At 68.0% G+C, this 115,343-nt stretch carries 87 protein-coding genes and 2 tRNA genes (2 of these 89 cut by a window edge); 39 read left to right on the forward strand and 50 right to left on the reverse strand.

The window, feature by feature from the left end; all coding sequences use genetic code 11:
* Together VEC57_04930 and VEC57_04935 are read left to right on the forward strand one after the other, a co-directional pair.
* A protein-coding gene (locus VEC57_04930) for a hypothetical protein (protein HYB98461.1) crosses the window boundary here: on the forward strand, positions 1-1,090 show its 3' portion. 1,004 nt of this gene lie to the left of the window's left edge; only the last 1,090 of its 2,094 coding nucleotides appear in the window; its start codon lies beyond the left edge, outside the window; it ends in the stop codon at positions 1,088-1,090.
* 158 nt (positions 1,091-1,248) lie between these two features.
* Positions 1,249-1,581, forward strand: a complete 333-nt coding sequence (locus tag VEC57_04935; protein HYB98462.1) for a hypothetical protein — start codon at positions 1,249-1,251, stop codon at positions 1,579-1,581.
* 97 nt (positions 1,582-1,678) lie between these two features.
* Here VEC57_04935 and VEC57_04940 read toward each other — a convergent pair whose 3' ends face one another.
* The 13 genes from VEC57_04940 to priA form a co-directional block, all read right to left on the reverse strand.
* Positions 1,679-2,092: a nitroreductase family deazaflavin-dependent oxidoreductase gene (locus tag VEC57_04940; GenBank protein ID HYB98463.1), complete on the reverse strand. Its 414-nt coding sequence runs from the start codon at positions 2,090-2,092 to the stop codon at positions 1,679-1,681.
* A gap of 107 nt (positions 2,093-2,199) precedes the next feature.
* Positions 2,200-2,589 (reverse strand): PaaI family thioesterase, encoded by a 390-nt coding sequence (locus VEC57_04945; GenBank protein ID HYB98464.1) that lies wholly within the window; start codon positions 2,587-2,589, stop codon positions 2,200-2,202.
* Positions 2,586-3,101 (reverse strand): PaaI family thioesterase, encoded by a 516-nt coding sequence (locus tag VEC57_04950; protein ID HYB98465.1) that lies wholly within the window; start codon positions 3,099-3,101, stop codon positions 2,586-2,588. Before VEC57_04950 ends, VEC57_04945 begins: the two co-directional genes overlap by 4 nt.
* 93 nt (positions 3,102-3,194) lie before the next feature.
* On the reverse strand, positions 3,195-4,547 hold the full coding sequence (locus VEC57_04955; GenBank protein HYB98466.1) for an AGE family epimerase/isomerase: 1,353 nt from the start codon (positions 4,545-4,547) through the stop codon (positions 3,195-3,197).
* A 135-nt stretch (positions 4,548-4,682) separates the two neighbouring features.
* Positions 4,683-6,095, reverse strand: coding sequence for a type I glutamate--ammonia ligase (gene glnA / locus VEC57_04960; protein HYB98467.1), 1,413 nt, complete (start codon positions 6,093-6,095; stop codon positions 4,683-4,685).
* Positions 6,096-6,158: 63 nt separating this feature from the next.
* Entirely contained in the window at positions 6,159-6,497 is a 339-nt protein-coding gene (locus tag VEC57_04965) for a P-II family nitrogen regulator (GenBank protein ID HYB98468.1), read from the reverse strand.
* A 282-nt stretch (positions 6,498-6,779) separates the two neighbouring features.
* The gene (locus tag VEC57_04970) at positions 6,780-7,607 is read right to left on the reverse strand and encodes a TerB family tellurite resistance protein (GenBank protein ID HYB98469.1); all 828 of its coding nucleotides are present in this window, start codon (positions 7,605-7,607) and stop codon (positions 6,780-6,782) included.
* Between the two features lie 23 nt (positions 7,608-7,630).
* Positions 7,631-7,707: transfer RNA gene (locus tag VEC57_04975), tRNA-Pro, on the reverse strand.
* A gap of 85 nt (positions 7,708-7,792) precedes the next feature.
* Positions 7,793-8,443 carry a ribulose-phosphate 3-epimerase gene (gene rpe / locus VEC57_04980; protein ID HYB98470.1) on the reverse strand — a complete coding sequence of 217 codons (651 nt, stop codon included), beginning with the start codon at positions 8,441-8,443 and terminating at the stop codon, positions 7,793-7,795.
* Positions 8,444-8,538: 95 nt separating this feature from the next.
* The gene (gene rsmB / locus VEC57_04985; GenBank protein ID HYB98471.1) at positions 8,539-9,861 is read right to left on the reverse strand and encodes a 16S rRNA (cytosine(967)-C(5))-methyltransferase RsmB; all 1,323 of its coding nucleotides are present in this window, start codon (positions 9,859-9,861) and stop codon (positions 8,539-8,541) included.
* Positions 9,858-10,928 (reverse strand): methionyl-tRNA formyltransferase, encoded by a 1,071-nt coding sequence (fmt, locus tag VEC57_04990; GenBank protein ID HYB98472.1) that lies wholly within the window; start codon positions 10,926-10,928, stop codon positions 9,858-9,860. Before fmt ends, rsmB begins: the two co-directional genes overlap by 4 nt.
* Positions 10,929-10,963: 35 nt before the next feature.
* The gene (gene def, locus VEC57_04995) at positions 10,964-11,518 is read right to left on the reverse strand and encodes a peptide deformylase (GenBank protein ID HYB98473.1); all 555 of its coding nucleotides are present in this window, start codon (positions 11,516-11,518) and stop codon (positions 10,964-10,966) included.
* A 180-nt stretch (positions 11,519-11,698) separates the two neighbouring features.
* Entirely contained in the window at positions 11,699-14,125 is a 2,427-nt protein-coding gene (gene priA, locus VEC57_05000; protein HYB98474.1) for a primosomal protein N', read from the reverse strand.
* Between the two features lie 132 nt (positions 14,126-14,257).
* Between priA and VEC57_05005 the strand changes: the two genes are divergently transcribed.
* The 10 genes from VEC57_05005 to uvrA all read left to right on the forward strand — a co-directional run bounded on the left by VEC57_05005 (position 14,258) and on the right by uvrA (position 28,903).
* Positions 14,258-14,839 carry a hypothetical protein gene (locus VEC57_05005; protein HYB98475.1) on the forward strand — a complete coding sequence of 194 codons (582 nt, stop codon included), beginning with the start codon at positions 14,258-14,260 and terminating at the stop codon, positions 14,837-14,839.
* Complete coding sequence (locus tag VEC57_05010) at positions 14,829-16,418, forward strand: secretin N-terminal domain-containing protein (GenBank protein HYB98476.1); 1,590 nt, start codon at positions 14,829-14,831, stop codon at positions 16,416-16,418. Before VEC57_05005 ends, VEC57_05010 begins: the two co-directional genes overlap by 11 nt.
* Before the next feature lie 297 nt (positions 16,419-16,715).
* On the forward strand, positions 16,716-17,312 hold the full coding sequence (locus VEC57_05015) for a shikimate kinase (protein HYB98477.1): 597 nt from the start codon (positions 16,716-16,718) through the stop codon (positions 17,310-17,312).
* 70 nt (positions 17,313-17,382) lie between these two features.
* Positions 17,383-18,459 carry a 3-dehydroquinate synthase gene (aroB, locus tag VEC57_05020; GenBank protein HYB98478.1) on the forward strand — a complete coding sequence of 359 codons (1,077 nt, stop codon included), beginning with the start codon at positions 17,383-17,385 and terminating at the stop codon, positions 18,457-18,459.
* Between the two features lie 10 nt (positions 18,460-18,469).
* Positions 18,470-18,919: a type II 3-dehydroquinate dehydratase gene (gene aroQ / locus VEC57_05025; protein HYB98479.1), complete on the forward strand. Its 450-nt coding sequence runs from the start codon at positions 18,470-18,472 to the stop codon at positions 18,917-18,919.
* A complete protein-coding gene (gene mfd / locus VEC57_05030; protein ID HYB98480.1) occupies positions 18,916-22,545 on the forward strand; it encodes a transcription-repair coupling factor in 3,630 nt (1,209 codons plus the stop codon). Before aroQ ends, mfd begins: the two co-directional genes overlap by 4 nt.
* Positions 22,493-23,641, forward strand: a complete 1,149-nt coding sequence (locus VEC57_05035; protein ID HYB98481.1) for a peptidylprolyl isomerase — start codon at positions 22,493-22,495, stop codon at positions 23,639-23,641. Before mfd ends, VEC57_05035 begins: the two co-directional genes overlap by 53 nt.
* Positions 23,641-24,669 (forward strand): 4-hydroxythreonine-4-phosphate dehydrogenase PdxA, encoded by a 1,029-nt coding sequence (gene pdxA, locus VEC57_05040; GenBank protein ID HYB98482.1) that lies wholly within the window; start codon positions 23,641-23,643, stop codon positions 24,667-24,669. The genes VEC57_05035 and pdxA overlap by 1 nt, the downstream gene beginning before the upstream one ends.
* Positions 24,666-26,057 (forward strand): phosphomannomutase/phosphoglucomutase, encoded by a 1,392-nt coding sequence (locus VEC57_05045; protein HYB98483.1) that lies wholly within the window; start codon positions 24,666-24,668, stop codon positions 26,055-26,057. The genes pdxA and VEC57_05045 overlap by 4 nt, the downstream gene beginning before the upstream one ends.
* A 32-nt stretch (positions 26,058-26,089) precedes the next feature.
* The gene (gene uvrA / locus VEC57_05050) at positions 26,090-28,903 is read left to right on the forward strand and encodes an excinuclease ABC subunit UvrA (GenBank protein HYB98484.1); all 2,814 of its coding nucleotides are present in this window, start codon (positions 26,090-26,092) and stop codon (positions 28,901-28,903) included.
* A 151-nt stretch (positions 28,904-29,054) separates the two neighbouring features.
* On the opposite strand, the gene VEC57_05055 is transcribed toward uvrA, so the two are convergent.
* On the reverse strand, positions 29,055-29,471 hold the full coding sequence (locus tag VEC57_05055) for a hypothetical protein (protein HYB98485.1): 417 nt from the start codon (positions 29,469-29,471) through the stop codon (positions 29,055-29,057).
* A gap of 174 nt (positions 29,472-29,645) precedes the next feature.
* Between VEC57_05055 and VEC57_05060 the strand changes: the two genes are divergently transcribed.
* The 6 genes from VEC57_05060 (at position 29,646) to VEC57_05085 (ending at position 34,480) form a co-directional block, all read left to right on the forward strand.
* Positions 29,646-30,863: an IscS subfamily cysteine desulfurase gene (locus VEC57_05060; protein HYB98486.1), complete on the forward strand. Its 1,218-nt coding sequence runs from the start codon at positions 29,646-29,648 to the stop codon at positions 30,861-30,863.
* Positions 30,860-31,180 (forward strand): iron-sulfur cluster assembly accessory protein, encoded by a 321-nt coding sequence (locus VEC57_05065; protein HYB98487.1) that lies wholly within the window; start codon positions 30,860-30,862, stop codon positions 31,178-31,180. The genes VEC57_05060 and VEC57_05065 overlap by 4 nt, the downstream gene beginning before the upstream one ends.
* A gap of 261 nt (positions 31,181-31,441) precedes the next feature.
* Positions 31,442-31,936 carry a hypothetical protein gene (locus VEC57_05070; protein HYB98488.1) on the forward strand — a complete coding sequence of 165 codons (495 nt, stop codon included), beginning with the start codon at positions 31,442-31,444 and terminating at the stop codon, positions 31,934-31,936.
* A 49-nt stretch (positions 31,937-31,985) separates the two neighbouring features.
* Positions 31,986-32,315, forward strand: a complete 330-nt coding sequence (locus VEC57_05075) for a hypothetical protein (GenBank protein HYB98489.1) — start codon at positions 31,986-31,988, stop codon at positions 32,313-32,315.
* 63 nt (positions 32,316-32,378) lie between these two features.
* The gene (locus tag VEC57_05080) at positions 32,379-33,851 is read left to right on the forward strand and encodes a leucyl aminopeptidase (protein HYB98490.1); all 1,473 of its coding nucleotides are present in this window, start codon (positions 32,379-32,381) and stop codon (positions 33,849-33,851) included.
* Positions 33,852-34,213: 362 nt separating this feature from the next.
* Positions 34,214-34,480: a hypothetical protein gene (locus tag VEC57_05085; protein ID HYB98491.1), complete on the forward strand. Its 267-nt coding sequence runs from the start codon at positions 34,214-34,216 to the stop codon at positions 34,478-34,480.
* 193 nt (positions 34,481-34,673) lie between these two features.
* Here the strand turns inward: VEC57_05085 and VEC57_05090 are convergent, their stop codons facing one another.
* Together VEC57_05090 and VEC57_05095 are read right to left on the reverse strand one after the other, a co-directional pair.
* Positions 34,674-35,612, reverse strand: a complete 939-nt coding sequence (locus VEC57_05090) for a hypothetical protein (protein HYB98492.1) — start codon at positions 35,610-35,612, stop codon at positions 34,674-34,676.
* A gap of 501 nt (positions 35,613-36,113) precedes the next feature.
* On the reverse strand, positions 36,114-38,717 hold the full coding sequence (locus tag VEC57_05095) for a TonB-dependent receptor (protein ID HYB98493.1): 2,604 nt from the start codon (positions 38,715-38,717) through the stop codon (positions 36,114-36,116).
* A 318-nt stretch (positions 38,718-39,035) separates the two neighbouring features.
* Here VEC57_05095 and VEC57_05100 point away from each other — a divergent pair, with 318 nt between their 5' ends.
* From VEC57_05100 to VEC57_05125, 6 genes are all read left to right on the forward strand, one after another.
* Positions 39,036-40,817 (forward strand): hypothetical protein, encoded by a 1,782-nt coding sequence (locus VEC57_05100; protein HYB98494.1) that lies wholly within the window; start codon positions 39,036-39,038, stop codon positions 40,815-40,817.
* Positions 40,818-40,941: 124 nt separating this feature from the next.
* Positions 40,942-42,027 carry a hypothetical protein gene (locus tag VEC57_05105; protein HYB98495.1) on the forward strand — a complete coding sequence of 362 codons (1,086 nt, stop codon included), beginning with the start codon at positions 40,942-40,944 and terminating at the stop codon, positions 42,025-42,027.
* Positions 42,028-42,184: 157 nt separating this feature from the next.
* Positions 42,185-43,819: a DUF4215 domain-containing protein gene (locus VEC57_05110; GenBank protein HYB98496.1), complete on the forward strand. Its 1,635-nt coding sequence runs from the start codon at positions 42,185-42,187 to the stop codon at positions 43,817-43,819.
* Positions 43,820-43,937: 118 nt separating this feature from the next.
* Positions 43,938-44,477, forward strand: coding sequence for a phosphatase PAP2 family protein (locus tag VEC57_05115; protein ID HYB98497.1), 540 nt, complete (start codon positions 43,938-43,940; stop codon positions 44,475-44,477).
* Positions 44,478-44,535: 58 nt separating this feature from the next.
* The gene (locus VEC57_05120) at positions 44,536-45,795 is read left to right on the forward strand and encodes a putative DNA modification/repair radical SAM protein (GenBank protein ID HYB98498.1); all 1,260 of its coding nucleotides are present in this window, start codon (positions 44,536-44,538) and stop codon (positions 45,793-45,795) included.
* Between the two features lie 110 nt (positions 45,796-45,905).
* Positions 45,906-47,354, forward strand: coding sequence for a UdgX family uracil-DNA binding protein (locus VEC57_05125; GenBank protein HYB98499.1), 1,449 nt, complete (start codon positions 45,906-45,908; stop codon positions 47,352-47,354).
* Here the strand turns inward: VEC57_05125 and VEC57_05130 are convergent.
* The 13 genes from VEC57_05130 to VEC57_05190 form a co-directional block, all read right to left on the reverse strand.
* A complete protein-coding gene (locus tag VEC57_05130) occupies positions 47,351-48,769 on the reverse strand; it encodes an NAD(P)/FAD-dependent oxidoreductase (protein HYB98500.1) in 1,419 nt (472 codons plus the stop codon). The two genes, VEC57_05125 and VEC57_05130, sit on opposite strands and share 4 nt — an antisense overlap.
* A gap of 84 nt (positions 48,770-48,853) precedes the next feature.
* The gene (locus tag VEC57_05135; GenBank protein HYB98501.1) at positions 48,854-50,200 is read right to left on the reverse strand and encodes a tetratricopeptide repeat protein; all 1,347 of its coding nucleotides are present in this window, start codon (positions 50,198-50,200) and stop codon (positions 48,854-48,856) included.
* Positions 50,201-50,213: 13 nt separating this feature from the next.
* The gene (locus tag VEC57_05140) at positions 50,214-50,861 is read right to left on the reverse strand and encodes an energy transducer TonB (GenBank protein ID HYB98502.1); all 648 of its coding nucleotides are present in this window, start codon (positions 50,859-50,861) and stop codon (positions 50,214-50,216) included.
* Between the two features lie 3 nt (positions 50,862-50,864).
* Positions 50,865-51,281, reverse strand: coding sequence for a biopolymer transporter ExbD (locus VEC57_05145; protein HYB98503.1), 417 nt, complete (start codon positions 51,279-51,281; stop codon positions 50,865-50,867).
* Positions 51,282-51,287: 6 nt separating this feature from the next.
* A complete protein-coding gene (locus VEC57_05150) occupies positions 51,288-51,716 on the reverse strand; it encodes a biopolymer transporter ExbD (GenBank protein HYB98504.1) in 429 nt (142 codons plus the stop codon).
* A 1-nt stretch (position 51,717) separates the two neighbouring features.
* Entirely contained in the window at positions 51,718-52,332 is a 615-nt protein-coding gene (locus VEC57_05155) for a MotA/TolQ/ExbB proton channel family protein (GenBank protein HYB98505.1), read from the reverse strand.
* A complete protein-coding gene (locus tag VEC57_05160) occupies positions 52,325-53,710 on the reverse strand; it encodes a MotA/TolQ/ExbB proton channel family protein (GenBank protein HYB98506.1) in 1,386 nt (461 codons plus the stop codon). The genes VEC57_05155 and VEC57_05160 overlap by 8 nt, the downstream gene beginning before the upstream one ends.
* Positions 53,707-54,603 (reverse strand): DUF3450 domain-containing protein, encoded by an 897-nt coding sequence (locus VEC57_05165; protein HYB98507.1) that lies wholly within the window; start codon positions 54,601-54,603, stop codon positions 53,707-53,709. The genes VEC57_05160 and VEC57_05165 overlap by 4 nt, the downstream gene beginning before the upstream one ends.
* Positions 54,604-54,848: 245 nt before the next feature.
* Complete coding sequence (locus VEC57_05170) at positions 54,849-55,703, reverse strand: class I SAM-dependent methyltransferase (GenBank protein ID HYB98508.1); 855 nt, start codon at positions 55,701-55,703, stop codon at positions 54,849-54,851.
* Positions 55,700-56,398, reverse strand: coding sequence for a phytanoyl-CoA dioxygenase family protein (locus VEC57_05175; GenBank protein ID HYB98509.1), 699 nt, complete (start codon positions 56,396-56,398; stop codon positions 55,700-55,702). The genes VEC57_05170 and VEC57_05175 overlap by 4 nt, the downstream gene beginning before the upstream one ends.
* Positions 56,395-57,828, reverse strand: a complete 1,434-nt coding sequence (locus VEC57_05180; protein HYB98510.1) for a radical SAM protein — start codon at positions 57,826-57,828, stop codon at positions 56,395-56,397. Before VEC57_05180 ends, VEC57_05175 begins: the two co-directional genes overlap by 4 nt.
* Positions 57,825-58,631: a hypothetical protein gene (locus tag VEC57_05185; protein ID HYB98511.1), complete on the reverse strand. Its 807-nt coding sequence runs from the start codon at positions 58,629-58,631 to the stop codon at positions 57,825-57,827. Before VEC57_05185 ends, VEC57_05180 begins: the two co-directional genes overlap by 4 nt.
* A 180-nt stretch (positions 58,632-58,811) precedes the next feature.
* Complete coding sequence (locus tag VEC57_05190; GenBank protein ID HYB98512.1) at positions 58,812-59,150, reverse strand: hypothetical protein; 339 nt, start codon at positions 59,148-59,150, stop codon at positions 58,812-58,814.
* Between the two features lie 323 nt (positions 59,151-59,473).
* On the opposite strand from VEC57_05190, the gene VEC57_05195 reads away from it, so the two are divergent.
* Positions 59,474-60,907, forward strand: coding sequence for an ammonium transporter (locus tag VEC57_05195; protein ID HYB98513.1), 1,434 nt, complete (start codon positions 59,474-59,476; stop codon positions 60,905-60,907).
* A 223-nt stretch (positions 60,908-61,130) separates the two neighbouring features.
* Here VEC57_05195 and VEC57_05200 read toward each other — a convergent pair whose 3' ends face one another.
* Complete coding sequence (locus VEC57_05200) at positions 61,131-63,095, reverse strand: L,D-transpeptidase family protein (protein HYB98514.1); 1,965 nt, start codon at positions 63,093-63,095, stop codon at positions 61,131-61,133.
* Positions 63,096-63,578: 483 nt separating this feature from the next.
* On the opposite strand from VEC57_05200, the gene VEC57_05205 reads away from it, so the two are divergent.
* The gene (locus tag VEC57_05205) at positions 63,579-65,021 is read left to right on the forward strand and encodes a cellulase family glycosylhydrolase (GenBank protein HYB98515.1); all 1,443 of its coding nucleotides are present in this window, start codon (positions 63,579-63,581) and stop codon (positions 65,019-65,021) included.
* A gap of 44 nt (positions 65,022-65,065) precedes the next feature.
* On the opposite strand, the gene VEC57_05210 is transcribed toward VEC57_05205, so the two are convergent.
* On the reverse strand, positions 65,066-65,440 hold the full coding sequence (locus tag VEC57_05210) for a hypothetical protein (GenBank protein ID HYB98516.1): 375 nt from the start codon (positions 65,438-65,440) through the stop codon (positions 65,066-65,068).
* Positions 65,441-65,644: 204 nt separating this feature from the next.
* Complete coding sequence (locus VEC57_05215; protein HYB98517.1) at positions 65,645-66,955, reverse strand: CCA tRNA nucleotidyltransferase; 1,311 nt, start codon at positions 66,953-66,955, stop codon at positions 65,645-65,647.
* Between the two features lie 175 nt (positions 66,956-67,130).
* Between VEC57_05215 and selA the strand changes: the two genes are divergently transcribed.
* The 4 genes from selA to VEC57_05235 all read left to right on the forward strand — a co-directional run bounded on the left by selA (position 67,131) and on the right by VEC57_05235 (position 72,960).
* On the forward strand, positions 67,131-68,579 hold the full coding sequence (gene selA / locus VEC57_05220; protein HYB98518.1) for an L-seryl-tRNA(Sec) selenium transferase: 1,449 nt from the start codon (positions 67,131-67,133) through the stop codon (positions 68,577-68,579).
* A gap of 2 nt (positions 68,580-68,581) precedes the next feature.
* Positions 68,582-70,567 carry a selenocysteine-specific translation elongation factor gene (gene selB, locus VEC57_05225; protein ID HYB98519.1) on the forward strand — a complete coding sequence of 662 codons (1,986 nt, stop codon included), beginning with the start codon at positions 68,582-68,584 and terminating at the stop codon, positions 70,565-70,567.
* Between the two features lie 25 nt (positions 70,568-70,592).
* Positions 70,593-71,765, forward strand: a complete 1,173-nt coding sequence (gene selD, locus VEC57_05230) for a selenide, water dikinase SelD (protein HYB98520.1) — start codon at positions 70,593-70,595, stop codon at positions 71,763-71,765.
* Between the two features lie 187 nt (positions 71,766-71,952).
* A complete protein-coding gene (locus VEC57_05235; protein HYB98521.1) occupies positions 71,953-72,960 on the forward strand; it encodes a peptidylprolyl isomerase in 1,008 nt (335 codons plus the stop codon).
* Positions 72,961-73,073: 113 nt separating this feature from the next.
* On the opposite strand, the gene VEC57_05240 is transcribed toward VEC57_05235, so the two are convergent.
* The 9 genes from VEC57_05240 to VEC57_05280 form a co-directional block, all read right to left on the reverse strand.
* Positions 73,074-75,710 carry a S41 family peptidase gene (locus tag VEC57_05240; protein ID HYB98522.1) on the reverse strand — a complete coding sequence of 879 codons (2,637 nt, stop codon included), beginning with the start codon at positions 75,708-75,710 and terminating at the stop codon, positions 73,074-73,076.
* A 91-nt stretch (positions 75,711-75,801) separates the two neighbouring features.
* Positions 75,802-76,131, reverse strand: coding sequence for a response regulator transcription factor (locus VEC57_05245; GenBank protein ID HYB98523.1), 330 nt, complete (start codon positions 76,129-76,131; stop codon positions 75,802-75,804).
* Between the two features lie 247 nt (positions 76,132-76,378).
* On the reverse strand, positions 76,379-77,560 hold the full coding sequence (locus tag VEC57_05250; GenBank protein HYB98524.1) for a vitamin K epoxide reductase family protein: 1,182 nt from the start codon (positions 77,558-77,560) through the stop codon (positions 76,379-76,381).
* Positions 77,561-77,637: 77 nt separating this feature from the next.
* Complete coding sequence (locus tag VEC57_05255; protein ID HYB98525.1) at positions 77,638-79,764, reverse strand: tetratricopeptide repeat protein; 2,127 nt, start codon at positions 79,762-79,764, stop codon at positions 77,638-77,640.
* Between the two features lie 28 nt (positions 79,765-79,792).
* Positions 79,793-81,031 (reverse strand): hypothetical protein, encoded by a 1,239-nt coding sequence (locus tag VEC57_05260; GenBank protein ID HYB98526.1) that lies wholly within the window; start codon positions 81,029-81,031, stop codon positions 79,793-79,795.
* Positions 81,032-81,172: 141 nt separating this feature from the next.
* On the reverse strand, positions 81,173-81,607 hold the full coding sequence (locus tag VEC57_05265; GenBank protein ID HYB98527.1) for a hypothetical protein: 435 nt from the start codon (positions 81,605-81,607) through the stop codon (positions 81,173-81,175).
* Positions 81,608-81,809: 202 nt separating this feature from the next.
* Positions 81,810-83,684, reverse strand: coding sequence for a hypothetical protein (locus tag VEC57_05270; GenBank protein HYB98528.1), 1,875 nt, complete (start codon positions 83,682-83,684; stop codon positions 81,810-81,812).
* Between the two features lie 229 nt (positions 83,685-83,913).
* Positions 83,914-85,884 (reverse strand): hypothetical protein, encoded by a 1,971-nt coding sequence (locus VEC57_05275; GenBank protein HYB98529.1) that lies wholly within the window; start codon positions 85,882-85,884, stop codon positions 83,914-83,916.
* A gap of 126 nt (positions 85,885-86,010) precedes the next feature.
* Entirely contained in the window at positions 86,011-87,540 is a 1,530-nt protein-coding gene (locus VEC57_05280) for a hypothetical protein (protein ID HYB98530.1), read from the reverse strand.
* A 524-nt stretch (positions 87,541-88,064) separates the two neighbouring features.
* Between VEC57_05280 and VEC57_05285 the strand changes: the two genes are divergently transcribed.
* Positions 88,065-88,925, forward strand: coding sequence for a PDZ domain-containing protein (locus VEC57_05285; GenBank protein ID HYB98531.1), 861 nt, complete (start codon positions 88,065-88,067; stop codon positions 88,923-88,925).
* 142 nt (positions 88,926-89,067) lie between these two features.
* Here VEC57_05285 and VEC57_05290 read toward each other — a convergent pair whose 3' ends face one another.
* Entirely contained in the window at positions 89,068-92,040 is a 2,973-nt protein-coding gene (locus VEC57_05290; protein ID HYB98532.1) for a hypothetical protein, read from the reverse strand.
* Between the two features lie 222 nt (positions 92,041-92,262).
* A complete protein-coding gene (locus VEC57_05295; protein ID HYB98533.1) occupies positions 92,263-94,344 on the reverse strand; it encodes a hypothetical protein in 2,082 nt (693 codons plus the stop codon).
* 187 nt (positions 94,345-94,531) lie between these two features.
* Between VEC57_05295 and VEC57_05300 the strand changes: the two genes are divergently transcribed.
* Positions 94,532-94,945 (forward strand): hypothetical protein, encoded by a 414-nt coding sequence (locus VEC57_05300; protein ID HYB98534.1) that lies wholly within the window; start codon positions 94,532-94,534, stop codon positions 94,943-94,945.
* 85 nt (positions 94,946-95,030) lie between these two features.
* Here VEC57_05300 and VEC57_05305 read toward each other — a convergent pair whose 3' ends face one another.
* Positions 95,031-97,013 (reverse strand): DUF1302 family protein, encoded by a 1,983-nt coding sequence (locus VEC57_05305; GenBank protein HYB98535.1) that lies wholly within the window; start codon positions 97,011-97,013, stop codon positions 95,031-95,033.
* A gap of 275 nt (positions 97,014-97,288) precedes the next feature.
* On the opposite strand from VEC57_05305, the gene VEC57_05310 reads away from it, so the two are divergent.
* Positions 97,289-97,384: transfer RNA gene (locus VEC57_05310), tRNA-Sec, on the forward strand.
* Here the strand turns inward: VEC57_05310 and VEC57_05315 are convergent.
* The 3 genes from VEC57_05315 to VEC57_05325 all read right to left on the reverse strand — a co-directional run bounded on the left by VEC57_05315 (position 97,343) and on the right by VEC57_05325 (position 102,625).
* Positions 97,343-99,067 carry a glycosyltransferase family 39 protein gene (locus VEC57_05315; protein HYB98536.1) on the reverse strand — a complete coding sequence of 575 codons (1,725 nt, stop codon included), beginning with the start codon at positions 99,065-99,067 and terminating at the stop codon, positions 97,343-97,345. The genes VEC57_05310 and VEC57_05315 overlap by 42 nt on opposite strands.
* Before the next feature lie 218 nt (positions 99,068-99,285).
* Positions 99,286-100,581 carry a hypothetical protein gene (locus VEC57_05320; protein ID HYB98537.1) on the reverse strand — a complete coding sequence of 432 codons (1,296 nt, stop codon included), beginning with the start codon at positions 100,579-100,581 and terminating at the stop codon, positions 99,286-99,288.
* 31 nt (positions 100,582-100,612) lie between these two features.
* Entirely contained in the window at positions 100,613-102,625 is a 2,013-nt protein-coding gene (locus VEC57_05325) for a TonB-dependent receptor (protein HYB98538.1), read from the reverse strand.
* 167 nt (positions 102,626-102,792) lie between these two features.
* Here VEC57_05325 and VEC57_05330 point away from each other — a divergent pair, with 167 nt between their 5' ends.
* Genes VEC57_05330 through VEC57_05340 form a run of 3 tightly spaced genes read left to right on the forward strand, consistent with a single transcriptional unit; the run spans position 102,793 to position 107,629 of the window.
* A complete protein-coding gene (locus VEC57_05330) occupies positions 102,793-103,974 on the forward strand; it encodes a 1-deoxy-D-xylulose-5-phosphate reductoisomerase (GenBank protein ID HYB98539.1) in 1,182 nt (393 codons plus the stop codon).
* A gap of 6 nt (positions 103,975-103,980) precedes the next feature.
* The gene (locus tag VEC57_05335; protein ID HYB98540.1) at positions 103,981-105,933 is read left to right on the forward strand and encodes a tetratricopeptide repeat protein; all 1,953 of its coding nucleotides are present in this window, start codon (positions 103,981-103,983) and stop codon (positions 105,931-105,933) included.
* Between the two features lies 1 nt (position 105,934).
* Positions 105,935-107,629: a hypothetical protein gene (locus VEC57_05340; protein ID HYB98541.1), complete on the forward strand. Its 1,695-nt coding sequence runs from the start codon at positions 105,935-105,937 to the stop codon at positions 107,627-107,629.
* Positions 107,630-107,773: 144 nt separating this feature from the next.
* Here the strand turns inward: VEC57_05340 and VEC57_05345 are convergent, their stop codons facing one another.
* Positions 107,774-108,670, reverse strand: coding sequence for an aminotransferase class IV (locus VEC57_05345; GenBank protein HYB98542.1), 897 nt, complete (start codon positions 108,668-108,670; stop codon positions 107,774-107,776).
* Entirely contained in the window at positions 108,667-110,007 is a 1,341-nt protein-coding gene (pabB, locus tag VEC57_05350) for an aminodeoxychorismate synthase component I (protein ID HYB98543.1), read from the reverse strand. The genes VEC57_05345 and pabB overlap by 4 nt, the downstream gene beginning before the upstream one ends.
* 156 nt (positions 110,008-110,163) lie before the next feature.
* Between pabB and VEC57_05355 the strand changes: the two genes are divergently transcribed.
* Positions 110,164-111,066, forward strand: coding sequence for a S1C family serine protease (locus VEC57_05355; protein HYB98544.1), 903 nt, complete (start codon positions 110,164-110,166; stop codon positions 111,064-111,066).
* A 19-nt stretch (positions 111,067-111,085) separates the two neighbouring features.
* Here the strand turns inward: VEC57_05355 and VEC57_05360 are convergent, their stop codons facing one another.
* Complete coding sequence (locus VEC57_05360; protein ID HYB98545.1) at positions 111,086-112,315, reverse strand: MFS transporter; 1,230 nt, start codon at positions 112,313-112,315, stop codon at positions 111,086-111,088.
* Between the two features lie 222 nt (positions 112,316-112,537).
* Here VEC57_05360 and VEC57_05365 point away from each other — a divergent pair, with 222 nt between their 5' ends.
* Together VEC57_05365 and VEC57_05370 are read left to right on the forward strand one after the other, a co-directional pair.
* Complete coding sequence (locus tag VEC57_05365; GenBank protein ID HYB98546.1) at positions 112,538-114,253, forward strand: AAA family ATPase; 1,716 nt, start codon at positions 112,538-112,540, stop codon at positions 114,251-114,253.
* 16 nt (positions 114,254-114,269) lie between these two features.
* Positions 114,270-115,343, forward strand: partial view of a hypothetical protein gene (locus VEC57_05370; protein HYB98547.1) — the 5' portion only. The gene runs 447 nt beyond the window's last position; only the first 1,074 of its 1,521 coding nucleotides appear in the window; its start codon is at positions 114,270-114,272; the stop codon falls past the right edge of the window.

A 115,343-nucleotide genomic window follows, 5' to 3' on the forward strand; every position in this document is an offset into this window, starting at 1 on the left:
CCTGCGTACGCAGGTCTTCCTCGGCATCACCACGAGCAATCCGTGTCCGGTCTGCGGCGGCGTCTGCTCCAACGACGACACGCAGACGTGCATCTTCGATGCCGACTGCGGCGACGGCAACACCTGTCAGGATGACCCGACCGCCAACGACGGCAACCGCGGCGGCGTCTGCGTGGACGGCCGCAACATCGGAACGGCCTGCGACGTGAACGCCTACAACACCTCGTTCCCGGCCATTCCCAACGCGCCGGGCGGCGCCGGCTACAGCATCGACTGCTTCCCCGATACCGGCAAGAACGTGTCGGGCGCGGGCCTGGTCATCCAGCTGACGCAGACGACCGGGACCCAGCAGCTCGACTTCGACGTGCCGTGCGGCAACGGCGACCTGCTCTGCGCCTGCCGGCAGTGCACGACCGATGCAACGGTGCCGTGCGACGATGATGCGGACTGCGCGTCGCAGTCGGGCGCGTGCAGCGTCTCCAACAAGTTCCTGTGCACGTCGAACAACGACTGCTCGAGCGTCAATGCCGGCACGTGCCTGACGATCAAGCGCTGCAGCCAGGCGACGTCTCTGACCTGCAACACCAACACCGACTGCCTCAATCGCAACGTGGGCCAGTGCAATCCGTCCACCTGCAGCGCGAACGGCACCGGCGGCTTCCCGTCGCCGAACCAGTGCCAGGGCGGGCTGTGCGAGGACGCCGGCGACGAGGAAGGCTTGTGCACCGAGGGCCCGGACGAGAGCAGCTGCGATGCGGTGGTGAAGGCCAACGGCGACGGCATCCTGTCGTGCTCGGTCAACGCCGATTGCGAGCCAGCATCGGTCGGTGTCGACGCCGGCAACTGCACGCTGGTCAAGCGCCGCGAATGCTTCCTCGACCCGATCGTGGCCACCGGACAGGCCAGCCCGACCATGCCGGTGGGAGCGTCCGTGTTCTGCATCCCGCCCACGAGCAACCAGCCCATCAACACGGTGGCGGGTCTGCCGGGGCCGGGACGCGTGACCAATCAGGCGATCTCGCGGACGTTCTGCGAGAACGCGCCGGAGACGCAGTACACGCCGGGCGTGGGCGGCTGCCCCGCAGAATAGGCGAGAGGGTACGATACGGTGAAGCGCGAACGGCCCGCTGCGAAAGCAGCGGGCCGTTCTGCATTCGGCCTGCCTGCCGCGAATGAATGCGGGGCCGGCCCGGTCCAAGCTGTATCCCAGAACGAAGGTGCGGCGCCGGCTGCACCGCAGGAGAAGCCATGAAGACAGCAGCTCAATACGCAGTGTGTGCGAGTCTGGCCGCTGGATTGATCTTGCCGCTCGCGGCGGCCGCCGATGAGACGACCGTCATCCGGGAGACTCCGGACGGCTACGTCGAAACCTACAAGGGCCCCGACGGCAGCTACACGCACAAGCAGAGCGGGCCCAAGAGCAAGACCGCATACGAAGGCAATGGCGTCCAGTTCAAGGAAAGCTCCAATGGAGTGGTGACCAAGCGGGTCTACCAGGACGCCAACTGCCAGCAGAAGACGGTCTCGAACGCGAAGACCGGCGAGACCACCGTCGTTTCCGAAGGCAACTGTCCCCGCTGACGATCCTCAGCAGATGCGCGAGAGCGCGTGCGTTGCGGCCCCGGCGGCTACCGTTGCCGGGGCCCCTTTGCATCCGGACGGGTGCCGGCGCGTGTACCTAGCGCGGGGAAAGCAGCACCACCGGAATGTCGCGCGTGGTGTTGGCCTGGTAGTTGTCGTAGTCGGGCCACATTCGCACCATCTGCGGCCAAACTCGCTTCTTGTCTTCGGCGCTGCCGGTGCGGGCGGTCACCGGGATGACCCGGTCGAAGACCTGGATCTCCACGTCGGGATGCGCCAGCAGGTTCTTGTACCAGCCAGGATGATCGGGATAGCCGCCCTTGGAAGCCACGACGACGTAATCGTTGCCGTCGCGGCCATAGCAGAGCGGGAACTTGCGGACCTCGCCGCTCTTGCGGCCCTTGGTGCGAAGGATCAGGCAGCTGGTGCCGTTCCAGTCATGGCCGACCTTGCCGTCCGTCGCCTCGTACTGTCGAACATGCTCATCGCCGAAAAGACTGAAGTCTGGCATGCGCGGAGCCTGCCACGCTCGCGATGAGAAACAAGCTCACCGGCAAGCGGCACACGAAGGCCCGACGTCGCCTCTTCGACGTCGCGCTCGCGCGTCCTGACGACGGCTCAGAGCAGGAAGTTTCCGACGCCCGTGGCCACCGGCCTGGCGGGATCGTCCTGCCAGGCCACGACGCGGACGTTGGCGATGCGCCGGCCGTGCTTGACGATCTCCGCGCGGCCGCGCGTGTCTCTGGGCCCGGCCGAGCGCAGGTAGTCGATGCTGAAGTTGATGGGCCGTGCCACCCGTTCCTCCCCTGCCAGCTCGACCAGGTGGAGCAGCGCCGTGAGCTCGAGAAACGCACCGACGACACCACCGTGGATGGCGGGAAGGACGACGTTGCCGACGATGTCGGCGCAGAACGGCATCACGCAGATCAGTCCCTCGCCGGACGTCTCGAGGCGAATGTCGAGATAGCGGGCGTAAGGGATGGCAGCGACCGCATCGGCAGCTTTCACGATCGCCCGGCCTCCAGCGCTTCCTTGCCGCGGACGATGGCCTTCTGCCAGGCGTCCGGGTGCAGCGGCCCGACCAGCATAAACGTCGCCAGCATGCTGGCGAACGGGTCTTTCTCATCGGCGTCCCACGCCGTGCCGCGGACGAACGCGACGTTGCTCGTCAGCTTGTAGCACTCGGCGCGCGCCGTCAGCTCGGCTCCGGGCTGGGCCGCGCGCAGATAGTCGATGCGAAGGTCCAGGGTGGCGATGGTCTTGAACTCCGGAAGCGAGCACTGCACCGCGATGCCGCTGGCCTGGTCCAGCATCGTCGTGATGACGCCGCCGAAGACGACGCGGCGCACGGGATCGCCCACTAGCTCCTCGCGCCACGGCAGACGAAGGATCGCGAAGCAGGGACCGATCTCGTGCACGCGCATGCCGAGCCGGACGGCCTGCGGAACGTGAGCCACGAGCTCGTCCCGCCCCTGCCCGAACAGAGCCTGCATCGCGAAGATTCGGCCGGAATCGGACACGCGTGCTGGCGCTATCGTGATCGTCGCCGCGCCGCAAGCCGTGCGGCAGCGGCTGCTGCATCGGGAACGGAAAGGTGACGGCCATGCGGCAGGTCACGCATTCCGGTGAGCCAATGACGTCACGTGCCCCGGGCCAGCTGGCGTTGGTGGGCTGGCGCCGCTTCGCGTGGTGATGCGGATCAGCTCGAGCAGCGCTCGTCCTTCATGCGACGCGTCCTTCCAGGCCGTGCCTTTGGACGATTGGCCGCGCGGCAGCGACGGCGCCCGTGCCGGCCACCACCACGGCAGCAGATCGAGGCCGTGCGAATAGATCCCGCCGTGCCGCGCGTCCACGAACGCGCGCACGATGTAGCTCCAGAGCGCGACGTACTCCTCGTGCAGCTCCGCGCGCGGTCGCTGCCGATGCTGATCCATGATCGTCCGCAGCGCTTCGAACTGCACCCACCAGACCTTTCCGCCCGCGGCAACCGCGTGCTCCACCCACGCGTAGGCGCAAGCGGCGGCGGACTGCGCGGCCGCAGGTCGCACCTCGCCCGCCAGGAAATAGCCGCCGGCGCGGTCGCGCGCGTGCTCGCGAAGGTAGCGCAGGATGCGACGGCTGGCATCGTCGGCCGGGAACGGCAGCGCCGCCTGCGCGCGGGCCGCGCTCAGCCTCCACGCCGTCTGCAGGGTGGTCCCCACGCGCACGCGGTGCGGGACCGGCGTCCAATCGCGAAGGCAGAAGAAGTGCAGCGCTCCGTCGTGCGCCAGCAGGCGCTGCTCGAAAAGCGTGACCAGCTCGACCAGGCGCGTGCGCACCGTGACGTCGGGCCACACCGAGTGCAGCGATGTCAGCGCCTCCAGAAGATCGGAGTGCGTGTTCGAATCCTTCAGGCCGACGGGAGTTCCGATCGGATCCAGGCGATCGCGCCAAAGCGATTCGCTGGCGCTATCGATGCACCGGCCGTCGCGTGTGAAGAACTGGAGATAGCCGCCGTGCTCGCGGTCGAAGGCGGTGTTCTCGAGCCATTCGAATGCCTGCTGCGCCAGGCGCAGAGGCGCAGCCTCGCAGGTCAATCGGTGCACCGCCACGCAGGCCGCGATGGCGTAGGCCATTCCGTGCACGTGCTTGGTGTGATTCTCGAGTACGCGCCCGGCGCGGTCGCAGCGGTGGAACCAGCCGCCTTCGGTCGCGTCCCACATCGTGCCGGCCAGGCAGGCGAAGCCGTGACGCGCCGCCGCCGCCACGGCGGCATCGCACGGATCGGCCAGAGCGGCTTCGGCAGCGAACAGCGTCTGACGCGCCTGGAACTCGAGCAGCTTCTCGTGCGTGCCACAGGAGCGCCACTTCCGGTCGAAATCGCACCGGAAGCCGCCGTGCTCGTGGTCGAGCGAGCGCGGGAACCAGACGTCGAGGACGTGGCGGCGCAGAAGGGCCTGCAGTTCCTGCGTCGAGGGCGCGGACATCTGCGCGATCTATACCGGATCGATGGACGCTCCCACTTGCCTGGCGGTGGAATAGGGGGCGCGCGCACGCAAAAAAATCCCGCCACCGTCTCCGGTGGCGGGATCTTGCAAGGCCGATCTTCGAGAGACGAGGACTCAGCAGTCGTAGTACAGCTCGAACTCGTGCGGATGCGGACGCAGCCGGATCGCATCGATTTCGCGCGAGCGCTTGAACTCCACCCACGTCGAGATGAAGTCCTCGCTGAACACGTCGCCCTTGAGCAGGAAGGCATGGTCTCTTTCCAGCGCGTCGCACGCATCGGCCAGACTGCCGGGAACGCTGGGCACGTCGTGGAGCTCGGCCTTCGACAGCGAGTAGATGTCCTTGTCCAGCGGCTGGCCCGGATCCAGCTTGCGCTCGATGCCGTCGAGGCCGGCCATCATCATCGCCGTGAACGCGAGGTAGCCGTTGGTGCTCGGGTCGGGGAAGCGGACCTCGATGCGCTTGGCCTTCGGAGAAGGCGAGTACATCGGGATGCGGATCGCGGCCGAGCGGTTGCGGCTCGAGTAGGCCAGGTTCACCGGCGCCTCGAAGCCCGGCACCAGGCGGTGATACGAGTTCATCGTCGGGTTGGTCAGCGCGCAGATCGCCGAGGCGTGCTGCAGCACGCCGGCGATGTAGTGCAGCGCCATCTGCGACATGCCGCCGTACTTGTCGCCGGCGAAGAGCGGCTTGCCGTCCTTCCACAGCGACTGGTGCACGTGCATGCCCGATCCGTTGTCGAGGAACAGGGGCTTGGGCATGAACGTGGCGGTGCGGCCGTGGCGGCGCGCCACGTTCTTGACGATGTACTTGTACCACATCAGCCAGTCGCCCATCTCGACGAGCGGCTGGAAGCGCATGTCGATCTCGGCCTGACCGGCGGTGGCGACCTCGTGGTGCTGGCGCTCGACGCGGATGCCGACCTGCTCCATCACCTGGCACATCTCGGTACGGATGTCCTGGAAATGGTCGGTCGGCGCCACGGGGAAGTAGCCTTCCTTGTAGCGGATCTTGTAGCCGAGGTTCTGTCCGCCGTCGTCGGCGCTGTTCCACGCGCCTTCGATCGAATCGACCTCGTAGTAGCCCATGTTCTGGCGCGTCTCGAAGCGGGCCGAGTCGAAGATGAAGAACTCGGGCTCCGGCCCGAAGTACGCCACGTCCGCAATGCCGGTGGAGCGCAGGAACTCGACGCCCTTGCGCGCGATGTTGCGCGGGTCGCGGTCATAACGCTCGCGAGTGATCGGATCCTCAATGTCGCAGATCAGCGACAGCGTGGGCCGCTCCATGAACGGATCCATGACGGCGGTCTTGGGGTCGGCCACCACGAGCATGTCGGAGGCATTGATCGCCTTCCATCCACGGATCGAGCTGCCGTCGAATCCCAGCCCCTCCTCGAAGATCGACTCTTCGAGCTCGCTGATCGGCGTGCTGAAGTGCTGCCAGGTTCCGAGAAGGTCACAAAACTTGAAGTCCACCACCTCGGCATTGTTTTCCTTGGCGAACTTCAGGGCTTCCTTTGGTGTCATTGGACGAGGTCCTCCCTGCTGCGAGTACTGCGAGTACGAAATGAACGGAGCGGCGCCTCTCGCTTAGAGCGCTGCTTCGCCTGTCTCTCCGGTGCGGATGCGGACGACCTCGTCTACCGTGGTCACGAAAATTTTTCCGTCTCCGATGCGCCCGGTGCGGGCTGCCGCGGTGATGGCCTCGACCACCTGGTCGACCTGGTCGTCCTTGACGATGACCTCGAGCTTCACCTTCGGCAGGAAGTCGACGACGTATTCGGCGCCGCGGTACAGCTCGGTGTGTCCCCGCTGCCGTCCAAAGCCCTTCACCTCGCTGACGGTGATGCCCTGAACCCCGACCCCTCCGAGCGCCTCTTTCACCTCGTCGAGCTTGAAAGGCTTGATGACTGCTTCGACCTTCTTCATGGGTTTCTCCTTGCCGCTGTGGCACGACCTTCTGCGCGTGGCGGCCTGGTCCCGTGGCCTGGCTCTTCGAGTCCCCGAGCCATCCCGCACAGGCAATAAGCGTCACTTATGGCAGTGCCCGCTTCTGCTTTTTGCAATTGCGGTGCCACCTGCGCCGCAACGAATTCAGCGAGTTAGCCTGCGCCAGTTCGCCGGTTTCTGCCCGGAAATCCGGCAGTGCACGCCGCATGAGCAAGCATGAGCAAGCAGTCGCGGCGCGGCGCCCGCCGAACGCGGTCAGCCTCAGGGAACGAGGCCGGCATTCTTCAGCGTGTCGTAGGCCGCGTTGATCGCCCGCATTCGTGTCTCGGCCACGCGCCGGAACTCCTCGCCGAGATGCGTGACGCGGTCGGGATGGTTCTCCTTGGAGAGCCGTCGCCAGGCCTGCTTGATGTCGTCGGCGCTGGCGCCGCGGTCCAGGCCCAGGGTGGCCAGGGCCTGGTTGATCGATACGGAGCCCTGCTGCCGCGGCCCCCGGCTCTGCTGCTGCTGGTGCTGGTCGCTGCCGGCGCGCGCCCAACCGAAGCTGTTGACGAACGGGCCCAGGCCCAGGCGATTGGCGACTTCGTCGAGAAAGCGGCCTTCGGCCGGCCCCATCTTGCCGTCGGCCACGGCGACGCGCGTCAGGACATCGAGCACGATCATGCGGGCCTGCAGGTCGTAGTTGGTCAGCAGCCGCTCGCACAGCGCGGCCACGGTCAGCGTCGATCGCCGCGATTCCTTGACGAGATCGCGCACCCACAGCAGGCGCTCGGCGCGGTAGCCGAGATCGTGCTGGAAGAAGTGGCGGATGGCGGTGACCTCGCGGCGATCGAGCGGGCCGTCGACCTCCGCGAGCTTGACCAGCAGCTCCACCAGCGTCTCGACGAACAGGCGCTGGCCCGGCGCCTGCCGGGCGTACATGCCGAGCGCACGGCGGCGCAGCCACCAGGTGCCGATCGTGCCCGCCGCGACCAGAAACAGGGTGAAGAAGACGGCGACGCGCGCCAGGCCCACCAGAAGCGGCGTGCCGCCGACGAGCGCCAGCAGCAGGAGCATGAGCAGGCAGCCGAGATTGGGGCTGAAGATCAAGCAGCAACGCTCGCCGAGAGGAATGGTCGGGGTGAGAGGATTTGAACCTCCGGCTCCTGCGTCCCGAACGCAGTGCTCTACCAGGCTGAGCTACACCCCGAGGAGAAAGTTCCCGAAAAGCCCCGGTGAAATAACAACGGCGGGGCCCCAAAGCGAATTCGCGGGCGGCAGCGGCGGGCCCGCCTTCAGGCAGGATTTCGCAGCGCCGCGATGGTCCTGGCGTAGTCCCCGCTCTTGAACACGGCCGACCCCGCCACGACCACGTCGGCGCCCGCCTCCAGCACCAGATGCACGTTGTCGGTCTTGATGCCGCCGTCGACCTCGAGCAGGCAATCGCAGCTGCGCCGCTCCTTGAGCTCGCGCAGCGTACGCAGCTTGGGCAGCGCCACATCCATGAACTTCTGCGCGCCGAACCCGGGATTGACGCTCATCACCAGGATCATCGCGCACCGCTCGAGCAGCCCCTCGACGCCGTCGATGGGCGTGGCCGGATTGATCGCCACGGCCGGGCGCGCGCCCGCCTTCTCGATCTGCGTGAACAGGGCGTGGATGTCGTCGACCACTTCGCGGTGGACGCTGATGTAATCGGCTCCGGCGCCGGCGAAAGCTTCGACGTACTTGTGCGGCTCGGTGATCATCAGGTGCACGTCGAGCGGCAGCTCGGTCGCGCGGTCGATGGCGGCGACGATATCGGGGCCGAGCGTGAGGTTGGGCACGAAGTGCCCGTCCATCACGTCGACGTGGATCCAGTCGGCGCCGGCCATGGTAACGGCCTGCACCTCGTCGGCCAGATGCCCGAAGTCGGCGGAGAGAATCGACGGTGCGATCAGCGGCACGCGCGGCATGGCGGCGTTATACGGACCGGCCGGGAGGCGGGCAACCGCGCCGTCTCCCGCCTGCGCCCGCGGCTCAGGCGCGGTCGGCGCACCGTCTACGCATTCCGCTGCAGTGCCACAGCATAGAAGCCGTCGATGCCGTGCCGGTGCGGGAACGTGCGCAGCGCGCCGTGCGCGTCGCAGAGCGCCGCCACGTGCGCAGGCAGCGCCTGGGGCGGCTGCAGCGTGAAATCGCCGTGCGAACGCAGGAATGCCTCGATGACGGCGTCGTTCTCGCGCCGCGAGATCGTGCAGGTGGAGTACACCATGCGACCGCCCGGGCGCAGCAGGCTGGCGGCGCTCTGCAGGATGCGGTGCTGTCGCATCGCCAGGTCGGCGACGTCGGTGGCGGTTCGCCGCCATCGGATCTCCGGGTGCTGGCGCAGCGTGCCAAGCCCCGAGCACGGCGCGTCCACGAGCACGGCATCGAAGGGCTGTCCGCGATGGTCGTCGGCGAATTCCTCCACCGACTGCGGAACGATCGTGACCGGCGCCGCCGGCGGGGCCTTGGCCAGCGTGGCCTCGATGCGCGCCTTCATGCTCGGCGACTCATCGACGGCGGTCACCGATCCGTGTTCACCGACGCACGAGGCGATGTAGGCGGTCTTGCCGCCGGGGGCGGCGCACGCATCCAGCACTCGCTCTCCCGGCTGCGGCGCCAGCATCTCGACGACCAACTGAGAGGCTTCGCCTTGCGGGATTAGCATGCCCGCAACCGGCCGCGCCTCGCCGGCCACGATGATCGCGCGCGCGCCGAAGCGACCGGGCTCGGCGGTCACATGCGACTCGGCCAGCAGCGCCAGCACCTCGCCGCGCTCTCTCAGCGCACGGTACGCCGTCGGCGCCGGCTCCAGGCTGATCGCCAGGAGCTGCTCGGTCTCGGCCAGGCCGAGCTCGTCCGCCCACATCGTCACGAGCCAGTCCGGCGCCGAGCACTGCACGCCGAGGCGTGCTGCAACCGGGCCCTCCGGCGCCGGCGCCATGCCATCGCGCAGCACGCTGCGCAGCACGGCATTGACCAGGCCCGAGGCGCTGCGCGCGTGGCGGCGCACCAGATCGACGCTGGTGGAGACGGCCGCATAGGGAGGCACGCGGTCGAGAAAAGCGATCTGGAACAGGCCGAGCCGAAGCGCCGCGAGCACCGGCGCGTCGAGCTTCTCGACGGGGCGCCCGGCACGTGCGGCGATGGTGTGGTCGAGCGTGCGCTGGCGCGAGATCGTGCCGTACACCAATCGCGTGGCCAGCGCGCGATCGGCGCCCTGCACGGTGCTGCCGTCGAGCGCGCGCGAAAGCACCTCGTCGGAGCGGGCGCCGCGTCCGACCTCGAGCAGCACTTCCAGTGCCAGAACGCGCGGGTCGCTTGGCGCTGACGCTCTCACGACGGCTCGAGCACCGTCGCGCTGCGGGTCTCGCTGGCGGCGACGCCGGGGAGCAGCACGCGGCCGCCGTGCACGGTGCGATGGCCCCGCTCGTAGTCGAGCGCGCTCATCGCGCGCTTTCCCTCGGGCTGCACCGTGCGCAGCTCGAGCACGCCGCGCCCGCACGCCACCAGCACGCCGCCGTCGCTGTGGCCCAGGACGGTCCCTGGCGCGCCAGACGGTGCAGCACCGCCGGAGCCGGAGGTTCCCAAGCCACTGCCGCCGGAGCCCGCGCCAGCGAGCCCAGTGCCGCCGCCACCGGCCGTACCCGAGTTGGCAGGAGACGTGGAGTCGACGGCGCGCGCGTCCAGCACTTTCAGCCGCGTCTTGCCGTCGAAGGCGAAGGCGCCGGGTCGGGGCGCGAACGCGCGCACCTGACGCGCGACGAAAGCCGCGTCGGCAGCCCAGTCGATGGCCGCTTCCTCCTTGCGAAGCGGCGGTGCGAAGGTCGCGCGCGAGTGGTCCTGCGGCGTGTGCGGCACCGCGCCCGCGGCGTAGCGATCCACGGTCTCCGCCAGCATGTCGGCCGAGAGCTCCGCCATCCGATCGCGCAGCTCGCCCGCGTTCATGTCGGGCGGGATGTCGATCGAGCGCGCGGCGAGGATGTCGCCTTCATCGAGCCCTTCGCTCATCTCCATGATGGTGACGCCGGTGCGCGTCAGGCCTTCGAGAATGGCGCGCTCGATGGGAGCAGCCCCGCGCAGCGCCGGCAGCAGCGACCCGTGCGCGTTGATGCAGCCGAGACGGGGAATGGCCAGCACCTGCGGCGGGAGAATGCGACCGTAGGCGACGGTCACGCCGAGATCCGGCGCCAGCGCGCGAAGCCGGTCGATGAACTGCGGCGAACGCGGCGAGGCCGGGTCGAGCACTTCGACGCCGGCCCGCAGCGCCACTTCCTTGACCGGCGAGGGCACCATCCGCTGGCCGCGGCCGCGCGCCTTGTCGGCGCGCGTGACCACGGCAACGACCTCGTGCGGGCCCTCGAGCAGACGGCGCAGCGAGACCGCCGCGTAATGCGGCGTGCCCATGAAGAGGAGGCGCAGAGGTTTCGTGGCCAGGGCCTTTAGCGGCGGAAGGCGTTGGCGGCGGCGGCCATCAGCTGCTCGTCCTCCTCGACGGAAGGCAGCAGGCGACGCGCGCGCTTGCGGTACAGCTCGCGCTTGAGGCGCGAAATGTGATCGATGAACAGGGTGCCGTCGAGGTGGTCGATCTCGTGCTGGAGGCAGACCGCGTCGAGGTCGCTCGCCTCGATCTCGATCTCCTTGTGATCGATGGTCCAGCCCTTGACCAGGATGTGGCGGGCGCGGCGGACCTCGGCGGTGTAGTTGACGACGCTGAGGCAGCCCTCTTCCCAGGTGACCGAGCCGCTGGAGGCGGCGATGACCGGGTTGAGGATCTTCAGCAGCTTCTTGCCGCGATTGTCGGAGTCGGTGTCGACGACGATGGCGCGCTGGAGCACTCCCACCTGCGGAGCGGCCAGCCCGATACCGTTGTTCACGTACATGGTGTCCACCATGTCGTTGAGCAGCTTGGCCGTGCGGGCGTTGATCTGCCGCACGTCCTGGGACTTCTGCGTCAGGATCCTGCTCGGATAGCGGTGGACTTCCAGAACGGCCATCGCCGGACAGGTAAAGGCAAAACGTGCCGAATCGCAAGAGACAAAACCGCCGGCCCGCGCACGCGGCGGCGCGCGCATGAGCGATTTCCCGCCAAATCGTCGCACCGGCCGCGCATTCTTAAAATTCCTTCAGAGTCGGCGGCGGACGCCCCGCCAGCCGCGCCGCAACGGTGTCTCGTTCTAGAACATGTCGACCGGATCGACGTCCACCAGCACCCGGACCCGCTTCACCCGCGCCTCCGATGCCACGGCCACGCGAGCCCGCGCCAGCGCCTGGCGCACCACCGAGGAGCGGCCGGCGCGTGCGTGGACGTGATAGCGGAAGCGGTCCTTGATGCGTTCGAGCACCGCCGGCGCCGGCCCGCGCAGGACGAAAGAGGGGTCGCCGGCTCCCGCCTCGGCCATCGCGCGCGCAGCCTGCTCCGAAAGCCGCTCGACCACGGGCCGCTCGGGCCCTTCCAGGCGCAGCATTCCCATGCGGCGCACCGGCGGAAAGCCGAGCTCGGCGCGCTCGGCCAGCTCGGCCTGCGCGAACGCGTCGAAATCGCCGGCCAGGGCCAGCGAGATCACCGGCTGATCGGGCCGGTACGTTTGCACGAGCACGCGGCCCTGCTCGCTGCCGCGGCCGGCGCGCCCCGCCACCTGCGCGAGCAGCTGGAACGTGCGCTCGGCGCCGCGGAAATCCGGAACCGACAGCGACAGGTCGGCCTGCACCACACCGACCAGCGTCACGCCAGGGACGTCGTGCCCCTTGGCGATCATCTGTGTGCCGATGAGCACGTCCACTTCGGCGCGCTTCCACGCCAGCAGCGTGGCCGCCAGCAGTCCGCGCTCCTCGGTGGTGTCGCGGTCCAGCCGCGCCACGCGCGCCTTCGGCAGAATCGAGCGCACGGCCGCCTCGAGCTTTTGCGTGCCCAGCCCCTGCGAGAACAGCGAGTCGCGCCCGCAGCCGGTGCAGACCGACGGGATGGCCCGGCGTGCGTCGCAGTGATGGCAGCGCAGCGAGCGGTCGTGCTGGTGCAGCGTCAGCGCCACGCTGCACGCATCGCACTGCAGCGTCTCGCCGCACTCCCAGCACTGGATCGAGCTGGCGTAGCCGCGCCGGTTCAGGAACAGCAGCGTCTGTCCCTTCGCCAGGAAGTTGGCTTTCATCGCCTCGATGAGCTGCTCGGAGAGGCCGCCGCTGGCGGCGATGTCGCGCCCGCGCAGGTCGATCGCTTCCATGCGCGGCGGCGGGCTGGCCGTCACGCGCGTCGGCAGCACGAGGTGGCGGTAGCGGCCCTCGCGCGCGTGGCGCCAGCTCTCCAGCGACGGCGTGGCCGACCCGAGCACGACCGGGCATCCCTCGATGCGTGCACGCATCACCGCGGTATCGCGCGCGTGATAGCGGACGCCGTCGTCCTGCTTGTAGGCGGCGTCGTGCTCCTCGTCGACGACGATCACGCCGAGCGAAGGCAGCGGCGCGAGCACCGCCGAGCGCGCGCCGACGGCGATGCGAGCCTGCCCGCGCGCGATGCGCCGCCACTCGTCCCATCGCTCGCCCGGCGTCAGGTCGCTGTGCAGCACCGCCACCAGATCGCCGAAGCGGCCGCGCAGGCGCGCGACCACCTGATGCGTCAGCGAAATCTCCGGCACCAGCACCAGGGCGCCGCTGCCGCGCTGGAGCACCGACTCGATCGTGCGCAGGTAGATCTCGGTCTTGCCGCTGGCAGTCACGCCCTGCAGCAGGAACGTCGAGAAGGATCCGAGCCCGGCCTCGATGGCTTCGACCGCGTGCGCCTGCGCCTGCGTCAGCTCGGGCGCTTCGTAGTGCTCGCTGATCGCGGCAGGCGCTCGGAACATCTCGCTCCTGGACAGGCGCACCAGGCCCGCCTCCGCCAGCGCCGGCAGCGACGCGCCGGCGGACGGAAACAGCTCGGCCAGCTCGCTGACGGTCGCGCTTCGATGCGGCAGCGTCAGCAGATGCTCGAACAGCGCGCGGCGCTTGGGCGCACGCGTGAACAGTGCCGCTTCGGTGGCTTCGTCGGCCATGCGCTCGACGGTCACCAGCGTCTCGTAGCGCGTCTTCGCCCGCGGCGAGCCCAGCACGTCCTCGATGCCGACGACGCCGCGCTCGGCCAGCGTCGCCAGCAGGCGGTCGATGGTGCGGCGGCCCAGGCCGTGCGCCAGATGCGCAGGCTCCAGCGGCTTTCCCGCACGCTCCAGGATCTGCACGACGCGCCGCTCGATGTCGCTTTGTGCGGCGGAGCCGTCGCGCAGCGCCACGACCTTCTTGGAGGTCGCGGTCAGGCTGCGGCCGACGGCGAGCGAGAGCGTGTCGCCGAGCGAGGCCAGGTAGTAGTCGGCCATCCACTCGAGCAGCTGCAGGAGCTTTTCCGTGACGATGGGGCAATCGTCGAGGAGCGACAGGATGCTGCGGCACGAAACGCCTTCGGGCGCCTGCTCGCCGGTGCCGATGACGAGCGCAGTCACGCGGCGCGGGCCCAGCGGCACCATCACGCGCACGCCGGGCCGCACCGCGTCCGACAGTCCCTCGGGCACTGCGTAGGTCAGGCGGGCCAGCGCGGCGACGGCCGGAAGCGGCGTGACGTGAACGAAAGCGGGCACGATGGCCGATCCATTACATCACCGTCGTTGCCGGGAAAGCCGCGCGCGCTGCACTGTGCCGACATGCTTTTGGCACACCGTCCTCATCGCGCGACCTTCTGGTATCTCGCACCCGATCGCCTCGTCGCCGCCGTGCTGGCGCGAACGAGCGAGGAGCCGCTGCTGGAGGCGTGCGCGGCATCGTACGCGCATGGCAATGGGCAGTGTCTGTTCGCGCCGGGTGTCGTCGAGCTGTCGTGGGTGCTGGGCGCCGAGCGCATCCCGCACGTGGCCGCGCTGTCGGCATCGTTGTGCAGCTTGCGCGAGGACGACGCGCCGGCCGAGGCGGAGACCGCCTCGGTACGCGTGTCGGGCGACGGCGAGCTGCGCGTGCACGCACGCGCACAAGCCGTGCACCAGGCGCAGGCGTTGTTCCGTCGCGCGCGTCTGCATCTGATGGCTCTGGATTGCGAGCCGTGCGCCCTGCGCACGCTCGCCGACGTGCTCGGCACCGGCGACGACAGGAACGATGGTGGGCGGCGGGTGCTGGCGGGTGCCGCGGCGACCGCCGCGCCGGCGATCACGGGCGTCGCGGCGGCAGCGCGGCGTCATCAGCCGCTTGCCGCAGTCAGCATTCGCCCCGACGCCGAAAAAGCCGCGCATGCGCTGGGCGAGGATCTTGCGGTGCCCGTCGGACTGGCGCTGGCGTGGTTCGGAGCCGACCGTGCGCTCTGACCTGCTGGCGCCGGCGCGCACTCATGCTCGCCGCCGGCGCGCTTCGGCGGCAGCCGTCGCGCTCGCGCTGGTCGCGGCGGCCGCCGCTGCCGCCTGGCGCATCGACCTGCCGCGTCAGCACGCCGAGCGGCTCTACGACGATCCGGCGCCCGCAGCCCCTGCCTTGCTCGCCGACAAGAGGCCGCCCGCAGCGCCGGTGATCGTCGACGCCGTCGCGGCGCCGCCGCGCCCGGCAGCGTCCGTGCAGACGCGCCCGCTGTCGGCGTGGCTGGGCGACATCGCGCGCGATGCCAAGCGCGAGCTCGTGATCAGCCCCGCGATCCAAGGCGACCTGACGGCCAGCGCAGGCGCGGAACGGCTCGACTGGCGCGAACGCATCGACGCGTACTCGCGCGTTTTCGGCTTCGAGTTCGCCGTCGGGGATGGGCTCATCGAGGTGCGGCCGCCGCCCTCTCGCCCATCGGGTGCGTCGCGAGACGTGCCCAAAGCATCCGCCGCGGACGACCGGCAGCGCGAAGCGGCCATCGGCGCTGCGAACGCAGGGCCGCGAGCGCATGAGGCTGACGATGCGGGCACCGGCGCCGGAGCGGTCGATGGCGCCGGCGAACGCGGCGCGGGCGGCTCGCGAGAAGGCCGCTCGTCGGCAACGCCTGCCGGCAACGCGGGAAAACCGGCTGCTCCGCCTTCGGAGACGCGCGTTGCTTCGCTGTCGTACGCTCCCGCGAAGGAGCTCGCCTCGGTCGTGGACAAGGCCGCGCAGGCGCTCGGTGTCGCGGCCGCCGCCGACATCGCGTCCAATGCCCTCGTGCTGTCGGGCCCGCGCGACGGCCTCGAGAAGGCCGCAGCCCTCGTCGCTCAGCTCGACCGCCCGCGCCGGCGCGTTCTGCTGGAAGCCAAGATCGTCGAAATCGCGCACTCGGCGCGCCGCGACCTCGGCATCGAGTGGAAGCTGACGGGCGACATCGGCGGCGACGTGCGCCTGCCCGCCCCGGTCAGCGACGCAGGCAGCGCCGCGCTGCTCATCGCCACCAACGGCGCCTCCGCGCTCGATGCGCGCATCTCGGCGATGGAGGCCGACGGCCGCTTGCGCGTCGTCTCGCGCCCCAGCGTCGTCATGCTCGAAGGCAGCCCCGCCACCATCGAGAGCGTCCGCATCCTGCGCATCCGGTTGCCCAGTCGCGGCGCCGTCGTCGGCGACGAGGTCGTCGACGTCGGCAACGGCGGCGACCGGGCGACGCAGGACATTCCGGTGGGCGTGCGCCTCGAAGTCACGCCGGGCATTCGTGCGGGCCGCAAGGTGCTGCTGCGCATCGCGGCCAAGTCGAGCAGTCTGGGTGCACCGCTACCGCCCGACGACATTCCCGAGGAGCTCAGCCGCATGGTGGAGGCCGAGGTGATGGTCGCCGATGGCGAGACCGCCGTGCTCGGAGGACTGCTGCGCGAAGGCAGCTCGAGGACGGGCGCCGGAGTTCCGCTCCTGCGCGACGTGCCGGTGCTCGGCCACGTCTTCGACCGCCGTTCCAGGCACAAGGAATCCGAAGAGCTGCTCGTGCTGGTCACGCCGCGAGTGCTCGACTGAGAAGCGCCCTGGCCAATCTCCGTCTTGCGGCACCGGCACACTCTACACTGCCGGCATGAAGAGCCCGACCGTGCGCCGACGAGATGATCGCGGACCTTCGAGCCGAGGCAGACGCGCGCTCCATCGCCGTATCCGACGTCGTGCGGGAACCGCTCGCGGGCGTGCGGCCGGCAGCGCCGCCGTGGGGACGTTCGCGATGATCGCCGATTTCGCAAGGCCACTCCCACACGCACGCCGCGAGGCGCCCCTGTCCCCCGTCGGTTCCTGTGGTAGGGTAGCCGGCGGTCCGGCGGGCTCATGCGTCACATCGTGCTGACAGGTTTCATGGCGACGGGAAAGACGGCGGTCGGGCGGCGGCTGGCCAAGCGGCTGGGCTTCGATTTTCTCGACACCGACCAGATCATCGAGGATCGCGAGAAGCTGCCGGTCTCCGAGATCTTCGCCAGGCGCGGAGAGAGCGAGTTCCGGCGCCTCGAGCGCGACGTCGTCGCTTCGCTGGCGCCGCAGAAGCCGACGGTGATCGCCACCGGCGGCGGCACGTTCGTCGACGAGGCCAACCGCGCGGCGCTGCGGCGGCTCGGGCCGGTCATTTGTCTGATCACGTCGCTCGAGACCACGCTCGAGCGCGTCGGTCGAAACGACAAGCGTCCTCTGGCGGCCGGCGAAGGCGCGGCCGAGCGTCTGGCGCGGCTGCTCGAAGCGCGCCGGCCCTTCTATCGCATGGCCGACGTGCTGGTGGAGACCGACGGCCTCAGCGTTGAGCAGGCCGTCGCGCGCGTGGCCACGGCCATCGCCCCGCGCCTTCGCGGCGAGACCGCGCGGCGCGCGGCCAGCCTGGCCGGCGGCCTCGACGAGCACGCCACCGCGCGCGCACAGCGCGAGGAGAAGCCGTGAACGTCGTGGATGCAGCCGCGGCGCTGCCGCCGCTCGCGCGCCGCGCAGCGCCGGCGCGTCGGGAGGAAAAATGACCACGGTTCGCGTCGATCTCGGCCCGCGCTCCTACGACTGCCACATCGAGCCCGGCCTGCTGCAAGGTGCCGGCGCGGCGATCGCGGCGCTGAAGCCGTCGCGTGTTCTGGTCGTCACCAACACCACCGTCGCACCGTTGTACGGCGACGCGCTCACCTCCTCGATCGCCGCGGCCGACGCGCGCATTCCCGTCTCCACCATCGAGCTTCCCGACGGCGAGCGTTACAAGACCACTGCAACGGTCGAGAGCATCTACGATGCGGCGCTCGACCTGCCGATCGATCGCAGGTCGGTGCTGGTCGCGCTCGGCGGCGGCGTGGTCGGCGATCTGACCGGCTTTGCCGCGGCAACGCTGCTGCGCGGCGTCCGCTTCGTCATGATCCCGACGACGCTGCTGTCGCAGGTCGACTCCAGCGTCGGCGGCAAGACCGGCGTGGATCGGCCGCACGGCAAGAACCTGGTGGGCGCGTTTCATCAGCCGAGTCTGGTGCTGATCGATCCGGCCACGCTGGCGTCGCTGCCGCGGCGCGAGTACCTGGCCGGCCTGGCCGAAGTCGTCAAGTACGGCATCATCCTGGACGCCGCGATGTTCGAGGACATGGAAAGGAGCGTCGAAGCGATCCTCGCGCGCGACGCGACGGTGATGACGCCGCTGATCGCGCGCTGCGTGCGCATCAAGGCCGACGTCGTCGAGAGCGACGAGCTGGAGACCACCGGCGCGCGCCGCATCCTCAACTTCGGCCACACGGTCGCGCACGCGCTCGAGCAGGTCACCGGCTACGACCAGTATCTTCACGGCGAGGCGGTGGCGGTGGGCATGGTCGTGGCGGCGCGCCTGTCGGCGCGGCGCGGGATCTGCAGCCCGGCCGCGGCCGAACGCATCGAGCGGCTGCTGACCAGGCTCGGCATGGACACCGAGGTGCCGGCCAACCTTGACCCGTCCGCGCTCATGCGGGCGATCGCGCTCGACAAGAAGGCCGATGGAGCGCGCGTGGCGTACATCGTCTGCGAGGACATCGGGCGCTGCCGCGCCGAGACGCTCGAGGTGACTGAAATCGCCGCGGCGATATAAGGGACGCTTCATGCCCGCCAACAAGCCCATCCTGGTGGTCCACGGACCCAACCTGAACATGCTCGGGTCGCGCGAGCCGCAGGTGTACGGCACCACCACGCTGGCGCAGATCGACGCGTCGCTGGCGGCGCTGGCCAAGGAGCTGGGCTGGACGGTCGAGAGCTTCCAGTCCAACGGCGAGGGCGATCTGGTCACGCGCATCCAGCAGGCGGCCGGCACGCATGCGGGCATTCTGATCAACCCGGGCGCCTACACGCACACCAGCGTGGCCATTCGCGACGCGGTCCTCGCCTGTGGCCTGCCGACGGTGGAGTGCCACCTGTCCAACATCCACAAGCGCGAGGAGTTCCGGCATCGCTCGCTCATCGCGGACGTCGCGGTCGGGCAGGTGATGGGCTTCGGCGCCGACAGCTATCTGCTCGGCTTGCGCGCGCTCGTCGCCACGCTCGAGAAGTCTTGAGCCTGCCAGGGTCGACGCAGGCGCTGCGCGAGGCGCTCTCCAGCGAGCTCGCGCAATTCCCGGATCTGTTCTGGCGACTCCAGGGCCTGAAGGCCTCGGCCCCTGCCTACGTGCTGGCGCGCCTTCTCGATCCGGCCGGCGGCGCACGAGGTGACCTGCGCCCGGAGCTGGAGCGGCCTGCGCTTGTGGTCACCGCCAGCGACAAGGCCGCCGAGGAGCTTGCGGCCGAGCTGCAGGCGTTCTTCGGGGAGGCCTACGACGACAGCTTCCTTGCGCGTCGCGTGCATCTGTTCCCGTCGCGCGAGGCGCCGCCGCTGGAGATGGTTTCCCCCACTTCGGACGTGGAGGCCGCGCGCACGGCGGCGCTGTATGCGCTAGCGCACGCCAAGGCGCCCATCGTCGTCGCCTGCGTGGATGCGGTGGCGCAGTGGACGATGGCGCCGCAGGCGCTGGCGGACGCGTCGCTGTACTTCGTCACCGGCGAGGAAGTGCTGCTCGAGGATCTCGTCGCGCAGCTGCAGACGGCAGGCTACCGCAGCCTCGCCACGGTGGACGAGCCGGGCGAGCTGGCGGTGCGCGGCGGCATCGTCGACGTGTGGCCGCCCGGGTTCCAGTATCCGCTGCGCGTCGAAGTCGAATTCGACCGGATCGCCTCGATCCGTCTGTTCGATCCGGCCGATCAGCGCTCGTTCCAGCCCACCGAGGAGCTGGTGGTGCTGCCTTCGCTTCCGGTGCCCCTGGAGCGCATGGCCGGCGCCGAGGTGCGGCGCGCCGTGGCCGATCGCTGCGAGGAGCTGCTGCTGCCCTCGACGGAGCGGCGCCGCCTCGATGAATACCTCGCCTCGGCCGTCCACTTTCCCGGCGTCGAGCTGCTGGCGCCGTACGCGATGGGCGCTCGCCATACGGTCGCGGATTTCCTGCGGCCCGGCGCGCTGATGGTCGCCGTCGATCCTCCCGCCATCGAGGAAGCCGTCGATGCATTGGAGAAGTCGCTGCACGAAGCCGCCGCGGCCGCGCGCGCCGCCGGCAGCTTCTTTCCCGACCCGCAGCGCCTCTACATGAGCCGCTCGGAAGTGCGCGAGCTGGTCGCGCGCCGCCCGCACATCGAGCTCGACTACGCCGAGGTCGTCGAGTCGGCCGGCGAGCCCGGCCACCGAGCCTGGCGAGTCGAGGTCCGCACCAACACGCAGATCGCCGCCGCTCGCGCGCGCGTGAAAGCTCGGCGTGGCGAGAGCGGCTTCGCGCCGGTGGTCGAGGTGCTGAGCGCGGCGCGCGCCGAGGGCCTGCGCGTCGTCATGATGTGCAGCGGCCAGACCCAGCTCGGGCGCATCGAGCACCTGCTGTCGCTGTCGGATGTCGAGAAGGTGCTGCGCGCCGAGACGTTCGCCATTGCGCAGGCGCGCGACCCCAAGCACATCTGGCTCGTCGAGGGTCATCTGCGCGAAGGCTTCACTCTTGCGGCCGACCATCTGCTGGTGGTCAGCGACGAGGAGCTGTTCGGCGAGCGCCGCTCGCGCCCGCGCCGCCGCCGCGCCAGCCGCTCGCGCATGCTCAGCGCCCTGGCCGAGCTGGAGCCGAACGACTTCATCGTGCACGTCGACCACGGCGTCGGCCGCTACCATGGCCTGCGCCACATGAAGGCCGCCGGCATGGAAGGCGACTTCCTGCACATCGAGTACGCTGGCGGCGACCGCTACTACCTGCCGGTCGACCGCATCAACCTCGTCGAGAAGTACACCGGCGCCTCGGGCGCCGAGCCGGCCCTCGACAAGATCGGCGGCACCGCCTGGGAGCGGGCCAAGCGCAAGGCGCGCGACTCGATCCTGGAGATGGCGCGCGAGCTGCTCGAGCTGGAAGCCTTCCGGCAGGTGCACACGCGCCAGGGCTGGGCCGAGCCCGGCGGCGACTTCGAGGAGTTCGAGGCACGCTTCCCGTTCGAGGAGACCGAGGGACAGCTCTCGGCCATCCGCGACATCCTCGGCGATCTGGAGCGCGAGCGGCCGATGGACCGGGTCGTCTGCGGCGACGTGGGCTACGGCAAGACCGAGGTTGCCATCCGCGCGGCATATTTGGCGGCGATGGCGGGAAAGCAGGTTGGCGTGCTGGTGCCGACCACGGTGCTGGCGCGGCAGCACTACGACACGCTCAAGACGCGCTTCGACGGCTACCCCGTCAACGTCGCCATGCTCTCGCGCTTCCATTCGAAGAACGAGAACCAGGCGATCGTGCGCGGTCTGGCCGACGGCACGGTCGACATCGTGGTCGGTACGCACCGGCTGCTGCAGCGCGACATCAAGTTCGCGCGCCTGGGCCTGCTGGTGATCGACGAGGAGCATCGGTTCGGCGTCAAGGCCAAGGAGCACATCAAGGCCATGCGGCGCGAGGTGGACGTGCTGACGCTGACGGCCACGCCCATCCCGCGCACGCTGCAGCTGGCGCTGTCAGGCGTGCGCGACCTGTCGGTGATCGAAACGCCGCCGGTGGACCGCCTGGCCATCCGAACCTACGTCGCGCGCTACGACGAGGGCCTGATCCAGCAGTCGATCCAGCGCGAGCTGGCGCGCGGCGGCCAGGTCTTCTTCGTGCACAACCGCGTCTCGTCCATCGAGATGGTGGCGCGGCGCATCGGCGAGCTGGTGCCGGGGGCGCGCGTGGCGGTGGCGCACGGCCAGATGGACGAAAGCGAGCTGGAGAAGGTGATGGTCGAGTTCCTCGAGCACAAGAGCGACGTGCTCGTGTGCACCTCCATCATCGAGTCGGGCCTGGACATCCCCAACGCCAACACGATCCTCGTCAACCGCGCCGACACCTTCGGCCTGGCCCAGCTCTACCAGATCCGCGGCCGCGTCGGGCGCAGCCATCGCCGCGCCTACGCCTATCTGCTGGTGCCGAGCGAGCGCATCACGGAAGACGCGCGCAAGCGCCTGGCCGTGCTGCAGGACCTGGACGACCTCGGTGCTGGATTTCGCTTGGCGGCGCACGACCTGGAGATCCGCGGCGCGGGCAACCTGCTCGGCAAGGAGCAATCGGGGCACATCCGTGCCGTCGGCTTCGACATGTTCCTGCGCATGATGGAGGAGGCCACCGCCGAAGTGCGCGGGCAGCCGGCGGTGGCGAGCCTGGAGCCCGAGATCGAGCTGGGGGCCGAGGCTTTCCTGCCCGACTGGTACGCGGAGGACATCGGCGAGCGGCTGATCCTGTACAAGCGTCTGGCCGGCGCCGAGAGCGCCGAGGCCGTGGCTGCGCTGCGCGACGAGCTCGAGGACCGCTTCGGCACGCTGCCGCGCGAGGCCGTCAACTTCGTGCGCATCATGGCGTTGCGGCCGGCTCTGCGTCGCCTTCGGGTTGTGTCGCTCAAGGCCAGCGATAACGTTGTCGCCTTGCGCTTCGACGAGAGCTCGCCGGTTTCGCGCGAGCTGCTGCTGAAGCTGGCCCACGCACAGCCGGTGCGCTACCGACTGCGGCCCGAAGGCCTGACGATGAATGCCGTCGCCGAGGACTGGGACGGCCTCGTCGAAGAGATTGAACGCCTGCTGGCCCGCCTGGAGGCCGGCGGCGAAGGAGGAGCTTTGGATGGCAAACGCGAGCCCACTGGCGCGCAAACCTTCCGCCGCGCGCGCCGCTGACACCGACGGCGGCGTTCGTGCCGGCGCGGCCCGACGCGCGGGCGGTCGCCGCTTGCCCGAGCATCTGCGCTCCGCGCAGTGGTGGCTGGCGCCGTTTCTGTCGCTGACGGTGGCGGCGTGCTCGATGTGGCCGCTCGGCAAGGACGAGCAGCCGGCCTCGTCGGCGCCGGCGCTGGCAGGCCCCGCGGCGCCTTCGGAGAAACCGCCGGCCAACGCGGTCAACAGCGTGGTGGCGGTGGTCGACGGCGAGCCCATCACGGTCGGCGACCTGCGCGCCTATCGCAGGACCGGAGGGCCGTTCCTGCCCGAGGAGCTGCGCCACGATAACCGCGCGCTGCTCCAGTCGATGATCGAGCGGCGTCTGCTCAAGGCCGAGTTCGAGAAGAACGGCGTACGCGTCGATGACGCGACCGTCGAGCGCTACATTGAAGGGATCCTGCGCGAGAGCGGGCAGAGCCGCGCCGAGATCGAGGTGGCCCTGTCGCGCGTGGGCCTGAGCTGGAAGGACTATTTCGAACGCATGCGCGAGGAAGTGCAGCGCGTGGCGCTGGTCAATCTTCTGATCCGGTCGCGCGTCAACGTGCCCGATGAGGAAGTGGAGGAGGCCTGGGAGAACGATCCGGCCTTCAAGCAGAACGAGAAGCTGGTCGTGGCCGACATCTTCCTGCCGCTTCCCGCCGATGAAGCCGCTGCGGCGGCGGTGCGCGCGCAGGCCGCCGAGGTGGCCAGGCAGGCCAGGAGCGATTTCGAGGAAGCTGCCAGGAAGCATTCGAAGGGCCCGGGCGCTGCCGAAGGCGGCACGCTCGGCGAGTTCGAGCGCGGCACCATGGCCGACTACTTCGAGAAGGCGCTGACGGGCCTGGACGAAGGCGACGTCTCGGCGCCGATCGAAGGCGGCGGCGGCATCCACATCGTCAAGCTCATCGACGTCAAGAAGAGCGGGCGTCGCCCGCTGGCCGAGGTCAAGGAAGAGATCCGCGAGAAGCTCTACGAGCGCCGTCTGCAGGAGCGATACGAGAAGTGGGCCAGCGAGGATCTGCGCCGCGAGCATCGCGTCGAGATTCTCATGACCGACCTGTCGGGGATCGCCGGCTAGTGAAGCCCCAGATCGCCGTCAGCCTCGGCGATCCGGCCGGCATCGGTCCCGAGATCGTCGTCGAAGCGGCCTCGCGCGCGGCGGTGCGGCGAGCTTGCCGCCTGGTCGTCTACGGCGACGAGGGCGTGATGGCGGCCGCGCGCAGGATCCGGCGCATCGGTGCGGGCGCGGCCACGGCGATCGAGCGCATCGTGCCGGTGACGTCGCTCCCCGTCGATGCCGCGCTGCCCAGGCCGGGCAAGCGCTGCGGCGAGGCGGCGTTCCGTTTTCTGGACGCCGCCGCCCGCGCCACCGCCGCCGGCGAGCACGCGGCGCTGGCCACGGCGCCGCTCAGCAAGCTGTGGCTCAACCGCGCGGGCCATCCCTACGACGGACACACCGAATACCTGTCGGAGCTGGCGGGCACGCCGGCGACGATGATGCTGGCCGGGCCGAGGCTGCGCGTCGTGCTCGTGACCACGCACGTCGCCATCGCTCGCGTCCCGCAGATCCTGGACGTCGCCCGCATCGTCAAGGCCGGCCGCGTCGCCGACGAGCATCTGCGGGCGTTTCACGGTCTGAAGAAGCCGCGGCTTGCGGTGGCGGCGCTCAATCCGCACGCCGGCGAAGGCGGCCTGTTCGGCGACGAGGAAGCGCGCGTCATCGCGCCCGCCGTGGCGCGTCTGCGTCGCGCCGGAATCGATGCCAGCGGCCCGTTTCCCGCCGACACGTTATTTGCGGCAGTGGTAGCCGGTGACTACGATGCCGTGCTTTGCATGTATCACGACCAGGCATTGATCCCGCTCAAGCTGGTCGACTTCCGGCACGCCGTGAACATCTCGATGGGACTTCCATTCCTGCGCACGTCGCCTGATCACGGCACCGCCTACGACCTTGCCGGCAGCGGCCGCGCAAGCGCCGACAGCATGGAGGCCGCCATCCTGCTCGCGGCCGCCATGGCCGAACGCTCGGCCGCGACGCGCGCGCCCGCACGATCGGTCGCCGCGCGCGCACCAGGAACGATCAAGCGAGGAGCCGCGCGCCGGTGAAGCTGAATCCGCAGATCTATCGCGAGTACGACATCCGCGGCGTGGCCGGCACCGACTACGACGAGGAGTTCGCCTTCGCGCTCGGGCGAGCCTACGGCAGCAAGCTCCTCGACCAGGGCATCTCGCGCGCTGCCGTCGGGCGCGACTGCCGCGTCACCAGCCCGGCCTTCCACGCCGCAATGAAGAACGCGCTTCGCGCCACCGGCATCGACGTCGTGGACGTGGGCCTGTGTCCGACGCCGCTGCTCTACTTCGCGGTCCACCACCTGGATCTGGAAGCCGGCATCCAGATCACCGGCAGCCACAACCCGCCCGATCACAACGGCTTCAAGATCGTCATCGGCAAGACGACGATCCACGGCGGCGACATCAAGGATCTCGCGCGCCGCATCGAGGAAGGACAGTTCCGCGAAGGCGCAGGAAGCGAGGAGAGCTACCCGATCGTCGCGGCCTATCAGGGCTTCCTGTCCGAGCACTTCGGACGCTGCGGCCAGGGCGTCAAGGTGGTGGTGGATTCGGGCAACGGCACTGCGGGCCCGGTCGCGCCCGGGGTCTATCGCGGCATGGGCTGCGAGGTCATCGACCTGTACAGCGAGCCCGACGGGCGCTTCCCCAACCACCATGCCGATCCGACGGTCGAGGAGAATGTCGGCGAGCTGATCGCCAAGGTGCGCGAGACCGGCGCCGACCTCGGCATCGCCTTCGACGGCGACGCCGACCGCATCGGCGTCGTGGACGAAACGGGCCGCATCATCTGGGGAGACGAGATGCTGGTGGTGTTCGCGCGCGACATCCTTGCGCGCAGGCCTGGCGCCACGGTGGTCTCGGAAGTGAAGTGCTCGCAGCGCCTCTACGACGACATCGAGGCCAACGGCGGCGTGGGCATCATGTGGAAGGCCGGGCACTCGCTGCTCAAGGCCAAGATGCGCGAGACCGGGGCCGTGCTCGGCGGCGAGATGAGCGGGCATCTCTTCTTCGCCGACCGTTACTTCGGCTTCGACGACGCGATCTACGCCGGTGCGCGCATGATCGAGATCCTGGCACGCGGCGGCAAGCGTCTGGCCGAGATCCTCTCCGACCTTCCGCACGCGGTCTACACGCCCGAGATCCGCGTGGACTGCCCCGACGACGTCAAGTTCAAGGTGGCCGCCGCTGCGCAGGCGCGCTTCCGCGAGATGGGCTATCCCATCGTCGACGTCGACGGGGTGCGCGTGAAGTTCGAAAAAGGCTGGGGCCTGGTGCGCGCGTCCAACACGCAGCCGATCCTGGTGCTGCGCTTCGAAGCCGCCGACGAAGAGAGCCTGCGCCAGTACGAGGCGCTGGTACGAACCGAGCTGCGGAGATTGGGCTCAGGTCTCGAAGCTGCGGGTTTCTGCCCACCGGGGTAAGCACCGCCGCTTCAAGACGTGACCCGTTCGATATGGATTCCATCGTCATTCGCGGCGCGCGCCAGCACAACCTCAAGAACCTGGATCTCGACATTCCGCGCGACCGCTTCGTCGTGGTGACCGGACTGTCGGGGTCGGGAAAGTCTTCGCTGGCGTTCGACACCATCTACGCCGAGGGCCAGCGCCGGTACGTCGAGTCGCTGTCGGCCTACGCGCGCCAGTTCCTCGAGCAGATGGAGAAGCCCGACGTCGACTCGATCGAAGGCCTCTCGCCGGCCATATCCATCGAGCAGAAGACGACGACCAAGAGCCCGCGCTCCACGGTCGGCACGATGACCGAAGTCTACGATTATCTGCGGCTGCTCTACGCCACCATCGGCCGGCCGCACTGCTACCAGTGCAATCGCGAGATCTCCTCGCAGAGCGTCGGCCAGATCGCCGCGCGCATCCTGGAGCTGCCGGCGCGCAGCAAGGTCGAGATCCTGGCGCCCATCGTCCGAGGCCGCAAGGGCGAGTACAAGAAGGAGCTGCAGGATCTCAAGAAGCAGGGTTTTCTGCGCGTGCGCGTCGACGGCGTCATGCACGACCTGTCGGAAGACATCAAGATGTCGCGCACCCAGCACCACACGGTCGAAGTCGTCGTCGACCGCCTGGTGCTGCGTCCCGGGGTCGACAAGCGCCTGACCGACTCCATCGGCGTCGGCCTGCGGCTTGCCGAGCAGAGCATCGTCGCGCACTGGACCGGCCCTGATGGCGAGGAAGGCGACGAGAACTTCAGCCAGCGCTTCGCGTGCGCGATCTGCGGCATCTCGTTCGCCGAGATCAGCCCGCGCCTGTTCTCGTTCAACAGCCCGCACGGCTCGTGTCCGGACTGCAACGGCCTCGGTCGCACGGCCTCGTTCGATCCTGAGCGTCTGGTCGTCAAGCCTTCGCAGCCGATCGAGGAAGGCGCGCTGGCGGGCTGGAACCGCCGCGTCGCCGACAAATACTCATGGGCAACGCGAGCGATTGCCAAGCAGCATGGCTGCGCCAGGGACACGGCCTGGCAGGATCTGCCGGAGCAGGCGCAGCAGCAGATACTGTTCGGCACCGGCGACAAGCGCCTGGCCGTCGGCCGCGGCACCATGCGTGCGTTCGCCGGCGTCGTGCCGGTGCTGACCAAACGCTACCGCGAGTCGGACTCGGAGTGGGTGCGCTCGGAGCTCGAGCCGTACATGTCGGAGAAGCCGTGCGAGGGCTGCGGCGGCATGCGCCTGCGCCGCGAGGCACGCTCGGTGCGCATCGGCGGCAAGGCCATTCACGAGCTGTCGGCGATGCCGCTCGATGAAGCTGCGGCGTTTCTCGATCACCTCTCGCTCTCCAAGCGCGAGGCCGAGGTCTCCAAGCTCGTGCTGCGCGAAATCACCGAGCGGTTGCACTTCCTGCTCGGCGTCGGCCTGTCCTACCTCACGCTGGACCGTCCCACCGGCACGCTGTCGGGCGGCGAGAGCCAGCGCATCCGGCTGGCCACGCAGATCGGCGCCGGCCTGACCGGTGTCCTGTACGTGCTGGACGAGCCGAGCATCGGCCTGCATCAGCGCGACAACGCGCGCCTGCTGGCGAGCCTTCGCGCGCTCACCGATCGCGGCAACACGGTTCTCGTGGTTGAGCACGACGCGGACACGATGCTGGCAGCCGACCACCTGATCGATCTCGGCCCCGGCGCCGCCAAGCACGGCGGCCGCGTGGTGGCGCAAGGCTCGTGCAAGCAGGTGATGGCCAACGCCGAGTCGCTCACCGGACGCTTCCTGTGCGGCGCCGAGCGCATCGAGGTGCCTTCGCTGCGGCGCGCCGGATCCGGCGAAAGCATCCGCGTGCGCGGCGCCCGCCATCACAACCTGCGCGGCATCGAGGCCCGGTTCCCGCTCGGCTGCATCACGTGCGTGACCGGAGTTTCCGGATCGGGCAAGAGTTCGCTCGTCATCGACACGCTTTATGCCGCTCTCGCCAACCGTCTGCACGGAGCGTCGCACGAGGTGGGCGCGCACGACGCGATCGAAGGCATCGAGAACATCGACAAGGTCATCGACATCGACCAGACGCCGATCGGCCGCACGCCGCGCTCCAACGCCGCCACCTACACCGGCCTCTTCACCGACATCCGCGACCTTTTCGCGATGCTCCCCGAAGCGCGCATGCGCGGCTACACACCGGGCCGCTTCTCCTTCAATGTCGAAGGCGGGCGCTGCGAGGCCTGCTGCGGCGACGGGATGATCCGAGTCGAGATGCATTTCCTTCCGGACGTCTACGTCCTGTGCGAGGTCTGCCAGGGACGCCGCTACAACCGAGAGACGCTCGAGGTCCGCTTCAAGGGCAAGAGCATCGCCGACGTGCTCGACCTTACGGTGGCCGAGGCGCTCGATTTCCTTTCGTCGATCCCCACGGCCAGGCGAAAGCTCGAGACGCTGGCGGCCGTCGGCCTCGACTACATCCATCTCGGCCAGGCGGCCACCACGCTGTCGGGCGGAGAGGCGCAGCGGATCAAGCTGTCGAAGGAACTGGCGAAGCGGGCCACCGGCCGCACGCTCTATATCCTGGACGAGCCCACCACCGGCCTGCACTTCGCCGACGTGCGGCGACTGATGGAGGTGCTCGGCATGCTGGCCGACTCCGGCAACACCATCATCGTGATCGAGCACCAGCTGGACGTCATCAAGACGGCCGATTGGGTCATCGATCTGGGGCCCGAAGGCGGCAGCGGCGGGGGCGAGATCGTGGTGGAGGGAACGCCCGAGGAGGTCGCCGCATGCGAGGTCTCCCACACCGGGCGCTTCCTGCGCGACGCGCTGCCGTCGCTGGCGGCGTGATCGTTCTGCCTGCGAACGCGGCGGTGCTGGCCGCGTAGGCTCACTGTGCGAAGAAGCGGTGCTGGCCGCGTAGGCTCACTGTGCGGTGCGAAGAAGCGGTGCTGGCGGCGTAGACGATCCGGCCGCGGAGGCGGCTGCGATCGGGCGCCGATTACTCGGCGGGCGACGGCGGCTGCCCGTCCTTGACCGGCTGCCATCCCTCGGGCGCCGCAACCCACGACTGGCCGCTATGGACGTCGAGGCGCACGGCGCCCCAATCGTCACGCAAAGGAACGATCACGACGCGGTACTCCGAGCGCGGCAGCTCGGAAGAATCGGGAATCTCGACCCAGTACCCGCTCTGCAGCTTGGAGGCCTTGCCGGTGTGACGGTGATAGCGGATCGCGTTCCACCCCATGTCCGACGACTGCACCGCGACGACGTCGTAGGCGCCGCCGGGCGTCAGTGACATGGGCGCGGCAGCGGGCGCCGCCGCCGCAGGGGCCGGCGGCTGCTCGGCGCGCGAGGCGCCGACGGTCGAAAGGGCCACGAGGATCGAAAAGACGAGGGCGGCGGAAATGCTGTGCATCCCTGCGCCTACCACGCAACCTCGTCCCAGACCACCACGGCGCGCCGCTGCGGTGGCACGCCGCCGCAGGCACGCCGACGCAGGCGCGCCGGCTGGTCGTTTCCCTGGGCGTTCGGCGCACGCCCAGGCGAGGCACGGCCATTGCGCCGGGTCCGGTGTGGGTTAAGGTACTTCGTGGCCGCACCTCGCATCTACCTCGACCATCACTCGACCACGCCGCTCGACCCGCGCGTGCTCGAGGCGATGATGCCCTACCTGACCGACCGTTTCGGCAACGCCGCCAGCCGCACGCACGCGTTCGGCTGGGAGGCCGAGGAGGGCGTCGAGAAGGCGCGCAAGCAGGTCGCCGCCGCCGTCGGCGCCGAGCCGCGCGAAATCGTCTGGACCAGCGGCGCCACCGAGTCCGACAATCTTGCCATCAAGGGGGTGCTGCCGTTCCTTCGCGAGAGGGGCCGTCACATCGTCACGATGGCCACCGAGCACAAGGCCGTCCTCGACTCCTGCAAGGCGCTCGAGCGCGACGGCGCCGCCCGCGTGACGCGCCTGAAGCCGCGCGCCGACGGTCTGCTGGATCTCTCGGCGCTGGAGGCGGCCATTAAGCCCGACACCGTTCTGGTCTCGGTGATGCACGCCAACAACGAAATCGGCACCGTTCAGCCGGTCGAGGCGGTCGGCGAGGTCTGCCGCCGTCGTGGCGTGCTCTTCCACTGCGACGCCGCACAGACCGCGGGTCGTCTTCCCATCGACGTAGGGCAGATGAAGATCGACCTGCTCTCGATGTCGGCGCACAAGATCTACGGGCCCAAGGGCGTCGGAGCGCTCTACGTACGCAGCAGGAACCCGCGCGTGCGGCTGCAGGCGCAGATCGACGGAGGCGGGCACGAGCGCGGCATGCGCTCGGGCACGCTCAACGTCGCGGCCATCGTCGGCATGGGCGCGGCGCTCGAGATCGCCGTGGCCGAGCGCGATACCGAGAACGCGCGCGTGGTGGCCCTTCGCGAACGCCTGCGGCGCGGGCTGTGGGAAGGCCTGGATCAGCTCGTTCTCAACGGCGACCTCGAGCGGCGCCTGCCTGGCAATCTCAACGTCAGCTTCGCGCACGTGGAAGGCGAATCCCTCATGCTGGGGCTGCGCGAGATCGCCGTCTCTTCGGGATCGGCCTGCAGCTCGGCCACGCTCGAGCCTTCCTATGTGCTGCGGTCGCTCGGCGTGCGCGACGAGATGGCCCATTCCTCGATCCGTTTCGGGATCGGGCGATTCAACACCGAAGAGGAGATCGACTACGCTATAGGGCGTGTGGTCGCCGAGGTGACGCGGCTGCGGTCGCTGTCGCCGTTCTACAGGCCCGGCCGCAACCTGCCCGACGCCCAGGCGGCGCGAGAAGGAGCATGATCACCATCACCGAAAGAGCCGGCAGCCGCATCCAGGAGCTCGCCGCGAGCTCCGAGAAGCCCGTCAGCGGCCTGCGCATCAAGGTCGTCGGCGGCGGCTGCTCGGGCCTGCAGTACAAGATCGAGCTCGACAACGAGAAGAAGGGCGACAAGGTCTTCGAGGCCGGCGGCGGCAGGCTCTACGTCGACCGCCGCAGTTACCTGTACCTCGTCGGAACCCAGGTCGACTACGCCGAGTCGCTCACCAATGCCGGCTTTCAGCTCGAGAACCCGAACGTCAAGAAGACGTGCGGGTGTGGCGAGAGCTTCGTGGTCTGACGGTCGGCCGCGCGACGTGGCACCCCCACACGGCCGCGCGTGCACAAGTGCACGAGGTCTGCTCGCATCTCTTTGCCCTAGCGCGAATTTGTGTGGCATTCTCCGCGCATCGACGGCTGGGGGCCGAGGGGGCTGCAGCCACGGGTCGATACGGCGCGGACGAAAGCGGCCATCGCAAGGTGGGCGGGGTGGTCGTCCGGCGGATGAGGTCTGGGTGAAGACCGAGTGGGCTCGCTCGGCTTCTGGATGTGGAGGTGTGAGATGGTGGGAGCCCGCGACCGTGGTCGCTATCAGTCCGACGATCGTCAGCCCGACGTTTTCGAGCCGGACATCGTCCTTCCTTCGCAGCATTTCGCACAGATCAAGCGCAAGAAGTTTCCTTCCGGCGAGCATCGTCTGCTCGTTGCGCTGATTCAGGACGCCGTCGAGTGCTTCCAGAAGCATCTGCACGCACGCGACTCCAAACGCCGCCAGCTCTTCCTCGATGCCGAAAGCTGGATCGACTCCGAAGACGATCGCGGCGTGTTCTCCTTCAACAACGTCTGCATGCTGCTCGGCATGAATCCCGACTACGTCCGTCAGGGTCTGCTGGCATGGCGTGACAAGGAGAAGCGCGTGCGACGCGTGCGGCGGCACGACGAGATGGCCGAGACTCGAACGGCCGCGCGCATCGTGCCGGCCGAATCGCCGCAGCACGAGGAGGGCGAGGCCGACGCCGAGCTGGCGTGGCCGGAAGAGCAGCGCCTGGCGAACTGACCGGCGTCGTTCCGGCCGGCGCCGTTTTGCCGTACAACGGGCGGCGCCCATGCCGTACGTCACCCGCATCGACTGTCCGCAGTGCGACAAGCCGCTGGTGCGCAAGACCGGCGGCCGCTGTCCTGCCTGCGGCACGATGGTGACCGAGCACGTCGCCCGCGCCCGGCTGCGCGAGAAGCGCATCGAGCAGGCAGTCGCCATCTTCGCGACCGTAGCGGTGTTGACTCTTTTCCTGTGGGGCGGCGGTGCGGGACTGGTCGAGGGCGTGGCGGTCTACGCCATCGCCGGAGCGGCGATCTGGTATTGGGGCAAAGGCACCTTCTGGAGCGCGCGCCTGAGCGGCAGCGACGACGACATCGTCGACGAGGACGAGCATTGAGCGGCGCCGTCGCCGCATTGCAGCCGTCTGTCCCGGTGCGCGCGACCACGCTATAGAGGAAGAATGAGCATCAAGCTGGTTCGCAGGAAGGCATCGCAGGTCCAGGCCGATCTGGTCGCCATCGGCGTGGTCGACGGGCAGGAGCTCAAGGGCGCCGTCACCGAGTTCGGCAAGGACGAGCGCGACACGATCACCGCGCGCGCCAGGCGGCTGTCCTTCAAGGGCAAGGTCAACTCCTCGATGATCGTCCAGCTCGGCGACCGCGACGTGGCGTTGGTGGGCGTCGGCAAGGGCGACACCGCCGACAGCTGGCGGCGCGCGGCGTCCTCGGCGCGCAACGCCGCCACCGTTTCGCGCGCCGCGACCTTCGCTTTCGCTCTCGACGATGCGGCCAGACCGCTGGACGTGCTCGGTCCGGTCGTCGAGGGCATCGGCCTGACCGGCTACAGCTACGAAAAGTACAAGACCAGGAAGAGCGAGACGAGCTACGGCGGCCCGCGCGCCATCAGCGTAACGTCGCCATCGCTGTCCGAGAGCGGGCGCGCTGCCGAGACGCTCGCCTACGCGCAGGAGGTCTGCGACGCCGTCTTCTTCGCGCGCGACCTCGTCAACGAGATGCCGACGGCCAAGCCGCCCGGATACCTCGCGTCGGTCGCGCGGCAGATCGCGCGCGGCAACGGCCGCCTGCGCTGCGACGTGTGGCAGGGCGAGCGGCTGCGGCGCGAGAAGATGAACGGCATCATCGCCGTCTCCTCGGGAAGCAAGAACTCGGGCGCGCTGATCAAGCTGGTCTACAAGCCGCGGCGCCGGGCGCGCGCCCGCGTCGCGCTGATCGGCAAGGGCATCACCTTCGACTCCGGCGGCCTCTCGCTGAAGCCGGCCAAGTCGATGGAAACCATGAAGATGGACATGTCCGGCGCGGCGCTGGTGCTGGCGGTGATGCGCGCGCTGCCGGCGCTGGAGCCGGCCGTGGAGGTGCACGGCTTCGTCGCCAGCGCCGAGAACATGCCCGGCCAGAACGCGCAGAAGCCCGGCGACATCATCCGCTATCGCAACGGCGTCACCGCCGAAGTCCTCAACACCGACGCCGAAGGTCGCCTGGTGCTGGCCGATGCCCTTTGTCTGGCAGGCGAGATCGAGCCCGACTACATCGTGGACGCCGCCACCCTGACCGGCGCCTGCATGGTGGCGCTGGGCCTGCGCATCGGCGGCATCATGGGAACGGATCAGGCGCTGGTGGATGATCTGATCGCCATCGGCAGGGAAGCGGGAGAGGGTCTCTGGCAGCTCCCGCTCGTCGAGGATTACGCCGAAGAGATCCGCTCGCCCATCGCCGACATCAAGAACATCGGCGGCGGCTATGCCGGAACCATCGCGGCGGCGCTGTTCCTTCGCCACTTCGTCGGCAAGAACAAGTGGGCGCATCTCGACATCGCCGGCCCGGCGTGGACGGACCGGGCGCTGCCCTACACGCCGCGCGGCGGCACCGGATTCGCCATCCGGACGGTTCTCGGCTGGCTCGACAAGATCGGCTGAGCGACGCGCGCCGCGGCGCGCCCTCCCTTTGCACGCGCCGCGCGCCGTGGCGGCGGCGGCTCGCGCGGCGATCACCGGCCCGGCGGCCGCACACGCCGCATTTCCAGCGAGCGAGGCCGCAAACGACGGTGCGGCGTGAATTTGCGGCGCGTCATCGCACGCCGGTGCTGCGATCGCGGGCTGTGGACAGATGTGCAGATGCAGGGCCGGTCGGGGCCGGACGAAGCGAAAGCGATTGAAGCAGCAAGTGCAGCGCAGTACTTCGGGCGCGACAAACGCGCGGAGGGAATGCACGCATGACGGAACAGCCTCGGAACCGGGACCAGTCCAATCGTGCGGAATCGGAGCCGATCGAAGTGATCGTGTCTGGCTCGGTCGACCGCTGCGGGCGGGTGGCGGTGCCGGCGCCGGCCACGGTCGCCAAGGTTCTGGAGGTGGCGGGCGGCTTCCGCCACCCGGACCGCAAGTGGTCGCTCGGCGTTCTCACCGTCAGCCGCTTTGCGCCCACCGGACGGCGTCTGTGGCGCTTCGACACCGCCACGCGCGCGCCCGAGGAGTGGGAAGACTTCCGGCTGCAGAAGGGCGACATGGTCACCGTGCAGCGCCTGCTGGAAGAGCGCCGGCGCTAGCTGCGCGACCGGCCGCACGGGCGCGGCGCCCGACGAGACCTGCACTCGTCGGGCGGCCCGATCCATTCTCCACGCCCGCGCCGAGGCGCGCCGCGTTCAACCCGCCGGCGCGAGACGCGCCGGCGGCGCAACGGCCGTCGGCCGTCGGGCGCGAGCGCCGCTGGACTCGTCTTCCGCTTCGCTCTTCCGCGACTCACGCAGCCGGGCAGTCCAGCGATACGTCTCCTCCGACGGCGCTCTTCAAGATGATCAGCGCGTCTGCCGCCGTGATGCCCCCGCTGTCGTTGACGTCGCAGACCGCGAGATCGCAGGTCTCCGAACCCACGGCCGACTTCAGCGCAAACAGCGCATCCGATGCCTTCGGCCTCACGCCCGAGGAGTTGGTCGGCTTGCCGCACGGTACGAGCTGGCAAGCCGCATCACACGACTCGCCTTCCTGGAACTCCGTGTCGCCGTCGTCGCATTCCTCGGGCGCTTCGACGGCCCCGTTGCCGCATTCGTGTGCGGGCGAACCGTCGCCGGTGCAGACGCCCGACTGGCAGGTATCCTGGTTCCCGTTGCACGAGTTGAAGTCGAAGCACGGGGTGTCGTCGGGCTTGTCCTGTTCGTTGGTGCACGTGTACTCGAAGTCGTCTTCCGGCACGCACGTGGCCGTCGTGCAGGCCGTGTCGCAGACGCCCGTGGGCGTCGATTCACACTCGCCGGTCACCACGTTGCAGTTGTACTGGCATGCGTTGCTCTCGCCGGGGCACTTGGGCTCGGGAAGGCAGAACATGGTGGACGCGATCTGCGTACACGTGCCGACGAAGCAGGGACCGAGCGAGCCTGGGCGGCAATCTGCGCCGTTCGGAAGAGCATCCGAGACGCATTCGCCTGCGGCGCACGTTCCCTCCTCCTCGGCGCATGGGTCGGTTGATTCGCAGGCGCCGCCGTTGTTGGCCGGGGTCTCCTGACATTCGCCGTCCATGCACGTGCCGGTCGTGCAGTCGTTGAACGTGTCGCACGGATCGCCGTCGTTTCCGGGGCTCGTTTCGCAGGTGCCATCGTTCAGGCAGACACCGACCAGGCATGGATCGAAGGTCTCGCATTCCTGCTGCTGCGCGTGGGAGGCGCTGCTCTGGAGCGCAACCAATAGTGTGGCAACAGCGATTGTGGATCGGATGTTCAAAGGGTGACGAATCATGACTTCCTTCTGGCAGGCCTCATGCAGGGCGTTTTCATGGACTTCCGGACGTTTCGAAAGCGCATCGCGATAGTCGAGGAGGACGTCATTCGCGAGCCTCGACCTCGAATTCCAACGCGGATGGGGAGTGCAGACGGCGCACGCAACTAGCGGAGAGGCGACTGCAGCGGTGTCGGCCTGCCGTTGCCGCATGCCGAATCCGGACCGTGCGCTCGATGCAGCGGAGCGCCTCGTCGGTGCGCGACGGGTGGAGCCGTCCGAGGGTGCGGCCGATCGGACGGCCGCACCCTCGAGGCGGAGGCGAGTGCGTTCGCGGACAGGATCTGGGACCGTCGCACGCTACATTTTCGGGTGCTTCGTTTTGCGAGGCCGCCCCGGCCACCCGCGCAGCGCCTCCGCTGCCGTTCCGACGAACATCGTCGGTGCCTGTTCGTCCGTCACGCCTCATCCTCAAAAGTCCTTGGCCAGCTCGATCGTGAACGTCCGCCCGTCGTAGTAGCCGCGCTCGGTGACGCCGTCGCGCGTGAACTCGTGCCGTGCGTTGATCAGGTTCCTGGCCTTGAGGGTGAAGTCGAGATCATGGTCGAAGACGGTCAGCGTCTTCTTCAGGACGAAATCGAGAACGGGAAAGGACTGCTCCTCGAGATCGTCGAGGCCGTTGAGCGGGTCGCCGACGGCGTCGATGCGCGGTCCGGCCATGTTGAAGGCCAGCGTCGCCTGCAGCGCGCGCGGCAGGTCGTCATAGGTAAGCTGCGCGTTGACGATCCAGTCCGACTGCCCTTGCAGCGGCCGCTTGTCGATGACGTCGGCACTGACCGGCACCTCGACCTCCGACTGGATCCAGGAGCCGTTGGCGCGGACATGGAAGTTCTCGAAATGACGGCCCAGCGGATGCAGGCTCTGCCGGAATGCGAGCTCGATGCCGTAGAGCCATCCCTGGTCGGCGTTCTCCCAGGTGCGGCGGCTGCCGGAGGTCAGATAGCGCTCTTCGATGGGGCTCTTCAGGTCTTTGTAGAAGAACGCCAGTTGCACGCTGTCGCTGGTGTCGTGGTACCACTCCCAGCGAAGGTCGTAGTTGGTCAGCTCCGCCACCTGCAGGTTCGAATTGCCGAAGTAGATGTTGCGGTCCTCGGGATCGATGTACTCGGCCGCCGACAGCTCGCGCAGGTCGGGCCGGTTCACCGTCTGGCTCCACGCGGCGCGGAGCTGCATGTCCTCCCGGAACAACCACGTCAGCTCGGCCGCAGGGAAGAAGCCGTCGTGTCGGAGCTCGGCGTTCGCCTCGGGAAACAGCGGCATGTCGATGCTTTGCGTCGAGGTCTCCCAGCGCGCGCCGCCCGTCAGCCGCCACTGATCGCCAAGCTCGATGTCGGTCTGCAGGAACACTCCCAGGATGTCTTCCTGCCCTTCATAGATGTCGGTGGGCGTGGTGGTGTTGAACAGCAGCCATCCGTTCGGTGGGCCGATCTTGTCGTCGGCGAAGGCGTCGTCCACCGGGAGCCCGACATAGTCGTCCGGTGAAAGCAGCGGCAGGAAGCGGAAGCGCCGCTGCTCGGACTGCCTCTGCTTGTTGTAGTACTTGGCGCCGCCTTTGAGCGTCGAGAGGATGGCGCTGCTCAGCTTGAACGGCCGCTCCAGGTCCAGGTGCGCGTCCCACGCGTTGTCGGACAGATCCTCCCACGTGCGCTGGTTGCTGACGTCCGTGCTCAGGCCGGTCGGGTCGATGCACGAGGGGCGGCCGCTCGGGCGGTCGGCCGCGTCCGTGCATCCTTTATTGCGTGCGGCGTCGAACGTGTACTGGCGGGTATCGGGCTTGACGCGTTCGGCGGTGGCGTAGGTAAGGCCCCAGCGGGCGCCGAGGTCGCCGAGCAGCGAGAAGGAATGATCGCCCTCGAGCTGCGCGGTCAGCAGCGACTGCTGCTCCCATTCGCTGGTCTCGACGTAGAAGTAGCGGTCGTTGTCGTTGGAGTAGCGCGGATCCTCGCGAATGAAGCGCTTGCTCGTCAGATGCGTGTAGAAGAGCGTGCCCTTGAGCCGATGCGAATCGAGCGGGCTCCACTCGCCGGAGCCGAGGATCGAGTACTGGATGGTGTTCTCGGTCTCCTTCTGCGTAGTGCGGTCGCCGATGGTTCCGATCTCGTCGACCGCGATCTGCCGGTGCTCCTTGCGATACTGCCAGTCGTCCTCGGCCTGCAACCCGAGGATGAAGCCCATGTCGCCGATGCGCGTGTCGAAGCGGTTGGCGTAGGCGCTGGCCAGCTTGAAGCCCGGCGGGAGCGTCAGCTCGCGCAGATCGTATTCGCGCCGCAGGGCCAGGCCGATCTCGCGCTGCTTCTCCGCGGACAGGCCGTCCAGTGGGTCCGTTCCTTCGGGCACGCCTGCCGGAAGATCGCGGTGGTCGCCGTCGAAGCCGGACCAGTCCGTGCTGCTGCCTTCGAGCCAGGTCTTGTCGGTGAACGTGGTCTGGTCGTTGAAGTCGGTGGAGAGGCTGAGGCGAAACATGCGCTCGCGTGGAATTGCGCGGGTCGTCAGTTGGACCGAGCCACCGGAGAATTCGGCAGGGAGATAAGGCGCGTACGTCTTCTGGACGCTGAGCTGCTCCATGACGCCGGCCGGAAACAGATCGAGCGGCACGACGCGGCGTACGGGATCGGGGCTGGGAAGGTTGGCGAAGTTGAAGAGCGTGTTCGAGTAGCGCTCGGCCAGGCCGCGTACGAACACGTACTTGTCGCCGACCGTCGTCACGCCGGTGACTCGTGCCAGTGCGTCCACCACTCCGGAGTCGCCGGTGACGGCGAAGTCCTCCGCGTCCAGAACGTCCATGATCGATTCGGAGAAGCGCGCCTGATCGATCGCGGTGGTCACGGACGTGCCGGTGACGAGGATTTCCTCGACCGATGCGTCCGGCTGCGTCGCCTGGGGCTGCTGCTCCTGCCGTCGCTGCTTGTCGTGGATGTCCTCCAGGGTCGGCTGCGGTTGCGCGAAGGCCGTTGCCGGTACGAGCGCTGCGATCGCGCATGCGCGGAGGCAATGCAGAAGATGGCGGTGAGTCATCGAGGCGCATTCCTGGCCGCTGCGGCCGTGTACGTGGGCCGAACGATCGGCCGGCACCAGGAGACAGGCGCGATGTCAGCTGCGAGTTAGCGCAGCGTGCAGTTGCGGTTAGCGGGCATGCTCTGCGTCTTTCCGCGCCGCCGCCGCCGTTCACGGAAAACTCACCGCGCTCCCACCGAACCATCACATGGCGAGTGCAACATGGCCGCATCCGGGCCGGCATGGTGCCGACTCGTGGAGGGGCTCCTGACGACAGCGGTCGGGAGCTGTCGGCATCGATGCGCCACAGTCACGTGCGCATCCAACTGGAGGATAAGAATGCGAATCAGGAACCTATCGGGCATGGCCGCAGCCGGCATGCTCGTCGTCGCCCTCGGCGCCGGCTCGGCGCAGGCCGACCGCGGCGGATGCGCGCAGCCGGTCACCTCGGGTGCCGCACCCGTCGCCACCGACTGTCTGTTCATCCTGCGCGCGGCCGTCGGCTCGGCCACGTGCGACAAGCCATGCATCTGTCAGCCCAAGGGCTCCGGCCCCACCAAGGCCGGTGATGCGCTGCTGTGCCTGCTGACGTCGGTCGGGTCGCCGACCAACGTCGATTGTCCCTGTGGAACGCCCGACGTTCAGTCGAGCGACTACACGTTCGATCCGGAACAGCACGTCACCAATCCCAACGTTGCGCCGCTCTTCGAGAAGACCGACTACATCGGCGCCTTCTCGCAGGACCAGGACCCCGAATTCGGCGACTGGACCCAGGGATGGACCGTCGAAGTGCACGGCAACCATACCGTGTGGGAGCCCGCCAGCGGCGGCACTCTCGGCGGCGCAACGCCCAGCGCGAACAACTCCTGCCCGCCCGGCACGACGCCCGAAGGCTCGACCTCGCTACCGGCGCCGTTCCAAGGATCGATGGACTTTTGCCGCCTGCCGCAGCGGTACCAGGTCGGCGGCGGCACGCTGACCCTGACCAATGACAACATCTACCTGATCTCGGACCAGGGCACGCTCGGCACCGTCATCGGCGATGGCGACGGCGAGGACAAGAGCTGCAGCACCGGAACGGCCAACTCGGCCGTGAGGTCCACGCTGGTGATCGAGCCGGGGACCGTCATCCTCGGCCAGAACGCGCGCAACCTGATCGTGACGCGCGGCTCGAAGGTCTTCGTCAACGGCACCGCCGAGGATCCGGTCATCATGGACTCGTTCTCCTGGTGGTCGGACTGGGTGGCCACGGGTGACGAGGTGTCCAACCGCCGCGAGTGGGGCGGCTTCATCGTCACCGGATGCGGCCGAATCAACACGTGCAACGACGCCACCTACTGTGACGCCATCGTCGAAGGCGTGCTCGGCACGGTCCGCTACGGCGGCGTGGTCGACAACTTCGACTGGGACGCGGGCGCCATCCGGTACCTCGTGGTCAGCCACTCGGCCTACATCATCGATGTCAACGGCAACGACACCAACGCGATCACCCTGTACGGCATCGGCCGCTCCACCGAGGTCGAGTACGTGCAGGCCAACCACAGCGGCGACGACGGCATCGAGATTTTCGGCGGAGATGTGGTGGTCAAGCACGCGGTGGTGACGGGTGCGCTCGACGACAGCCTCGACACCGACTTCGGCTACAACGGCGGCGTCCAGTTCGCGCTCGTCAAGCACTACACCGACGAGGCGGACAAGGGGTTCGAGATGGACAACAGCCTCTCGAGCAATCCGACCGCCACGCCAGTATCCACGCCGACGATGGCCAACATCACGGTCGTCAGCTCGACTGCGACCGCGGGCTCCCCAGGCGGCATGAGCCTCCGCTCGCGCACGCAGGGCGACTTCTGGAACCTCATCATCGCCTCGCCCGAACGTTCGGCCATCCGCAGCGAGAACGACACCATCGACCATCGCGCGGGCGTGCTCACCGACAACACCGACAGCCTCCTCGAGATCCACAACTCGATCGTCTGGGCGCCCACTGCGACCAAGACCTTCGAAGGCAGCGGAACGGTGACGGACGCCGAAGTGCAGATGTGGTTTCAGTCCGATCCGCTCAACCAGAGCATCGATCCGGGTGTGGGCGCCTTCGGCTACCCGAATCAGGTCGCTCCGTAACGTCTTCGTTCCCTGCCCGCCTTGGCAGGCCGCTGCGGCGGCCTCGCCAAGAGCGGGCGCACCGATCATCACGACGTTTTTTTGTGCCCACGCCGATCGGCGTGCGCGAGAGGAGAGTATCGTCATGTCGAACCGATCAATGAAGGTTGCCGGCCCGCGCGCGAAGGTGGCGGGCCTGGTGGCAGGGCTGGCCATGATTGCCGTTGCCGCGGGAGCCGGGTCGGCGCACGCGCAGGCGCAGCAGTGCGACGTCGTCTTCAGCGTCAGCAACACGACCGACAACCTCAGGGCCCTGCAGCTCGCCGTCGACTATGCCACTGCACCGGGAGACTTCGCTGTCGACGTCGATTGCACGCTGACGCCGCCGGGGTCGCTGGAGGCGTCGAACGATCAGGACGGTCAGGTCCTGGACCTCGGCTACGTCGACACATCCGGCTTTGCCGGACCATCCGTGTTCGCAACCTGTCCGTTCATCGGCACGACCGGCACGCCGGTTGCCGGTGATTTCTCCGTCGCCGTCGAAGACGCGATCGACGAGTCGACGCCGCCGGCGCAGGCTTCCCCGTTTCCGACGATCACGGTTTCGGTCACCAACTGCGTGCCGGCCATCGTCGACTGCGGAAACGGCGTGGCGCAGGCGGGCGAGGAGTGTGACGACGGAAATGCCGTCGGCGGCGACGGCTGCAGCAGCCAGTGCCTGGATACGGCATCGTGCGCGGCGTCGCCGCGGACCGGCTGCCTGGCCGGCGGCGGCGGCAAGATCAAGCTCAAGAACGACCTGGCCAGCGACGCCAAGGACCAGGGCCAGTACCAGTGGAAGAAGGGCGCCGCGATCGATTTCGCCGAACTCGGTGACCCCGTCACCGGCGACACCACCTACAGCTGGTGTGTCTACGACGACGGCGAGCTGGTTCTAGGTCAGGACGTGCCGGCGGGCGCGGGCTGGGCGGCCTCCGGCACGACCGGTTACCAGTTCAAGGGTGACGCCGACGGCATCTCGCAGATCAAGGTGAAGTCCGGCGCCGCCGGCAAGACGCAGGTGCAGGTCAAGGCCAAGAGCAAGGCCGCGCTGTTCCAGTCGCCGTCGGTGGCGATGGAAGAGCCGGTGGTCGCGCAGGTCGTCATCGAAAACGGTGCATGTGTGGAGACGACGTTCACTGGCGGCGTCGAGACGGAGACGCAGTACAGCGCCGGATACCTCGCGCCGTGATCCGGATGTCTCGCTAGCGCAGTCGCGTCGGTCCGGCTCCGGCGGGTCCATCGGTCGGGCCCGCCGGAGCCTTCGAAGGCGGTCACGTGGCGAATCCGCCGCGAACGCGCATCGGTACCTGAGATCGTTCTTTTCGACCCGGCCGGAGGCCATCGTCATGCAAACCAATTCGAGGCTCGCCGTCATCGTCACGGTGTTCCTTGCCTGCGGTGTCTGGAGCGCGCCGGCTGACGCCGCCGACGAAGATGGACACCGGCTGTGCCGGCGCGCGATCGCGACAGGCCTGAAGCGCTGGGTCGAGAAGAGCATCAAGATCCGCCAGCAATGCCGCAGCCGCATCGTGGCCGGCATGCTCTCCTCCGACACCGACTGCTCGGGTGCCACGACCGATCCCGTCATGTCGCGCCGCCTGGCTCGCGCGGACGACCAGCTCGAGCGCGACATCGTCCTGGCCTGCCACGACGCCGACTTCACGCTCCTCAGCTATCCAGGCGCATGCCCCGATGCTGCCGGCGAGTTCGACGGCGAGGATCTCGCCGCATGCATTGTCAGTCGCGGCAGCGATCTTCTCGAGCAGGTGCTGGCGATCCAGTATCCATCGCCGCCCTCGTTCCTGCGCGGGCACGAGGCCCATTGCCTCGTCGCCGCCGCCGGGCGCGCACGCATCATGATGACCGGCGAGCTGCGCGGGCGTCTTTCGTGCCGGTTGGCGCGAGAGTCGGGCGAGCTTTCGCAGGGGGTCGATTGTCTGGCGATGCCGCCGCCGTACGGTCCGGGAACCGGCTCCGACGCTCACGACGAGATCATTCTTCGTGCGTATCTTGCGTGGCTGACGGCGCTGCCGGCCGCGTGCGCCCGCATCGGTCTCGACGACATCCGATACGAAGGGTGCCCCGCCTCCTCCGACGGCGGCTTCGACGTGCACGAGTTTCGTCGCTGCATCTTCGACGCCAACACGACGGCCGTCTTCTCTCTGCTCGATCTGGCGTTTCCGACCGACCCGGTCTGCGGCAACGGCATCCCCCAGGAGGGCGAGGCGTGCGACAACGGTGCGGCCAACTCGGACGCGACGCCGGATGCATGCCGCACCGACTGCTCGCTACCGCGCTGCAGCGACGGCGTGACCGATGCGGCCGAGACCTGCGACGACGGCAACCTCGCCGCCCTCGATGGCTGCGATGCCGCGTGCCGAATGGAGTTCTGCGGCGACGGCACCGTCAACGATGCGCCGCCCGAGCAGTGCGACGACGGCAATGGCGTCGCCTCCGACCTTTGCACGCCCGCCTGCCGGCATGCCGTTTGCGGCGACGGCTTCGTCTGCACGAGCGCTGCATGCACCAGCGGGCCCGGCGGAGGCGCCGAGCGTTGCGACAACGGCGTGGACAACGGTCCCCATGGCGCATGCCAGAGCGACTGCTCCGGTTTCCGCTACACGTGTCGGATCACGATCGGCGTCACCAGCAGTGAGCTGCTCGGCGGTGTCACCTATCAAATGGACTATCCCACTGCGCCTGGCCTGCTGCTGGGATCGGGCACCAGCGTCCGCTGCAGCTCGCTGGTGCCGAACGCACTATCGAGCTTCTTCGACAACGACGGCACCAGGCGCCTGCGGCACTCGGTGATCCTCGCATCGGGCGTCCAGGCGCCCGCGGCGCTGGCACGATGCTCGTTCGCCACCGACGACCCACAGCTTGCGGCGAACGCTTTCGCGCTGACGCTGGCGGACGCATCGAACCCCGACTTCGAGCCGCGACAGCCAGTGCTGGCCGTCACTTCGGTGGCCTGCGAGTAGATCCTCTTTTGCCGCCGTCGCCGAGGCGAGCATTCCACCTGCCGCTCATCCTGCGTTCACATGCGCCGGGCACACTCCCCGTGGCCGCCCGGCAGGCGGAGCGGCAGGAGAGTGCGGTATGCCGAAGATCGTGATGGTTCTCCAGAGCGGTTGGGTACGGGTTCTCGACTGGGACACGCAGCTTCTGATCGCGAGCAGCCGCTCGCGGCGGTGGTGGCTCACACGTGCGATGCGTGCGCTGACCAGAGCGGGTGACACCGCGGGATGGTTCGTTCATGGCGCGGTTCTGGCGGCGCTCTTGCCGGACGGGGCCTCGCACGTGCAGCTGCTGGTGGCAGGCGCCGTGGTAGGCACCGCACTCTCGCAGCTGCTCAAGCGCCTGTGCCGCCGGTCCAGACCCGATCACGCCATCGAATCCTTTGCCGCATCGATGGCCAATCCGGATCTCTTCTCTTTCCCGTCCGGCCACAGCACCGTGGCCTTTGCGGTAGCCACGGCGCTTTCGTCCGCTCATCCGGTTCTGGGCGGCCTGGAGCTCGCGCTCGCGACGGCCATCGCATGTTCCCGCGTCGGGCTGGGCGCGCACTACCCTCTCGACGTCACGGCGGGGGTTCTGCTCGGCGTCGCCTCAGGGCTCGCGGCAACGCTGCTCGTCTGAAGGACATTTCCCATTTGTTGGCGCGGCAATGTCGTTTACATTGTGCACCTGCTCCGCGATGGACCTGCAGCAAAAACTCGCCGTTCTCGCCGACGCCGCCAAGTACGACGCTTCCTGCGCCAGCAACAGCGGCGTCCAACGAACCTCGCGCAACAGCAACGGCGTCGGCTCGGTTACCGGAGCCGGCATCTGCCACAGCTTCACCCCGGATGGCCGTTGCGTGTCCCTGCTGAAGATTCTCCTGACCAACTACTGCATCTACGACTGCCTCTACTGCGTGAATCGCGTGTCGAGCGACGTGCAGCGTGCGCGCTTCACCCCGGACGAGGTGGTACAGCTCACGCTCGATTTTTATTGGCGCAATTACATCGAGGGTCTGTTTCTCAGCTCCGGCGTCATCCGGAATCCAGATTACACGATGGAGCAGGTCGTGGCCGTCGCGCGAAAGCTGCGCGTGGAGCACGAGTTTCGAGGCTACATCCACCTGAAGACGATTCCCGAGGCCAGCCAGGCGCTGATCGATGAAGCCGGGCGGTACGCCGACCGCATCAGCATCAACATCGAGCTGCCCACGCGCGCCGACCTGGCCCAGCTCGCGCCGGAGAAGAATGCGGAGCGCATTCAGCAGGCCATGGGCGCGATCCGAGAACGCATCGATGCGAGCGCAGAGGAGCGGAAGGACGGCGCGGGCGGCACGGGATTCGCGGCCGCCGGCCAGACGACGCAGATGATCGTCGGCGCCACCGATGCGCCCGATCACACGATTCTGCAGCAAGCCACGACTTTATATTCCAATTACAAGCTGCGGCGCGTTTACTATTCGGCGTTCAGCCCGATCCCGAGCGCGTCGAGCAAGCTGCCGCTCTTGGCGCCGCCGCTCGTGCGCGAGCATCGCCTCTACCAGGCCGATTGGTTGATGCGCTTTTATGGTTTCCAGGCGCACGAGATCACCAGCCAGGCAGCGCCGAACCTCGACCTGCGCATCGACCCGAAGCTCGCGTGGGCGTTGCGCAACCGACACGCGTTCCCGGTGGACGTGAACAAAGCTCCGCGTGCGCTCCTGCTGCGCGTGCCAGGGCTTGGCGTGAGGAACGTCGACCGGATCATCCAGGCGCGACGTTGGTCGAGCGTGCGCCTGGCAGACCTGATTCGCCTCCGCGTGCCAATCAAGAAAGCGCTGCCGTTCATCGAAGCAGCCGATCATCACCCCGGTCGCGAGCTGGACAGCGATCGCCTGGCTGCTCGCCTCAAACCTCCGCCCGAGCAGATGGATCTGTTCAGCGCGCCGGAGGCATCCGTGCTGGATGGGCAGCTTTAGTGAAGCGTGAGCGAGACTGACGCGGAAGGAGCGCCGCGGCTGCGCCGCGCTTTCCCGGTCCGGTTGCAGACAGCGCTGAAGCAAGCTGAAGCCCGCGCGGCGGCGAAGCAGTGAGACTGAACAACATCGAGCCGAACTTCGAGTCGTGGCAAAGCGCCGCAAGAGGGGCGTTGCACGATGAACTGTCGCCAAGCGACGTCGTGTGGAACTCCAGTGCCGGCGAACCCTCCCTCGACCTTTTCGGCGGCGCAGGTCGCGCCGTTCCCGCCGCGCAGGGATCGGTCGATGACGACGCACACACGGGCGGCGCTGTCGGCACGGAGCGCCGCGCCTTCCGCGTCCCAGCCGCGTTTCTGAAGACCGCGCGCGTCGTCGCCTTGCACTCGGACGAATCGAGGTGGTCGCTGCTCTACCGTGTGTTGTGGCGGCTCACCCACGGCGAGCCGAAGCTGTTGGAGATTCCCACGGATCGGGACGTTGTCGCTCTGCGGCACATGGAACAGGAAGTACGAAAGGATGCGTATCGCATGCGGCAATACGTCCGATTCCGGGAAACGCAGCTCGAGGGCGAGCGATGGTTCGTGGCGTGGTACGAGCCCGAGCACGAGTCGATCCAACTGAACGAACGATTTTTCGCCGACCGATTTACGAACATGCGCTGGAGCATCCTTACGCCAAAGCGCTGCATGCACTGGAATGGTGAGGAGATCAGCTTCAGCGCGGGTGCGGACAAGTCGCGTGCGCCTCTCGCCGACGACGTGGAATCGCTTTGGATCACGTACTACTCCAGCATCTTCAACCCCGCGCGCGTGAAGGTCCGCGCGATGAAAGCGCAGATGCCGGTGCGCAACTGGAAGAATCTTCCCGAAGCGAACGCCATCGCACCGCTACTCGCCAACGCGCCGATCCGCGTCAACGCCATGATCGAGCGCAGTGAATTGCAGCGCGTGCACGACAGCGACTACTCACTCGCCCAACCGCCGCAGACACGCGACTGGCCGTTGCTGCGCGATGCCGCGCGGACGTGCAAAGCGTGCCCGCTTTGGAGAAACGCGACGTGCACCGTGTTCGGAGAAGGCTCGCTTGATGCGCGCGTCGTCCTGGTCGGTGAACAGCCCGGCAATGATGAAGACCTCGCCGGCAAGCCATTCATCGGTCCCGCCGGTCAGGTGCTCGATCGCGCGCTCGCGGCGGCGGGGATCGGCCGTTCGCAGCTCTACGTCACGAACGCGGTGAAGCACTTCCAATGGGAGCCGCGCGGCAAACGCCGCATTCACAAAAGGCCGGGCGCACGCGACATCGCAGCATGCCGTCCATGGCTCGAGGCGGAATTGGAACTGTTGAAACCGGAACTGGTCGTCGCGCTCGGCGCTACCGCGGCCCGTTCGCTGTTCGACACGCAGATCGGCGTCACCGAGACGCGCGGGCGCATCCTCGATTCCCGATTCGGCCCCACGCTCGTGACGATTCATCCGTCCGCGCTGCTCCGCCTGCCGCCAGGAGCGCAATACGAGTCCGGGTTCCAGAAGTTCGTCGCCGACCTGCGCCAGATGCTCTAACCGAGCCGCCGCAGGACGGCCTGCGCCGCCCAATAGCCGCACATCCCATGCACGCCGCCCCCGGGCGGAGTCGAGCTCGAGCAGAGGAAGAGGCGCGGATTGGGCGTGGTGTAGGGATTCCAGCGCGGCACCGGGCGGAAGAGGAACTGTCGCAGCACATTCGCGCCGCCGCCGATGTCGCCGCCGATCATGTTCGCATTGTGACGTTCGATGTCGCTGGAGGTCATGACATGGCGGGCCAGGATCTGATCGCGGAAACCTGGCGCGCACGCTTCGATGCGTTGTTCGATTCGCGCCGTCACGTCCAGATCGCACCCGTGCGGCATGTGACAGTAAGCCCACCCGGTGTGCTGCCCGGCCGGGGCGCGCGTCGCATCGAACAAGGACTGCTGCGCGACGAGCACGAACGGACGCTCGGAAACGCGGCCATGAAAGGCATCATCCTCGGACGCGGCGATTTCCTCGAAGCTCTCGCCGATGTGGACAGTCGCGGCGCGCCGGCAGTCCGGGTTTTTCCATGGGATCGGGCCGCGCAGCGCCCAGTCGATCTTGAACACGCCGGGGCCGTAGCGAAACCGTTCGAGTCTCCGCCGATAGCCTGACGGCAACGCTTCGCCGGCGATGGCAGCGATTTGTCTCGGCGTCAGATCGAACAATACCGCTCTGGATTCTGGCACGTCGCCGAGAGAGCGGACGACCGTGTCGGTCTGAAGTGCGCCGCCGTGCTCGCACAGGCAACGCAGCAGCGCATCGACGATCGCCTGCGACCCGCCGCGTGCACACGGCCAGTCGAATGCATGCGCGGCGACGGCGAGTGCCAATCCGAACGATGCACTGGCGAGGGCTTCGAGCGGGAGAAACGAATGCGCTGCGCAGCCCGCGAACAGGGCGCGCGCACCCTTTGTGTGAAACCGGCGAATCACATTGGCGCACGAGCGGACGGCGACTGCTCCAAATCGCGCCATCAACAATGGGTGTTTCGGCCAGCGAATTGGCCGCAGGATGTCCTCGAAGAACGCGTCGTGGGAGTCGACAAACGGCCGGAGCAGGTCACGCCACGCGGGACCATCCCTTCCCAGCGCCGAAGCGGTCGCCTCCAAGGAACGTTCGAGCACGGCCGCACTGCCGCTGGAGAAGGCATGCGCGAGCGGCAGCGGGCACCGCACCCACTCCAGTCCATGGCGCTCGAGCTCGAGCTCACGAAAGACCGGCGACGCCAGACCCATCGGGTGGATGGCCGCGCAAACATCGTGATGGAATTTCGGCAACGTGAGCTCGGCGGTGCGACAGCCCCCGCCCGCAACGCCCTTCGCCTCCATCACGAGCACACGGTAGCCGGCCCGCGCCAGGCACGTCGCTGCCGTCAGGCCGTTCGGGCCCGCGCCCACGACCACCACCTCATAGGAATCCGCCATGCCTGTTCCCGGTTTGCGCTGCCGCGCTGCACGACAGTGTGCCGCACGAAAACGAGGAATGCAGGTTCGAGAGCAGTGTTCGCGCTAATTCACGCTAGCCAGGTTCACCCCCTGCGACGCCTCCTGCTGCGCCCGCATCCGCTTCTGCTCGAGATGATTGAGATATGTCTCAGCCGCCGCCCGCGTCTTCTGATCCGCCGAGGCCGATCGGAACGCACGCTCCGCTTCCTCGAAGCGGTTGGCGCCGAGCTGCGCGATTCCCACCAGGAGCTCGATGGAACCGCGCTGCTCGTCCGGCGCTTTCGCGAGCGCCTTTGCCAAGGCTTCGCGTGCCAGCTCGAAGCGGTCGCGCTGGAGATGGAGCTGACCGAGCAGCAGCAGGCTCTGCCCGCTCGGCAGCAGGTCTCCAGCCTTGGCCAGCGGTGCCAGGGCGCGATCGGTCTCGCGCGCGGCGATCAGGCAGTTGGCGAGCAGCTCGTAGGCCTCGCCGTCGCCGTGGACGACGCCGGCCGTCATCCCTTCCTCCATCGTCTGCGCGCAGCGGTAGGGAAGGTCGTGCGCGAAGAAGAAGCGCGCAAGCTGGCGATATTCGCGGTCCTCGTCGAGCAGGCGCGCGGTGTGGGCCAGGCCCATCGTGGCCACCGCGTCGCCGCCGCGCCCGAGCGTGTTCTCGATGGTGGCAAGCTGAATCCAGTAGCGCTTGGTCTGCGGTGACAGCGCCACCAGGCGCTCGAGCGTGGCCGCGACGCCGGCGTAGTCCTGGAGCTCGAACTGGATCGCCGCCATCAGCTGCAGCCAGCTCTCGCGCGGCTGGCCCATTCTGCCGATGGCCTCCTGCGCCGGCACGCGCGCCTCAGCGTACTTCTCCTGCTGCACGAGGATCATCGCCTTGAGGAAGTAGGCTTCCGGCTTGGGATCCTCCGCAGCCGCGAACCAGCGGTCGATCAGCTCGAGTGCCTGCGCGTACTGGCCACTCTGCGTGTGGATCTGAGCCAGCGAGTACATCAGTCCCTGCCGCGCCGCCGGATCGAGCGCGTCCTGCGCCAGCGACTTCTCGAACTCCTGCGCGGCCGCCTCCGTAGTGCCCTTGGAGAGCAGGATGTAGCCGCGGAAGCGATGGATCTGCGCGATGTCCGCCGGCTCGAGCTTTCGAACCCTGGCCAGGTCGTCGACGATGCGCAGTGCGTCGTCGAGCTTGTTGTCCTCCATGGAGGAGTTGGCGCGGAGCAGACGTTCGGCGATGGCAGGTGTGACCGTGACCGAAGCGCCTGTCTGGCTCTGGGAAGCGTGTGCAGGCGCCGCGAGCAGCGCCACAGCAAGAAGCAACGCAGCGCCGCGCCGCGCGAGTGCGCGGCGGCAAGGAAGGGGATGTCCGGCGGCGCTGTCTCGCCGCCCGCTGCGAAGATCGCGCCTGGCGCCAACTGCTTTCATGGGTTGTCCGTGGTCACGCGTCCAGCTTGAACCGCAGCACGACCTCGATGCCCGGCGTTTCCACCGTCTGTCCCGATCGCATCTGCGGCTCGTATTTCCATTTGGCAACGGCCGCGGCGGCCGCGCGTTCGAAGATCGAGTTGCTCGACTTGACGACGGCGACGTCTTTGACGGAGCCCGCCGTCGAGATGGTGAAGCGAAGCTGCACCCAGCCTTCGAGGCCGCGCCGCGCCGCCTGCGGGGGATACTGCGGCTCTACGCGCACCAGCGGCAGCGCGCCGCGATCGCTCATGCCGCCGCCGAAGGCGAGGCCGCCGGGAATGCCTCGGCCGTCGCCGCCGCCACCGCCGGCAGATCCGAACTCGGCCCCGATGCCGGCGGCTATCGCCCGGACGTCAAGGCCCAGGTCGACGCCCTTCTGCTCGGCCACCGCCATCGTCGGCACGACCGGCACCTGCTCGGGCTTTGCGCGCTGAGGCTTCTCGCGCTTCTTCTCTTCGACCTCGACTTCGCGGCGCAGCCGTACGAACTCGACCTTGGCGAGATGCACGGTCTCGGCCGCCTCGGTGCGCGTCCTGGTCATGCGGCCGAGAAAGCCGAACATGCTCGCGGTCAGGAACGTGGCCAGCACGAACGCAACGGGGAAGCGGAGCATCGACATCCCCTACTTCGACTCGGGCCCGGAGGCGCCGATGGCGACCTTCTTGACGCCGCCGAGCTTCACCTCGTCCATCACCTGCGCGAGCAGGCCTGCCCTGGCACTCTTGTCGGCGATCACGATCACCGAGTCCTCGGGACGTTCCAGGTGCAGTCGCTCGATGGTCGGACGGATCTCGCGCATGTCGACCTGGCGGCGATCCATCCAGATCTCACCGTTGGGCCGGATGGCAACCAGGATGTTGCCCGACTCCTCGTGCACGGCCGTCTGCGCTTGCGGGCGCGACACGGTGACGCCCGCCTCGCGCACGAACGAGGTCGTGATGATGAAGAAGATCAGGAGGTTCAGGACGAAGTCGAGCATCGGCGCCAGGTCGATGCCGTGCTCCTCGCCCTCGTGCGACGCATGTCTGCGACCGAGCATCGCCGCCTACCTCGAGGATGTCCCGACCGAGACGTTCTGCACGCCGCCCAGCCGCACCTGATCGATCACCTGCACGAGCAGCCCGGTCTCGGTGTTCTGTTCGGCCGTGACCATGACGCCCCAGTCCGGTTTCTGCGCGTGCAGGCGGTCGACGTTGGCGCGCACGGCGCGCACGTCCACCACGCGGTTGTCCACGAGGATCTCGCCGCTCTGCTTGACCACGACCGAAATGCTGCCCGTGCTCTTCTCGGCGCCGGCCGTCGCCGAGCCGGCGGCGCCGCCGCCGTGGCGCTGCACCTCGATGCCGACCTCCTTGACGAACACGGCGGTGATGATGAAGAAGATGAGCAGGTTCAGGACGAAGTCGAGCATCGGCGCCAGGTCGATCCCCGCGCCTTCCTCGATCGCCGCCGAATGTCGCCGCGTCTTGCGCACGTCAGTACACCAGCTTGTCGCCGATCAGCTCGGTCTCGCGCGCGGTGCGCGAGCGGAAGTGATAGACCGGGTACAGGCCCGAGATGCTGACGGCGAGGCCCGTCAGAGTGCAGATCATGGCTTCGGATACGCCGCTGGCCATTGCGCGCGCGTCGGCCGAGCCCTTCATGGCCATCGAGTCGAAGACCTCGAGCATGCCGCCGACCGTGCCGATCAGCCCGAGCAGCGGTGAGAGCGGCACCAGCACGCGCAGCAGTGGAGCGTTGGTGTTCATCGCCGCGTTCAGCCGCGAGATCATCGCCGTTCGGATCTGGTGTGCGCACCAGGAGTGGTGATCGCTGCGCGACTCCCACGCGCGCACCGCCTCGCGCGTCTGGCGCGGCAGCACGCGGCGGAAGTACCACCAGCGCTCCAGCACGAGCGTCCACAGGACAACGCCGCACGCGAAGATCGCGACGACGAACGGGCCGCCTTCGTCGATCAGGGCCTGCACCGGCGCGGCCAGCTCCTGAACGCGCGCCAGGATCAGCTCCGGCAGCACGGTGAAGGCATCCGGCGCGTCCACAGACGTTGCGGTCATCCGCCCGAGGAACTGCGCGAAGATCATCTCAGCCATCGCGGTGCCGCGCCTTGGCGCGCTCGAGCCGCTCGGCCAGAATGCCCGCGCTCTGCTCGTCCAGGATCTGCACGACGCCGCGCGACATCGACGCCAGCCCGGCATTCATGAACAGCAGCGGGATCGCGATGCCGAGGCCGAGCACCGTGGCGATCATGGCCTGACCGATGCCGTTGGCCATCAGGCGCGGGTCGGAGGACCCGGACTCGGTGATGGACTGGAACGTGATGATCATGCCGATCACGGTTCCGATCAGCCCGAGCAGCGGACCGGCGGCAACGGTCAGGCGCAGGAACGCCTGGAAACGCTCCAGGCGCGGCACCTCGCGAAGCACCGCCTCCGAGATGCGAAGCTCGACGACTTCGGCGTCCTCTTCGATCGTCTCGGGCGTCGTGCGCACCGAGCGCAGCACGCGGCCGAGCGGGTTGTCCGTCCGCGGCTGGTCGAGGTTGGCGAGCTGGCGGCGCACGGCCAGGCGCGTCCAGACCAGGTAGAGCGTCTGGTAGAGCGCGGCGAGAACGCCGATCAAACCGACGGCGATGATCAGGTAGCCGACGGCTTCGCCCTTCTCGATGCGTTCCATCATGTCGGGGCGCTGCACGATCATCGTCAGCAGCACGCCGCGCGTCGGATCCACCGCGGCGTGCACGTAGCCCTCGCGCGCAGTCTGGAGATCGCGCGCCAGCGAGGTCAGATCGTCGGACGGCTGGCGTGCCAGCACGGCAAGCTGGCCGAGGCTCGGCAGATAGTTCAGGTAGCGGCCTTCCGACATCGCCACGAAGCTGCCGATGCGCACGACCTGCGCCTGGCGGGCATTCCCGCTGGCCTCGACGATGGTTGCCGGGAAGCGCACGACGCGTCCGCTCTCCGTCATCTCCCGCTGCAACTCGAACCACAGCCGCTCCAGATCCTCCGTGGACGGCAGAAATTTGGCCTTGCCCAGCTCGGTGAAGAACTTGTCGCGTCCGGGGTACTGCGCCGACAGAAGCGATGTGTACATGACGTTGGCGCCGTCGCCCGCAACCTGCCGCACCACGCCGAACAGCTCGCCGAGGCTGCCCATGCGCTGGTTCATCAGGTCTTCCTGCTCGGCCAGCTTACGCTCGTTCTCGTCGAAGCGCGCCGACAGTGCCTTGCTGCGCGCCTCGGCCTCGTCCCGCTTGCGCACGGCCTCCGCGAGCATGCGCGCCTGATCCTGCTTGCTGGCAAGAAAGATGCGCTCACGCTCGGCATTGACCTTTTCGTGCTCGGCACGCGCGTTGCGCGTCCGTTCGAGCAGCTCTTCGAGCGTAGCCGGCTTGTCGGCGGCGCCCGCCGGCAACGTCGACAGGACCACGGCCACAGCCGCAGTGGCAAGGATGGAAAGACGGGCGATCACGAGCGGACCTCCACCGGCGCCGGCACGGGGGCCAGCAGCATCTCGGGAGCGCGCAGCTTCAGCGCCACCGCGACTCCTTCCTTGAATGCATGAGCGTAGTCGTTGTCCACGACCCATCGGCCAGCGCCTGTATCCCAATAACCCGTCTCCTTGCCGTCGAGCGTCTGGTAGAGGAGCGAGACGCGACCGATGCGCAGGAATTTGGCGGTTCTGGCTTCATCGCCGGCGGTGCGGGCCGGCGCATCGTCCGCCCCGGTGAGCTTGGCTTCGTAGGCTTCGATGGTGCGCCCATAGTCCATCTCGACCTGGTAGGCCTCGATGATGCGGCGATACTTCTCGGAGATGGTCACATCGGCGCGGTCCATCATGCCTTCGAGAACCGCCACGCGATTGCGGCGCTCCTCCACGAGGAAGGGAATGTCCAGCTCGACGAACTGGCGAAGCGTGGCCAGCATGCGCTGCATCAGCGGCGTCACCGAACGCGCGGTGGCCTCGACTTCGTCGAGACGGGTCTGAATGCCGGCGAGCTCCTCGCTCTGCGAGGCAACCTGCTTTTCGAGCTGAGCCGCGTAGCTGGCATGGCTCTCGGCGTCGGCCAAGGCCTTGCGGTACTCGGACAGCAGCCTCTGGGTTTCCTCGTCCAGCTGGTCGATACGCTGCTGGGCGGCCAGATCGGCCCTGTAGGTCTCTTTCTGCTCGGCCCGCGCGCGCTCCAGCAGCTCGGTCGATGCCGGCTTGGCCGCCGTCGAGTCGGTCGCTGGCGGTGTCGAGCTCGCAGCCGCCGCTGGCGGAACGGCTGGCCCGGTGGCAGCGTCGGCCGCGACTCCGGCTGCAGGTGCCATCATGAGCGCGCAGGCCAGCGTAAGCCCGGATATCGTCAGGTCGTGTCGCATATCGCTCCCCCTGCCGAGGTGGATGGTTCAGGTTCGATGAAAGCCGAGAGGCCACCGAGGTGGTGTCAGGTTCCGGTTGCGGGCACGCGGTATCCGTACCGTCACCCGAGACCACCATCGATGACCAACGGGTGGCAATCTGAGGGCGCCGTGTCAGGCCCGCGTCAGTGCTCGGTTGGAATTCGGTTAAGACGCGAAATGCGCAGCGACGAGGTGGCGTCGTTGTCGGCGCGCGGCCACGACCCTCAGCGCTGCGCCGTCCACCCGATCCACCGCTCCCACCGCCACGATGCAGGATCGCAGCGTTCGTAAGCAGCGTCGATGATCGCGTTGCGCGCGGCGGGAGCGAGCGGCGCGAGCAGCGGGTCCGTCACGACGGGGATCTTCATCCAGTCACGCAGCATCGGTTGCGTCAGTCGAACGCGAAATCGCCAGCGCCGGCTGCGAAAGCCGGCCGTTGCCAGCGTCGATTCCACGCTGGCGACGTCCGCGGGCACAGGTGTCGGATCGCAAGGAAGCCTTCCTCGGATGCGCTCCTGGCCATCGAACGTGTGCCCCGCCGCGATCTCCGCCGGCAATCTCAGCAGCAGCGGATCGGTGCCGCCGCCTGGCGCGTCGGGCTCGCCGAGGTAGAGCGCCGGCACGTTGAACGACAAGAGGCCGCCAGGCGCGAGCGCTCGCGCCAGCATTGCGAACGTCTGTCCGAGCGGCTGCAGCAACCAGATCGCCGCGCTGCAGACGATTCGGTCGAACGCGGCGTCGGCCGCCGGCAGCGTCGCCAGCCAGCGAACACGCGGATCGAGCACGCGTGATTCGCCGGCCGCACGCATTGCCCGGGCGGGCTCCACGCAGACGACGCGGCCGTCGCCGTTCAGGCGCGTCAGCACCGCGTGCGTGGTGCCGCCGATCCCCGCGCCGAGATCGAGCACGCGATCGCTTCGCCGGATGCGTGCGTGACGTACCACCGCGCGGCTCGCGGCGGCGTAGCGGCCGTAGCTTGCATCGAACGCGGCATACGCCTCCGCCGTTCGCGGATCGTCCCAACCAAGGGCGCCGCCGTGTTGCGGCGCAGGCCACGTCGGTGCAGTCGCGGCGCTCACGCGAGCTCGCTGCGCGGCCGGTAGCGGTAGTCGACGGAGATCCGCAGCCGGTCGGCCGTCAGGTTCGGCAGGGCGCGGTGGATCGTCGTGCTCGAGAAAAAGATGACGTCTCCGGGCTCGAGATCTCCGGTTGCCCATTCGGCATCGTCGTCCACCGTCACGCCATCGCTGGCGTGCTCGCAAAGCCCGTTGCGGTGCGAACCTGGCAGCACGGCGAGTGGACCAAGCGGCAGCGGACAGCGGGTGAGCGGCATCCACGCGGTCCACATCCGCTCACTCGAGCGAACATAGGCCGCGTCCTGATGCGGCGGCGTCGTCAGATCGACGGCGCCGGGCGAGACCAGCCGGCACAGATCGCCAACGTTCGGTACGGGGTCGTCGTCCAGGATGGTTTGGAGCGTGGTGCGAATCGAAGGCGACGCCTGCAGGCCACCGTACGCCTTCGTCCCCATGATCTCCTGCAGGAATGCGATGAAGCGCGGATCGTCGTAAGCGCCGAGCCGCAGGGACGGGTCGGTGCGGCCGCGCCGGAGCCAACCGCGTGCCACGCAGGCGCCGGCGACCCGTCTACGCAGCCGCATCAAGCGGTCCTGCGGGATCGCCCGCCGCAGGAACAGATAGCCATCGGCGGCCGCCCGCCGCCGCAGCGTCTCCGGCGATGCGCCTGTCGAGTCCTGGAGCGCGGCGATCTTCATGCGGCCACCGGCGCCGGCAGCTGTCCCATTCGCCGGAGGTTGTGCTCGCCTTTAAAGCGCAGGCACTGGCGGATGAGCGAGCGCATCTGCGGCGTGTAGCGGAAGAAATCGAGCTCGAGGGAAGCGTCGTCCAGGTAGTAGCGATGATAGGCGGCACGGTCGCCGAGCGGCGGCGGCTCGCACCGCTTGGAGTAGCGCTCCTCGAGCCACCAGTCCGTGAAGCCGTAACCGGCGTGATACTCCTCGTAAAGAGGGGTCCCGGGAAACGGGATCAGGACGCCGAGCGTGCTGAACGCGTCGACCATCGGCGCAATGCGTTCCATGAAGCGGAGCGTATGCTCGACGTGCTCGGGCTCTTCTTGCGGAAATCCCAGCATGAAGTTGCACGCGGTGGTCAGCCCGAGCTCTTTCGCCCATTCGAGCGCACGCACCACCGTTGCGGTGGTGATGCCCTTCTTGATGGCGCGCAGGATGCGGTCATCGCCGCTCTCGACGCCGAAGTTGACGGCGACGCAGCCGGCGTCGCGCATCGTGCGCAACATCTCGAACGTCACCATGCTGGCGCGCGTGATCGCGCTCCATCCCAGGGGAAAGGCCACGTCGCGGCGCAGCGCCTCGCACAGGCTCTCCAGATGATCGCGGCGGGCGGTGAGAGCGTCGTCCCAGAACGGATAGAACGTAGCGCCACCCGAGGCGTGGTAGGCGTTCAGCTCGGCGGCGACGTCGGAGGCGCTGCGATAGCGAAACCCGCGGCCGGTAACGTAGTTCGCACAGAAGGTGCAGCGCGCAGGACAGCCGCGGCTGGTGAGCATGCCGCCAGGCGCGGCCGTGCCAGCGGCGCCGTACCAGCGCGCGTCGAACAGTGCCTGCGCGCGTTGCGGCCAGGCCAGCGTGTCGAGGCTTTCGACGAAGCCGCGCGGGCCGGTATGGTGGAAGCTGCCGTCGGCGGCGCGCACGTGAAGGCCGGGCACCGTGTGGAGGGCGCGGTGGCCTTCGACGACGTCGACGAGGTCCAGAATCGTCTCTTCGGCCTCGCCGCTGACGGCAACGTCGAAGCCGCGCGCAAGCGGCTCGAGCGGCCGCACCGTCGTGTGCGCGCCGCCGGCCACGAACAGCGGACGTTTCCTGGAGCGCCCGCCTGGCGCCGTCGCCGGCCCGTCCACGAGGACCGTCTCGCGCAAGACATCGACGAGCCGATAGGCATGCCACACCCAGCGCGTGAACAGTCCCATGCCGACGATGTCCGGCTCGAGGTCGATCACCGCCTGCGCGATGAGCTCGTGCGATCCTTCGAAAGAGCGCGCCGCCGCATCGATCACCGTCACATCGCAGCCGCGCCCTAGCAGCGCCGCAGCGACGTACTGCAAGCCGAGCAGCGGAGCGCCGAGCCGCTCAGGCGACGGCGGATTGATGAGAACGACGCGTGTCACGCCAGGAACGGGCCGGCCTCGAGCGCTTTCGTGCTGTAAACCTCGCCAAGAACGACGGGGCCGACCGGCACATAAGGAGGAGCGAAGCTCGGGACCGGTCCTTTGCCGAGCACGTTGACGAGCGTGGCGCCCCGATACCAACCGGCAAACCCGTTCGAGTAGACGCGTGCGAACTCCTCGGTCGCGATGGCTGCGTTGGGATCGTCCATTCGCTCCATCAGTACTTCCGAGAGTGCACGAGCGAGCACATCCGGCGTCATGCCGATCCTGCCGGGCGCGATACCTCTCCTCAGCGGGCGTGGTTTGATCGGCGTGTCCGGCGCCTCCCCTGCCGCCACTGCCGCGAACTGCGGGAGCGCCTTGTTGATGGCCATGTAGTAGCTCGCGGCCCAGGTCCGCCATGCCTCCCACGACACCCCGGAGAATGCAGCAGCGACGTCGCCGGGCGCCCCGGCGTTTTGCATCGAGGTATGAACGAGTTGCTCGAACGATGGGCCCGAGAGCGACCCCGGTTTGAGGAACACGTTGCTGGCGTTGACCACGCCGCCGGTGAGCTGCGCGGCCTGAGTCCACTCGTCGACACCCTGCGAAATGCCGCTGAGGGCCGCGTCGATCCACCGGCGCCACGTTTCGATCGGAACCCCGCCCGCGACGCCGCCGGCGTGTGCCTGCCGGACGCGAGGCAACACTGCAGTCACGAGAGCCGCGAGCGTGATCCTCGCCGCGCCGGTCAGCAACTCGCGGCGCGAGAGGTCCGGCCCCTCGCCATGTGAACGCTTGGATGGACGTGGTGACTTATCCATGAGCTCCCCTCGGCAGCGATCCTTGAATGCATCGCTGGGAGGCGAACTTAACACAGCGATCGCCTCGATGACCAAGGCGCCTTGCAAGTAAAGTTCGGCCGTAGGTCACTCGCGCCCGGCTCTGACGCCGTCGAGGGATCAGTTGGCGGTTCGGGAAGGCGGCATGGTGGCGGGCGACGGTCAAGCGGCCCGTCCGCGGCGAGGTGCTTCGCGTGGAGCGACGATCAATTCCAGGGCAGCCCGGCCGCCGGACATTCCAGCTCGACCTGCTGTCAGCATGCGGTCGTACAGCACGACCTCGTCCAGCGTGCCGGTGAAATAACGCGTGAAGCCCTGCGTGCGATTGCCGAGGCTGCCATGATTGATGGCATCGCCCTCGGTCTCATCCAGGGTGAACCACAGGACGGGCTGGTCGGCCGCAACGGCCTCCTGGAACGCTTCCGGAGCGCCCGGTGCCGGCGCCGCGCCGATCAGGACGAGCAGCGGGAGCACCAGCCAGGGCGGACGAGTGTGGCGCATGGCGTGATCCTAGCGCCGCGGTCCCTGCGCACCCACGCGACCGGGACCGCACGCATGCCTAAATCTTGCGCGCGGCCGTGCCGCCGAATCGGGCAGGGCACCGGAATCGACGGCGGCCGCCGCCTTCGAAAGCACGGTCGTACGCGCGCGAAAGGCGCCGCGGCCGTATCCTCCATGCAGAGAAATCGAGGATTTAGCGGTGGGCAGCCTTCCGCCGTCGCTCGCCCGCTCCCCCTGGCACCTCCGTTGCACAAGCGCGCCCATCGTTGCGCGATGCGGCCTCGGCCGCACGGGCCATCCGCAACCGACTAGGAGGACCGAGCATGACTACTACCGATCATTCCGCGCGGCGCCGCCGCGTTCTCTCGCTTTGCGCTGCGCTGGCGCTTCCGCTGCTGGCCGCGACCGCAGGCTTCGCCGAAGAGGCGGCCGAAGCGCCGCCTGCCGTCGATACCGGCGATACGGCGTGGGTGCTCGTGTCCACCGCGCTCGTGCTCATGATGACCCTGCCCGGCCTGGCGCTGTTCTACGGCGGCCTGGTGCGGGCCAAGAACGTCCTGAACGTCCTCATGCAGTGCTTCCTGTCGGCCGGTGTCGTCGGCGTGCTGTGGGTGGTCGTCGGCTACAGCCTGGCCTTCGGTGAAGGCAACTCGTTCATCGGCGACTTCTCCAAGGTGGGCCTGGCGGGAGTGACGCTGGAATCGGTCACCGCCAACTTCGCCTCGCCGCCCCGCAACATTCCCGAATACGTGTTCATCATGTTCCAGGGCATGTTCGCCATCATCACTCCGGCCCTGATCCTGGGCGCGGTGGCCGAGCGCATGAAGTTCAGCGCGTGGCTGGCCTTCATCACGATATGGCTGCTGGTGGTCTATTGCCCGCTCGCGCACATGGTCTGGGGCGGCACGGGCTGGATCTTCAATGCCGGCGCCATCGACTTCGCCGGCGGCCTCGTCGTCCACATGTCCAGCGGCTTCTCCGCGCTGGTTGCGGCCATCATGCTCGGAAGCCGTCGCGGCTTCGGCAGGGAGCCGATGCCGCCGCACAGCCTGCCGCTGTGCCTGATCGGTGCGGGCCTGCTGTGGACGGGATGGTTCGGCTTCAACGCCGGCAGCGCCCTGAGCGCCAGCCCGCTGGCCACGCTGGCTTTCCTGAACACGAGCACGGCCGCTTCCACGGCAACTCTGGTGTGGGCGATCGTGGAGTGGATTCATCGCGGCAAGCCGACCGCTCTCGGCGGCGCCACCGCTGCGGTGGCCGGCCTCGTCGCGATCACGCCTGCCTGCGGCAACGTCTCTCCCATGGGAGCCATCGCCATCGGCGCCGGTGTCGTGGCGGTCTCGTACACGGCCTGCACGTTCCTGAAGCCTGCCCTCGGCTACGACGACTCGCTTGATGTCTTCGGCGTTCACGCTCTCGGCGGCCTGTGGGGAGCTTTGGCGGCAGGCATTTTCGCCGTCACGCTCGGCTCCGGCATCGAGAGCAACGCGCAGCAGATCATGGTGCAGCTGAAGAGCATCGCCTTCGTGGTGGTCTTCGCGCCGGTGGCGACCTTCATCATCCTGAGCGTGCTCAAGATGTTCTTCGGCTCGCTGCGAGTGCACGAGGAAGACGAGGCTGCCGGCCTCGACCTGACCGAGCATGCCGAGACCGCCTATTCGATGGCCGGCGGCAGCGGCCTGGCCATGATGGAGGGAATTGCGCACGAGGTGCACGGCTCGACGCTGACCGCCACCAAACCGAAGATGGCGCACTAGCCTGGGACATGGCGTTGCGGGCCCAGGGCACGCAACGCGCAAGAAGGCACGCTTCATCCTCTTTTGCGTGCTCGACGGAGCCCGATGACCGCGTCAGGGAGCGCGGCATCGGGCTCTTCGTTTTTCGCCGTGAGCGCGGAGGGACGGTTGACGGTGCCTGCAATCGCCGGCTTCCGCTGGCGGAGCGCCGATTGGCGACGTCGCGCGGGCCCTTCGGCGCCCGCTACCGCGTCGTCTGCATCCGCGTCGGCTCGGCCCATGGCCACGCCGGCGGCATCAGCGGATCGTCGGCGCCGCGCGTGCGGCTCTCCTGCACATCCGTGCCCAGCGCTTCGGTGACGCGCGGATCGTCGGCCGCGCGAGGATCATCGAGGCCGACGTGCCTCAGCGCCGCCGTTTCGCCGCCGCCGTCGGAGGCGAGTTGGAGGCCCGAGTTGTCGCGTGCGACCTGCACGCCGCCGTTGTCGAGATTGTAGACGTCCTTGCGCAGCTCCAGACGGCCCTGATCGTTGACGAGCGCCGTGAAGTAGACGATGTGCACCGGGACCTTCTCTCTCAGATTGACCTGCACGGTCTTGCCGGCGCGTATCGCAGCCTGCAGCTTCTGCGGGCTCCATGCCGGATCGTCGCGCAGGAGATATTCGGCCAGCTCCACCGGCTTGCTCACCCGGATGCAGCCATGGCTGAGCGCGCGCGCCTGGGAGGCGAAGTGCCGCTTCCCCGGCGTGTCGTGCAGGTAGACGTTGTACTTGTTGGGCATCATGAACTTGAGACGGCCAAGCGGGTTCTTCGGCCCCGGCTTCTGCCGCAGATGCCCGTCCTTGGTCTGGACGATTCCCTCGCGCCGGAAGTAGCCGCGGTCGCGTTTGGCGATGGGCCAGATCTCCCGGGAGGCGATGCTCTCCGGAATTCCCCATTCCGGGTTGATGACGATGTGCTCGAGGACGTCGCTGAACAGCGGCGTCTGCCAGGTTGGCAGACCGACGATGACCGGGAACTTCATCTGCTCGCGTCCGTCGCTGATGACGCTCAGCTCGAAGGTCGGAATGTTGACGAGGATGTATTCGTCGGCCCCGTCCAGCGTGACGTCGCGCCACCGCTGCATGTTGCGCTCGATGGCCTCGACGATGTCGCGAACCGGACGGTTGAGCTCACGCGCCGTGGTCGGACCGAATGCGCCGTCGGCCTTCAGGCCGCGGTCGGCCTGGAAGTTCTTCACGGCGGTGGCGAGCTCGGTGCTGTAGCGGCACTGCGCCGGGGCCTTCCTGCCGGGCGCAGGCGGTGCCTCCTCGGTGGTGGAGTAGAGATAGCCTTCCGATGCCAGACGCTTTTCGAGTGCCTTGACGCTCGCGCAGTCGTAGGTTCCGCCGCTCGACATCGACTTGTCGCCCGGCACCGCGTGCCAGCCGCCGCCGCGCTCGATGTTCTGATAGCGCGACAGCATGTCGCCGAGTCTGGTCAGCTGGTCGCTGCCCGCGCTGCCAAAGCTCGGCTCGGCATCGTCGAACGTCTCGAAGCTGCCGAAGCCGCGGTCGGTCGTGCGCGCCGGCTGGTAGCTCTCGCGCGGCGGCTCGCTGTGCTGCGGGCGAGCCTGCTCGCGCTGCGGCGCGTATTCGCCGCCGGCAGGCGGATATTCGCGCGGTCTTTGCGGCTGCGGCCGGTAGATCCGGTCATCCGACTGCACTGGCTCGCGATACGTGCGCGGCTGCTCGGCCGGCTCGCTGCGCGGCGCCGGCTCACGGTACGCGGGGCGCGGCACGGGCTCGCGCCGCTGCTGCGGCACCTGGCGATACTCCCGATCGTCGCGACGCTCGGTGGGCCGGTATGCCGGAGGCTGCGCAGGCTCGTACGAGCGAGGGCGGCGTACGCCGTCATCGTCCTCGTACTCATAGTAGCGGGGCCTGCTCTGTACCGGCTCGCGATACGGCGGCCGCGGCTCGTCGGGCTCGTAGTAGCGCGGATCGACCGGCTCGCGGCGGCGCGGAGCGGGCGGGTAGTACGGCTCACGCTGCGGGCGCGGCGGATAGTAGGCGCGCGGCGGATACTGAATGCGCGGCGGCTCGGGCTCGCGATCCGCATACTGCGCCGCGGCCGGAGCGACGTTTGCCAGCAGCGTCATTGCGCCCCCAAGCAGCGCCGCTGCAGTTCTGGCAACGTGGCGGTCGTTGCCGCACCTGGTCGAGCTCATGGCGACGGCTCGCACTCCTTGCCCGTGGGGCGTTGCATGCGCTGGCCCCTTGATGGTGGCCGCGCGTCGGGATTCACGCTTTCAGCGTAGCCGCACAATGATGGATCAACCATGTCGATCGGCAAGTTTGCGGTAACGCTCGTGGCGCCGTTGCAAGCTTCAGGCGAATGCGGACGTTCGCCGCAGCGGCGCATTCCGTGATGCCGGTGCAAGCATGCGTGCGCTGGCGTTCGGCCTTCGTGCGGTCGTGAATCCGGCACTCGCGCGGCCAGGCATGGCGGCACCGCGCGCCCGGCGGCGTTGCGGCGCCAAACACCCTTCTTGGCCTGCGCCGGTCGGGTTAGACTCATCGCAGCCTCGGGGGAGGCGGCAGGCGGAGGCACGTTTCTCGTCCGGAGGGTCTGACTCATGTCCGCACGTCCCCGGCGTTCGTTTGCCTCGCTCTGTGCCTGGACCGCGGTTGCGCTCGGCTTCGTTGCGACCGTGCCGTCGGTCGAGCCCGCCTCCGCAGGCGGCGTGATCGCGCGCGCCCTGCGACGCTCGACGGCCATCAGCGGCCACTCCGGCCGCTGGCTGATCGACGGCAAGGGCCGCATCGTCACACTTCACGGCGTCAACATGGTGGCCAAGCTGCCGCCCTACGATCCGGCCGCTCTCGGCTTCGGCGAGGACGACGCGCAGTTCCTGGCCGGCGAAGGCTTCAACACCGTGCGCCTCGGCATCATCTACAAGGCGCTGGAGCCGGTGCGCGGGCAGTACGAGGATGCCTACCTCGAATCCATCGCCGCCACCGCGCGCATGCTGGGGCGCGCAGGCATTCACGTGCTCGTGGACTTCCATCAGGATCTCTTCAACGAGCGCTTCAGCGGCGAAGGGTTTCCGGATTGGGCGGTGATCGACGACGGCCTGCCGGCCGAGCCGGACGCCGGATTTCCGGGCAACTACTTCCTCATGCCGGCGCTGTGGCGCGCGTTCGATCATTTCTGGGCCAACGACGCGGCACCCGACGGCACGCCGCTGCAGGACGCGTATGCCGACGCGTGGGCACACGCCGCCACGCGCCTTCGACGCGAACGCGCGGTCTTCGGCTACGACATCTTCAACGAGACCTGGCCCGGCTCGCAGTACCCGACGTGCATCAATCCTGAGGGCTGCCCGGTCTTCGACGCCACCGCCACCGAGTTCGCCAGGAAAGTGTTCGCGCGCATCCGTCAGGCTGACACGCAAAAGCTGGTTTTCTACGAGACGCATCCAGTGTTCGGCGCAGGCGCCGACGTGCACATCGGCGACACCGGCGACGACAACGCCGGCTTCTCCTTCCACGTCTACTGCCTCGGCGCCGCCGCCGGCGTGCCCGAGCAGTACCTGGGAATGCTTGCGTGCCCGCTCGGCATCGATCGTCCTTTCGAGCGGGCGCAGGCGCAGAGCGATCGCACCGGCGACGCGCTGCTGATGAGCGAATTCGGCGCCACGGACGACCTTGGCGCGCTCTCGCGCGACGTCGAAGCCGCCGAGCGTCACATGATGTCGTGGCAATACTGGTCGTACTGGAACCGCGACCCGTGCTGCGACCGACCGCACGAAGGCGTGATCATCGATCCTGCGCTCCCGCCAACGCCCGACAACCTCAAGCAGGCCAAGCTCGACGTGCTCGTGCGGCCGTACCCGCGCGCCGTTGCCGGCACGCCGGTCTCGTATGATTTTCACGCCGACGCCGCGGATCGTCTGTTCGAGCTCGTCTACGAGAGCGACCCGGCGGTGCGGGCACCCACCGAGATCGTCGTGCCGGCGCGCCACTATGCGGGCGGCTACACGGCGAAGGTGACGGGCCCTGCGCGCGTCGTCTCCCGGCCCGGTGCCGAGCTGCTGAAGCTCCGCACCACCGGTGCAGGCCCGGTGCGCGTCGAGGTGCGGCGCGCTCCGTGACGCCGCTCGTGGCTGCAGTCCTCTACACGATGATTCCTGCCGCGTCAGCGAAGCACTTCGCACACCGCTTCATTCGGCGTAGCCGGAGGATGCACGCAGTACGTTGCGCGAAGCTGCTTGCTGGAGAACTTCCCGCTCATGCGGGCCCAGTGGTGGGAAGCATCGGCGCAGGCGAAATTGGCGCCCACGAAGCTGCCGAGTGGCGGGACCATGATCTTGCCGCCGTAGGCTGTGACGCCGGCGGGATTGATGAAGGCCAGATCGATTTCAGCCGCTCGGATGTCGGACAGGTTCGAGATCTTGATGAAGCAACCGTCCGACGGCGATGCCGACACCGGACTGCTGGCCAGAGTCGCGGCCGAAGCGGGCGCGGCTGCGAGCACGATCAAAAGGGCGAATGTCGCTGAGATTCGTGGCATTGGGTGTTCTCCTTTTCCGCAATCGCGCGTGCGACGACATTGGCGGTGGCATCGGCGAGCGGTCAAGGGCCTTGGGAACTTTCGGCTTGCGGGTGCGGCGTCCGGGAGCGGGCCACCAACGCGGGCCTCGCGCACGATGCGCTGCGCGGCGAACGTACCGACGGCGTCTTAAGGCATCGCGCAGACTGGCGCACGGGATGCGCGTCAGCCGAGAAACCGCGCGCGCACCATGTCCAGCGCCGCTTGCCGCGACGTCACCGTCCCCTCGAGCTGAGCATCCTCGACGGCCTGCAGAATCTCGCGGTAACGCGGCCCGGGCGGCAGTCCCATGGCCTTCAGGTCCTCCCCCGTCAGCAGGCGCGGCGGCCGCATCTGTTCCGGCGGAAGCTCGGCAAGCGCCTTCTTCGCGAACTCGTGATGCGACAGGTCGCCGCTCGAAGAGAGCGCGTCGATGCGGGTCAGCTCGAGCAGCTCCTCGATCCCTTCCTGACGCAGAAAACGCTTCAGCGTCGACGACCGCATCTGCGGGGCCGTGGTGTGTCGCAGGTGCTGATCGACGAGCCACGCCACTCGCTCGGCGACGGCATTGCTTCGACGGAGCCGGCGGCAGATCGCCGTGGCCATCCCGGCGCCGATGGCAGGATGCCCGTAGAACGTGCGGCGGCCGTCTTCGGTGGTCGCCGCCGTCTGCGGCTTGGCGATGTCGTGCAGCAGCACGCCCAGGGCCAGCGTCTCGCTGCACGGACGTGGAAGATGACCCAGGCACATCATCGTATGCGTGAAGACGTCGCCCTCGGGGTGGTGATCCGGCGACTGCATGCACGTCTTCAGGAGAGAGACTTCGGGCAGCACATGCTCGAGCAGCCCGAGCTGCTCCATCAGCTCGAAGGCGCGCCGTGCATCGCCTTCGGTGAGCATGCGGACGATCTCCTCGCCGATGCGCTCGGCCGATACCTCCTGGATGTGCGCGGCGACGCGCGCGATCGCAGCGGCGGTGGCCTCCTCGATCGAGAAGCCGAAGCGGGCTGCGAAGCGCACCGCGCGCAGCAGCCGCAGGCGGTCCTCCGCGAACCGCTTGCCCGGATCGCCGACGGCGCGAACGATGCCAGCGGAAAGATCGGCCTTCCCGCCGACGAAATCATGGACACGGCCCGCCACCGGATCCTCGAACATCGCGTTGATCGTGAAGTCGCGACGCAACGCATCCGCTTCCATGCTCGAATAATGAACGGAGGTGGGCCGGCGGCCGTCCACGTAGTCGCCGTCCTCACGGAAGGTCGCGACCTCGAAATGATGCCCGTTGGCCGGCACGAGCAGAATTCCGAACTGCCGGCCGACCGGGATCGTGCCTTCGAAGAGCGACTCGACGTCGTCGGGCAGCGCCGAGGTGGCGATGTCGAAGTCGGAGGGCTCGCGGCCGAGCAGCGTGTCTCTCACGCAGCCGCCTGCGAACACGGCCTGGTGGCCGTGCTCCTGCAGCGTTCGCACGATCGAGAGGGCGGCCTCGCGCAGCATGGCGCGATGGTCCCATGGGCAGTGTAGCCGGTAAAGGCCCGGATCGCGGACTTTGCACGAGCATGTGCATGCAGAGCGCGCCACGAGCGGCGGCCACTGCCTGGCACCGCGCGCCGCGCCGTCGATGCCGGCCGTCACTGGCGGTGCAGCGGCATCCGGGGCAGGATGCGCGACCGTGAGCGAGGCCGCGCGACTTCTTCCTCTCCTGCCGTCGGTCGACCGAGTTCTGTCGAGTCCGGAAGCCGAAGAGCTCGAAGCCTTCTCGCGCGGCGCCGTCACCAGCGCGGTACGCGGGGTGCTCGAATCCCTGCGCGAGCGCATTCGAAGCGGGGGCAGCGTCGGCGCGGGTGACATCAGCATTGCCGCCGTCGTCGACGCCGCCAGCCGCAGCCTGCGCGCGGCCAACGGCGCGCGCCTTCGGCGCGTCGTCAACGCCACGGGCGTGGTTCTGCACACCAATCTCGGCCGCGCCTGGCTCGCGGATGCAGCCATGCAGGCCGTCGTCGATGCCGCCGGCGGCGCCTGCAACCTCGAGTACGATCTGGCGCGCGGCGAGCGCGGCGACCGTGACGATCTGGTCGAGGAGCACCTGTGCGAGCTGACCGGCGCCGAGGCCGCCACCGTCGTCAACAACAACGCCGCGGCGGTGATGCTGGTGCTGAACACGCTGGCCGACGGTCGCGAGGTGATCGTCTCGCGCGGCGAGCTGATCGAGATCGGCGGTGCGTTTCGGATACCCGAGATCATGAGCAAGAGCGGGGCCATCCTGCGTGAGGTCGGGACCACCAACCGCACGCACGTGTCCGACTACCGCAGCGCCGTCGGTCCGCGCACTGCGCTGTTCATGAAGGTTCACACCAGCAACTACCGCATCGTGGGTTTCTCCTCGTCGGTTGCCATCGAAGAGCTGGCCGCGCTGAAGACGGAGCTGCAGCAGGAGGACTCAGCCGGCGTCGTTTCCGCGGATCCCCCCGACGTTGCAGCTCGCCAGCCCCTGCACGTGATCGAGGACCTGGGTGCGGGCGCCCTCGTCGATCTGACGCAGTGGGGACTGGCGCCCGAGCCGCTGGTGGGCGAGCGCGTGCGCGCCGGCGCCGACATCGTCACCAGCAGCGGCGACAAGCTGCTGGGCGGCCCGCAGTGCGGGATCATCGTGGGCAGGCGCGAGCTGATCGAGCGCATGCGCCGCAATCCGCTGAAGCGCGCGTTCCGTTGCGACAAGATGACGCTGGCGGCGCTGGAGGCCACGCTGCGCGTGTACCGCTACGACCCGGCACCGCAGATCGAAATCCCGACCTTGCGCTACCTGCTGCGGCCCGTCGAGGATCTGCGCATCGTCGGCGAGCAGGCGCTGGCGCTGCTCGCAGCGCAGCTCGGCGACGAATTCGCTCTCGAGCTGGTCGAGACCCGCGCGCAGTCCGGCAGCGGCTCGCAGCCGGAGGTGGCCATCGCTTCGCTGGCCATCGCGGTGCGCTCGGCCGCGCACAGCCCCGACGCCATCGCCCGCCGCTTCCGCGCCGCCGATCCTCCCATCATCGGTCGCATCGAGCGCGACACCTTCCTTCTCGACCTGCGCCTGATCGACGATCCACGCGATCTCGTTCCGCATCCGGGCCAGGCTTGAGCATGTCGCAGACCGACATCTCCAGACCCGATCCGATCAAGGCGATCGTCGGCACGGCCGGGCACATCGACCATGGAAAGTCCGCGCTGGTGCGGGCGCTGACCGGCATCGAGCCGGACCGACTGCCCGAGGAGCGCGAGCGCGGCATCTCCATCGAGCTCGGTTTCGCGTACCTGGCACTGCCGGGCGGCGAGCGCGTCGGCGTCGTGGACGTGCCGGGGCACGAGCGCTTCATCCGCCAGATGCTCGCCGGAGCACACGGCTTCGATCTGGTGCTGGTCGTGGTCGCGGCCGACGACGGCGTGATGCCGCAGACCGAGGAGCACTTCGACATCGTCCACCTTCTCGGCGTGCGCCGCGCGATCTTCGTCATCAGCAAGGCCGATGCGGTGGCGCCCGAACGCGTCGAGCAGGTCCGCGAGGAGATCGAGATCCTTGCCGCCGGGACGCCTTTCGAGGATTCGCCCGTCATGGCCGCCTCCGCACTTACCGGAGAGGGCATCGAGCCGCTGCGCGAGCTCATCACGCGCACCCTGGCCACGCTCCCGCCGCGCCAGACGGCGAAGCTGCCGATCCTGCGCATTCCGGTCGACCGGGTCTTCGTCATGAAGGGCCACGGCGTCGTCATCACCGGCACGGCCCTGTCGGGCGCCGTCGCCGTCGGCGACGAGGTGCGCGTGCTGCCGGCCGGCAACGTCGGTCGCGTTCGCGAGGTGCAGGTGCACGGCGCCGCTGCGGCGTTTGCAGGCGAAGGGCAGCGCGTCGCGCTCAACCTCTCGGGGCTCGGAAAGGACGACGTCGCCCGCGGCGACACGATCGCCGGCATGGGCGCCGAGCTGACGACGTCGCGGCTGGACGTTCGCGTCGAGGTCCGGCCGAGTGCGGGCCGAGCACTGGAATCGCACGTGACGGTGCGTCTGCATCACGGCACGCGCGAGACGATGGCACGCCTCATCTGGCTCGATGGCGTGCGCGAGGTCGCGCCGCGCTCCTGCGCGTACGCACAGCTGGTGACCGAGGAGCCGCTGGTCGCATGCATCGGCGACCGCTTCGTCATCCGCGATCAGACCGCGCAGCGCACGCTCGGCGGCGGCGTGGTACTGGTGGCCAGGGCCGAGCGTCACCGCGTGGCACGCGTGAAGATGGCGCCGCTGCTCGAGGCGATGGAGAAGGGAGAGCCCGCCGACCGCCTTGCGGCGGTACTGGAGATGTCGCCTGCGCTCGCGCTCGACCCGCGCGAAGCGGCGCTGGCCGCGGGCATCGATGCCGACTCCATTGCCGCCATCGCGGGCGACCAGCAACGTGGCAGCCCTGCAGGTCGCCACGGCAACTCCGCGCCGCAGATCGAGGCCTTGCCCAGGGGCGGTCCGCCGCAGGTGCTGCTGTCGGCGCAGCGCGGCCGCCAGTTTCGCCAGCACCTTCTCGATGCGGTCGCGGCCCATCACCGCCAGCATCCCAACCTGCCGGGCATAGACCTCGAGCACCTGCGCGGAGCGCTTCGGCCCGTGCTGGACGCGCGTCTGTTTCGCATGATCACGGACGATGTCATCGCTTCCAAGCAGCTCGCGCGCCGCGGCAACCTGCTTCACGAGCCGTCGCACGCGCCGAGCCTTGCCGGCCTCGATGACGAGCTGGCGGCCAAGGTGCTGGCGCGCCTGCGAGCCGCGCAGAACATGCCGCCGCTGCTCAAGGAGCTGGCCGACGAGCTGCGCGTGGACGTCAAGCGCGTGACGACCGTGGCCGGCGTCCTGGTCGAGAGGGGCGAGGCGGTCAAGGTGCTGTCCGACATGCTCTTCGCCCGCGAGGCCATCGATGCGATGGCCGCCGCGCTGCGCGAGCATCTGACGGGCCGAGGCGAGATCACGGCTTCGGGCTTCCGCGATCTCATTTCCGCCTCGCGCAAGTACTGTATACCTTTGCTCGACTACTTCGACCGAAGCGGTCTGACGGTTCGCGTGGGCGACGTGCGCAAGCTGCGTCGCGGCTGAGCGCGTTTTTTCAGGAGGCACAGCGATGGCGGCAACGACGAAGTCCCGAACCTCCAGCAAGCGCGCGCCTGCGCGCGGGCGCACCGCCACCAAGAAGACGGTGCGCGCGAAGGCTGGAGGCGGCACCGGTCGTGCGGCGCTGAAGGCAAGGCCAGCGGTGCAGCTGACGGCCGAAGTCACCTCGGGCGGCTGCGCGTGCAAGCTTGGCCCCGCCGACCTGCGCGGCATCCTGTCGAAGCTTCCCTCGGTCCCGCATCCCAGCGTGCTCGTGGGCACCGAGACGGCGGACGATGCCGGCGTCTACAAGATCGGCCCGACGCAGGCGCTGGTGGCCACCGTCGATTTCTTTCCACCGATGGTGGACGACCCGTACACGTTCGGCCAGGTGGCGGCCACGAACGCCCTCAGCGACGTCTACGCGATGGGCGGTAAGCCGATGCTGGCGCTGAGCATCGTCGCGTATCCGTCGGCGAAGCTGCCGATGGAGATCCTGTTGCGCATCATGGAAGGCGCCAGCGAGCGCGTGCGTGCCGCGGGCGCCGTCATCATCGGCGGGCATTCGGTCATCGACACCGAGCTCAAGTACGGCCTGGCCGTCATCGGCTCGGTGCATCCGCGCCGCATCTTCCGCAACGGCGGCGCACGGCCCGGCGACGAGCTGGTGCTGACCAAGCCGCTCGGCACCGGCATCGTGTGCTCGGGCATCAAGAAGCGTGTCGCACGCGAGGACGAGATCGGCTTCGCCACGGCATCGATGACCACGCTCAACGACGTTGCCGGCTCGCTGCTGCACGAGTACGGCGCTCGTGCCTGCACCGACGTCACCGGCTTCGGGCTTGCAGGGCACGCCACCGAGATGGCCGAGGCCTCCGGCGGCGTGCGCTTCGAGATCGATTCCAACCAGATCCCGCTGCTGCCCGGCACGGCCCGGCTGGCCGAAGACGGCTTCCTGACCGGCGGCTCCAAGCGCAATCGCGAGTGGCTGGGGCCGCGGCTTGCGTTCGGGGCGGACGTGGCGCCGGCGCTGCGCGAGGCCGCCATCGATCCGCAGACCTCGGGCGGACTGCTGGTGGCGCTCAGGCCGGGCCGCGCCGAGCGGTTCGTCGAGGCGCTGCACAAGAAGGGCCTGCGTCCGGCGCTCATCGGCCGTGTGGTCGAACGGCCGAAGTCGTCCAAGGTCGTGGTGGCGATCCACTAGGACGCTGCCCGTGCAGGCGATCCGTGGCGCGCGCGGCGCACGCGAGGCCTTGTCACCCCGGCTCGCCAGCCTTGGAATGAACGGCCGAAACACGCATGATCGGCCATCGCCGCGCCGACGCCGCTGCTCGAGCCGGCCGCGCGGGCAATCGAAGTCACTTCTGCGTTAGGAGAGCACGATGTTGGATATGCTGACTCGTATCGGGCGCGTTTCGCGCGTGATCTGCATGCTGGGAGCCTTGACGATGGTCGCGGCATGCGACCCCGGCAAGCCCGGCGACGATGACCATGCCAAGCCGGCCAACGCGCCCGCAGCCACACCGGCCGCCGCTCCCGCCTCCGACAAGGCGCCGGCCGCCGATGCCGCCAAGAACGATGGCAGCCCCGTCATTGCCACCTACGCCGGCAAGTCCTTCACCGAGAACGACTACAAGGAGGCTACCGCCAGCCTCAACGCTCGCGCGCGCAAGAGCCTCAACGACAGTCCGGACCGGCGCAAGCAGTTCATCGAGAACCACATTCTCTCCAAGCTGATCTTCGAGGAAGGCGTCAAGCGCGGCCTCGACAAGAAGCCGGAAGTCCGCAAGAAGCTCGACGAGCTGCAGCAGCACCTGGTCGTGCAGCAGGTGATGGAGGAGCAGCAGGAAGCGACGGTCACCGACGAAGACGTCAAGGCGTACTACGACGCGCACCAGCAGGAATTTTCCACCGAGCGCGTCAAGGCCAGCCACATCCTGGTCGACGACGAAGCGCTGGCGCGCGACATTCACGCCCAGGTCAAGGCGGACCCGTCGAAGTTCTCCGAGCTGGCCGCCAAGCATTCCAAGGACCTCTCCAACGCCAAGCGCGGCGGCGACCTCGGCCTGTTCGGCCGCGGCCGTATGGTCAAGGAGTTCGAGGAAGCCGCATTCGCCCTGCAGAAGGACGGCGACATCTCGGAGCCGGTCAAGACGCGCTTCGGCTGGCACATCATCCAGCGCACCGGCCGCGAGGACGGCACCATCCAGCCGTTCGATCAGGTCAAGAACCAGATCAAGGTGAAGCTGGTCAGCGAACGCCGCCGCGAGAAGACGACCGGCTTCCTCGAAGAGCTGAAGCAGAAGAACCAGCTGAAAATCGATGAAGCGGCGCTCGCCAGCGCCAAAGCCAGCGACGCGCCGGCGGAAGAAGAGGCGGCTCCTGCAGGCGGCCACTGACGGCCCGCCAGCACCCCTCCCGACAACGCCTGTCCAAGAAAAGGCGGCCAAGGCTCCCGTGGCCGCCTTCCTTTTCCGCGCGGGCGCTAGCGACGCCCGTCCAACGCTCGACGCTAGAGAGAGCCGTAGTAGTGATCGGCTAGCCCTTCATCGTCGTACGCGTCGATGCGGATCGGCTTGACGTCATCGGCCGGCTTGAACGGCACGCGTAGACGCACCGCCGACCCGTTCGGCTCGACGTAGGCTACGGTGTCCTCCTCGACGCGCGCCCGGACTCTGGCCAGCGAATTGTCGTCGGCTGCCGAGACGATGACGTCGTAGGTGCCGTCGCCGGTGGATTCGATTGCATCGATTCGAATGCGCGGCGGTGCGTGCCACTGGCCTTCCTGCCCTTCGGGCGTGACGCGCAAGGTGAGCTCCGGCTCCAGCACGATGCCGTGCGAGCCTTCGGTCAGGAACAGCTTGACCTTGGGTGGATCGGCGGCGGTGCCGAGCAGCCGCACGCGGAAGTCGAGCTGCTTCATGGCTGCCGGCGCCAGCTCCTCGATCATCTCGCTGCCCTCGACGATCTCGAAGTGCTCCGAGAGCGGGTTCTCCAGCCGCACGCGCAGGCGCGTCGCGGGACCGTCGCCGCGATTCTCCACGTCCACGTGCACTTCGAGCGAGCCGTCCTCGCCGGCGGCGGGCGCGATGCGGTGGCGGAAGGCCAGGTAGGGACGCGGCGCCTCCTGGATCGTCAGCACGACGGGCTGCGTCTTGGTGATCTCGCCTTCATCGTCGAACAGCAGCGCGGTGACGCGCACGCGGCCGGTGCGGGCGCCGAGCGGCGGCTTGGCCTTCAGCGTCCAGCTGCGCGTGGCCCCTGGATCGATCCGACCGAAGGCGACGGCCTTGCCCGTCAACCCGGCGCTGGTGGATTCGAGGAGGCCCCGCAGCCGGTAGTAGGGCGCACCGGTCTTGTTGGTCAGGCGCACCTCGACTTCGCTCTCGACCCCGGCCTTCAGCGGCGTCAGCGGCCGCACCTCCAGCTGAAAATCGTTGGTGCCGGACGGGCGCGGCCCGAACGTCCAGTCCAGGCCGCGCTGGTACATGAAGTCGACGATCTCGGAGTCGGCCGACTCGCTGGTGAGCTGCAGGAATTCGCGCGCGCCGTCCATCATGGCCGTTGCCGATACGCTGCCGTGGTTGCGCATCATGGCTGCAGCGATCTCGAGCGTACGGTCGACCTTCTTGTCATCCTCGAGCTGGCCGTCCTCCTCGGCCTCCTCGGGGTGGGTCAGGAGCCGCTCGGCTTTCTGCGCATCGGCTTCGGGGAAGTCTTCGGCGAAGGCGATCGTGTAGGCCGGCTTGCGCGGCTCGTCGTCAGCCCATTTCGGCCGGCGCAGCCAGAACGGCAGGTCGGAGCGGTGGGCGGGGAAGGGAATGGAAAGGCGGCCCTGACCGACGCGGAACGTCAGCACCTCGACGTCGGGCGCCAGGCCGCCGCCGGGGATGGGCTCGCCATTGGGCAGGAAGTGGCCGACGGTCATCTTGAGCGTGCTGTCCGGATCCAGGGGATACGTCTTTTGGATCGTGCCCTTTCCGAAGCTGTGCTCTCCGACCACCAGGGCGCGGTCGTGGTTTCGAAGGCTGGCCGCCAGCAACTCGGAGCCGGAGGCCGTCATGGGCGAGGCCAGGAATAGGACCGGCAGATCGCGAAACGGGGTGTCGGGCGTGGCGCGGATCTCGGTGGCCAGTCCACGCGCGGCGCGGCCCTCGCGGCCGGCGGTATTGATGAGGACGCCCTCGTCCAGGAACAGGTCGCCGATGGCCGAGCTGCCCAGCATCGAGCCGCCCGAGTTCTTGCGCAGGTCCACGATCACGCCCTTGACCTTGCCCTCATCGACGGCGTCGGCGACCTGGGTGCGGAAGTCATCGGGCGTGGTCTGGCTGAAGTGCGTGATTTCCGTGTAGAGCACGTCGCCCGGCAGCGTCTTCGTGGTGACCGACGGGATCGTGACGATTCCGCGAGTGACTGTCACCTGCCTGGGGGCGGGCTCGTCCTTGCGCTGGATCGTCAGGACGACGCGCGTGCCTTCTTCGCCTCGGATGCGCTCGACGGCGTCCGTGACCAGGATGTTCTTTGCCGACATCTCGTCGATGCGCAGGACCTGGTCGCCGTCCTGCAGGCCCGCCTTCTGCGCGGGCGACCCCGCATAGACAGACAGCAGCACGAGGTGATCGTTGCGCGTGCCGATGCGCGCTCCGATGCCAGCCAGCTTGCCCTGGAACTGGATGTTGTGCTCGGCCTGCCGCTTCTCGTCGAAGACAGCGGTGTACGGATCGAGCGCGCCGACGACGCCGCTGAGCAGAAAGGACTCGAGCGGCGGCATTTCCTTGGGACGCTGCCGCACGCAGTGCTCGACGAAGCTGCCGATGATGCGCAGCGGCTCCTCGAGGCCCCGCACGCCGGCATCGCGCGGCAACTCCACGCGCAACTCGCAGTCGGGGCTGGTGAGCAGCCAGGCGGTCTCTTCCAGTTTCTTGGCCTGGAAATCCTCGATGTCGCGCTCGTACGCATCGAGCGCTTCCTTCATCAGGCGCTTGGGCTGGAGCTCATCTGCGAACAGGTATTGGCGCTCGAGGAGGGACAGCCCGGGCCCGAGCGCTGCGGCCGCGCAGGGGGCGGCGGCCAGAAGAACGAAGATGTAGGTAGCGGCGAGCTGGGGCAGGAGGAGGCGGGCCAGCCGGCAAAGGAGGTTTCGTCGCAAGTCGGGCCGTCCGTTCCTTCGTGCCGCGCAGGAATTGTCAGGATGCGGCAGAGAGAAACGGTATCGGCCCGACGAGCGACGGAAACAACTTTTACAGCCAGCCCTGCTTCACGAGCAGAACCGCTGCCTGAGTGCGATTGCCGACGCCGATCTTGCGGAAGATGCGCTTGAGCTCCGACTTCACCGTCTCGCGGGAGACGTGGAGGCTCACGGCGATCTCCGCATTGGTCAGGCCGTCGCAGACGAGGCGCAGGATCTCCTTCTCACGTTCGGTGAGGTTCGGGCGCGGACGCTCGGGATCGAGCTTGTAGGCGCTGTTCGAAGCCATCGGCCGCATCGGTGCCCCGCTGCCCCTAACACCAACGCCCGTACCATGCATGGGATTGCTCTCCGAATAGATTCCGTTGGATTCGATTTTCACAGGTGCCTTCCTTGTAGTTGGTCTGCAGGTCTGTCTTGCGTAGATGAACGAAAGAGCGAGCACTCTTCATAGGCAAGTAGTGTGCCACGTTTAAGGGACGGCGAAAACCCTGAGCACGAGTTAAGTTCGTGGAAAACCGAGGTTTTCCAATCTGTTGCCGAGGAAGGGGTAAGTCCCGATCGTTGCGCATGTGCAAGAGGCGCCGAGACTGCTGCGCAGATGCCCGAAATAAGCCTCGAATCGGGGACTATTGCACGGAAGCGGTGGTGTCGTCGCGGTGCTGCTCGATCGCCACGGCCAGGTCGTACTTGGGATCATCGAGCGTGCCGCGGACGCGGCGGCCCTGGATGAAGATCGTGGGCGTCGACGTGATGGCAAGGCGCGCGCCGGCGCGGCAATCCTCGATCACCGCCGGCAGAGTCTGCTTGCTGTCGAGACAGGCCCGGAACTTGTCCAGGTCCAGCCCGATCTTGCCTGCCAGCCGCACCAGGTTCTCGGCGAAGAGCTGGCCCTGGTTCTCGAACAGGATCTGCGTCATGGGCTCGAGCTTGCCCTGCTGCCCGGCGCACTCGACGGCCTGCGCCGCCTTGCACGCGTTGGGATGGATCGACGCGGGCACCGCCTCGTTGCACGAGGCGTCCAGCGGAAAGTGCCTGTGGACCAGCTCAACCACATCGGGCTGCCGCTCGCGAAGCTTGACCAGCGTCTGAAAGTTCTTGCGGCAGTGGCCGCACTCCATGTCCGAGAAGTCGACGATGGTGACCTTGCCGGCCTTCGGCGCCTCGTGCCCTTCGCGAAGCAGGCTGGCGACGTCAACGACGGGCAGCGCCGTGTACCAGGCATAGAAGTCAGGGTCGGCTGCTCGCGCCTCTTCCAGAGAGCCGATGCCGGCCGTGGCCGTGGCACGCGGCCATGTCACCAGGGCAAGAAAAGCGACGGCGACCACTGCACCGGCCAGCGTCATGCCGGCGGCGCCTGCCGTAAGGCCCTGCGAGCCCAGACGCCGCGCCTGTCGCGAAGCGGCGAGGACCAGCGCCGTCAGCGCCAGCGCCACCACGTACAGGCCCATGCACAGCAGGCACACGGTCTGCAGGACCGCTGCCGAAATGACCGCCATGTATGCGGAAAACACCACGGCGCCGATGACCAGGATGGTTGCCAGCCGTAGATGTGTCTGCTGGCGGGCACCGCTGGATCTGGCGGCCATGAAGAAGAGGACGGCCATCGTCACGTAGGCGGCCAGCGCCAGCCACGCCACGGGAATCCCTGCCAGCCTGGCGTAGGAGCTCGACAGCACGGCGTCGCAGTTGATGGAGCTGTTGACGCTGCAGAAGCTCTCGTAGGTCGCGCCCATCGAGGCAATCTGCGCGTGAACGTACGAGATGGTCGCGGCGATGCCCACGCCCACCAGCGAGGCAGCAGCGGCCATGAACAGAGTGCGGGCCAGCGCGCGCCGCTGCTGTGGAAACGAGGCGTCCAGAGAAGACTCCGAGGCGAGCGGGAACCCTAACGACGCGTACCCAGGTTTGCAACTTTGCCGGCTCGCGCCAGTGCTTCCGCTTCCGCGTCCCTCCCGAGCTGCCGCAGGCACGCAATGGCTGCGTGCAGCGCCTGCACCGGTGCGCCGGGCATGGAGGCCGACGCCTTGTAGTCCTCGACGGCAGTCTGACAGCCTTGCACGCGCTGGCGCGCCACTCCGCGATTGAAGCGCACCAGGGCGGTGTCGCCGCCGAGCGAGATGGCCGCGTCATAGGCGGCGATGGCCTCGTCGTTGCGGCCGGCTGCCAGCAGCGCCTCGCCATGCTCGACGCGCAGCGCGGGATGCTTCGGAGACAGCTCAACGGCGCGGCCGAAGGCGTCGGCGGAATCGCCATGCCGCTGCAGGACGCGATAGACGAGCGCGATGTTGTGCCAGGCGCGGCCCAGACGCGGGTCCTGCTCGAGCGCCCGGCGATAGGCTGCTTCGGCTTCCGTGAAGCGGCCGGAGCGTACCAGCGCATTGCCGAAATTGTAGGCGGCGACGGTATAGCCGGGGTGGATGGCCAGCGCCTCGCCGAAGTGGCGGCGCGACTCCTCCAGTCGCCCGAGGTGTCCGAGCGCCGAGCCGAGCTCCATGTGTGCGCGTGCGCTGCGAGGCACCGCCGCCACCGCCGATTGGAACAACGAAACGGGCGTGCGCCATTGCGCGGCTCGCCGCATGTCGACGGCCATCCAAGTCGCGGCAACCAGCGCGAAGCCGGCCAGGGAGGCGGCGGCGCTCCGGGAGCGAGGCAGCCAGGCGAAGCCGGCACGTCGCGGCGTGGCCGCAGCCGTTCCAACCGCGGCCTGCAAGACCGCCGCCGCGCCGATGCACAGCAGAGCGGAGGGCAGATAGAAGAGGCGCTCGCCCATCACCGTGCCAATCGGGTAGACGACATTGGACACGATCGAATACGACGCGGCCGCCAGCAGCACGGAGGCCGCCACGGCCGGCATGGTGCGTCGCCACCGCCACGCCGCCCATGCGCATAGCGTGACCACGGCCAGCGCCAGCAGGGAATACCGATCGGCGAGGAAGCCTTCTCCGATGCCGAGAGCGTCGTAAGAGTAGTCGATGCTCAGGCGCTGCGGCCACATCGTCAGCCACAGGTACCGGCCAAGCACCGAGATGGCGCCGAGCAGGCGCGTCGGCAGCGGCAACACGCTGAGCTGGTTGTCGAGGATGTCGTCCTCGGCATCGGGCAGGGCAGGGCCCTCGGCCGCAACGCGCATCAGCGCGTACACGGAGAATGCGAACGTCAGGACGACAGTGGCCAGGACGTCGCGCGTGGCGAGCGTGCGCCGCGCGGGCAGCGCATCGCCGGCGCGCGCCGCATCGCTGGCTTGGATGCGTGTGGCGCCGCTGCCGCGCGCCGCATCGCTGGCTTGGATGCGTTTGGCGCCGCTGCCGCGCGACGCGTCGCCGGCGCGTACGCGTGTCGGGCCGCCGCCGCGCGCCTCTGCTCCGAACACGAGCGCGAACACGAGCGGCGCCGCAAGCACCGTCACCGTGTTCTCCTTGCACATCATTCCGGCAACGACCGCTGCCGCAGCCGCCGCCAGATAACCGGGCCTGCCGCTGCGACGATAGCGCAGCGACCAGGCGGCCGCCGCCAGGAACGCGGCGGCCGCGCCGAGCTCGGCGCGGCCCACGGCCCAGATGACGGCCTCGCTGTGAATGGGCAGCAGGCAGGAGGCCAGCGCCGCCACGGCAGCGCTCCACGGAGCAAGGCCGAGCGCGCGGCCGAGCACGAACACGAGCCAGCTCACCAGCGCATGCATCAGGTAGTTGGTGACGTGAAAGGCGAACGGCGACAGGCCGGCGGCCGCGCGGTTGAGCGCGAACGAAAGCGTGGCCAGCGGCCGGTAGCCGGGCGCATCGGCGCGGCCGCCGCCCCACCACGAGAAGCTCGAGAAGATGCCCGAGATATCGAGAGGTCCGACGACCCATTCGTTTTCGACGATGGCGTTGATGTCGTCGGAGACGAACTCGGCCCGCACGCCGGGCCAGTAGGCCGCGGCCGTCAGCGCCAGGGCCGCAGCGAAAACGGCGACGGGAAAAGCGGCGTTCTGCGGCCGCACGCCGTGCCTCAGGCCGCCATCGATGGAAGGCAAGAGCGTGGCACGCGCACGCGGCCGGTCATCATCCGCGGACGGCGACGGCGTTGCTTACCCACATCCTCGGCATGTTGGCCAGCGGAGCGGTTTCGAGGTTGCTCGCATCGGCGACGTTGACGGTGAAGCTGTTGGCAGTCACGCGCTCGTGGCTTCGGAAGATGCACTTGACCACGGGCCCGGACTTGATGCCCTGCAGGCTGACCAGGCCGACCTTGACCTCGCGCTTGCCCGGATAGTTCGTCGCCGCCAGGCCGTCGGTGAGGGCTTCGCAGATCACGTTGGCACCGCGGCCGGCCCACCCGCCCGAATCGCCCTGGTAGATGATCTCGAACTGCAATGCGCCGAGTGTTTCGCCGGCGCTGACGTTGGCCGTGACCTCGTAGGCAGGCGCCGCCTCATCGTCGCTGGGAGAATCGTCGAACGGATCGTCGTTGTCGTTGCCGCCGCCGACGCCGCTGGGCCCGTCGTTGTCGGCATCGTTGCCGCCGTTGCTGTAGTCGGGGAAGGCGCGGTCTCGCTGGGCCGCTGACAATGCAGGATTGTTGATGACCGAGCGGCCAGGGGCTCCCGGCGCATTGGCCGGACCCGACATCGGAGGTGCAGGCGGACGCACGGCCGGAGCGACCGGCGGTGGCGCGGCGGGCTTGGGCGGAGAAGGCGCCGGCGGGGCCGCAGGTTTGGGTGCCGGCTTGGGCGCGGGCTCGGCCTTCACTTTCTTGGTATCGGCCTCCGCCAGCATCTCGCCGGCAGCAGCCGCTTCGGTCGCAGCGGCATCGGCCGAGGCTGCATCGGGCACGGCAGGAGCGGCGCGACGTGCCTTGGCCACCGGGACCGTCAGGTCCAGCACCTTGCCCGCGTTGTCCTCGGCTTCCGTGAGCTTGACGTCGAGGCGCTGGCGGATGTCGGAAACGGTCGCATCGTCCTTGGCCGCAAGCATGCGGCAGGCGATCACATCGGCCGGGCCTCGCAGTCCGCGCTTGCTCTGGATGCGGGCCGTCAATGTGCCCCGGCCGTCGTCGGTGAAGGTGCCGTCGACGCCGGGCAGGATGACGGCGCACGCCGGGCCGCCCTCCGCGGACACGATCTTCGCGCCGGCGCGCGAGTAGTCGACGACGATGGTGCCCTTGGCCACGCTCGGCGTCTCGTTCTGCAGCGAGACCTGCACCGTCAGCGCGTCCCGATCGGGTGGCTGGCAGCCGGCCACGGCGATGGCTGCCGTTGCTGCCAGCGCAACTCGCGAAGAGATCGAGGCTGTCTTCATCATCGATTCACCTTGGTCAAGCGGCACCGAAGTCGGCGCTCGCCGTAGGATCGTCCAGCTCTTGGACGTGCGGGAGTGCCAGGACGTTCGAAGGGTGGAGGCCTCCGGCGGGCGTTTTTTTTGCGCGGCGTGGGCTGCGACTGTTCACTCGGCGGACTCGACGACGGAGTCGACGATGACGGTGACATCGTCGTTGTCCACGTCGCCTCCATCTTCGGCAACGGCGTCGTTGATGGTGATCGGGAAGTTGCCGCTGGTCGGTTTCTGCTCCGCCACGAACGTGCACCGGACCAGCGTCGCGTCCTCTTCCAGCGCATCGTCCGCGCTCATCGCGACCGTCAGCTCGGATACGTCATCGTCGTCGAAGTCTACGTCGACATCGCCGGCGCCGCCGGCTGCCTCGCAGTCGACCTGGGTTCCGGTGCCGACGAAGCTGCCGCCGCCGTGATATGCGATAGTGAACCTCAGCTCGCTCAGCGGCTCGGGTGTTTCCGACAGACGAAACGATACGTCGTAGAGCACATCGTCGCCGCCGCCTCCGGGGCCGCAACCGGCAACCGCGGCGGCAAGAGGCAGCATCGCGAGCGCGACACGAACGAGACGTGCGCCGAGCCTGCGGGAGCGGCGGTGTGGCGGTTTGGCAAGCGGGGTCACGTGCCACGAATTCTAGGCCAAACCCCGCGGGCCCGCCACTTTGCCAACCCCCCGAGACCCGAGCCATCCGACCTGCAGGAGCGCTTGCAGAACGCTCTGATGGCTCGGGCCTCTCCTCTCCCCCGGACTACTCTTCGCGGCAGCCGCTGTCGCAGCCGTCGCCCGAGACAATGTTGCCGTCTTCGCACTCCTCGTCGCATTCGATCCTGCCGTCGCCGCAGCGGCAGACCTTGATGAAGCTTTCGAACTTGACTGCTCCAGGCCCGGTGATGCCGCCTGCGCTGTTGATCGTCGAGGACGAGGTAGCCGGCACGCAGAACAGCGCGACCGTCGTCGGCCGCGAAGCATCCTGGACGCATTCGATGCCGGCACCGCAGTCGGCGTTGGTCGTGCACGCGCTCTTGTCCTCGCCGGAGCGGCAGTAGCTGGCCAGTGGCGAGCCATCACCTTCGCGCGTGATCGAGGCCTCGAAACACGGGCGGAACTCGGCGATGCAGTTGCCGGCGCCCTGAGCCTGGCAGGTCGAATCATCGCCGGGTTGGCAGTTGCGGAAGTCCTCGAACTCGCAGCGTCCCTGCAGAGTGTTCTCGCACCGCTCCTCTTCGCTGCCGCCGCAGATGAACTTGTCGGAGCTGCAATCGTTCGGTTTCTTCTGCGGCGCGTTCTGCGCCTGCGCGCCGCCCGTACCGGCTACGCACGTCTGGCCGCCGGGGCAGTCGACATCCTCGAAGCATGGCAGCGCCGGATTGTTGTCGCAGAAGCCGCAGTGGCACCAGTAGCCGCAGGTCACCGGCTGATCCGGCGCCTCGGCGCACGTCCCGTTGCCGGCGCATTGGGCGTTGCTCGTGCAGGCGATGCTCGGATCGCCGGTGCATCGCTTGCAGTCGGCGTTGCTCGTGCACATGGGGTCGCCGGCGCCGACCTTGTCGATGCACTTGGCATTGTTGCGGCTCGGGTGGCCTTGGAAGGAGAAATCCGAGCACGGAAGCTGCGCCGTTCTGGTCGTCGAGCCCGTCGTCACCTCGTTGAAGCGGATGGCGAGCCCGGTTCCCGAGATGCTCGCGCCGAGCGAAGGCGGACAATCGCGCGACGTCCCGCCGAAATCCGGACTGACTCCTTCAACGATGCAGGCGGCGCCGGGGAACTGGCCGCCATCGCACGTGAACTGGTCTCCGACCTCCGGGTCTTCGTCGAGCTCGCCGCAGCGCGGACATGGTTGGTCGATCGAAATGCCGAGGAACACGCGCGAGCGCAGGTTGACCGACGCCGTGCCTTCACCGGTGGCCGAGTCGGCAGTTCCCGTGATCGAGCCGTCGAACAGCGTCACGACGCACACCGGGTTTCCACCGGAGGACAGCGGCAGCGGCGGCCCGAACGTATGCACGCAGGCGACGCCGGCGGGACAATCGGCGTTGGTGGTGCAGTCGGCCAGCGTGGTGACGCAGTTCTTTCCGTGTGTCGGCCCCGTGATCTCGCACTCGGTATCGCCGCCGTTGCAGTTGCAGGTGAGCTGGCAGGTGCCGCCGTCGCAGTCACTGTCGCGTTCGCAGACTTCCTGATTGTCCGAGCAGCGCCGCACTCCACGGAACGTGATGGATGCGCCCTCGATCAGGTCGGAGTTGTGCGCGATGCCGGTCCAGCCGGAGTCGAGGTCGGAGCCGGGCAGCGTGAAGATTTCGGCGGAGGTGCAGGGGAGGCCACAGTTGCACTGCAACGGCGGCTGGCCGCCAACCGCGAAACGGAGGCAATGCAGCGCATCGCTCGCTTGGACCAGTCCGTTGCCGTTGACGTCGCAGATGCATGGCTTGGCATCGCACTGCGTGTTCTGGCCCACTGCCTCTTTCAGAATCGCCAGACAGTCGCCCGCCACGGGTTTGTTGCCGGAGGATACCGGTTGCCCGCAGTCGCCATTCGCCGCGATCGCGGGAGTCACCGAAAATGACGAAGCGTAAAGCGTGATCGGAAGGAGAACGGCCAGAAGCGCTCGAGATTTCGGGTTCATGACGACTCCATTGCCGGCGAGTTGGGCCGGCCGAGACGCTAGCGCCCCGATTGAACCAATGTAAAGCAATTTTTTCGCTTGGCCGTGCACGGTGGACCGCGAGCACCGTCAACTCGCGGTGACAGTGGGCTGATGCCGCCGTCATCGCGAAGGAGAAAAAAAGGCCCGGCCTCCTTTCGGAAGCCGGGCCTCTGTGCCGGCGGTCACCCGCCGGGCTGTTTATCCAGGATCAGTCTTCCTGGCAGGTCGGATAGCTGCAGCTATCGCCATCGACCTGGTTGCCGTCATCGCACTCCTCGTCGCAGCCGACTTCGCCGTCGCCGCAGCGGCAGACCCGCACGAAGCTGTTCAGGCGAACCGCTCCGGGGCCGGTGATGCCGCCGGCGCTGTTGATCGTCGAGGACGAGGTCGCGGGCACGCAGAACAGCGCGACCGTCTCCGGCACCGACGCATCGCTGACGCAGTCGCCGCCGGCGCCGCAGTCGGCGTTGGTGCACGGCTCGCGGCTGATCTCGCAGTAGCTGCCGAGAGGCGACGGCTCGCCGGTACGGCTGATCTGCGACTCGAAGCAGGAGCGGAAGTCGAAGATGCAGTCGCCTGCACCCTGCGCCTGGCAGGTCGAGTTGTCCTGACAGTTGCGGAAGTCTTCGAACTCGCAGCTTCCTTGCAGCGTGTTCTCGCACTTCTCTTCGTCCGCGCCGCCGCAGATGAACTTGTCCATCGAGCAGTCGTTGGGCTTCTGCTGCGGAGCGTTCTGTGCAGTGCCCGAGCCCGTACCGGCCACGCAGGTCTGGCCATTGGGGCAGTCGCCGTTCTCGAAGCACGGCAGGGCCGGGTTGTTGTCGCAGAACCCGCAGTGGCACCAGTAGCCGCAGGTCACGGGCTGATCCGGCGCCTCGGCGCACGTGCCGTTGCCCGTGCACTGCGCGTTGCTCGTGCAGGTGATGGTCGGGTCGCCCGTGCAGCGCTTGCAGTCGGCGTTGCTCGAGCACGTGGGATCGCCCGCGCCGACCTTGTCGATGCACTTGGCGTTGTCGCGCGAGGGGTGGCCCTGGAACGAGAAGTTCGCGCACGGCAGCTGCGCGGTCTTGGTCGTCGTGCCCGTGGTGACCTCGCTGAAGCGAATCGCCAGGCCCGCGCCGGAGATGTTGGCGCCGAGGGCCGGCGGGCAGTCACGCGAGACGCCGCCGAAGTCGGGGCTGACGCCCTCGACCACACAGGCAGCTCCGGGGAACTGGCCGCCTTCGCACGTGAACTGATCGCCGATCTCCGGATCCTGGTCGAGCCTGCCGCAGCGCGGGCACGGCTGGTCGATGCTGATGCCGAGGAACACTCGTGACTTCAGGTTCGACTGGGTCACCGCTTCGCCGGTCTGAGTATTGGCCGTACCGGTGAGCGGGCCGTCGAACAGCGTCACCACGCAAACCGGGTTGCCGGCCGAGGACAGCGGCAGCGGCGGACCGAACGTGTTCACGCAGGCAACGCCCGCGGCGCAGTCGGCGTTGGTGTTGCACTCGACCAGCGTCGTCAGGCAGTTCTTCTGCCCGGTCGGGCCGGTGATCTCGCAGGTATGGTCGTTGAGGCAGTCGCAGGTCGGCTCGCAGGTCGTGGCCCCCGCTTCGCCGCCTTCGCCGACCACGGCCGCGCCGCAGTCCGCGTCGACCTCGCAGGCCTCGCCATCGCCGCCGCACCGCCGGAGCGTACGGAAGGTGACGCTGGCGCCCTCGATGAGGTCGGAGTTGTGGGCAATGCCCGTCCAACCCGAATCCAGGTCGGAGCCAGAGCTCGAGGTGAGCTGCGCCGAGGTGCAGGGGACGCCTTCCACATCGCCGCAATCGGCCGGACAGTTCTCTTCGGTCTCACCTGGGTCGCACGTGCCGTCGTTGTTGCACTCGCCTTCGCAGTCGCACATCAGCGCCTGCTGCGGATTGACGGCTCGTTTGAGCGTCTGCAGCGCATCGCTGGCCTGAACGGCGCCGTTGCCGTTGACGTCACAGATGCACAGTTGGGTATCGCATGCCGTCGCCTGCCCAACGGCTTCCTTGAGAATTGCAAGCGCGTCGCTGGCGGTGGGGTTGTTGCCCGTGGAGACGGGCTGGCCGCAATCACCGTTGGCGGCCATGGCGGCAATGGGGGTGGCCGCGAAGGCTGCGCAGACGAGTGAGGCTGCGGCGATGAATCGGACGAATCGGGTGGTCATTTCTGTCTCTCTCCTGGGTCAAACGGGGAAAACGAACAGTTCACTCGGGGTCAAAAAAGAGGGGGAGCCCTCTTTCGAGGGCTCCCCCTTTACGCACTAATCTATCATCACTCTCGACAAGTGTCTCTACGGAGCCGGCGTCACGATCGCGTCGACGTCGACGTCGATCTCACCGAAGTTCGGATCCGACGCATCGTCGATCGTGATCACGAAGTCGCCCGCTACAGGCGGATCACCCTGAATGCCTTCGAAGGTGCAGACCGCCAGAGGCGCCGGCGCCGAGAACCCGTTCAACGAGACGAAGCCGAGGCTCAGCTCGTTGTTCAGGTCGTCGTCGTTCGGAGCGAAGATCGCGCCATTGACCTGGTTCGTGCACGACACCGTGCCTGCCGTTCCGGCGAACTCGCCGGGTGCCGTCTCGTAGTCGACGGTGAACTGCAGTGCGCCGACCTGGCCGCTCGCCGAGACGAGCTGGAAGGTGACGTTGTAGGTCGGGCTTGCATCCACCGTCGTGGTGGTGACCGGCCCGTCCGTCGTCGTGGTGGTCGTGTCCGTCGTGGTCGTCGTCGTGGTCGTGTCGTCGGTCGTCGTGGTCGTCGTCGTCTCATCCGTATCGCACTGGATGAGCGAGATGATGACATCGGGCTCGGGCTCGATCGGGTTGATGTCCGGATCGGCCGCGTCAACCACGGTGATCTGGAAGTCCGCCGCGACCGGCACCTCACTGGCGTTGAAGGTGCACTCGGCGATGTCCACGGGTCCGGTGAATCCGTCGAGGCTGATGATGCCGGACGAGAGCACCTGCTCGTTGTCCTTGTCGTTGAAGCTCGCGATCGAGCCCTCGACCAGGCTGGCGCACTCGACGTTGCCGGCCGATCCCGCGAAGACGCCGGGGGCGTCGCCGTAGTCGGTATCCCACTGCAGCGAGCCGACTTCGACCGCGTCGTCGAGGCGGAACACCAGGCGGCACTGCAGGTCGGGCGGCGGAACCGTAATCGACGTGGTCGAGGTGGACGTCGTGGTCGAGGACGTCGTCGTGCTCGACGAGCTGGTCGTCGTGCTCGAAGACGTGGTGGTCGTGCTGCTCGTCGTCGTTCCGGTGCAGGCCGGATCGTTGACGCACTGCTCGTCCTCGCAGTCGGTGTCGCCGTCGTCGTCGTCGTCGATGCCGTTGTCGCAGTCTTCGCACGAGGTCGGATCGGGATCCTCGCTCACGCAGACCGGCGGATCGGGATCGCAGGACGGCGTCGTGCAGTCGCACTCGGCGGTCGTCACGGTCACGTCGTTGATGTCGGAAATGTCGACGTGTTCGAAGAAGCAGCTGAACAGGTTGGTGATGGCGGGAATCGTGCAGCCGGTGATCGTGACGAGCAGGGTCTCGTCATCATGCACGAAGTCAATGTCGCAACCGTTGGCCTCGAGGACCGAATTGATCGCGCATTGCAGCTCGCCCTCGGAATCCTCTGCGATGATGGCGCCGGCTGCGTCGAGATCGACCTCGATGGTCACGCTGTCGCAGTTTCCAGCGCCGTTGATGCCGAAGAAAAGGCGGATCAGGTTAACGCCGTCTGGCCCGCTATCGTCACATCCGCCAAGTACGCCGGCCAGTGCAAGGACTACAGTGCCCATCCCCAGCTTGCGAAACCAAGTCTTCATTCGGTGCACTCCTTTTCGTTGCAGTTGAGGCGAGACCGGACCAGGGGAGGCGAGCCCTTCCTCTCCTGACGTGGTCCAATCTAAGAAAAAGGCTACGGCGCTAACCTTTAGCCGGGGCAATCGGAGGTTGTCAAGCTACCCACCAGCATGCGGTGGAGCGGGCAAGATAGTTGCTTTGCTAGAAAATCCGCGCGTATAGCAATTCCATTCACTCCAGCGAGGACGTTCAAATCGACGAAGCCGTCCGTCCGGACCGGCTTCATCAGATCAGATACAAAGGAGGTTCCATGCCCAAGGGTCTTCAACCCTCACCGCTTTACCCCTGGCGGTCATCGAGAGCGCTCGGCATCGCTGCTGCCGTCGCGCTCGTGTCTCAACTCACCCCGGCGCCGGCCCTCTCTTTCTTTCAGCAGACGACGCTGGAAGGCAGCATCGGGACCGATATCGGGGGCGTGTGGTTGGCGGTTCACCAGGTGATGCCCGAGTTTCGGGTTACTTATGCAAAGCCTGCCGAGGGACCTGTGGTGCCCTTCAAGGTAGGCCCCATTCCCACCGGCCTGGAGCTCGTCGTGGGCAAGGAGCCGAAGGGAGCCGCCATCACCGAGCTCACAGATGCAGGCAAGGCGGCGGACCTTGGCCTTCTCGTCGGTGACATAATCATCAAGATGAACGCCACCGACATCGACAGCCCGGCGACATTCGAAAAGGCACTCGAGAACGTTCCGCAGCAGGTCCTGCTGTCGGTACGCCGGCCCCAGATCCGGATGACCTCGACGCGGCTGCTCAAGATCAAGTACGAAGTGACCGAGGCCGCCGCCGAAGGCGCTTCCGCCATCGGATCGGAGAAGCTGGACATCGAGGTGCTGGAGGTGACGCTGCCGTTCCAGGATCAGGTGGAGAAGACGCGCCAGACGCACGAGCTCTGGCAGCCCACCGCCGCCGACCTCGAAGGATTGAAGAAGAACTGGTTCGAGCTGCCCGCCCGTTCGCCGGCCGTCTTCACCAAAGGCACGCATCGAGTCGTTGCCGCAGCCAATTTCGATGACGCGTTGAGCTCCGATCGTGGACTGGCCAAAGCGAAGTTCGCCATCGTCATGGACTTCGAGGGCAACCCGATGCGTGGCGGCGGAAAGAGCATCGACATCTACGGCTTCGAGGCGGTCGGTAAGGACGCGATGGACGGCACCTACGTGACGGCGACGATCGCGTCGGCCCCGTTCCCGATCAACATCGAGTTCAAGGGGCGTTTCCAGATGGTGAAGGTCGACGACTGGTCGGACAAAGACACCGAGGCCAGGAAGTCGAAGAAGGCGCAGCCGAAAGAAGACCTCAACAAGTACGAGGTCCTCCCGGACACCGCGCCGAGCCAGCCCAAGAAGCAGTAGGCGGCCGAGCCGGTGGCCGGCCGGCGATGAGACAAATCCGCCTGCGAAGGTGGCGGCAAGGCGTGCGCCGCAAAAAGAAAGGGCCCGCGCGGAGTGATCCGCGCGGGCCCTTTGTCATGGAGGGCCGTGCCCTCGGTTCGTATTACGGCAGCGAGGTGTAGTTCGGCACTACCGTGCTCGGCTGGCGCAGACGTCCAGGTCCGGGCAGACCGGCCGTCGCGTTGACCGCGCTGTTGCCGCTGGCGGGGATGCAGAACGTCGTCACCGACAGCGCATTGGTAGCATCGCCGAGGCCGTTGAGCGTATCGCCGCCTTCGGCCGCGCCGTCGTTGACGAAGCAGTTGCTGACGTCGAACACGCAGATTCCGGCACCGGGGTTGTCGTCGGTCGTGCCGTCGATGTTATCGGCGCCGGCCTCGCAATTGCCCGTGGTGCCTTCCAGAGCGCGCGAGCAGGTGCGGAACTCCTGGCCAGGACCATTGCAGTGGTAACGGCCGCCGGCTGCGCAGACGCCTTCCTGAGGCTCGGTCACGACGCAGGTGCCGCCGCCGTCGCACTGTGCATCGACGCCGCAATTCAGCCCGTCGCCGGTGCCGCCGACGCAGACGCCCTTCTGCACGCATAGCGGAACGCAGCGACCGCTCGGGCAGGCATCGCCGCAGGTGCCGCCGCCTCCGCAGTCGCCGTTGGTAGTGCAGCTATTGCCGGCGTCGGTGCCGCCCGTGCACGCGAGCGGATTGCTCGAGCAGGTGCCGCCGCCGCCGCAGTCGGAGTCTTCGTCGCAGGAGACGCCGGCCTCCGTGCCGCCGACGCACTTGGAGAACGCGCCACCGCAAGGCTCGCCATAGTTCGGGCCTGCATCACAGGCGGCCGTGCAGCGGTTGGGCTGGTTCCGCGTGCTGCTTCCGCCCGTTACGCAGTTGCAGTCGTAGTTCTGATATCCCGTCGCATCGCAGGGTGCGGGGTTTTCCAGGGCCACGGCCTCGCTGGTCAACGGGGTGAAGCTGATCTCCAGGCCGGCGCCGGAGATGTTGTCGTTCGTCTGCGGCGGACAATCGACCGAGGTCGTGCCGAAGGCCGTGAAGGCTTCGACCCGGCATTCGCTGCCGTGGTTCGCTCCCGCGTAGCAGATCAGGTCGAGGACGCACTCGGCACCCAGACACTCATAAGACTGGGTCGTGCAGCTCGCGCCGTTCGGGCAGTCAGAATCGAAGCGGCAGCCCAGGCCTACGCAGACGGAGCCGGGGCACTCGGCATCGGTCATGCACGGATCGCCGGCGTTGGCGCCGGCGCGACAGGCCATTTCGGTGCCGTCGCACGTACCCTCGCAGACTTCGCCGGCACGTGGGGTATCTTCCTCGCACCAGCCGCCACACGTCGGACACGGACGCGCCAGCGCCTCCGCAAGGTGCGTCAGCGATCGCAGCTCGTAGTTCACGGCATGCTCGCCGGTAACGATGTTGCGCGTGCCGGTGATGTTGGAGGCATAGCGGCTGTCGACGCACACCGACGTGCCTTCCGCGTTCAGCGGAAGAGGCGCGCCGTTGTGAAGGATCAGGCAGCTGTACGACTCTTTGTCGCAACGGCCGCGGCAGGTCTCGCCCTCAGGACAGTCCGCCTGCGCTTCGCACGGCGTGGTCGGGATGCCGTCCGCATTGAAGCACTGCGAGTCGCAGTCCAGCTCGGACTCGCAGTAATCGCCGGCGTTGATGGAGTTCTCATCGCAGACCTGGCAGTCGCCGGTGCTGTTGCTGCCGTTGTTGTTGCCGTGCTGGTCGCAGCTGAGGCCGCTGGTCAGGTCGTAGGTGCAGCGCGGAGCGTTCTTGCCCAACACGTCGCAGACGCTGTCGCTGCTGGTACCGACGCAGTTTGCCTGCGTCTCGGGCGTATTGCCGAACTGGTCGCAATCACAGTTGGACATCGTGCTGACAAAGCCGGCACCGTCGGTCACGGCCGAGTTGTGCGAAGCGCCGCTCCAGCCGTTGTCGAGGTCGGCGGCGAAACCGTCCGCAAAGGAACGCGCGCGCTTGACCGTCGCGCAGGTGCACTCCCAGAGGTCGCCCGGAGGGAAGCACGCTCCCGGGCATGCGGAATCGTCCGTGCCGTCGCACTCCTCACCGACCAGGAAGAACTGGCTCGGGATCTGATTGACGAAGTTGTCTCCGCAGCGGGCGTCGGTGGTGCCGGGGAAGACGGCGTTGATGACGCTGATGTCGATGTAGTTCTTGTCCTCGACGTTGGCGATCGAATGCGTGGCCTCCTCGAGCACGTCGCCGAGACACTCGAGCGCATCGGCTTCGGTGGTCACGCCGCCGACGCCCGCGCCGCAGATGTCGAGCTGTTGCACCGCGGCGTCCGTGCAGGCAGCCGCAACGGAGTCGAGGAACTTCTGGGTACCGACGGCAATCTTGGCGGCGGTCTTGGGGTCGCCCTGCGGGCACTGGTCGGGAAGGATGGCTGGCGAATCGGAGCCAAGCTGAGCTACGCGGCACGCGGCCACTGCGGCGGCGTTCTTGCTGGCGGTCTTGCCGACAGACTTCAGGATGGCCGCCAGGCAGGCCGGAGCATCGCCGGTCAGTCCCGTCGAATTGATACCGGCGTTGTCGAGCAGGTCCTGACCGATGGTCGTGCCGAGGCTGCCCATGCACTCGCCGATGTCACTGGGAACGCCCAGTTCCCTGCCGAGGACCGCCTCACAGAACGGTCCGGGCAGACCCATGTTGTTGGAGTTGAAGGGCAGACCTTTCGCGCCTGCAGTGCAGTTCTCCGTCAGAGCGCCGTTCGGAGGGCAAGACAGGTTGTTGATGCAGTCCGCGCCCGAGACGCTGCACGTGCTGTGGCACTTGCTCGCGGCCGCCTTGATGACCTTGGCCAGCGACTTGTCGATCGCGGCCTGCGCGTCGGCGTCCGGACACGCGCCGGGCGTCTCGCTCTCACAGGCGACCATCGCTTTGGAAACCGCGGCCAGATGCTTCCCGACGGCCTTGCCCATTGCTGCAAAGCAGCCGGCCTCGAGCTTGGTGTTGGTCGCCGCGTGCGACGACGACGCTGAGGCCAGCAGCAGAACCGCGGCAGCCGCCGTGGTCCACGCCTTGGCCGTGGTCAATGATTTCATTGGATTCCTCCCTCCTGGACTTCGAGCAACGCAGAAAAGTTCGCGGACGCGATTGGGTGCTCGGACCCCAATCGAAGTTCCCCCGATGATCGTCCCACGCGAGCGGGCCTAACCTAAGGAACCGGTCAGGTTAATGTCAAGGTAAAGACCGTCGATGCACGAAGGCCCCGGCTGCTTCCGCGGCCGGGGCCTTCGGTTCAAGAGCGGAGGTCCGCTCGCACCTCAGTCGTAGAGCAGGTCCACCAGCATGTCGACCTTGACCGCTCCCGGTCCCGGTGAGCCGGCGGCCGAGTTGATGCCCGTGTTCGACGTCGGCGGCAGGCAGAACGTGCCGGCGAGAACCGGATTGGTCGTGCTCGGCGTGCCCTGGACCTGGATGGGGTCGAGGAAGCAGCTCTTCAGCTGCGGGAGGTTGCACGTACCGCAACCGGCGCCCGGGCAAGAGACGTTCTCGGGCGCGCAGTCCTCATCGTCCTCGCATGAGATGACGCCGCGGCCGTTGGCTCGCGTGAAGCCGTCGCAGTACATCTCGATGGGATTCGCGCACGTGCCGCGATCGAGCGCGGTGCCCGTTTCGCAGACGTAACCGGTACAGCCGTTGGGATTGCGGTCCGGCCCGGCGCCGTTCGTGCACACGCCCAGACCCAGGCCGCTGCAGGCCGCGTCGGTGCGGCAAGGAGTCGCTCCGTCGCCCGAACACACGCCGCACGCACACAGCTCGCCCGAGGCGACGCCGTCGCAGTTGTCCTCGAACGGCAGCTGGGCCGTACCAGTGGTCAGGTTCAGGTCGATGATCAGGCCGCTGCCGCTGAAGTTCTGGCCGGACGACGGCGGGCAGTCCAGGCTGACGCCGGCGACTGCATCGAAGTGCTCAGGTTTGGCGAAGCTGAGGTCGAAACCCTGAACGTCGCAAGGATCGCCGTTGACCCCGGCCGGGCCGCCAGTGCACGTGCCGTTCTTGAGGCCATCCTGCGCCGTGACGTCGCCTTCGCAGACGGGGCACGGCTGGGTGCCGCTGCCGCCGAGGTGGACGACGGCGCGCAGGTCGAGGTTGAGCTCGCTGGTGCCGTTGTCCGGGTTGGCGGTGCCCGTGACGTTCGTCGCCAGGCGGTTCATGGTGCAGGTCGGAGTGCCGCCGGCGGAAACCGGCAGCGGCGGTCCGAGGTAGTAGCCGCAGTTCTGCGCGCCGGGGCAGGCCGCATCCGTGCCGAACGGATTGCTGCACGAGATCTGCACGTTCTCCGTGCAGCGCGCGTAGTAGAGCGATCCGGGATCCGTCAGCGAGATGCCGTTGATCGTGCAGTCGCCGCACGAGCCGGCCTCGCTGCCAGGGCAGGTGGCGTTGGAGCTGACCGTGTAGTTGTCGACGATGTCGATCTCGTGGCCCAGGCCGGACCATCCTACCGAAAGCGTCGAATCGGTTGGGCCATCGATGCTGCTGCCGGCGCGGATCGTGCTGCGCACGCCGGTCGGGCACAGCGTCGTCGGCAGCTCGTACGCCGTGGTGAACGCCGACAGCGCGAGCGCGTCGTACTCGGCCGCGAGGCACGTGCTCAGGTCGTCGAGGTTTGTCGTCGCGCACGAGCCGACGTTGGAGAGGTTGGCGGCGGTGCACGCCTTGACGATGGCCTCCTCGGCCTTCACCAGTGCCGCAGCGCCCTTGTCGTCGGGATCTGCGTCGTCGCACTCATCCAGATCGTTGTTCTCTTCCGCGTCCTGGTCGCCCTGGCAGGCATGACGGCCCTTCAGAAGCGTGGCCACGTACTTCGGATACGCCTTGGCGATGGTGGCGTGGCACTTCTGGTCGTCCTTGCTCGCCATGGGGGCAGCAGGATTGTCCAGAGTGGCGGCGCTCGCCTCCGCTACGAGTTCAGGACCGAGGCAGGCCAGGCAATCGGCGACGTGGGCGATGGTTCCCATGGGGTTGGGCAGCCCGAGGTCGTCGCATGGTGCAGGGCAGGTCGAGTAGATGTCGTAATCGAGCAGCTCGGTTTCGCCGCTGCACGACCCCAGGACCGTCTCCTCGAGCTTGGCGGCGGCGCCGGCGATCTTGCCCTTGGAATCCGCTCCGTTCGAGCTGACGTCGTTGCAGTCGACGGAGCTGGGGATCTTGTCGGCGTTGCGGCTCTTGTGGCAGCCGCCAATGGTCTTCGCAGCCGTGGAGACGAGCTTCGAATACGCTTTGGCGACGTCTGCGCGGCAGTCGACGGCGCCGTCGTCGAGCGCGGCGGCGGCCGGGGCCGACGCCAAGGCGACGAAGACGGCAGCGCCGAGGGCGCTCCTCAAATAATGGCGATTGGTCATTTCCTCCCTCCTGTGGGTAACGAGCGAAAAGCTAGCGGGACTCGAGCACGCGCGGTGCCCGAGCCGGGACGCGCGCAGGGTAGTTGCGCGTCAACAGCAGTGTCAAGGCAGTATCCCCCGGCGCTTGATTGACGCCGGCTCGAAATCCCACACAATCGGGCAATTATCCACTCGCAGAGGAGACCACATGAAATCGAGCGGTTTGATCGCATCGGCCCGGGCTCTTTCCCTGGTCGCAACCTTTTCCGTGGTGGGCGGCATCCCCGTCGGGGCGGATGCGGAGTCGCTGGTGTGCCGGAAGGTCGTGGCGGAGAGCCCCTCCGGCGAGGGCCGCAACACCGGAGCCGGCTCACGCGTGAAGTGCGCCGAAGGCGAGATGCTCACCGGCGGCACGTGCACTCCCGACATTCGCCCCGAGGCGGACGGTACGTGCCAGACGTCGGCGATGGGCGTCATCCAGCTGTTGGCGGACCATCCCGAGACGACGGAAGCTGCATTCTTTACATGCCTGCAAACCGGCGGATCGGAATGCCCGGCGGCAGCTCGCACGCGCGCGGTGGCGATCTGCTGCAAGATCGCGGCCGGTGAGGCCAAGCCGTAGCGGCGTCCGCCGCCGCATCCTTCAAAAGAAAAACGGGGTTGCCACGTAGTGGCAACCCCGTCTCGCTCCGGCCGGATGGTGCCGACTAGAACTGCCAGGTGAACTGGATGCTCGTCTCGGAGCGGCCTCGGCTGCCGCCGCCCAGGAACCAGGGCTCGAACAGCTCGCCGTTGTCGATGTCCGAGTCGTTCTTGTGGCCGTCGTACGGGTCCCACGGGGCGCCGGCCCAGATCAGACGAGTCGTGATGTTGAACGCCAGGTCGGGCGTGTAGAACCAGTCCATGCCCAGCGCCAGCTCCTGCGAATAGCTGTTGACCGGATCGAGCAGGTAGATCAGCGCCGGCACCAGCGTACCGCCGCGGTAGAAGCCGAGGGCGGCAAAGGTCATCAGCAGCTCCCACTGATGGATGGTGTCGCGGCCGTGGCCGGCCGGAGCGTCGAGCTGCGGAAGGTCGAGAGGTCCGACGAAGCCGGTCTGCTCGCCCGGCAGCAGGAATTGGGTATCGCTGCCGCAGTTCTCGGCAGGATCGGCGGTGTAGCCGATGAAGTTCGGGTTCGGGCTGCCGTCGGGGAGGCGCTCGGGCTGATCGCCGATCGCGCAGCGGCGACGCTCGTGGTTGATGATGTAGTGCCAGAAGAACTGGCCCGACAGGAAGAACGTCGTCTTCTTGTTGAGCCAGCGGATCCAGGTCGGGCGGTCGAAAGCGAGCATGCCCTTCCACATGTTGCGCTCGGAGATGCCGGGCAGCAGCGTCGGGCCGTTGGGCGCGCGGCCGAGCAGGGCGTTCTGCTTGTCGCCGTTGTAGAAGGGCAGGTCGAAGTCGATGATCGTCTCGATGCGCCAGACCGCCTGCGTCCATTCCCCTTCGAACCAGTTGAACGACAAGCCGACGGTATGGACGTACGGCGCGAAGTACTCGGCGCAGAACTCGTTCTTCGCCCACGGGATCTGCGCAAGGATGTCGGGGTTCTCGCCGTTGAAGGACACGCCTTCACAGAACGTCGTGGCGTCCAGGTACTGGCCGATCTCGGGAACGTAGACCTGCTTGTCCTCGGGCACGCCGCGGATGATGGCCACCGGTGAGCCGTCGGGCGCGAAGCGCTGGTACAGGTAGTTCAGCGACCATTCGGTGGACCCGGCCAGCCAGTGGAACCGCACGCCGAACTGGCTGTTCTCGACGGGGTTCTTGTCGTAGTTGCCCTGATTGAAGAGCGTGGTGCCGTTGAGCAGCGAGTCGCAGGTTCCGCCAGAGGCGTTGCGGCAGAACGAGGACTGGAAGACGCCGGTGCCTTTGGCGTTTTCGATGGGATCGAGCAGGCGCACGCCCCAGGGCCGCGGCAGGAAGCCGATCTTGCCCGGGTTCCAGTCGAAGCCGGGGTTCCAGTACGCTTCCAGGAACGTCTGGGAGAGCGGGCCGATCTGCTTGAAGTCCCACAGGCCCTTCACCATGAAAAACGGCTGCCGCAGCTCATCGAAGCCGAATCCTGGCGGCGGCAGCTCCTGGAAGAAGTGCCACGACAGATCCAGCGTGTTGGCTCGGTCCAGCATGCGGAAGCCGTCTGACTCGCCCCACACCACCTGCTGCTTACCGATGCGCAGCGTCAGCGGCAGGTTCTTGAAGTACAGGTCGATGTAGGCCTCGCGGATGCGGTTGTTGAACTTGAGCTCGTCACGTTCGTGCTTGGGGATCGTCTCGAGCCGGCGGAACTGCGGCTCGATGAACTGACCCTGCAGATCGTAGTCGTCCATCATGCCGGGCGTGATGTCGTAGATGGAGTCGTAGACGCCGCGGTACAGAACGAAGATGTCCGAGCGTTCCAGCCACGGCGTGTTCCACTTACCGAACGCCTTGCCACGCTGCAGCCACTTGTACTCGAGGCGAAGCCTCAAGGTGTTGCGCTGCATGATGAAGCCCCATTCATCGATGTCGGGATGCCGGAATATGTTCGTGGTGCGAATGTGGCCGCCGAGATCGACGCTGTTGGTGCGATAGATCGCATGCGCGGAAGCCGGCGCCAGAATCGCAAGGCAGAGCAATACCTTCAGGAAGGTCGAAAGCGCTTTCATGCCAAACCCCTCATTCTTTAACGCCGAGGTAGAACCCTCGACGTACCGGTCCTAAAAACGGAAAGTTGGCGGCATTAAAACACCCCAGCGCCAAGGGAGCAACCGCTTCGCCGTGTTGAAATCCGCAGGTCTTTCACGCTCTTGATCGTCGTCGATCGGCTTGCTGCCGAGGCGGAGCGTCGCTAGGGTCGCTGCCTGCTCGCCCGCACGCTGCAAAAGCGAAAGGCATGTCGGCAGCGCCCGCGGCGATCGGCAAAATGCGAGCAAAAAGGAACGGAGAGGGAACGGGTCCGGTGGCCCGGCCGGTCTTCAAAACCGTGATGTCGGCCTCAACGGTCGGCGGAGGGTTCGACTCCCTCCCTTCTCCGCCACCTGTCCGAATCCCCGCGCCGCTCTCGCTTGGCGAGGCTGCCTCCGACGACCAGAACCTGTCCGTCACCGCTCGACCAAACGATCCGAAGCCATGCCGGCATCGGATCGAGGCCGAGCTCGGGCAGGAATTTCTCCTTGGAAAGCAGCGCGCCCTCGGCTCCAGCTATGAGCTCGGCGACGGCCGTATCGGGATCGTCGGCACGACGCACGGGGCGGCGCGTGTAGAAGGCCAGAGCGTGGGGAGCCACGCGGTACGACGTCAGCGCCGCGTAATCCGGCAGCTCGGCTCGCACGATGTCGGCGGCGCCTCGCTGGCTCTCTCGCGCGTTCAGCGCGTCGGCCGCGCCTCCATAGACCATGGCGATCAGCAGGAGCGAGCCTGCAGCCGTCGCACCGAAGATGCTCGGCGCGGTGTGTGCATTTTTGTACGCCCATGCCGCCACCAGCAGCGAGGGCAGCGCCAGGACCGCTCGGGCCCAGGCAGACGGCGCGTCGATGAAGATCCACGCCGCGCCCGCGATGGCGATGGTGGCGGCCAGGATGGTCCAGCCGACGGCGGCCGCTTCGATGGCCCGCGGCATTTCGACGCGGCCCGTCACGGCATCGTCGACGTAGGCCGCCATGAGCGCGATCAGCGGCGGGAAGGCCGCCAGCACGTACGTGGGCAGCTTGGTGTGCGAGAAGCTGAAGAACGTGATCACCACCGTCGCCCACGCCAGGGCATGCCGGACGCCGCCGTGCGGGTCGCGCCAGGCGGTCGCCAGCGAGGAAGGAAGCAGCATGCTCCAGGGCAGCAGGCAGATCGGCACCGCGACGAGATAGAAGTACCAGGGCTCCTGATGCTCGAGCGCGCCGGGCACCGCGAAGCGCGCCAGGTTGTGGTGCCACAGGAACGTCTCGATGTAGCGCGGGTCCAGGATGTAGGCCGCGACGTACCAGGGTGCCGCGACGGCCAGAACGAGGAGGGCGCCGGTAAACGGGCGCAGCTCCAGCAGCACGCGCGGGCGCCGCTCGAAGATCGCCATCACCAAAGCCACCGCCGCCACGACCACGGCGGCCACCGGCCCCTTCGCCAGCAGCCCGACACCCGTGCAGACATAGAGCGGCCAAACGGCCATGCGCCGCGCGTCGCGGCATTGCATCCAGACACCCAGCCACGACAGCGCTCCGGTCAGCGCCGCCGTCAGCAGCATGTCGACGACGACGTAGCGGCCGACCGCCACGAAAAACAGCGTCGTGGCCATCATGATGGCCGCATAGTTGGCGGCTGCGCGTCCCCAGCAGCGGCCGATCCACCACGAGCCCATCGCGATCGTGAACGCGGTAGCCAGGACCGAGGGAAGGCGAGCGGCCCAGGCGTGGTGGCCGAACAGGGCCAGCGAGCCGCCGATCAGCCAGTAGAACAGCGCGGGCTTGTCATAATACGGCTCGCCGTAGATCCGCGGCGTCAGCCAATTGCCGTCCAGGAGCATCTCGCGCGCGATTTCGGCGTGGCGCGCTTCGTCCGGCGTGAGCAGGTCGACGCGGCCGAGCCAGGCAACCAAGGCGAAGCCGACCACCAGCCACGGAACCGCGGCCGGCCAGGGCCAGTCCTGGCGCAGCGGTGCTTGCGGCGCCGGTTCGGGCTCGACGTCTGTCGGCGCAGCTTCGGCCGGCGCGCCATCGCCTGAGGCGCCGTCCACCGGCGCGGCATCCTCGGACGCAGGTCCAACGGGCGCAGCTTCGACAGCGGCGCCGTCGGCTGCGACGGGCGCGCGCTCCCCACCGGCAACGGAGTCCGTGCTTGGATCCACGACCGCACGCCACTAGCGCGGCGGTGGAAAGATCGCCAGCCGCCGCAACGCGGCACGCCCGCACCGGCGGTGTGTTCGCGGCGCACGATGCGCGGCCGAGGTCGTGGCTATTGGGCGAACGCGATGGTGAACGGAACTCCGTCTCCAATCGCGATGGGCAGCGGAGTGATCTCGTCGTTGTCCATCACGGAGAAGATGCGGACGCCCGGATCGGAGTTGGATGTGTCCTCGCGGAAGGCGACCCACAGCTCGCCACTCTCGCTCAGCTCGATGTCGCTGATCTGATCCTCCGAGCTGGCGACGAGAACGTCGGTGATGCTGCCGCTGTCGAGATCGACTTCGACGACGGCGTTGTCGACCTCGCTGGCGACCACGGCGTACGCGCGCCGGCTGCCCACGACGACGAGATCGAACACGTCACCTCCGAGGTCGGCTCCAGTCGCCAGCACTCCCAGCGACTGCCGGGTCACCGTATCGACGGCTTCGATGCCGCCGTCGGTCATGTCATCGAACACCTTGCCAGGTCCTGCGACGTAGACACGGTTGGAACGCGCGTCGTACAGCAGCCCCTTGGTCTCCGCATACGGATTGGTGAGGGTCAGTTCGATCTGGCCTGCCAGTGTGTCGGTGGTCGTGTCGATGATGGCGATCATGCCCGGCAGCTTCGCCTTCAGCGCGGTGTCGAGTCTCTGCAGCGACACGAACAGGGTGCCGTCGACCAGCGCCATCTGGTCCATCTGCGGCAGCATGTCGGGATCGAGGCCGCCCAGATCGATGCGGTCCTTGATCATGCCCTGGCATGCCGGGTCGTCGCCCGGATCGAGAACTCCGGGGTCGATCACGAGCAGCTTGCGGCCTCCGTAGAGGGTGACGTAGCCCTTGTCGTCGGACAGCAGCAGGACGTCGTGCGGATTGGAATCGAAGCCGTCCGAGACGCTGCACTCCTTGATGGTCGGCAGATCCTCGTCCTCGAGGTCGATGACCTGCAGCGAGTTCGTGCCCTTGCGATTGATGCCCAGCGCCACGCCCCGCTGCCATCGCACAACCGAGTCCGGCGCCAGCGCTCCTGCATTGTAGTCCACCTGATGACTGGCCATGTCGACGAGTGCGATTCCGGCGGTATCGAAGAAGATGGGTGCGGTGCTGACGAGCGCGCGGCGGCGCGTCCATGCAGCGCAGTCCGGCACCTGCGAAGTGACGGCAGCGCGAAGCGTGGACAACGCATCGGCGGCAACGAGCTTGCCGTCGCCGCCGGCCGGCGTGACATCGGCCCGGGCGTCATACTGCGAGGTAACGGCTGCGCGCAGGGTGGCCAGCGCGTCCGTGGCACTGAGGAAGCCGTCGCCGCTGCTGTCGCCGCACAGCGCGTGCGCCGCAGGCCCGGGCCCGAAAGCCCATAACATCGCCGTCAGCACGGTCCGCTTCGCACATCGCTCAAATCGCATCGTCGTCCCCGTGCTGGCCCGACCAGCTCAGCGTGGCATAGAACGCCCGGCTAGGGAGCGGCGACCCGATCTCGTCGGGCACCAGCGAATTGCCCAGGTTTTCGGCTTCCAGGCTCAGACGGAATCCGCCTGTCAGCATCAACACCAGTGCCAGGCCGTGCACGACGCGCGTCGGGATCGGGAGCTGGTCGTTGGAGGAATCGATGAAGTGCTCGCCGTCGATCTCGATGTCGTAGGAGACGACCGCACGCTCGCTGGTCCATGGAAGCGTCCAGCTCAGGCGGCCATAGGCTTCGTGCGGCGGAAGGCCGGGAATCTGCTTTCCCTGAAGGCCGAGGCGTGGGGTGCGGTTGTCGGCATCCTGATAGGTGTAGTTGGCCGACAGGGCGAAGCCCCACGGCACCTGCGCTTCGATGCGTACCTCGTGTCCCGTCACGTGCGCGTCGCCGACGTTCTGTGACTTTGCACGACGGTTGAGGTCGGGCACGACGACGATCAGGTCGTCGACGTCGTTGTGGAAGTACGCGTAGCCGATGTCCAGGCGCGAGACCCACGGCACACGCGCAGACCATTCGAAGCCGACGTCGCGGTTGATGCCGCTCTCCGGCTGCAGCAACGGATTGCCCACGGAGAAGCCGTCGGTGCCGAACGTCTCGTTGAAGCTCGGAGCCCGAAAGTACGTGCCGACGTTGGCCTTGATCGCCAGCGAGGGCAGTGGTTGCCATCGCAAGCCGCCGCGAGGATCGGTGGAATGGTCGTTCTCGGAGGCGGCGATGGAGTGGTCACTCCACAGCTGCTGGTGGCGAAGCTCGGCGATGAGGGTCAGCCTCCAGCGAGCAAGCGTCCACTCGTCGCTCGCCGCCATGGAAAGCGACCAGCGGTCGGCATCGGCGACCGCGCCGGTATCCTCGGTCATGGCCATGTCAAAGGTTTCGTAGACCACCTCCGCGCTGCCTCCGACACGATGCGTGTCCGCCAGTGTGCGCGTGAAACGGCCCTGTGTCGTGGACGCCACGCTGTCGGCGACGTTGTCCACCGACGCCTCGCCTTCCACGACGCGAGTGCCGGTCAGCTTCTCGCGCTGCGAGAGAACATTGGTCTCCAACGCCCAGGAGGAATCGGAGGCTTCCAGCGCCAGCGCCGCGATGTTGCGGGTCGTTTCCAGGTTGGCCTGCGGTGTCGGGAACGGCTCCAGACCCGGAACGCCTTCGTTCTTGTAGAAGAAGTGCTCACGCAGAAGCACTCGCGCAGCTTCCGACAGCGGCCGGCGATACCGCAGCAACGTCGCCACGCTGTCACTCTCATTGTTCTCGCGTTCACGAATCCGGTCGTCGGCGCGGCTGTTGGGGCCACGCCGTGTCCCGCGATCGTCGACGAACTCGAAATCGCCTTTTGTCGTCCGAACCGTCGCCAGAGCCGACGCGGTTCCCGAGGCGAGCGCGCCCGAGCCGAAACCGACGATCTTGCCGCTGTCGAATGAGCCGAGGCCGGCCGCGGCGCCCGCCGTGGCGCCGCGCGGCTGCTTGGTGATGATGTTGACCACGCTCGCCGCAGACGCTGCCGTCACGCCTGCCGGCGCCGAGCCCCGATGCACCTCGATTCGCTCGATCGCCTCCACGGGAATGTCGGCCAGGTTCACGACCGAATCGTCGGCCCGTCCGAGGCTGACCCCGTCGAGCAGTACGCGCACCTGTGCTGCCGGCGCTCCGCGGATCGACAGTGTCGAGTAGTCGTCGCGGCCGCCTTGCCGCCGGATCTGGGCTCCTACGCTCTGGCCCAGCAGCTCGGCGGTGGACTCGAAGCTCTGCCACGACGGCTCCGTCATGATCGTTTCGCCGAAGCCGGTGACGTCCTCGGTGGTGTCGAAGCTTCGCTCGGTCAGTGCCGGCTCCGGCAGGCGTTCGTCTTCGATGACGACCGTGGGAATCTCGACCTCGGTCTCTTCGGCCCATGCGCCGCGCGGTGCCCATGTCGATCCGAGCGCCAGCGGCAATGCGAGCATGAACAAGCAATGCCATGTGTGGAGCGTTAACGGAGACCGGCCCAAAGCGCGCGACAATTAGGGAGGCGACTGCAGGCTGTCAACGTGGCACCGGAGTTTTTCCTTTTGCGAAAAGCACGCGTTGTCGCGGCTTTGACAGCCGTTCACCGGCAACCTAAGAGCAGCGCGTGACGCGCCCTGCCCGCAAAGGCATCTCCATCCTCGGATCCACCGGCTCGATCGGGACGACCACGCTGGCGCTCGTGGAGCGCTTTCCGGAGCGCTTCGGTGTCATCGCGCTGGCAGCCGGCCGCCGCGCCGATGTCCTCAAGGATCAGGTGCTGCGCTTCCGTCCGCAGATGGTGTCCCTGGCGGATGCGCGCGAAGCGAGGGAGCTCGCGTCTGCGCTTGCCACCGAGCTCGGCAACGGAGCCCCGGTCATCCATCACGGCGATGAAGGCCTCGCGCGCGTCGCGTGCGCGCCGGGGACGCAGGTCCTGGTTTCGGCGCTGGTCGGTGCGGTCGGCCTGACCCCTACGCTGGCCGCCATCGACGCCGGCATCGACATCGCGCTTGCCAACAAGGAAGTGATGGTGGTGGCCGGCGAGCTGGTGCGAAAGCGGGCCGCGGCAAGCGGAGCGCGCCTTCTTCCGGTCGACAGCGAACACAATGCCCTGTTCCAGGCGCTCGGAGGACGCGATCCGGCGCACATTCGCAAGCTCGTGCTGACCGCCTCCGGCGGCCCCTTTCGCGAGCACACCGCCGAGCAGCTGCTGCGCGTGACGCGCGAGGAGGCGCTTCGGCATCCGACCTGGAACATGGGCTCGAAGATCACCATCGATTCGGCGACCTTGATGAACAAGGGCCTCGAGGTGATCGAAGCGCGCTGGCTCTTCGACGTGGAGCCGCAGCACATCGAGGTGCTCGTGCATCCGCAGAGCATCGTTCATGCGCTGGTGCGTTATCGCGATGAGTCGGTCATCGCGGTGCTGGCGCTTCCGGACATGACCATCCCCATCGCGTATGCGCTGACCCATCCGGACGTTCTCGACCTCGGCTACCTGCCGAGTCTGGACCTGGCAGCTGTGGGGTCCTTGACCTTCGCTGCTCCCGACGTCGACCGCTTCCCGTGTCTGCAGCTCGCCTACCGCGCGCTGGCGGCCGGCGGCACGATGCCCGCAGTGGCCAACGCCGCCAACGAAATCGCGGTTGCGCGCTTTCTGGCTGGCGACATCGGCTTCCAGCACATCGCGGCCACGGTCGCGGCATGCATGGATGCTCATCATGCCCGGCCGTGCGACAGCGTCGACGTGTTGATGGAAGCCGACGGCTGGGCGCGCGCTGCCGCAGCCAATCGTCCAGCGGCCTGATCGCCAATGGCCACCGACAGCTCCTGGGTGCGCCTGCAGAGCTGGCTGCCGATCTCGGCGCTGCTCCTGGTCGCGACGCTCGCCTTTCGCCGTCTCGACGATTTCGACACGTGGTGGCACCTGGCCGCCGGCCGCTGGATCGCGCGCAACGGCACGGTGATGTCGAAAGACACGCTGTCGTTCACGGTGCCCGATAACGAGTGGGTGAACCTGCAGTGGCTGTACGATCTGCTCCTCTACGCCGTGTACGGCGCCGGCGGCGCGACCGCGCTGGTGCTGGCGTCCGTGGCCTGCTTCGTCGCCACCTTCGTGCTGCTGCAGCGGCACGTGCAGCGCTTGATCGGTCCGGTCCTGGCGACGCTGCTGCTGGCGTGGGTGGCAACCACCGTCAATGAACGGTTCCTGATCCGACCCGAGATGGCCACGTTTCCGCTGCTGGCGGCCGTGCAACTGGTGCTGACGGCCGGGCGGGAACGGCCGGCGACCCTGCGCTGGCTCGTGCCGATCATGCTGGCGTGGACGAACCTGCACTCGCTGTTCATCCTGGGCGTGGCCGCGATGCTTTGCGCGATCGGCGGCGCGCTCGTCGCCGAGGTGCCGCTGCTGCCGCGGGGATGGCGGCGCGACAGCGCCTGGCCACGCGAGGCGAGGAAGGAGCTGCTGATCTGGGGCAGCGCATCGCTGGCGGCGACGCTCATCAACCCGTACTTCTTCCGCGCGCTCACCTTCCCCTTCGAGCTGATGACGCGCATCGACGGCTCGGCCGACGTCTATCAGATCATCGGCGAGTTCCGCCGGCCGTTCTCGGGCTACTTCCTGACCTATGCGATCGGCTCGTACCAGGTCATGTTCTTCGCCGGGCTCGTGCTGGCGGTGCTGGCGGGGCTGGTGCGGGCCTTCGCTCCTTCACGCCGAGGCGAGGAGCAGGGCGGCGGGCGTTTCGATCTCGGCTGGCTCGTCTTCTTCCTGGCGCTCTCGTACCTGTCGCTGCTGGCACGGCGCAATATCGGCGTCTTCGCCGTCGGCGTCGCGCCGTTTCTTGCGAGCTGTCTGGCCATCCTGATCTCGCGGATGCCGCGGCGGTACTCGCGGCCCGATACCATGGTGGCCAAGGCTGCCACCGCCGTGGTGCCGGCGGCGATGCTGGCCCTGTCGCTCTTCGTCGCCACCAATGGCTGGTATGCGCGCACCGGCGAGACGCACGAGTTCGGTCCGGGCGTCTTCGATGCCAACTTCCCCGTGCGCGCCGTCGAGTTCTTCCGCGCGCACGCGCTGCCGGGACCGACCTACTGCGATCTGACGGCGGGCGGCTACCTGGCGTGGGACGATCCGAGCGGCCGCGGCGTCTACGTCGACGGCCGCCTGGAGGTCTACGATACCCCGTTCCTGCAGCACTACTTCCGCACGCTCTCGGACGGGCGTGCCTGGCTCGCCGATGCGGAGCAGCGGCAGATCCAGAGCGTCTTTCTCTTCCATCGGTGGGGGAACCGCCAGGCTCTGATCCGCTTCCTGCTCGGCGTACCGGCCTGGCGGCTGGTCTACTACGACGAAGTCGCGGCCATCTTCGTGCGCGCGGCGGGGAACGAGGGCGTCGTCGCCAAGGCCCGCGAGTCGTTCGTCGCCGACTGGCGGCCGCGCACCGATGCGCTGCTGTTCGGCCCCACCAGGACCGCCAGCTGGCAATGGCCGGTCGAGCGCTACACCGCGCTGGTCGCCTACGCGCGACTGCGCGAAGCGATGGGCGATCCCTCCAGCGCCGCCCCGTACTTCGAAAAGGCACTGACGCACAGGATTCCGCGCGAATACGAGCTCGAGATCCTGCAGAGGCTCGCGCAGTTCCGGGCACAGCGCGGCGAAACCGCGCAGGCTCGCGCTCTGCTGGAGCGTGCACGCGCCCTTGCTCCGGCCGACGAGAACGTGCGCGCGATGCTCGCGCAGCTCGGCGGCAGCGGCAGCTGAGATGGCGGGTCTGGCCAAGGACGCCGCCGTCCGCCGGCGCATGCCACGGGCGGCAATGCTCGCTGCCGCTGCATTGCTGGCGACGTTCGCCCTGCAAGCCGGCATCGCCGCGCGCCGGGATTCGGTAACGATCGACGAATTCGGGCATCTGCCGGTGGGACTCAACGCGCTGCGCACGGGCGACGTGCACGTCGATCCCATCAATCCTCACCTGTCGCGCATGATCGCCGCGCTTCCGTTGTTGGTGGACGCGCCGAAGTTCTCGCCGGAACCGCAGATGAACGTGTGGTCGCTCGGCTATCACCTGATGGGCCTGAACCCGGACCGCTACCATGAGCTGTTCCAGAAGCCGCGCTGGATGGTCATCGCGATGTCGCTCGTCACGGCCGTGGTGGCGGCGACGTGGGCGCTGTGGCTCTACGGCTGGCGCGAAAGCCTCGTGACCCTTTTCCTTTTCGCGTTCTCGCCGTCGCTGCTCGCGCACGGGCATTTGGTCACGCTCGACATGGCCGGCACGCTCGGCTTCCTCGTCGCCCTGCTGGCGACGTGGTGGCTGCTCGAGCGGCCGTCGCCCGGGCGCGCAGCCGCTCTCGGCGTGGCCCTCGGGGTTGCCAACCTGCTCAAGCTTTCGGCCTTCGTCCTGACGGCGATCGTGCTCGTGCTGATCGCGGTGCGGGCGTGGCGCGAACGCGACGTCAGGCCGCGGCGATGGGCGGCGCTGATCTCGATCGTCGGCGCTGCCTCGCTGCTGACGCTCAACGCCGGCTATGGCTTCGAAGGGACTCTGTCACCGCTCGGGCAGGCACAGCTGGCGCCCGACGGCACGCTCGGACGGATCGCCGCCGCGTCGCCTGGGCTTCGTCTGCCGTTCCCGCGCGCCTTCGTCGAAGGCGTCGACATGGTGCTGGAGGTCGGGAAGAACCGGGAGCCTGCATACTTTCTGGCGGGCGAACTGTCGGCCGACGGCTGGTGGTACTACCACCTTGCTGCTTTCGCGGCCAAATGTCCGCTGCCCGTCCTTCTGCTCTCGCTGCTGGCGGCTGCGATGTGGGCGGGCGGGCGCAGCACGGGACGGCGCGACTACTGCGTTCTCGTACCGGCGCTGCTGATCTTCGCCGCCAACTCCGCGTTCAATTCTCTCTACATCGGGGAGCGTCACGCGTTGCCGGCGTATCCGCTGCTGTTCATCGCGGGCTCGCCGTGGATCGTTGCCGGTCTCGCTCGATGGCAAAGCGCGCGGACGTGGCAGGACCGGATCATTCCTGCAGCCGCGGCGCTGGCCCTCCTCTGGACGGCGGCGGGAACGCTGGCCGTTGCGCCGCGCTATCTCCAGTTTTTCAACGAAGCAGCTGGCGGCAGCGAGGGCGGCCACCGCATCCTCATCGACTCCAACATCGATTGGGGTCAGGACCTGATCCGCCTGCGCGAGTACATGCAGGAGCAGCGTATCGATTCGATCGCGCTGGCGTATTTCGGTCGCGTCGATCCTGCCGTCTACGGCATCCGCTACACGCCGCTGGAGCCCGGGCGATCGAAAGGGAAGGTGGTGGTGTCGGCGTCGTTCCTGATGGGACGTCCGTACTTCTGGATCCTCGGCGGCCGCGCACGCTGGGTGCCGGCGCGAACCTACACCTACCTGCAGGCGTTCCGGCCGGTCGCACGCGTCGGCAGCATGTTCGTGTTCGATCTGAAGTAGCCAGTGCTCGTCTTCGAGCCGGCTCGCGGGAACGATCATCAGCACCGTTGCGGAGCGGTCTCCGACCCGAGAGGCGAGGCGCCGCGACGCCTTTCCTGCGGTCGCCGAGCCGCATGGCGTGGCGGGTCGATACGGTCGCGGTCGCTACGGTCCGATGTCGGGGAGCTCGATGCCGAGACGGCGGGCCACGCCGCGCCGATAGGCCACCTGCAGCGCGCGTGTCAGCTCTCCGGGCCTGCCGCCGCCGATTCTGCGCCTGCCGGCGCGCACGACGGGTACCACTTCGATCGTGGATGCCGTCAGGAATGCCTCGTCCGCATGCTCCAGATCATCGACGGTCACGACCTGCTCGCGGATCTTCGCAAGGCGCGCCGCCAGCCGCAGCACCTTCTGCCGGGTCACGCCGGGCAGCAGACCCGAGGAGACGGGCGTCGTGAGGATGACGCCGCGGCGGACCACGAAGAGGTTGCTCGTTGTCCCCTCCAGCACGGTGCGGTCGTCGACCGTGTAGACGGCTTCGAAGCAGCCGCGGGCGCGCGCCTGGGTCCGCGCAATGACCGCCGGCAGATAGTTGATCGACTTCATCTGCCGCGCTCCCTCCGAAACGCCGGAGCCCACACGGAACAGGTGGATGGCGACGCCGTCGCGCTTGGCCTGCGCCAGGTCCGGCTCGAGCGGCCGGAACAGCATCAGCGTCGTCGGCTCCGTCGTCTGCTGGACGACCAGCGCCACCGGCCCGTGCCCACGCGTGATGGTCAGGCGGATGGCACCGTCGCGCTCGAGCATGTCGTTGCGCCGGGCCAGCTCGATCGCCCGCCGTTCGAACGCATCTGCATCGGCATCGAAAGGAATGCCGATCACGCGCGCCGTGCGAGACAATCGCGCAAGGTGTTCGCGGATCGCGTAGGGCCGTCCGCGGTAGGTCCGCCACGTCTCGAAGAGCCCCTCACCGAAAAGGAAGCCGCGATCCAGCGCCGACACGCGCGCACGCGAGACCGGCACATACCTGCCGTTGAGGTAGCAGATCGGCTCGCGCCTCACGCTACGGCCTCCGTGGAGCCGCTTCGCAGACTGCAGCGGAACGCGGCGATCTTCGTCTCGGTCTCGGTCCATTCGCGCTGCAGATCGGAGTCGGCGACGATGCCGCCGCCGGCGCTGTAGCAGGCCCGTCCGTCGCGCACGACGGCGGTGCGGATGGCGATCGACATCTCCAGGCAATCTTCGCCGTTGAACATGCCGATGGCTCCGGTGTAAGGCCCGCGCGTGTAGCGCTCTACGCGCGCCAGCAGGTCCGTGGCGGCGATCTTCGGTGCGCCGGTGATGGAGCCGCCGGGAAACGTCGCTCGCAGAAGCGCAGCAAGACCGGTCCGAGGCCGCAGCCGTGCTCGCACCTGCGAGACCATGTGATGGACGGTCGCATACGTGCGGACGGTGGCATAGTCGCGGACGCGCACGCTTCCCGTGCAGGCGACGCGGCCAAGGTCGTTTCGCTCCAGATCGACGATCATCAGATGCTCGGCGCGCTCCTTGGCATCACGGGCCAGCTCGGCTCGCATCGACATGTCGGCGGCATGATCGCGCCGCCGCGGCCGCGTCCCCTTGATCGGCAGCGTCCGCACGGCATCGCTTCGGCGCTCCAGGAAGCATTCCGGCGAATTCGACAGCAGATGGAAGCCTCCGCAGTCGAGGAAGGCGCCGTACGGCACGGGCTGCACCGCGCGCATTCGCCGGTAAAGGTCGCAGGCAGGCTCGTTCACGTCGAACAATGCGCGCCGGGACAGGTTGGCCTGATAGAGGTCGCCGGCCGCGATCGCTTCCTGGATCGTGTGGAAGCCTTCGTCGTAGAGCGCGCGATCGGTCTGGCGCCAGCCGGACGCGGGCGAGCCGCGAAGCTCGACAGGCACGGGGCGCGAACGTTCGCCCGCGAATCGGACGCGCGCGATGGAGAAGTCGCGCGGGCTCCACGCGCAGATGCTGTCGTAGGTGGAAAGCACCGCCAGCGGAGCGGCCAGGAAGTCCACCGGCGCGGCTTTCATTCGGTCGATGAACGTTGCGAGCTCGTAGGAGAGATAGCCGACCGTGCGCGGCAGCAGCCGGCCCCTCAGCCATGACGGCGCGTCCACGGGCTCGGCGCGGGATGCGGCCACGAACTGGGCGATCGCCTCCACCGGATCGCCGTCGACGCTGCGCCACGCGCCGTCCTGCCAGCAGCGGGCGCGCCCGTCGCTGTCGACGACCAGCTGGCGCGAAGGGGAGCATCCGGCGAACGATGGCGCCGCTCGCCCGGCGCGATCGATGAAGAAGGCGTAGGGGCCCGTGGCATGCGGCTCGAACAGCGCCCACGTTGCCATCGAGCTCGACTTGCGCAGCGTCTTCACGCGGTCGTCCTAGGGCCTCGACCTCCGGCGGTCAAATCGGGCGCGCGCGGGCAGCGGCGTCACGTGGGGTGCGACATCACGTGCCGCTCGAGATGTGCGCGGCGGGAGCGTCGTGCGGCTTGCTCGGTGCGAAATCGATGTCTAGGCTCCCGCGCCGTGGACGGCCACGTTCGATTGCTGCAGGAGGTCGCGGCCTCGACCGTGACGGTCTCGGCGGAGATTCCGCCGTCGCATCCATCGGCGGGGGTCCTCGGGACGACGCGCACGGGAACGGGCGCCGTCGTCGACGAAGACGGCACCATCCTGACCGTCAACTACATCGTTCTCGGCGCCAATCAGCTCTCCGTCACCGATACCGAGGGCAACACCTCGCCCGCCAAACTGCTCGCGCAGGATTTCACGACCGGCGTTGCTGCCGTGGTCATGGAAGGAGCGCCGCCACCGCCGGTGCGCCGTGGAAGCTCGAAGCTGGTGGAGGCCGGACAGGATCTGTTCCTGGTGTCGAGCGTCGGCGGCTCCGAGCGCCGCTCGGCCAGCGGTTTCGTCTCCTCGACCGAAGCCTTCGACGCCTACTGGGAATATTTCCTGGAGCGGGCCATCTGGCTCAGCGCCATCAACCCCGGCCTCGGCGGTGCGCCGCTGTGCGACGGCCGCGGCCGCATGGTCGGCATCGTCTCGCTCAACCTCGGCGCCGTCGGCCGCGCCACTCTGGCGATCCCCTCCGAGCACTGGTTCGATCACGCCGACGAGCTGCGCGAGCACGGCCGCCGCACCACTCGTGCCGCCCGCGCCTGGCTCGGAATGTTCTGCTACGCGCTGCCCGACCGCACCGTCGTCGCAGGCCTGGTTCCGGGCGCGCCCGGCGAGCGCTCGGGCCTCAGCGTCGGCGACGTCATCGTACGCGTCGGGGACGAGCAGGTGACCGGGCGCTTGCAACTGTACGAAGCGATCTGGCGTCACCGCCCCGGTGACACCATCGCCCTCAAGGTCTTTCGCAGCGGCCGCCTGGCCGAGCTCCACATCGAAACCGGCGACGCCGAAGAATTCTTCCGCATTTGACGGACCGCGCGTGTCCGCGTCAGCCGGCGGCGCCGGCTTCGGGCGGGACCGCCGCCTCCGCGTCGCCGAGATGCTCGACCTCATCGTCGTCCGAATCGGCCGGCACGTCACGGGGGCCGGCGACGAAGACGCCGAGGCCGATCAGCGTGATGGCCGAGGCGACGAGGAACATCATCGGGTACCCGTACTGCTCGATGATGGTGCCGAAGAAGAACGCGCAGCTGGAGATGCCCAGGCTGTAGGAGCCGCTGAACAGGCTCTGCGTGCGACCGATGTTGCGGGCGGTGCTCCAGTCGGCCACGAGCGCGTTCATCGTCGGGTAGAGCATGCCGTGACCGAAGCCGAACACGGCGCCGATGAGGACCATCGTCGCCATGTCTCGGACGACCGCCAGCGCGCCAACCGCCGCCGTCAGCACGATCATGGCCGGCAGCAGGACGGCGCGCCTGCCCAGGCGGTCCGAGACGCCGCCGAGCAGCACGCGCACGGTCACGGCCGCCAGGCTCCAGGCCGTGAAGAAGGCACCGACGCGCCCGATGTCGAACCTCTTCATGAATACCGGCACGAATGTCTGGGTGGCGCCGAAGCCGAAGCCGTAGCACAGCATGGCGATGGTGGCCGCGGCCACGGCGCGTCTGGCCAGCTTGGGGTCGATCTCGGTCTTGCGCGCGCGCACGCGGAACTCGGGCGGCTTGGGCAGGCGCAGCGCGATCGCCAGCGAGATCGCGCCGAGCACCGCGCCGACGCCGAACATCGTCGGGAAGCCGTAGCGCGTGATGATCTCTTCGCCGACCGCGGGACTGATGGCATGCGTCAGGATCGTGGAGATGCCGAACCAGCCGATCGCTTCGGCACGCCGTTCCATGGGCGCGAACAGCACCGCCAGCGTCTGCGCGCCAGTGAACGCCGCCGTGAAGGCGATGCCCTGCAGAATGCGCACGACGTAGAGCGCCGTGCCGATGTCGTCGAGGAAGACGAACGCAACCGAGCACAGCGCGCCCAGACCGATGCCGCTGATCATGAACGGCCTTCGGCCGAAGCGGTCCAGCAGGTAACCGATCAGCGGCAGGGCCGCCAGGCCCGCGAAGCCCGAGGCTGCATTGACCCGGCCCGCCAGCTCTTCGCCGCCGCCACGCTCGACCACCCAAAGTGGGAGCAGGAAGAAGAACGCCAGGTTCAGGAACGACAGGAAGTTGGCTGCCGACACCAGGAAGAACGCGCGCGGGATGGGAGGTTTCTGCGCCGGCACCGGCACTGTCTAGCGAGCGTCGGATGGGCTGGCAATGCGATCGGCCTCCATCGTCCGTTGCACGTCGTCGGCCTGCGCCTTGCGAGACGAACCGCGAACGGCCGACAGCTCGGTTGAATTGCGGTGGCCGCTGCGGGATGCTGCGTGTCCTTCATGTACGAGAGCTTTTTCGGGCTCAGCGATCTGCCTTTCCGGCTCACGCCCGACCCAAGATACCTGTTCATGAGCGCGAAGCATCGCGAGGCGTTCGCGCATCTGGTCTACGGCATCAGTGAAGGCAGCGGATTCGTCGCCATCACCGGTGAGGTTGGCGCCGGCAAGACCACGCTCATCCGCGCGCTGCTGGCCGAGGCCGCCAAGGACGTCACCGTCGTCTCGATCGTCAATCCGGTGCTGACGTCGACCGAGCTCCTGCAGACGATCAACGCCGAGCTCGGGCTGCCCTCGCGCAGCACCAGCCGCAAGGAGCTGCTCGAAGAGCTGTCGGCGTTCCTGCAACGGAACAAGAAAGAAGGCCGCCGCACCGTCATCATCGTCGATGAGGCGCAGAACCTTGATCCGGTCGTCCTCGAGCAGCTGCGGCTCCTGTCCAACCTGGAGACGGAAACCGAGAAGCTGATCCAGGTCGTGCTGGTGGGCCAGCCCGAGCTGCATGGCCTTCTGCAGCGCCACGACCTGCGCCAGCTCAACCAGCGCGTCACGGAACGCTGGCACCTCGACAAGCTCGATCGCGACGAGGCGTACGAGTACGTCCGCCATCGTCTGCGTGTGGCCGGTGCGCAGGGCGAGCTGATCGACGGCAAGGGCCTCGAGCTGATGTACCGCTTCACCGGCGGTGTGCCGCGCCTGCTCAACATTCTCGGGCATCGCTCGCTGCTGGTGGCCTACACTCGAAGCCGCGGCCGCGCCGGTGCACCCGAAGTGACCGCGGCCGCGCGCGAGCTCGGTTACGTGCCGCAGGCCGTTGCCAGGGAAGGCCGCAGCTGGCCGCGCTGGGCTGCCGTGGCCGGTGCCGGTGTGGCCGCGGCGGTAGTGGCCTTCTTTCTGTTCGCGCCGCTCGCCGACGATGCCACCGCCACCCGCCGCGTTGGCGAGGAGGCGGCGCAGGCACCGGTGCAGCGTCGCTCGGCCCTTGCGCCCATGCCCGCCACGTCCGGCGAGGCCGCAGTGACCGATGTCGATGCCGCCGCAGGAGCTGCAGGCGCGTCGCAGCCGTCCTCGGCGGAGCCGCAGGCGCTGGCGACGGCTTCCGCATCGGCCGCACCTGCAGCCGCACCGCCGCGGTCGCCGCCATCCGCCGAATCCGTGCTGGCCGCGCTGACGAGCGTGCCGGTGTTCGACGCGGCGGTGACCGCCTACTCCTCGCTCCTGCAGCTCTGGGGCAAGCCGGCGGTGACCGAAGCGGATCTGACCGATAGCACGCTCGACCTCGAGCCCATCGCCGCCTCCAGAGGCCTTCGCTACCTGTCGGTGGAGATCAATCGCGCCCTGCTGTCCGTGCTCGATCTGCCGGCATTGATCGAGCTGCAGTTGCCTGGCCAGAGCGAGGTACGCTACGCACTTCTCGAAGGCGTCGATCCCATCGGCGGAATGGTGCATCTCGGCGGCGGCGTTGCCGTCAGCGACGCGACGTTGGACCAGTGGTGGAACGGCCGCGCTCACATCCTGTGGCGTGATGAGCAGGGCCTTCGCTTCGATCTTGGCCCGGGCAGCGGCGGCCCCGCCGTGCGCAAGCTGCAGGAGATGCTCCTCCAGGCCGGCGTGTATCAGGGCGAGCCCACGGGCCTTTATGACGATCTGACGGAAAACGCGGTGCGCCGCTTCCAGGACGCCAGGCACATCGCCACCGACGGCGTTGCCGGGCCCATCACACAGATCCTGTTGTACAACTCGCTAGGCACGCAGCCGCGACCTACACTGGTGCGCGCTCGCGCCTGAGGATCGAGGGAAGCAATTGAGCAGCATTCTGGATGCGGTCACCAAGGACGCGCAGCGAGGCGACAAGCCGGCGCTGACGCCGCTGCCGCCGCAGTTCGAAGGCGGGCCGCCACCGCCGTCTGGCGGCCGGCGCTGGGCGTCCGCTGCCGCGGTCGTCGTCGTGGGCCTGGTGATCGGCGCGCTCGCCGCGCGAACGTTCGGGACCGGCGACAGCGAGCCCGAATCGCTGCTCGTCGCCGAGGTCGAAGAGAAGATGGCTCGGCGCGGCGCTGACAAGGCCGGCGCAGGAGCGGCCGGCGCGGAAAGCGGCGACGCAGAGCGGCTCGCCCCCGCTGAGCCTGCGGCAGCCGCCGATCGCGGGCGCGGCGATCGTCGCAGTGCCAAAGCGGAGCGCCAGGAGGCAAAGGAAGCCCGCCATGCGGTTCGCGAGGCGCGCCATGCCGGCAAGATGGAAGCTTCGAAGGTGGTGCCGGGCGACGGCGCGAAGACTCCTGCGCTGCCGGGCCGGAGCGTAGCGCCCGTCCCTGCGCGCGCGCCCGCTGCTGCACCGGCGCCGCAGGTAAAGACGGCACCGCCGCTGACCCCGCCGTCGGCGCCGAGCCCGTCGGCCGTCGCGGCGGCCAAGCCGCCTCCGGCGCGAGACGTTGCTCCACCGCCGGCACCGACGCCGCCATTTACCGGGCCGGCAACCCCGCCGCTGCCGGGACCCGATGCACTTGCCGACGCGGCTGCGGGCGGCGGCACCGGGATCGTTCCGCGCGCGACCCCTCGCGATGGCCGAGAGTTGACCGAGCCGGCCACTCCGCCGGAAGCGCCGCCTTCACCGACGGTGGCGCAGACCCGGCCGGCAGCGCCGCCCTCGGCAGCGACGACGCCAGCGGCGCCGCAGGCAGCCTCATCGCCCGCTCGTGCAGCCGCGACCGCGGAAGTGAATCCGCCGGTGGCTGCGCCGGTGCCTGCGAACCAACCGTCCGTCGCCGTCGCTACGCCGCCGGGCGTCGCCGCGGCCACGCCGCCGGGCGCGCCCGCAGCCCGACCTGCCGCCGGCCCGACCGCTGCAGCGCCCAAGCCGTCCGCTGCGCCGCCGCCC

The sequence above is a fragment of the Candidatus Limnocylindrales bacterium genome, assembly GCA_035626395.1.
In the GTDB taxonomy this organism is placed as follows: domain Bacteria; phylum Desulfobacterota; class Binatia; order UBA1149; family CAITLU01; genus DASPNH01.

Bases quoted from the DNA above. Each gene is read 5' to 3' on its own strand.
- VEC57_05055 (HYB98485.1), bottom strand. From the start codon at position 29,471: ATGCACAGCATTTCCGCCGCCCTCGTCTTTTCGATCCTCGTGGCCCTT.
- VEC57_05155 (HYB98505.1), bottom strand. From the start codon at position 52,332: ATGGCTGAGATGATCTTCGCGCAGTTCCTCGGGCGGATGACCGCAACG.
- VEC57_05130 (HYB98500.1), bottom strand. From the start codon at position 48,769: ATGGCGGATTCCTATGAGGTGGTGGTCGTGGGCGCGGGCCCGAACGGC.
- VEC57_05215 (HYB98517.1), bottom strand. From the start codon at position 66,955: ATGCTGCGCGAGGCCGCCCTCTCGATCGTGCGAACGCTGCAGGAGCAC.
- VEC57_05100 (HYB98494.1), top strand. From the start codon at position 39,036: ATGCGAATCAGGAACCTATCGGGCATGGCCGCAGCCGGCATGCTCGTC.
- VEC57_05065 (HYB98487.1), top strand. From the start codon at position 30,860: ATGATCACCATCACCGAAAGAGCCGGCAGCCGCATCCAGGAGCTCGCC.
- VEC57_05260 (HYB98526.1), bottom strand. From the start codon at position 81,031: ATGATGAAGACAGCCTCGATCTCTTCGCGAGTTGCGCTGGCAGCAACG.
- VEC57_05200 (HYB98514.1), bottom strand. From the start codon at position 63,095: ATGAGCTCGACCAGGTGCGGCAACGACCGCCACGTTGCCAGAACTGCA.
- VEC57_05210 (HYB98516.1), bottom strand. From the start codon at position 65,440: ATGCCACGAATCTCAGCGACATTCGCCCTTTTGATCGTGCTCGCAGCC.
- VEC57_05140 (HYB98502.1), bottom strand. From the start codon at position 50,861: ATGTCGATGCTCCGCTTCCCCGTTGCGTTCGTGCTGGCCACGTTCCTG.
- VEC57_05070 (HYB98488.1), top strand. From the start codon at position 31,442: ATGGTGGGAGCCCGCGACCGTGGTCGCTATCAGTCCGACGATCGTCAG.
- selB (HYB98519.1), top strand. From the start codon at position 68,582: ATGTCGCAGACCGACATCTCCAGACCCGATCCGATCAAGGCGATCGTC.
- VEC57_05135 (HYB98501.1), bottom strand. From the start codon at position 50,200: ATGAAAGCAGTTGGCGCCAGGCGCGATCTTCGCAGCGGGCGGCGAGAC.
- VEC57_05265 (HYB98527.1), bottom strand. From the start codon at position 81,607: ATGCTGCCTCTTGCCGCCGCGGTTGCCGGTTGCGGCCCCGGAGGCGGC.
- VEC57_05290 (HYB98532.1), bottom strand. From the start codon at position 92,040: ATGAAATCATTGACCACGGCCAAGGCGTGGACCACGGCGGCTGCCGCG.
- VEC57_05095 (HYB98493.1), bottom strand. From the start codon at position 38,717: ATGACTCACCGCCATCTTCTGCATTGCCTCCGCGCATGCGCGATCGCA.
- VEC57_04965 (HYB98468.1), bottom strand. From the start codon at position 6,497: ATGAAGAAGGTCGAAGCAGTCATCAAGCCTTTCAAGCTCGACGAGGTG.
- VEC57_05185 (HYB98511.1), bottom strand. From the start codon at position 58,631: ATGGATAAGTCACCACGTCCATCCAAGCGTTCACATGGCGAGGGGCCG.
- VEC57_05325 (HYB98538.1), bottom strand. From the start codon at position 102,625: ATGCTCGCATTGCCGCTGGCGCTCGGATCGACATGGGCACCGCGCGGC.
- VEC57_05295 (HYB98533.1), bottom strand. From the start codon at position 94,344: ATGACCAATCGCCATTATTTGAGGAGCGCCCTCGGCGCTGCCGTCTTC.
- VEC57_05080 (HYB98490.1), top strand. From the start codon at position 32,379: ATGAGCATCAAGCTGGTTCGCAGGAAGGCATCGCAGGTCCAGGCCGAT.
- VEC57_04935 (HYB98462.1), top strand. From the start codon at position 1,249: ATGAAGACAGCAGCTCAATACGCAGTGTGTGCGAGTCTGGCCGCTGGA.
- VEC57_05250 (HYB98524.1), bottom strand. From the start codon at position 77,560: ATGGCCGCTGCTGCCTCGCTGGTGGGCGTGGGCATCGCCGCGACCATC.
- VEC57_05035 (HYB98481.1), top strand. From the start codon at position 22,493: ATGGCAAACGCGAGCCCACTGGCGCGCAAACCTTCCGCCGCGCGCGCC.
- VEC57_05105 (HYB98495.1), top strand. From the start codon at position 40,942: ATGTCGAACCGATCAATGAAGGTTGCCGGCCCGCGCGCGAAGGTGGCG.
- VEC57_05335 (HYB98540.1), top strand. From the start codon at position 103,981: ATGGCCACCGACAGCTCCTGGGTGCGCCTGCAGAGCTGGCTGCCGATC.
- aroQ (HYB98479.1), top strand. From the start codon at position 18,470: ATGCCCGCCAACAAGCCCATCCTGGTGGTCCACGGACCCAACCTGAAC.
- VEC57_05320 (HYB98537.1), bottom strand. From the start codon at position 100,581: ATGTTATGGGCTTTCGGGCCCGGGCCTGCGGCGCACGCGCTGTGCGGC.
- glnA (HYB98467.1), bottom strand. From the start codon at position 6,095: ATGACACCAAAGGAAGCCCTGAAGTTCGCCAAGGAAAACAATGCCGAG.
- VEC57_05340 (HYB98541.1), top strand. From the start codon at position 105,935: ATGGCGGGTCTGGCCAAGGACGCCGCCGTCCGCCGGCGCATGCCACGG.
- VEC57_05270 (HYB98528.1), bottom strand. From the start codon at position 83,684: ATGAACCCGAAATCTCGAGCGCTTCTGGCCGTTCTCCTTCCGATCACG.
- VEC57_05190 (HYB98512.1), bottom strand. From the start codon at position 59,150: ATGCGCCACACTCGTCCGCCCTGGCTGGTGCTCCCGCTGCTCGTCCTG.
- fmt (HYB98472.1), bottom strand. From the start codon at position 10,928: ATGGGCACGCCGCATTACGCGGCGGTCTCGCTGCGCCGTCTGCTCGAG.
- uvrA (HYB98484.1), top strand. From the start codon at position 26,090: ATGGATTCCATCGTCATTCGCGGCGCGCGCCAGCACAACCTCAAGAAC.
- VEC57_05235 (HYB98521.1), top strand. From the start codon at position 71,953: ATGCTGACTCGTATCGGGCGCGTTTCGCGCGTGATCTGCATGCTGGGA.
- selD (HYB98520.1), top strand. From the start codon at position 70,593: ATGGCGGCAACGACGAAGTCCCGAACCTCCAGCAAGCGCGCGCCTGCG.
- VEC57_05280 (HYB98530.1), bottom strand. From the start codon at position 87,540: ATGAAGACTTGGTTTCGCAAGCTGGGGATGGGCACTGTAGTCCTTGCA.
- VEC57_05300 (HYB98534.1), top strand. From the start codon at position 94,532: ATGAAATCGAGCGGTTTGATCGCATCGGCCCGGGCTCTTTCCCTGGTC.
- VEC57_04940 (HYB98463.1), bottom strand. From the start codon at position 2,092: ATGCCAGACTTCAGTCTTTTCGGCGATGAGCATGTTCGACAGTACGAG.
- VEC57_05365 (HYB98546.1), top strand. From the start codon at position 112,538: ATGAGCGCGAAGCATCGCGAGGCGTTCGCGCATCTGGTCTACGGCATC.
- VEC57_04955 (HYB98466.1), bottom strand. From the start codon at position 4,547: ATGTCCGCGCCCTCGACGCAGGAACTGCAGGCCCTTCTGCGCCGCCAC.
- VEC57_05120 (HYB98498.1), top strand. From the start codon at position 44,536: ATGGACCTGCAGCAAAAACTCGCCGTTCTCGCCGACGCCGCCAAGTAC.
- VEC57_05165 (HYB98507.1), bottom strand. From the start codon at position 54,603: ATGCGACACGACCTGACGATATCCGGGCTTACGCTGGCCTGCGCGCTC.
- VEC57_05075 (HYB98489.1), top strand. From the start codon at position 31,986: ATGCCGTACGTCACCCGCATCGACTGTCCGCAGTGCGACAAGCCGCTG.
- VEC57_05195 (HYB98513.1), top strand. From the start codon at position 59,474: ATGACTACTACCGATCATTCCGCGCGGCGCCGCCGCGTTCTCTCGCTT.
- def (HYB98473.1), bottom strand. From the start codon at position 11,518: ATGGCCGTTCTGGAAGTCCACCGCTATCCGAGCAGGATCCTGACGCAG.
- VEC57_05110 (HYB98496.1), top strand. From the start codon at position 42,185: ATGCAAACCAATTCGAGGCTCGCCGTCATCGTCACGGTGTTCCTTGCC.
- VEC57_05275 (HYB98529.1), bottom strand. From the start codon at position 85,884: ATGACCACCCGATTCGTCCGATTCATCGCCGCAGCCTCACTCGTCTGC.
- VEC57_05145 (HYB98503.1), bottom strand. From the start codon at position 51,281: ATGCTCGGTCGCAGACATGCGTCGCACGAGGGCGAGGAGCACGGCATC.
- VEC57_05175 (HYB98509.1), bottom strand. From the start codon at position 56,398: ATGAAGATCGCCGCGCTCCAGGACTCGACAGGCGCATCGCCGGAGACG.
- VEC57_05115 (HYB98497.1), top strand. From the start codon at position 43,938: ATGCCGAAGATCGTGATGGTTCTCCAGAGCGGTTGGGTACGGGTTCTC.
- VEC57_05305 (HYB98535.1), bottom strand. From the start codon at position 97,013: ATGAAAGCGCTTTCGACCTTCCTGAAGGTATTGCTCTGCCTTGCGATT.
- aroB (HYB98478.1), top strand. From the start codon at position 17,383: ATGACCACGGTTCGCGTCGATCTCGGCCCGCGCTCCTACGACTGCCAC.
- VEC57_05015 (HYB98477.1), top strand. From the start codon at position 16,716: ATGCGTCACATCGTGCTGACAGGTTTCATGGCGACGGGAAAGACGGCG.